General features: G+C 33.3%; 130 protein-coding genes, 1 riboswitch and 2 other annotated features (1 of these 133 running past the window's edge). Of the genes, 21 read left to right on the forward strand and 109 right to left on the reverse strand.

Features of this window, described 5'->3' with window-relative positions:
* Nucleotides 1-292: 292 nt before the first annotated feature.
* The 12 genes from lysS to pth form a co-directional block, all read right to left on the reverse strand.
* Nucleotides 293-1,780 carry a lysine--tRNA ligase gene (gene lysS / locus OZJ21_RS01450; protein ID WP_003701392.1) on the reverse strand — a complete coding sequence of 496 codons (1,488 nt, stop codon included), beginning with the start codon at nucleotides 1,778-1,780 and terminating at the stop codon, nucleotides 293-295.
* Between the two features lie 93 nt (nucleotides 1,781-1,873).
* Nucleotides 1,874-2,866: a tRNA dihydrouridine synthase DusB gene (gene dusB / locus OZJ21_RS01455; RefSeq protein WP_268857319.1), complete on the reverse strand. Its 993-nt coding sequence runs from the start codon at nucleotides 2,864-2,866 to the stop codon at nucleotides 1,874-1,876.
* A 17-nt stretch (nucleotides 2,867-2,883) separates the two neighbouring features.
* Nucleotides 2,884-3,774: an Hsp33 family molecular chaperone HslO gene (gene hslO / locus OZJ21_RS01460; RefSeq protein WP_003709730.1), complete on the reverse strand. Its 891-nt coding sequence runs from the start codon at nucleotides 3,772-3,774 to the stop codon at nucleotides 2,884-2,886.
* A gap of 132 nt (nucleotides 3,775-3,906) precedes the next feature.
* On the reverse strand, nucleotides 3,907-5,985 hold the full coding sequence (gene ftsH / locus OZJ21_RS01465; RefSeq protein ID WP_268857320.1) for an ATP-dependent zinc metalloprotease FtsH: 2,079 nt from the start codon (nucleotides 5,983-5,985) through the stop codon (nucleotides 3,907-3,909).
* A gap of 140 nt (nucleotides 5,986-6,125) precedes the next feature.
* On the reverse strand, nucleotides 6,126-6,665 hold the full coding sequence (gene hpt, locus OZJ21_RS01470; protein WP_003705261.1) for a hypoxanthine phosphoribosyltransferase: 540 nt from the start codon (nucleotides 6,663-6,665) through the stop codon (nucleotides 6,126-6,128).
* A gap of 16 nt (nucleotides 6,666-6,681) precedes the next feature.
* Nucleotides 6,682-8,040 (reverse strand): tRNA lysidine(34) synthetase TilS, encoded by a 1,359-nt coding sequence (tilS, locus tag OZJ21_RS01475; protein ID WP_328284330.1) that lies wholly within the window; start codon nucleotides 8,038-8,040, stop codon nucleotides 6,682-6,684.
* A 56-nt stretch (nucleotides 8,041-8,096) separates the two neighbouring features.
* The gene (locus OZJ21_RS01480; protein WP_003703194.1) at nucleotides 8,097-8,561 is read right to left on the reverse strand and encodes a S1 domain-containing RNA-binding protein; all 465 of its coding nucleotides are present in this window, start codon (nucleotides 8,559-8,561) and stop codon (nucleotides 8,097-8,099) included.
* Nucleotides 8,562-8,649: 88 nt separating this feature from the next.
* Nucleotides 8,650-9,045, reverse strand: coding sequence for an FtsB family cell division protein (locus OZJ21_RS01485; protein WP_004563885.1), 396 nt, complete (start codon nucleotides 9,043-9,045; stop codon nucleotides 8,650-8,652).
* Between the two features lie 38 nt (nucleotides 9,046-9,083).
* Nucleotides 9,084-9,353, reverse strand: a complete 270-nt coding sequence (locus tag OZJ21_RS01490) for an RNA-binding S4 domain-containing protein (RefSeq protein WP_003709726.1) — start codon at nucleotides 9,351-9,353, stop codon at nucleotides 9,084-9,086.
* Entirely contained in the window at nucleotides 9,353-10,930 is a 1,578-nt protein-coding gene (locus OZJ21_RS01495) for a putative polysaccharide biosynthesis protein (RefSeq protein ID WP_268857322.1), read from the reverse strand. Before OZJ21_RS01495 ends, OZJ21_RS01490 begins: the two co-directional genes overlap by 1 nt.
* 9 nt (nucleotides 10,931-10,939) lie before the next feature.
* The gene (mfd, locus tag OZJ21_RS01500) at nucleotides 10,940-14,464 is read right to left on the reverse strand and encodes a transcription-repair coupling factor (RefSeq protein WP_268857323.1); all 3,525 of its coding nucleotides are present in this window, start codon (nucleotides 14,462-14,464) and stop codon (nucleotides 10,940-10,942) included.
* A gap of 21 nt (nucleotides 14,465-14,485) precedes the next feature.
* Nucleotides 14,486-15,043 (reverse strand): aminoacyl-tRNA hydrolase, encoded by a 558-nt coding sequence (gene pth / locus OZJ21_RS01505; RefSeq protein WP_268857324.1) that lies wholly within the window; start codon nucleotides 15,041-15,043, stop codon nucleotides 14,486-14,488.
* 248 nt (nucleotides 15,044-15,291) lie between these two features.
* Here pth and OZJ21_RS01510 point away from each other — a divergent pair, with 248 nt between their 5' ends.
* The 3 genes from OZJ21_RS01510 (at nucleotide 15,292) to OZJ21_RS01520 (ending at nucleotide 18,458) form a co-directional block, all read left to right on the forward strand.
* Nucleotides 15,292-16,260 (forward strand): L-lactate dehydrogenase, encoded by a 969-nt coding sequence (locus OZJ21_RS01510; protein WP_081513954.1) that lies wholly within the window; start codon nucleotides 15,292-15,294, stop codon nucleotides 16,258-16,260.
* Between the two features lie 193 nt (nucleotides 16,261-16,453).
* Nucleotides 16,454-17,092 carry a cyclic di-AMP binding protein CbpA gene (gene cbpA / locus OZJ21_RS01515; protein ID WP_003705271.1) on the forward strand — a complete coding sequence of 213 codons (639 nt, stop codon included), beginning with the start codon at nucleotides 16,454-16,456 and terminating at the stop codon, nucleotides 17,090-17,092.
* A 101-nt stretch (nucleotides 17,093-17,193) separates the two neighbouring features.
* Nucleotides 17,194-17,429: a binding site (T-box leader), on the forward strand.
* Nucleotides 17,430-17,495: 66 nt separating this feature from the next.
* Complete coding sequence (locus OZJ21_RS01520; RefSeq protein ID WP_003709717.1) at nucleotides 17,496-18,458, forward strand: ketopantoate reductase family protein; 963 nt, start codon at nucleotides 17,496-17,498, stop codon at nucleotides 18,456-18,458.
* A gap of 69 nt (nucleotides 18,459-18,527) precedes the next feature.
* Here OZJ21_RS01520 and tyrS read toward each other — a convergent pair whose 3' ends face one another.
* From tyrS to OZJ21_RS01545, 5 genes are all read right to left on the reverse strand, one after another.
* Nucleotides 18,528-19,778 (reverse strand): tyrosine--tRNA ligase, encoded by a 1,251-nt coding sequence (gene tyrS, locus OZJ21_RS01525; protein WP_268857325.1) that lies wholly within the window; start codon nucleotides 19,776-19,778, stop codon nucleotides 18,528-18,530.
* A gap of 53 nt (nucleotides 19,779-19,831) precedes the next feature.
* Nucleotides 19,832-20,019, reverse strand: a binding site (T-box leader).
* 41 nt (nucleotides 20,020-20,060) lie between these two features.
* Nucleotides 20,061-20,504, reverse strand: a complete 444-nt coding sequence (locus OZJ21_RS01530) for a Fur family transcriptional regulator (protein WP_003701366.1) — start codon at nucleotides 20,502-20,504, stop codon at nucleotides 20,061-20,063.
* 101 nt (nucleotides 20,505-20,605) lie between these two features.
* On the reverse strand, nucleotides 20,606-21,193 hold the full coding sequence (locus OZJ21_RS01535) for a metal-dependent hydrolase (RefSeq protein ID WP_003701365.1): 588 nt from the start codon (nucleotides 21,191-21,193) through the stop codon (nucleotides 20,606-20,608).
* A gap of 27 nt (nucleotides 21,194-21,220) precedes the next feature.
* Complete coding sequence (locus OZJ21_RS01540; RefSeq protein ID WP_268857326.1) at nucleotides 21,221-24,322, reverse strand: AAA family ATPase; 3,102 nt, start codon at nucleotides 24,320-24,322, stop codon at nucleotides 21,221-21,223.
* Nucleotides 24,319-25,434, reverse strand: coding sequence for an exonuclease SbcCD subunit D (locus OZJ21_RS01545; RefSeq protein ID WP_187397921.1), 1,116 nt, complete (start codon nucleotides 25,432-25,434; stop codon nucleotides 24,319-24,321). Before OZJ21_RS01545 ends, OZJ21_RS01540 begins: the two co-directional genes overlap by 4 nt.
* A 483-nt stretch (nucleotides 25,435-25,917) precedes the next feature.
* Here OZJ21_RS01545 and OZJ21_RS01550 point away from each other — a divergent pair, with 483 nt between their 5' ends.
* The gene (locus tag OZJ21_RS01550) at nucleotides 25,918-26,487 is read left to right on the forward strand and encodes a LysM peptidoglycan-binding domain-containing protein (protein WP_187397922.1); all 570 of its coding nucleotides are present in this window, start codon (nucleotides 25,918-25,920) and stop codon (nucleotides 26,485-26,487) included.
* 170 nt (nucleotides 26,488-26,657) lie between these two features.
* Here OZJ21_RS01550 and spxB read toward each other — a convergent pair whose 3' ends face one another.
* On the reverse strand, nucleotides 26,658-28,466 hold the full coding sequence (spxB, locus tag OZJ21_RS01555; RefSeq protein WP_003705284.1) for a pyruvate oxidase: 1,809 nt from the start codon (nucleotides 28,464-28,466) through the stop codon (nucleotides 26,658-26,660).
* 116 nt (nucleotides 28,467-28,582) lie between these two features.
* A complete protein-coding gene (locus tag OZJ21_RS01560) occupies nucleotides 28,583-29,146 on the reverse strand; it encodes a M15 family metallopeptidase (RefSeq protein WP_268857327.1) in 564 nt (187 codons plus the stop codon).
* A gap of 170 nt (nucleotides 29,147-29,316) precedes the next feature.
* Between OZJ21_RS01560 and OZJ21_RS01565 the strand changes: the two genes are divergently transcribed.
* From OZJ21_RS01565 to OZJ21_RS01580, 4 genes are all read left to right on the forward strand, one after another.
* Nucleotides 29,317-29,823 (forward strand): TetR/AcrR family transcriptional regulator, encoded by a 507-nt coding sequence (locus OZJ21_RS01565; protein ID WP_223687676.1) that lies wholly within the window; start codon nucleotides 29,317-29,319, stop codon nucleotides 29,821-29,823.
* 15 nt (nucleotides 29,824-29,838) lie between these two features.
* The gene (locus OZJ21_RS01570) at nucleotides 29,839-30,900 is read left to right on the forward strand and encodes an ABC transporter permease (protein WP_268857328.1); all 1,062 of its coding nucleotides are present in this window, start codon (nucleotides 29,839-29,841) and stop codon (nucleotides 30,898-30,900) included.
* 3 nt (nucleotides 30,901-30,903) lie between these two features.
* A complete protein-coding gene (locus OZJ21_RS01575) occupies nucleotides 30,904-31,578 on the forward strand; it encodes an ABC transporter ATP-binding protein (RefSeq protein ID WP_255819682.1) in 675 nt (224 codons plus the stop codon).
* 98 nt (nucleotides 31,579-31,676) lie between these two features.
* Nucleotides 31,677-32,435 carry an NADPH-dependent oxidoreductase gene (locus tag OZJ21_RS01580; protein WP_095761431.1) on the forward strand — a complete coding sequence of 253 codons (759 nt, stop codon included), beginning with the start codon at nucleotides 31,677-31,679 and terminating at the stop codon, nucleotides 32,433-32,435.
* A gap of 55 nt (nucleotides 32,436-32,490) precedes the next feature.
* On the opposite strand, the gene helD is transcribed toward OZJ21_RS01580, so the two are convergent.
* A complete protein-coding gene (helD, locus tag OZJ21_RS01585; RefSeq protein ID WP_087250395.1) occupies nucleotides 32,491-34,782 on the reverse strand; it encodes an RNA polymerase recycling motor HelD in 2,292 nt (763 codons plus the stop codon).
* A 284-nt stretch (nucleotides 34,783-35,066) separates the two neighbouring features.
* On the opposite strand from helD, the gene OZJ21_RS01590 reads away from it, so the two are divergent.
* Nucleotides 35,067-36,923, forward strand: a complete 1,857-nt coding sequence (locus OZJ21_RS01590; RefSeq protein WP_178846943.1) for a monovalent cation:proton antiporter family protein — start codon at nucleotides 35,067-35,069, stop codon at nucleotides 36,921-36,923.
* A gap of 100 nt (nucleotides 36,924-37,023) precedes the next feature.
* On the opposite strand, the gene OZJ21_RS01595 is transcribed toward OZJ21_RS01590, so the two are convergent.
* The 36 genes from OZJ21_RS01595 to rpsJ all read right to left on the reverse strand — a co-directional run bounded on the left by OZJ21_RS01595 (nucleotide 37,024) and on the right by rpsJ (nucleotide 56,373).
* A complete protein-coding gene (locus OZJ21_RS01595; protein WP_201896993.1) occupies nucleotides 37,024-37,617 on the reverse strand; it encodes an alpha/beta hydrolase in 594 nt (197 codons plus the stop codon).
* Nucleotides 37,618-37,746: 129 nt separating this feature from the next.
* Complete coding sequence (gene rpsI / locus OZJ21_RS01600) at nucleotides 37,747-38,139, reverse strand: 30S ribosomal protein S9 (protein WP_003701345.1); 393 nt, start codon at nucleotides 38,137-38,139, stop codon at nucleotides 37,747-37,749.
* Nucleotides 38,140-38,152: 13 nt separating this feature from the next.
* Nucleotides 38,153-38,596 (reverse strand): 50S ribosomal protein L13, encoded by a 444-nt coding sequence (rplM, locus tag OZJ21_RS01605; protein ID WP_014568676.1) that lies wholly within the window; start codon nucleotides 38,594-38,596, stop codon nucleotides 38,153-38,155.
* Nucleotides 38,597-38,730: 134 nt separating this feature from the next.
* The gene (truA, locus tag OZJ21_RS01610) at nucleotides 38,731-39,501 is read right to left on the reverse strand and encodes a tRNA pseudouridine(38-40) synthase TruA (RefSeq protein ID WP_004563878.1); all 771 of its coding nucleotides are present in this window, start codon (nucleotides 39,499-39,501) and stop codon (nucleotides 38,731-38,733) included.
* Nucleotides 39,502-39,516: 15 nt separating this feature from the next.
* Nucleotides 39,517-40,311: an energy-coupling factor transporter transmembrane component T family protein gene (locus OZJ21_RS01615; RefSeq protein ID WP_003701341.1), complete on the reverse strand. Its 795-nt coding sequence runs from the start codon at nucleotides 40,309-40,311 to the stop codon at nucleotides 39,517-39,519.
* A complete protein-coding gene (locus OZJ21_RS01620; protein WP_087309846.1) occupies nucleotides 40,304-41,173 on the reverse strand; it encodes an energy-coupling factor ABC transporter ATP-binding protein in 870 nt (289 codons plus the stop codon). The genes OZJ21_RS01615 and OZJ21_RS01620 overlap by 8 nt, the downstream gene beginning before the upstream one ends.
* Nucleotides 41,149-41,997: an energy-coupling factor ABC transporter ATP-binding protein gene (locus OZJ21_RS01625; RefSeq protein ID WP_003709696.1), complete on the reverse strand. Its 849-nt coding sequence runs from the start codon at nucleotides 41,995-41,997 to the stop codon at nucleotides 41,149-41,151. The genes OZJ21_RS01620 and OZJ21_RS01625 overlap by 25 nt, the downstream gene beginning before the upstream one ends.
* 314 nt (nucleotides 41,998-42,311) lie before the next feature.
* Nucleotides 42,312-42,695: a 50S ribosomal protein L17 gene (rplQ, locus tag OZJ21_RS01630; protein ID WP_003701337.1), complete on the reverse strand. Its 384-nt coding sequence runs from the start codon at nucleotides 42,693-42,695 to the stop codon at nucleotides 42,312-42,314.
* Between the two features lie 33 nt (nucleotides 42,696-42,728).
* Nucleotides 42,729-43,673, reverse strand: coding sequence for a DNA-directed RNA polymerase subunit alpha (locus tag OZJ21_RS01635; protein ID WP_003701335.1), 945 nt, complete (start codon nucleotides 43,671-43,673; stop codon nucleotides 42,729-42,731).
* An 84-nt stretch (nucleotides 43,674-43,757) separates the two neighbouring features.
* Nucleotides 43,758-44,144 carry a 30S ribosomal protein S11 gene (rpsK, locus tag OZJ21_RS01640; protein ID WP_003701334.1) on the reverse strand — a complete coding sequence of 129 codons (387 nt, stop codon included), beginning with the start codon at nucleotides 44,142-44,144 and terminating at the stop codon, nucleotides 43,758-43,760.
* Between the two features lie 27 nt (nucleotides 44,145-44,171).
* Nucleotides 44,172-44,537 carry a 30S ribosomal protein S13 gene (gene rpsM, locus OZJ21_RS01645; protein WP_003701333.1) on the reverse strand — a complete coding sequence of 122 codons (366 nt, stop codon included), beginning with the start codon at nucleotides 44,535-44,537 and terminating at the stop codon, nucleotides 44,172-44,174.
* Nucleotides 44,538-44,562: 25 nt separating this feature from the next.
* On the reverse strand, nucleotides 44,563-44,676 hold the full coding sequence (gene rpmJ / locus OZJ21_RS01650) for a 50S ribosomal protein L36 (RefSeq protein WP_003689393.1): 114 nt from the start codon (nucleotides 44,674-44,676) through the stop codon (nucleotides 44,563-44,565).
* A gap of 35 nt (nucleotides 44,677-44,711) precedes the next feature.
* The gene (gene infA / locus OZJ21_RS01655) at nucleotides 44,712-44,930 is read right to left on the reverse strand and encodes a translation initiation factor IF-1 (RefSeq protein ID WP_003689399.1); all 219 of its coding nucleotides are present in this window, start codon (nucleotides 44,928-44,930) and stop codon (nucleotides 44,712-44,714) included.
* 214 nt (nucleotides 44,931-45,144) lie between these two features.
* Nucleotides 45,145-45,804 (reverse strand): adenylate kinase, encoded by a 660-nt coding sequence (locus OZJ21_RS01660; RefSeq protein WP_003701331.1) that lies wholly within the window; start codon nucleotides 45,802-45,804, stop codon nucleotides 45,145-45,147.
* Nucleotides 45,805-45,903: 99 nt separating this feature from the next.
* Complete coding sequence (gene secY / locus OZJ21_RS01665) at nucleotides 45,904-47,202, reverse strand: preprotein translocase subunit SecY (protein ID WP_003701329.1); 1,299 nt, start codon at nucleotides 47,200-47,202, stop codon at nucleotides 45,904-45,906.
* Nucleotides 47,203-47,204: 2 nt separating this feature from the next.
* Nucleotides 47,205-47,639 carry a 50S ribosomal protein L15 gene (gene rplO, locus OZJ21_RS01670; protein ID WP_003701328.1) on the reverse strand — a complete coding sequence of 145 codons (435 nt, stop codon included), beginning with the start codon at nucleotides 47,637-47,639 and terminating at the stop codon, nucleotides 47,205-47,207.
* Between the two features lie 35 nt (nucleotides 47,640-47,674).
* Nucleotides 47,675-47,857 (reverse strand): 50S ribosomal protein L30, encoded by a 183-nt coding sequence (rpmD, locus tag OZJ21_RS01675; RefSeq protein ID WP_003701327.1) that lies wholly within the window; start codon nucleotides 47,855-47,857, stop codon nucleotides 47,675-47,677.
* A gap of 13 nt (nucleotides 47,858-47,870) precedes the next feature.
* Nucleotides 47,871-48,371: a 30S ribosomal protein S5 gene (gene rpsE / locus OZJ21_RS01680; RefSeq protein ID WP_003701326.1), complete on the reverse strand. Its 501-nt coding sequence runs from the start codon at nucleotides 48,369-48,371 to the stop codon at nucleotides 47,871-47,873.
* A gap of 21 nt (nucleotides 48,372-48,392) precedes the next feature.
* The gene (rplR, locus tag OZJ21_RS01685) at nucleotides 48,393-48,758 is read right to left on the reverse strand and encodes a 50S ribosomal protein L18 (RefSeq protein ID WP_003701325.1); all 366 of its coding nucleotides are present in this window, start codon (nucleotides 48,756-48,758) and stop codon (nucleotides 48,393-48,395) included.
* A 35-nt stretch (nucleotides 48,759-48,793) separates the two neighbouring features.
* Nucleotides 48,794-49,330, reverse strand: a complete 537-nt coding sequence (rplF, locus tag OZJ21_RS01690; RefSeq protein ID WP_003701323.1) for a 50S ribosomal protein L6 — start codon at nucleotides 49,328-49,330, stop codon at nucleotides 48,794-48,796.
* 32 nt (nucleotides 49,331-49,362) lie between these two features.
* A complete protein-coding gene (rpsH, locus tag OZJ21_RS01695) occupies nucleotides 49,363-49,761 on the reverse strand; it encodes a 30S ribosomal protein S8 (RefSeq protein ID WP_003701322.1) in 399 nt (132 codons plus the stop codon).
* Nucleotides 49,762-49,795: 34 nt separating this feature from the next.
* On the reverse strand, nucleotides 49,796-49,981 hold the full coding sequence (locus OZJ21_RS01700) for a type Z 30S ribosomal protein S14 (RefSeq protein ID WP_003701320.1): 186 nt from the start codon (nucleotides 49,979-49,981) through the stop codon (nucleotides 49,796-49,798).
* A 12-nt stretch (nucleotides 49,982-49,993) separates the two neighbouring features.
* Nucleotides 49,994-50,536, reverse strand: a complete 543-nt coding sequence (gene rplE / locus OZJ21_RS01705) for a 50S ribosomal protein L5 (protein ID WP_003701318.1) — start codon at nucleotides 50,534-50,536, stop codon at nucleotides 49,994-49,996.
* 24 nt (nucleotides 50,537-50,560) lie between these two features.
* The gene (gene rplX, locus OZJ21_RS01710; RefSeq protein ID WP_003701316.1) at nucleotides 50,561-50,866 is read right to left on the reverse strand and encodes a 50S ribosomal protein L24; all 306 of its coding nucleotides are present in this window, start codon (nucleotides 50,864-50,866) and stop codon (nucleotides 50,561-50,563) included.
* Nucleotides 50,867-50,900: 34 nt separating this feature from the next.
* Nucleotides 50,901-51,269 carry a 50S ribosomal protein L14 gene (gene rplN, locus OZJ21_RS01715; RefSeq protein WP_003701315.1) on the reverse strand — a complete coding sequence of 123 codons (369 nt, stop codon included), beginning with the start codon at nucleotides 51,267-51,269 and terminating at the stop codon, nucleotides 50,901-50,903.
* Nucleotides 51,270-51,327: 58 nt separating this feature from the next.
* Complete coding sequence (rpsQ, locus tag OZJ21_RS01720; RefSeq protein ID WP_003701314.1) at nucleotides 51,328-51,594, reverse strand: 30S ribosomal protein S17; 267 nt, start codon at nucleotides 51,592-51,594, stop codon at nucleotides 51,328-51,330.
* 26 nt (nucleotides 51,595-51,620) lie between these two features.
* Nucleotides 51,621-51,815, reverse strand: coding sequence for a 50S ribosomal protein L29 (rpmC, locus tag OZJ21_RS01725; protein WP_003701313.1), 195 nt, complete (start codon nucleotides 51,813-51,815; stop codon nucleotides 51,621-51,623).
* The gene (gene rplP, locus OZJ21_RS01730; RefSeq protein WP_003705312.1) at nucleotides 51,805-52,239 is read right to left on the reverse strand and encodes a 50S ribosomal protein L16; all 435 of its coding nucleotides are present in this window, start codon (nucleotides 52,237-52,239) and stop codon (nucleotides 51,805-51,807) included. The genes rpmC and rplP overlap by 11 nt, the downstream gene beginning before the upstream one ends.
* Before the next feature lie 3 nt (nucleotides 52,240-52,242).
* Nucleotides 52,243-52,899: a 30S ribosomal protein S3 gene (gene rpsC, locus OZJ21_RS01735; protein ID WP_003701310.1), complete on the reverse strand. Its 657-nt coding sequence runs from the start codon at nucleotides 52,897-52,899 to the stop codon at nucleotides 52,243-52,245.
* Nucleotides 52,900-52,912: 13 nt separating this feature from the next.
* Nucleotides 52,913-53,260 carry a 50S ribosomal protein L22 gene (rplV, locus tag OZJ21_RS01740; protein ID WP_003701308.1) on the reverse strand — a complete coding sequence of 116 codons (348 nt, stop codon included), beginning with the start codon at nucleotides 53,258-53,260 and terminating at the stop codon, nucleotides 52,913-52,915.
* 17 nt (nucleotides 53,261-53,277) lie between these two features.
* On the reverse strand, nucleotides 53,278-53,559 hold the full coding sequence (rpsS, locus tag OZJ21_RS01745) for a 30S ribosomal protein S19 (RefSeq protein WP_003705314.1): 282 nt from the start codon (nucleotides 53,557-53,559) through the stop codon (nucleotides 53,278-53,280).
* Nucleotides 53,560-53,606: 47 nt separating this feature from the next.
* Nucleotides 53,607-54,440, reverse strand: a complete 834-nt coding sequence (gene rplB, locus OZJ21_RS01750) for a 50S ribosomal protein L2 (protein ID WP_003701306.1) — start codon at nucleotides 54,438-54,440, stop codon at nucleotides 53,607-53,609.
* A gap of 25 nt (nucleotides 54,441-54,465) precedes the next feature.
* Nucleotides 54,466-54,750: a 50S ribosomal protein L23 gene (gene rplW, locus OZJ21_RS01755; protein WP_003709690.1), complete on the reverse strand. Its 285-nt coding sequence runs from the start codon at nucleotides 54,748-54,750 to the stop codon at nucleotides 54,466-54,468.
* Nucleotides 54,750-55,373 carry a 50S ribosomal protein L4 gene (rplD, locus tag OZJ21_RS01760; protein WP_003701303.1) on the reverse strand — a complete coding sequence of 208 codons (624 nt, stop codon included), beginning with the start codon at nucleotides 55,371-55,373 and terminating at the stop codon, nucleotides 54,750-54,752. Before rplD ends, rplW begins: the two co-directional genes overlap by 1 nt.
* A gap of 24 nt (nucleotides 55,374-55,397) precedes the next feature.
* Nucleotides 55,398-56,021 (reverse strand): 50S ribosomal protein L3, encoded by a 624-nt coding sequence (gene rplC, locus OZJ21_RS01765; RefSeq protein WP_268857329.1) that lies wholly within the window; start codon nucleotides 56,019-56,021, stop codon nucleotides 55,398-55,400.
* Between the two features lie 43 nt (nucleotides 56,022-56,064).
* Nucleotides 56,065-56,373 (reverse strand): 30S ribosomal protein S10, encoded by a 309-nt coding sequence (gene rpsJ / locus OZJ21_RS01770; protein ID WP_004563872.1) that lies wholly within the window; start codon nucleotides 56,371-56,373, stop codon nucleotides 56,065-56,067.
* A 290-nt stretch (nucleotides 56,374-56,663) separates the two neighbouring features.
* Between rpsJ and hflX the strand changes: the two genes are divergently transcribed.
* Nucleotides 56,664-57,923: a GTPase HflX gene (hflX, locus tag OZJ21_RS01775; RefSeq protein WP_004564186.1), complete on the forward strand. Its 1,260-nt coding sequence runs from the start codon at nucleotides 56,664-56,666 to the stop codon at nucleotides 57,921-57,923.
* A gap of 119 nt (nucleotides 57,924-58,042) precedes the next feature.
* Here the strand turns inward: hflX and OZJ21_RS01780 are convergent, their stop codons facing one another.
* Nucleotides 58,043-58,879 (reverse strand): MurR/RpiR family transcriptional regulator, encoded by an 837-nt coding sequence (locus OZJ21_RS01780; protein WP_003705318.1) that lies wholly within the window; start codon nucleotides 58,877-58,879, stop codon nucleotides 58,043-58,045.
* Between the two features lie 130 nt (nucleotides 58,880-59,009).
* Between OZJ21_RS01780 and OZJ21_RS01785 the strand changes: the two genes are divergently transcribed.
* Together OZJ21_RS01785 and OZJ21_RS01790 are read left to right on the forward strand one after the other, a co-directional pair.
* On the forward strand, nucleotides 59,010-59,687 hold the full coding sequence (locus OZJ21_RS01785) for a ribose-5-phosphate isomerase A (RefSeq protein WP_081534990.1): 678 nt from the start codon (nucleotides 59,010-59,012) through the stop codon (nucleotides 59,685-59,687).
* Nucleotides 59,680-60,657: a Gfo/Idh/MocA family protein gene (locus tag OZJ21_RS01790; RefSeq protein ID WP_086200995.1), complete on the forward strand. Its 978-nt coding sequence runs from the start codon at nucleotides 59,680-59,682 to the stop codon at nucleotides 60,655-60,657. Before OZJ21_RS01785 ends, OZJ21_RS01790 begins: the two co-directional genes overlap by 8 nt.
* A gap of 54 nt (nucleotides 60,658-60,711) precedes the next feature.
* On the opposite strand, the gene OZJ21_RS01795 is transcribed toward OZJ21_RS01790, so the two are convergent.
* Nucleotides 60,712-61,104: a GNAT family N-acetyltransferase gene (locus OZJ21_RS01795; protein ID WP_003705323.1), complete on the reverse strand. Its 393-nt coding sequence runs from the start codon at nucleotides 61,102-61,104 to the stop codon at nucleotides 60,712-60,714.
* Nucleotides 61,105-61,353: 249 nt separating this feature from the next.
* Here OZJ21_RS01795 and OZJ21_RS01800 point away from each other — a divergent pair, with 249 nt between their 5' ends.
* A complete protein-coding gene (locus OZJ21_RS01800) occupies nucleotides 61,354-62,673 on the forward strand; it encodes an APC family permease (RefSeq protein ID WP_011476339.1) in 1,320 nt (439 codons plus the stop codon).
* Nucleotides 62,674-62,720: 47 nt separating this feature from the next.
* Here OZJ21_RS01800 and OZJ21_RS01805 read toward each other — a convergent pair whose 3' ends face one another.
* The 8 genes from OZJ21_RS01805 to OZJ21_RS01840 form a co-directional block, all read right to left on the reverse strand.
* Nucleotides 62,721-63,374, reverse strand: a complete 654-nt coding sequence (locus OZJ21_RS01805; RefSeq protein ID WP_011476340.1) for an amino acid ABC transporter permease — start codon at nucleotides 63,372-63,374, stop codon at nucleotides 62,721-62,723.
* Nucleotides 63,375-63,394: 20 nt separating this feature from the next.
* Nucleotides 63,395-64,033 carry an amino acid ABC transporter permease gene (locus tag OZJ21_RS01810; protein WP_003701287.1) on the reverse strand — a complete coding sequence of 213 codons (639 nt, stop codon included), beginning with the start codon at nucleotides 64,031-64,033 and terminating at the stop codon, nucleotides 63,395-63,397.
* Complete coding sequence (locus tag OZJ21_RS01815; RefSeq protein ID WP_268857330.1) at nucleotides 64,030-64,860, reverse strand: transporter substrate-binding domain-containing protein; 831 nt, start codon at nucleotides 64,858-64,860, stop codon at nucleotides 64,030-64,032. Before OZJ21_RS01815 ends, OZJ21_RS01810 begins: the two co-directional genes overlap by 4 nt.
* A gap of 15 nt (nucleotides 64,861-64,875) precedes the next feature.
* Complete coding sequence (locus OZJ21_RS01820; RefSeq protein ID WP_081510581.1) at nucleotides 64,876-65,613, reverse strand: amino acid ABC transporter ATP-binding protein; 738 nt, start codon at nucleotides 65,611-65,613, stop codon at nucleotides 64,876-64,878.
* A gap of 216 nt (nucleotides 65,614-65,829) precedes the next feature.
* Nucleotides 65,830-66,303, reverse strand: coding sequence for an SA1002 family membrane protein (locus OZJ21_RS01825; RefSeq protein ID WP_207191096.1), 474 nt, complete (start codon nucleotides 66,301-66,303; stop codon nucleotides 65,830-65,832).
* Between the two features lie 71 nt (nucleotides 66,304-66,374).
* Complete coding sequence (locus OZJ21_RS01830; RefSeq protein WP_101898123.1) at nucleotides 66,375-67,292, reverse strand: DUF6681 family protein; 918 nt, start codon at nucleotides 67,290-67,292, stop codon at nucleotides 66,375-66,377.
* Between the two features lie 15 nt (nucleotides 67,293-67,307).
* Nucleotides 67,308-67,784 carry a hypothetical protein gene (locus tag OZJ21_RS01835; protein ID WP_101898124.1) on the reverse strand — a complete coding sequence of 159 codons (477 nt, stop codon included), beginning with the start codon at nucleotides 67,782-67,784 and terminating at the stop codon, nucleotides 67,308-67,310.
* Between the two features lie 98 nt (nucleotides 67,785-67,882).
* Entirely contained in the window at nucleotides 67,883-68,314 is a 432-nt protein-coding gene (locus tag OZJ21_RS01840) for a Fur family transcriptional regulator (RefSeq protein WP_003705336.1), read from the reverse strand.
* A gap of 218 nt (nucleotides 68,315-68,532) precedes the next feature.
* On the opposite strand from OZJ21_RS01840, the gene OZJ21_RS01845 reads away from it, so the two are divergent.
* The gene (locus OZJ21_RS01845; RefSeq protein WP_268857331.1) at nucleotides 68,533-69,930 is read left to right on the forward strand and encodes an APC family permease; all 1,398 of its coding nucleotides are present in this window, start codon (nucleotides 68,533-68,535) and stop codon (nucleotides 69,928-69,930) included.
* A gap of 132 nt (nucleotides 69,931-70,062) precedes the next feature.
* On the opposite strand, the gene guaB is transcribed toward OZJ21_RS01845, so the two are convergent.
* The 10 genes from guaB to OZJ21_RS01895 form a co-directional block, all read right to left on the reverse strand.
* Complete coding sequence (gene guaB, locus OZJ21_RS01850) at nucleotides 70,063-71,547, reverse strand: IMP dehydrogenase (protein WP_004564176.1); 1,485 nt, start codon at nucleotides 71,545-71,547, stop codon at nucleotides 70,063-70,065.
* A gap of 166 nt (nucleotides 71,548-71,713) precedes the next feature.
* Nucleotides 71,714-74,566 carry a DUF3427 domain-containing protein gene (locus OZJ21_RS01855; RefSeq protein WP_268857332.1) on the reverse strand — a complete coding sequence of 951 codons (2,853 nt, stop codon included), beginning with the start codon at nucleotides 74,564-74,566 and terminating at the stop codon, nucleotides 71,714-71,716.
* Between the two features lie 25 nt (nucleotides 74,567-74,591).
* Complete coding sequence (locus tag OZJ21_RS01860) at nucleotides 74,592-75,371, reverse strand: tyrosine-protein phosphatase (protein ID WP_268857333.1); 780 nt, start codon at nucleotides 75,369-75,371, stop codon at nucleotides 74,592-74,594.
* A gap of 77 nt (nucleotides 75,372-75,448) precedes the next feature.
* Nucleotides 75,449-76,768, reverse strand: coding sequence for a hemolysin family protein (locus OZJ21_RS01865; protein ID WP_003701269.1), 1,320 nt, complete (start codon nucleotides 76,766-76,768; stop codon nucleotides 75,449-75,451).
* Between the two features lie 125 nt (nucleotides 76,769-76,893).
* Nucleotides 76,894-77,379, reverse strand: a complete 486-nt coding sequence (locus OZJ21_RS01870) for a hypothetical protein (RefSeq protein WP_268857334.1) — start codon at nucleotides 77,377-77,379, stop codon at nucleotides 76,894-76,896.
* A 79-nt stretch (nucleotides 77,380-77,458) separates the two neighbouring features.
* Entirely contained in the window at nucleotides 77,459-78,373 is a 915-nt protein-coding gene (locus tag OZJ21_RS01875; RefSeq protein WP_268857335.1) for an RluA family pseudouridine synthase, read from the reverse strand.
* A gap of 123 nt (nucleotides 78,374-78,496) precedes the next feature.
* On the reverse strand, nucleotides 78,497-79,717 hold the full coding sequence (locus OZJ21_RS01880) for an ABC transporter permease (protein ID WP_011476349.1): 1,221 nt from the start codon (nucleotides 79,715-79,717) through the stop codon (nucleotides 78,497-78,499).
* Complete coding sequence (locus OZJ21_RS01885; RefSeq protein WP_095759450.1) at nucleotides 79,717-80,400, reverse strand: ABC transporter ATP-binding protein; 684 nt, start codon at nucleotides 80,398-80,400, stop codon at nucleotides 79,717-79,719. The genes OZJ21_RS01880 and OZJ21_RS01885 overlap by 1 nt, the downstream gene beginning before the upstream one ends.
* Complete coding sequence (locus tag OZJ21_RS01890; protein WP_268857336.1) at nucleotides 80,393-81,466, reverse strand: efflux RND transporter periplasmic adaptor subunit; 1,074 nt, start codon at nucleotides 81,464-81,466, stop codon at nucleotides 80,393-80,395. Before OZJ21_RS01890 ends, OZJ21_RS01885 begins: the two co-directional genes overlap by 8 nt.
* A gap of 185 nt (nucleotides 81,467-81,651) precedes the next feature.
* Nucleotides 81,652-82,518, reverse strand: coding sequence for an ROK family protein (locus tag OZJ21_RS01895; protein WP_003701260.1), 867 nt, complete (start codon nucleotides 82,516-82,518; stop codon nucleotides 81,652-81,654).
* Nucleotides 82,519-82,795: 277 nt separating this feature from the next.
* On the opposite strand from OZJ21_RS01895, the gene OZJ21_RS01900 reads away from it, so the two are divergent.
* Both OZJ21_RS01900 and OZJ21_RS01905 read left to right on the forward strand, forming a co-directional pair.
* Complete coding sequence (locus OZJ21_RS01900) at nucleotides 82,796-84,133, forward strand: MATE family efflux transporter (protein ID WP_268857337.1); 1,338 nt, start codon at nucleotides 82,796-82,798, stop codon at nucleotides 84,131-84,133.
* Complete coding sequence (locus OZJ21_RS01905; protein WP_081534999.1) at nucleotides 84,130-84,516, forward strand: VOC family protein; 387 nt, start codon at nucleotides 84,130-84,132, stop codon at nucleotides 84,514-84,516. The genes OZJ21_RS01900 and OZJ21_RS01905 overlap by 4 nt, the downstream gene beginning before the upstream one ends.
* Nucleotides 84,517-84,620: 104 nt before the next feature.
* Here the strand turns inward: OZJ21_RS01905 and OZJ21_RS01910 are convergent, their stop codons facing one another.
* A complete protein-coding gene (locus OZJ21_RS01910) occupies nucleotides 84,621-85,466 on the reverse strand; it encodes an alpha/beta hydrolase (RefSeq protein ID WP_003701255.1) in 846 nt (281 codons plus the stop codon).
* A gap of 90 nt (nucleotides 85,467-85,556) precedes the next feature.
* Nucleotides 85,557-86,261 (reverse strand): glucosamine-6-phosphate deaminase, encoded by a 705-nt coding sequence (gene nagB, locus OZJ21_RS01915; protein WP_003705368.1) that lies wholly within the window; start codon nucleotides 86,259-86,261, stop codon nucleotides 85,557-85,559.
* 165 nt (nucleotides 86,262-86,426) lie between these two features.
* Between nagB and nagA the strand changes: the two genes are divergently transcribed.
* On the forward strand, nucleotides 86,427-87,563 hold the full coding sequence (gene nagA / locus OZJ21_RS01920; protein ID WP_003701252.1) for an N-acetylglucosamine-6-phosphate deacetylase: 1,137 nt from the start codon (nucleotides 86,427-86,429) through the stop codon (nucleotides 87,561-87,563).
* A 110-nt stretch (nucleotides 87,564-87,673) separates the two neighbouring features.
* Here the strand turns inward: nagA and OZJ21_RS01925 are convergent, their stop codons facing one another.
* The 15 genes from OZJ21_RS01925 to OZJ21_RS01995 all read right to left on the reverse strand — a co-directional run bounded on the left by OZJ21_RS01925 (nucleotide 87,674) and on the right by OZJ21_RS01995 (nucleotide 98,288).
* Nucleotides 87,674-88,432 carry a 3-oxoacyl-ACP reductase gene (locus tag OZJ21_RS01925; RefSeq protein ID WP_003705371.1) on the reverse strand — a complete coding sequence of 253 codons (759 nt, stop codon included), beginning with the start codon at nucleotides 88,430-88,432 and terminating at the stop codon, nucleotides 87,674-87,676.
* A complete protein-coding gene (locus OZJ21_RS01930; RefSeq protein WP_003701248.1) occupies nucleotides 88,432-88,659 on the reverse strand; it encodes a DUF2829 domain-containing protein in 228 nt (75 codons plus the stop codon). Before OZJ21_RS01930 ends, OZJ21_RS01925 begins: the two co-directional genes overlap by 1 nt.
* Before the next feature lie 13 nt (nucleotides 88,660-88,672).
* Complete coding sequence (locus tag OZJ21_RS01935; protein WP_003701672.1) at nucleotides 88,673-89,170, reverse strand: QueT transporter family protein; 498 nt, start codon at nucleotides 89,168-89,170, stop codon at nucleotides 88,673-88,675.
* Between the two features lie 10 nt (nucleotides 89,171-89,180).
* A riboswitch (PreQ1 riboswitch) is annotated at nucleotides 89,181-89,225 on the reverse strand.
* 446 nt (nucleotides 89,226-89,671) lie between these two features.
* Entirely contained in the window at nucleotides 89,672-90,544 is an 873-nt protein-coding gene (locus OZJ21_RS01940) for a DegV family protein (RefSeq protein WP_268857338.1), read from the reverse strand.
* Nucleotides 90,545-90,615: 71 nt separating this feature from the next.
* Complete coding sequence (crcB, locus tag OZJ21_RS01945; RefSeq protein ID WP_268857339.1) at nucleotides 90,616-90,960, reverse strand: fluoride efflux transporter CrcB; 345 nt, start codon at nucleotides 90,958-90,960, stop codon at nucleotides 90,616-90,618.
* Nucleotides 90,957-91,346 carry a fluoride efflux transporter FluC gene (locus tag OZJ21_RS01950; protein WP_268857434.1) on the reverse strand — a complete coding sequence of 130 codons (390 nt, stop codon included), beginning with the start codon at nucleotides 91,344-91,346 and terminating at the stop codon, nucleotides 90,957-90,959. The genes crcB and OZJ21_RS01950 overlap by 4 nt, the downstream gene beginning before the upstream one ends.
* Nucleotides 91,347-91,403: 57 nt before the next feature.
* Nucleotides 91,404-91,727 (reverse strand): thioredoxin, encoded by a 324-nt coding sequence (gene trxA, locus OZJ21_RS01955; RefSeq protein ID WP_003705375.1) that lies wholly within the window; start codon nucleotides 91,725-91,727, stop codon nucleotides 91,404-91,406.
* Between the two features lie 73 nt (nucleotides 91,728-91,800).
* Nucleotides 91,801-92,634, reverse strand: a complete 834-nt coding sequence (locus tag OZJ21_RS01960) for a Cof-type HAD-IIB family hydrolase (RefSeq protein WP_268857340.1) — start codon at nucleotides 92,632-92,634, stop codon at nucleotides 91,801-91,803.
* A 99-nt stretch (nucleotides 92,635-92,733) separates the two neighbouring features.
* Entirely contained in the window at nucleotides 92,734-93,867 is a 1,134-nt protein-coding gene (locus tag OZJ21_RS01965) for an LCP family glycopolymer transferase (RefSeq protein ID WP_081559866.1), read from the reverse strand.
* A gap of 195 nt (nucleotides 93,868-94,062) precedes the next feature.
* Nucleotides 94,063-94,506, reverse strand: a complete 444-nt coding sequence (locus OZJ21_RS01970) for a threonine/serine exporter family protein (protein ID WP_004564160.1) — start codon at nucleotides 94,504-94,506, stop codon at nucleotides 94,063-94,065.
* Nucleotides 94,507-94,522: 16 nt separating this feature from the next.
* Nucleotides 94,523-95,272, reverse strand: coding sequence for a threonine/serine exporter family protein (locus OZJ21_RS01975; RefSeq protein ID WP_003701683.1), 750 nt, complete (start codon nucleotides 95,270-95,272; stop codon nucleotides 94,523-94,525).
* Between the two features lie 113 nt (nucleotides 95,273-95,385).
* Nucleotides 95,386-95,586: a cold-shock protein gene (locus tag OZJ21_RS01980; RefSeq protein WP_004564159.1), complete on the reverse strand. Its 201-nt coding sequence runs from the start codon at nucleotides 95,584-95,586 to the stop codon at nucleotides 95,386-95,388.
* A 147-nt stretch (nucleotides 95,587-95,733) separates the two neighbouring features.
* Nucleotides 95,734-96,381, reverse strand: a complete 648-nt coding sequence (locus tag OZJ21_RS01985; RefSeq protein WP_003705381.1) for a metal-dependent transcriptional regulator — start codon at nucleotides 96,379-96,381, stop codon at nucleotides 95,734-95,736.
* A 126-nt stretch (nucleotides 96,382-96,507) separates the two neighbouring features.
* Nucleotides 96,508-97,398, reverse strand: coding sequence for an RluA family pseudouridine synthase (locus OZJ21_RS01990; protein WP_268857341.1), 891 nt, complete (start codon nucleotides 97,396-97,398; stop codon nucleotides 96,508-96,510).
* 2 nt (nucleotides 97,399-97,400) lie between these two features.
* Nucleotides 97,401-98,288: a hypothetical protein gene (locus OZJ21_RS01995; protein ID WP_087250438.1), complete on the reverse strand. Its 888-nt coding sequence runs from the start codon at nucleotides 98,286-98,288 to the stop codon at nucleotides 97,401-97,403.
* 72 nt (nucleotides 98,289-98,360) lie between these two features.
* On the opposite strand from OZJ21_RS01995, the gene OZJ21_RS02000 reads away from it, so the two are divergent.
* The gene (locus tag OZJ21_RS02000; RefSeq protein ID WP_003709622.1) at nucleotides 98,361-98,987 is read left to right on the forward strand and encodes a phosphatase PAP2 family protein; all 627 of its coding nucleotides are present in this window, start codon (nucleotides 98,361-98,363) and stop codon (nucleotides 98,985-98,987) included.
* 45 nt (nucleotides 98,988-99,032) lie between these two features.
* Here OZJ21_RS02000 and OZJ21_RS02005 read toward each other — a convergent pair whose 3' ends face one another.
* The 5 genes from OZJ21_RS02005 to OZJ21_RS02025 form a co-directional block, all read right to left on the reverse strand.
* Nucleotides 99,033-99,842, reverse strand: coding sequence for a hypothetical protein (locus OZJ21_RS02005; RefSeq protein WP_328284331.1), 810 nt, complete (start codon nucleotides 99,840-99,842; stop codon nucleotides 99,033-99,035).
* Nucleotides 99,843-99,893: 51 nt separating this feature from the next.
* Nucleotides 99,894-100,715: an alpha/beta hydrolase gene (locus OZJ21_RS02010; protein ID WP_003709620.1), complete on the reverse strand. Its 822-nt coding sequence runs from the start codon at nucleotides 100,713-100,715 to the stop codon at nucleotides 99,894-99,896.
* 72 nt (nucleotides 100,716-100,787) lie between these two features.
* A complete protein-coding gene (locus OZJ21_RS02015) occupies nucleotides 100,788-101,129 on the reverse strand; it encodes an AzlD domain-containing protein (protein WP_003701691.1) in 342 nt (113 codons plus the stop codon).
* Entirely contained in the window at nucleotides 101,129-101,908 is a 780-nt protein-coding gene (locus tag OZJ21_RS02020; RefSeq protein WP_003709618.1) for an AzlC family ABC transporter permease, read from the reverse strand. Before OZJ21_RS02020 ends, OZJ21_RS02015 begins: the two co-directional genes overlap by 1 nt.
* A gap of 89 nt (nucleotides 101,909-101,997) precedes the next feature.
* Nucleotides 101,998-102,237, reverse strand: a complete 240-nt coding sequence (locus OZJ21_RS02025; RefSeq protein ID WP_003701221.1) for a hypothetical protein — start codon at nucleotides 102,235-102,237, stop codon at nucleotides 101,998-102,000.
* Nucleotides 102,238-102,330: 93 nt separating this feature from the next.
* On the opposite strand from OZJ21_RS02025, the gene OZJ21_RS02030 reads away from it, so the two are divergent.
* On the forward strand, nucleotides 102,331-103,158 hold the full coding sequence (locus tag OZJ21_RS02030) for an exodeoxyribonuclease III (protein WP_268857343.1): 828 nt from the start codon (nucleotides 102,331-102,333) through the stop codon (nucleotides 103,156-103,158).
* Nucleotides 103,159-103,205: 47 nt separating this feature from the next.
* On the opposite strand, the gene OZJ21_RS02035 is transcribed toward OZJ21_RS02030, so the two are convergent.
* The 7 genes from OZJ21_RS02035 to OZJ21_RS02065 form a co-directional block, all read right to left on the reverse strand.
* Entirely contained in the window at nucleotides 103,206-106,244 is a 3,039-nt protein-coding gene (locus tag OZJ21_RS02035) for a YhgE/Pip domain-containing protein (RefSeq protein ID WP_268857344.1), read from the reverse strand.
* A gap of 169 nt (nucleotides 106,245-106,413) precedes the next feature.
* Nucleotides 106,414-107,010, reverse strand: a complete 597-nt coding sequence (locus OZJ21_RS02040) for a zinc ribbon domain-containing protein (protein WP_268857345.1) — start codon at nucleotides 107,008-107,010, stop codon at nucleotides 106,414-106,416.
* An 87-nt stretch (nucleotides 107,011-107,097) separates the two neighbouring features.
* Complete coding sequence (locus OZJ21_RS02045) at nucleotides 107,098-107,700, reverse strand: hypothetical protein (protein WP_201898355.1); 603 nt, start codon at nucleotides 107,698-107,700, stop codon at nucleotides 107,098-107,100.
* A gap of 14 nt (nucleotides 107,701-107,714) precedes the next feature.
* A complete protein-coding gene (locus OZJ21_RS02050; protein WP_268857346.1) occupies nucleotides 107,715-108,296 on the reverse strand; it encodes a hypothetical protein in 582 nt (193 codons plus the stop codon).
* 14 nt (nucleotides 108,297-108,310) lie between these two features.
* Entirely contained in the window at nucleotides 108,311-109,045 is a 735-nt protein-coding gene (locus OZJ21_RS02055; RefSeq protein ID WP_268857347.1) for a zinc-ribbon domain-containing protein, read from the reverse strand.
* A 23-nt stretch (nucleotides 109,046-109,068) separates the two neighbouring features.
* Nucleotides 109,069-109,203, reverse strand: a complete 135-nt coding sequence (locus tag OZJ21_RS02060; RefSeq protein WP_268857348.1) for a hypothetical protein — start codon at nucleotides 109,201-109,203, stop codon at nucleotides 109,069-109,071.
* A 56-nt stretch (nucleotides 109,204-109,259) separates the two neighbouring features.
* Nucleotides 109,260-109,517, reverse strand: a complete 258-nt coding sequence (locus OZJ21_RS02065) for a DeoR family transcriptional regulator (RefSeq protein ID WP_003701697.1) — start codon at nucleotides 109,515-109,517, stop codon at nucleotides 109,260-109,262.
* A gap of 283 nt (nucleotides 109,518-109,800) precedes the next feature.
* Between OZJ21_RS02065 and OZJ21_RS02070 the strand changes: the two genes are divergently transcribed.
* Nucleotides 109,801-110,766, forward strand: a complete 966-nt coding sequence (locus OZJ21_RS02070) for a helix-turn-helix transcriptional regulator (protein WP_161022601.1) — start codon at nucleotides 109,801-109,803, stop codon at nucleotides 110,764-110,766.
* 149 nt (nucleotides 110,767-110,915) lie between these two features.
* On the opposite strand, the gene OZJ21_RS02075 is transcribed toward OZJ21_RS02070, so the two are convergent.
* From OZJ21_RS02075 to OZJ21_RS02085, 3 genes are all read right to left on the reverse strand, one after another.
* Nucleotides 110,916-111,602, reverse strand: a complete 687-nt coding sequence (locus tag OZJ21_RS02075; RefSeq protein WP_003701203.1) for a 2,3-diphosphoglycerate-dependent phosphoglycerate mutase — start codon at nucleotides 111,600-111,602, stop codon at nucleotides 110,916-110,918.
* A 93-nt stretch (nucleotides 111,603-111,695) separates the two neighbouring features.
* Nucleotides 111,696-112,883: a MalY/PatB family protein gene (locus OZJ21_RS02080; RefSeq protein WP_268857349.1), complete on the reverse strand. Its 1,188-nt coding sequence runs from the start codon at nucleotides 112,881-112,883 to the stop codon at nucleotides 111,696-111,698.
* Complete coding sequence (locus OZJ21_RS02085; RefSeq protein ID WP_003701199.1) at nucleotides 112,884-113,939, reverse strand: AI-2E family transporter; 1,056 nt, start codon at nucleotides 113,937-113,939, stop codon at nucleotides 112,884-112,886.
* Nucleotides 113,940-114,049: 110 nt separating this feature from the next.
* Here OZJ21_RS02085 and OZJ21_RS02090 point away from each other — a divergent pair, with 110 nt between their 5' ends.
* A complete protein-coding gene (locus OZJ21_RS02090) occupies nucleotides 114,050-114,982 on the forward strand; it encodes a DMT family transporter (protein WP_201897012.1) in 933 nt (310 codons plus the stop codon).
* Between the two features lie 198 nt (nucleotides 114,983-115,180).
* On the opposite strand, the gene OZJ21_RS02095 is transcribed toward OZJ21_RS02090, so the two are convergent.
* On the reverse strand, nucleotides 115,181-115,343 hold the 3' portion of the coding sequence (locus OZJ21_RS02095) for an HAD family hydrolase (protein WP_201897013.1). 479 nt of this gene lie beyond the right edge of the window; 163 of the gene's 642 nt are visible here — the last part of the coding sequence; its start codon lies beyond the right edge, outside the window; the stop codon is at nucleotides 115,181-115,183.

The following is a 115,343-nucleotide window of genomic DNA, read 5'->3' on the forward strand; positions in this document are numbered from 1 at the left end:
TTGACTTCGCAAATGTTTTTGCTTCTTTATAGAAGCCCTGCACATTTGTTTCATCGAAACTTTGTTTAGTTTTCAAAGATCATATAACATTCTCATGCAACTATTTAATTATATCACAGTTAAAAAATATGTCAATAAAAAAATTATCAACTTCATAACTTGCAACTTCTTAAGTAGCAGCAACATTTAAATAATATACACGAGTTACACCTCTGCGTCAACACTTTTTTTAATAAAATCTAAAAAAAATCAGTTTGCTTATTTACAAACTGATTTTTTATCTTATTTTCTATTATTCTGGTCTCAAAGTTGGGAATAGGAGTACATCACGAATTGATGGTGCATCTGTTAGAAGCATTACCAATCTATCAATTCCTATACCTAATCCCCCTGTTGGAGGCATTCCGTATTCCATAGCTTCAATATAATCTTCATCGATACCTTCAGCTTCATCATTACCAGCTTGACGTTCAGCAACTTGTGCTTCAAAGCGTTGACGTTGGTCAATTGGATCATTCAATTCAGTAAAGGCATTTGCATATTCATTTCCTAAAATGAATAATTCAAAACGATCTGTGAAACGTGGATCATCAGCATTTTTCTTAGCTAATGGTGAAATTTCTACAGGATGACCATAAACGAAAGTTGGATCAACAATTGTATCTTCACAGAATTGTTCAAAGAATTCATTAATAATATGACCTACTTGCCAGTATGGTTCATAATGAACTTTATGCTCATCTGCTATCTTTCTAGCTTCTTCAAGAGACATTTCTTTCCAGAAATCTACTCCCGTCTTTTCCTTGATTAAATCTACCATATGAACACGTTTGAATTCTTTATTAAAATCAACGTCCGTTCCTTGATAGTTAATCTTCCCATCAGATGTTACAACTTTAGCAGCTGCTTTAAAGATACCTTCTGTTTCATCCATAACGTCTTTAAAGTCAAAGTATGCTGCATAAGTTTCAAGCATTGTAAATTCTGGATTGTGCTTAGTATCAATTCCTTCATTACGGAAAACTCTACCAATTTCATAAACACGTTCCATTCCACCAACAATCAAACGTTTGAGGTGTAATTCTAAAGCGATTCGTAAGTAAAGTTGAATATCCAATGCATTATGATGTGTAATAAATGGACGTGCAGCTGCACCACCAGCTTGATTATGTAATACAGGTGTCTCAACTTCTAAAAATCCATTACTATCTAAATAATTACGAACAGCTGTAACAATCTTGCTACGGTTTACAAAACGATTGTAACTTTCACGGTTAGTAATTAAGTCTAAGTAACGTTGACGATAAATTTGTTCTACGTTTTGAAGACCGTGGAATTTATCTGGCAATGGTCTTAGAGCCTTGGATAAGAAAGTAAGTTTAGTTACTTTAATTGTAAGCTCACCCATATCAGTCTTGATAACATCACCAGTTACACCTAAGAAATCTCCTAAATCTGAACGTTTAAAGATATGGTACATTTCTTCGCCAACTTCATCTTTACGAATGTAAAGTTGCATTCTACCTGTCTTATCTTGTAAATCAGCAAAGCCTACCTTACCTTTACCACGCTTTGCTACCATACGTCCTGCGATTGTAGCCTTAACATCTAAGTCAATTAATTCTTCTTTTGTCTTATCTTCAAATTTGTCGTGTAATTCTTTGTTTAAGAAATCACGCTCAAATCTATGACCGAATGGATCAACGCCTTCATCGCGCAATTCTTGCATCTTTTGACGACGAACTCTTAACTGATCATTCATTGATTGTTGATTAGCCATTTAAAATCCTCACTTTCTCAATAATTTATACACTGCTCTTTATTATATCATAGTCAACTGAACATATTAATTATAATATTAACAAAATATCCACTAAACAGCTTGACGTGCTAATGTATCTGCTAAGAAATTATCAAAAATATCGATCATTTCTGCTTCTGTATCTGCAGAATTTAAAGCCGCTTTAGTACGCGCGGAACGTGGGATTCCTTTCAAATAATATGCAGCTTGAGAACGGAATTCTTTTGGCCCAATAACTTCACCTTTAGCTTTAACTAAACGATGTAAATGTTCCTTAGCAACTTTAATCTTTTCTGCAGGTGTAGGTTCTTCCAAAATTTCTCCTGTTTCAAGGTAATGTGTTGTTTGCTTAACAATCCAAGGATTACCTAAAGCTGCACGACCAATCATTACTGCATCTGCTCCAACTTCATCCAACATCTTCTTAGCTTCTTCTGGTGTACGAACATCACCATTCCCCATAAATGGAATCTTAGTTAAATGATCAGCTACTTCTTTTAAAATTCCCCAATCTGCATGTCCTGTATATAATTGTTTTCTAGTACGTCCATGCATTGCTAATGCTTTAGCTCCACCTTCTTCTGCTGCTAATGCATTTTCAACAGCTAAAATATGATCTTCATCCCAACCAGTTCTCATCTTAACTGTTACAGGCTTATCTATAGAACTAGTAACTGCATGAACCATTTCATAAATCTTATCTGGATCTAAAAGCCATCTTGCACCAGCATCAGTCTTTGTAACTTTAGGAACTGGGCAACCCATGTTTATATCGATAATATCAGTCGCAGTATTTTCTGCCACAAATTGAGCAGCTTCAACTAAAGTTTCTTTGCTACCACCGAAAATTTGGACACTAACTGGATGCTCAGTTGGATCAACAAATAGCATATCTAATGTTTTCTTATTTCTAAAATGGATTCCTTTGTCAGAAATCATTTCACAAACAACTAAACCTGCACCAAATTCCTTACAAATCATACGAAAGGCAACGTTTGTAACCCCAGCCATAGGAGCTACTACAACTTGATTAGGGATAAATATATCACCAATTTTCCATTCCATTATTCTCTTCCTCCATTTTAAGCTTGATTAGCTTCATTCATAATTTTAGTTAATTCTTCTTCATTAAATTCATATTTTTTCCCACAAAAATGGCAAACTGCTTCTGCACCTTTATCTTGTTCTATCATTTCTTCAAGATCTTTTTTAGGTAAACTTGCTAGTGCTTCAGCAAATCTTTCTTTTGAACAATCGCATTCATATGCTACTGGCATTTTCTCAAGAATTTTTACTTTGTCTTTTGGGAAAAGTGTATACAAAATTTCTTCAGGAGTCTTACCATCTTTACGCATCATTTCAGATACTAACGGTATTTCTTGTAACTTCTTTTCAATTTCATCTAAAATCTCATCACTAGCTCCTGGTAAAACTTGAATCATAAAACCACCAGCTACACCTATTGTGTTATCATCTTCAACAAAAACAGATAATCCTACGGCTGATGGAATTTGCTCTGACTTAGCTAGATAGTAAGTGAAATCTTCACCTAACTCACCAGATACAAGGGGCACTTGTCCTGTAAAAGGCTCTTTTAATCCTAAATCTTTAGTTACTGATAAAAAGCCTTGAGTACCTACTGCGCCTTTAACATCAATCTTATGTTTTTCATTTAAAGGCAAATGCACATGTGGTTCATGTACGTATCCTTTGACTGTACCTTTAGCATTACCATCTACCACAATAGCCCCAATTGGTCCATCGCCATTGATTTTTACGGTCATTTTTTCATCACCAGATAGTTCCGATGCTGATAATAATAAAGTACCTATCAAACTTCTACCAAAAGCAGCTGAAGCAGCACTCCAAGTATCGTGTAATTTTTGTGCTTCTCCTACAGTTTCAGTAGCATCAACTGCATAAGCTCTAATTGCTCCATCATATACTAAGCTTTTAACTAAATAATCAGACATTTTTCTTACCTCTTTATTTTTATACACAAATTACATACTAACAAATTGTAGTCAATTTTTCTATTATTATCTTTTTTATTTTGTCAAATAAAAAATGGTACTGACAGTTTAAAACCACCAATACCATTTTTGTTATTCATCTTTCTTATCAGTATCTTCATCTGATTCATGAGGATAGAACACTTCTGTTTCTTTATGTTCCTCATCTTTTTCAGCTAATTGTTTTTTAGCTTCTCTACGTTCAACAGCTTGTTTTGCTTCTTCAAAAGTTGCTGCCTTTTCACTAGGAAATTCATCTTCGTTTTCTGCTGGCATCTTACCTGTCTTATACAAACTCAAGATTTGTTTTTCATCTAGAGTTTCATGTTCAAGTAATGCTTCAGCGATTACTTTATGTTGTTCTCTATGAGCTTCGATAATTTCCTTAGCTTGTTGCATACCTTCATTGGCAATACGTTTAACTTCTTCGTCAATGATATTAGCTGTTTGTCCAGAGTAACTATGTTGACCATTGAATTCACCAGGTTGCATATTAGCTTGACCTTCATATTGAACAGGGCCTAACTTGTCACTCATACCAAATTCTGTAACCATTGCTCTAGCTAATTGAGTAGCTTGTTGGAAGTCATTAGAAGCACCAGAAGATTGTTGACCAAAGATAATTTCTTCGGCTGCACGTCCACCCATCAAACCAGCAATTTGTTCCTTAAGGTTCTTCTTGGACATCAACATTTGATCTTCTTTTGGTAACATGATAGCATATCCGCCAGCACGTCCACGAGGTACGATTGTAACCTTATGAACTACACGTGCTTCATTTAATACTAAACCTACAATTGTATGTCCAGCTTCGTGATATGCCACTGTTTCACGTTCATGCTTACTAATTACACGATCACGCTTAGCAGGTCCTGCAATAACTCTATCTTCTGCTTCATCGATATCAGATGCATCAATTTCTTTCTTATCACGACGAGCAGCTTGTAATGCAGCTTCATTCAATAAGTTTTCTAAGTCAGCACCAACAAAACCAGGTGTTTGCTTAGCAATCATCTTCAAATCGACATCTTTTGCTAAAGGCTTGTTCTTAGCGTGAACCTTCAAAATAGCCTCACGACCCTTAACATCAGGACGACCTACTAAAATCTTTCGGTCAAAACGACCTGGACGTAGCAAAGCAGGATCTAATACATCAGAACGATTAGTAGCTGCCATAACGATGACACCTTCATCACCTTCGAAACCATCCATTTCAACTAACATTTGGTTAAGTGTTTGTTCACGTTCATCATGTCCACCGCCCATTCCGGCACCACGACGACGACCTACCGCATCAATTTCATCGATAAAGATAATAGATGGTGCGTTCTTTTTAGCATTTTCAAATAAGTCACGCACACGACTAGCACCAACACCGACGAACATTTCAACGAAGTCAGAACCAGAAATTGAGAAGAATGGTACACCAGCTTCACCAGCAACAGCTTTAGCAAGTAAAGTTTTACCAGTTCCTGGAGGTCCTTCCAATAGCACACCAGATGGAATTCTAGCACCTAAAGCTAAGAACTTACGTGGATCACGCAAAAATTCTACAACTTCAACTAATTCTTGCTTTTCTTCTTCAGCACCAGCTACATCTGAAAAACGAACTTTATTGTTCTTTTTGTCAATAGGCTTAGCTTTGGATTTTCCAAAGTTCATAACACGGCCACCGCCGCCACCTTGGCCAGCTTGACCCATCATCATGTAGAAGAAGAAAATGAAGAATAGAATTGGAACTACTGAAATTAAAAGTTGAATCCAAATACTACTAGATTCTTCTTCTTTAGCACTATTTTTTATTTTATTTTTTTGTGCATACTCTTGAATTTGTTTTACAGTCGAGTCATTCGTCAATACATTAGTTGTAAAACCAGTTGATTCATCCGCACCACTGGAAGCAATTCCGGCAATACCACTCGAACCAGATGATTTCTTAGCATGACGATAAGTACCCGTTATTTTGTACGTACTTCCAGAAGGTTGCATCGTAAAATCTTTAATATTATTCTTCTTCAATTCTGTTATAAATTGACTAGATTGAATTTGTTGTGTCTGCATACTTTGGCGACTACCAAACATATAATACAAGACACCCATAATACCCAAGAATACTACGATATAAAAGAAACTATTTCTAAGAAGTCCGTTACCATTCCTGTTGTTATTCATAACGTTCCTCCATATCCAAGGATTAAAGAGTCACTTATCACCATTAAATAAGCACTCCATTGTGAATATAATAGCATAATTAATAAATTTTGACTATTATTGACTATTAATTTCACTAAAATAAATTGTTTAAAATTTTATTAACCTTCGTAAACTTCAGGCTTCAAAATTCCAACATATCCTAAGTTACGATAGCGACCTGCAAAGTCTAAACCGTAACCTACTACAAATTCATTAGGAACTTCAAATCCTACATAGTCAGGCTTAACTCCTTCAACACGACGTTCAGGTTTATCAAGTAAAGTACAAATCTTAACAGATTTTGCATTACGATGCTTAAATAGTTCAACTAAACGTTGTAATGTACGACCTGTATCGATAATGTCTTCAACGATTAAAACATCTCTTCCAGTTACAGATGTATCTAAGTCTTTAATAATTTTAACTTCACCAGATGATTCTGTTCCTTCTCCATAACTAGAAACGTCCATAAAATCTAATTCTAAATATGTATCGATTTCACGAATAATATCAGTTGTGAACATAACAGCACCCTTAAGAACACAAACTACTAATGGATTTTTACCTTCAAAATCCTTAGTAATTTGCTTTCCTAGTTTTTTAGTAACTTCAGCGATTTGTTCTTTACTGTATAAAACTTCTTTGATGTCGTTGTTCATAAGATTAACCTCTTTCTTACTTTTTTCTAAATACTAGTATGTAATGAATTTTAGCATTTTGTGGGGCCAGTGACAAATCAGTTTTTTTTGTTTCTAAAATCCAATACACTTCATTTTTATTTTTTGTAATTAGCCAACTCTTATTTCTCTGTTCACTTGGAATTTTTTTATCAATAAAAACTTTTTTAATTTTTTGATTTCCAAAGCTCATTTTTAGTGAATCACCCGGTTGTCTATGTCTAATTACCCAATTTTCATTATCTTCTACAACTAGAGTTTCATCTCCAGGCATTAGTTCTATTTCATTAATCTTAAATAAGCCTATCTTTTTCCCTTCTTCTAAGTTATGCCATTTATTCAATTTTAATTCAAAATTTTCTTCTAGATTTAAACTAGTAGTACTTTTAATTCTTATTCCTATTTCGAGATATTCATGATAGAATTCAAATTTTTCATTCAAATCAAACTTTGCTTGAGGTTTCTTCTCATCATTAAGCATCGCTAAAATTTGCTGTACCTGTGTTTCTTTGATTTCTAATCCTTTTACTTCTAAATATCGTTCAAGTAGAATACGTTGCCATAAGGGACTTTCTTTAACAAATTTATCATAGTCCAAAGTTTCTTCTTTAGAAATCTTATTCAGTTTCACATCAGCTACTTCTTGAATTGCTTGTAAATTATTTGTTAATTGCTGAGTATATTCTAATACATGCTTTAAAAATTCTGGATTTTCTGCTTTTAATACTGGAATTATATGATGTCGTAACCTATTTCTTTGGTAGTCATCGCTTTTATTAGTTTCATCCTCATAATATTTAATCCCTAATTGTTTAGCATAATCATAAATTTCTTTTTTATTAAAAATTAACATGGGACGAACTATTTGATAATCCTCTCTGAAAATGCGTACAGATTGAATTGCTTGTAATTGTTGAATATTCCCACCTCGAATTAATTTCATTAAAAAAGTTTCTGCTTGGTCATCTCCATGATGCGCCGTTACCAAGTACTCAATATTATTTTCTTTTAGGACTTTTTCAAAAAAGTTATATCTAACTTCTCTGGCTGCAGCTTCAATGCTTTGTACAGGATGTTCTTCTTTTTCCCACCTGTATACATATAAAGGAATATTTCGTGCAAAACAAAACTCTTTAATAAATTTTGTTTCTTCTTTGCTTTGCTCTCGTAATTGATGATCAATATAAGCGACATTAATTTCTACATTTAAAACTTTACTCAATTTCAACATTCCTGATAATAAGACCATAGAATCTACACCTGTAGAAACTGCAAGCAATACTTTTTTATTGGAAATTTTTAAATCCCTAAGTCGCTGTAATAATTGATTTTCAAATTTTTTTACATTCAACTTTATCACTCACTTCAAAAAATAAAAAGGCAAGAAGTAATTACCTCTTACCTTTTGTTGTATTAGCTGCGACGACCGCCACGACCGCCACGTTTTCCTTCTGTATTACGTTTCAAGGAAGTCAATCTATCTTCACTTTCCTTCAAAAATCCAGCTAATAAGGAATCGAAATCTTTCTTCTTTTCTTCATGCTTTGGCTTAAAAGAAGTATTATGATTTTTCTTTACTTTATCCCTATTATTGTGTTGTTCGTGATTATTGTTACGACGTTGGTTGTTTTGCTTTTGAGGTTTATCCACTGCTTTCTTGATGGAAAGACCGATCTTACCATCATCACTGACAGATAAAACTTTAACAGTAACTTCATCACCAACAGATAAGACTTCATGGATATCTTTAACAAAAGTATTGGATACTTCACTAATATGAACTAATCCTGTCTTCTTATCCCCTAAATCAACAAATGCACCAAAATCTGTAATTCCTGAAACTTTTCCGGAAAGTTTAGCTCCTACTTCAATCGACATAAAAATTGTCTTCCTCCTTGAAATTCTATACCTCTCAGTATATCACGCACTAAATATTATTAATACTACTAAATTAAACTTTTTTTAATTATTGTCCAATATTTTTTGTAACATCTGTTGGTAAGTTATAAATTATTTCGTTATCTTTAGAATAGGAGTACTTTTCTCGAATTAATTTTCTTAAATAATCTTCATCATTTAATTGCTTAATCTGCTCTTTCAAATCAGTATTTTTAGCTTTTACTTTTTCTAACTTCTTATTAGCTTCTTCCGTTTGAACATTAATATTTTGGGTTTGATAGTGCATTGTAATGAGTCTTATTCCAAACACTATTGTTAATAGTATAGTTAAAGAAATAATACTTACTCTAAACAATCGATAATGTTGATAGTGTTTAGCTTTTAAAGCAGCATTTTTACTTTTAGCTTGTTGCTTACGAAAATAATCATTATCCATAATAGTAATCTTTGATCTTTTCTTCACTGACTATCTAGCCCCTTCCATTCTTTATCCAAAACGATTTATATAGAAAAATCTTCCTTATATTCTTCAGAGATAACTTCAAACAATTCTTGTGCTTCTTTCTTCTTTGTTGTATCTCTAATATCATTAACTTTAACCGTTAATACTTTATTACCAAAGTTTATCACAATTTCATCGCCAACATTTACATTTGATGATGATTTAGCCACCTTGCCATTAATTGTAATTCTACCTTGACTTGAAATTTCTTTTGCTACTGTTCTTCTTTTAATAATGCGTGATATTTTCAAAAACTTATCTAATCTCATCAATGTCCTCCATTTAATTTGTCAATTATTTTTATAATCTTAATTCCACCTGGCATAGCCATATATTCTTCTTTTGTAAATAAATTAAACTTAATTGCTAAAATTCCAAAAATAAATACTCCCACAGGAATACATATTACTGAAATTATTCCGACATCTAATCTAGAACTTCCCAATAGGTATCCCAATAATATTGAAAGACCTTTTACTACTATCCCCATGATACATGAAATAAGTAATAATTTTAAGACATAACCATCACTTCTAAATAAAATCTCAAGCTTTATTGAACTAAAGAGAATAATGATAATTGCAGCTAATAATAAACTAGCTGTAGTAGCAATACTTGCTCCAATTATTCCAAATTTACCAATTAAGTAACTATTAAGAATATATTTAGTTAAGAAAGCTACCCCTAATCCAATTAGTAACACTCTATACTCATCAATACTTTGTAAAATAGAACTATAGCTATTGATTACTGTCATCAAAATTATGCCTAGTAAATATATTCCAATTACCAAGCTAAGTTCACTATCACCAAATAAAAGTTTATTAACTTCAGGCAATAAAGCTAATAATCCCACTGTAGTAGCACTAGCTATTCCTAAACTAATTCTCAAGATAGATGATGCCGTATTTTCAAAAGTAGTTTTTTCTTTCTTTTCAATTGCTGCTGTTAGAGAAGGTAAAAGCGTCGAAGAAAAACTTACTCCTATTACTAATCCCAATTGTATTAAAGGTTGAGCTCTATCGTAAATACCTTTTATATTGCTAGCTTTTATTGAAGATAGGCCATAAATCTCCAAATTATTCTTAATTGTGAAGGAATCTATTAATTGCAAAAGTACTATCAATGCAGTAAATAAACATATCATGATTCCTTCTGTCATTAGTCTCTTTACTAAATCTCGATATTTGATACTATGTTTGTGAGATTTTCTTGAAAAAAGCCTTATAAAAATACCTACAAAACATAGTAGTGCAACTAAACCTCCTAATGTTGAGCCAAACATCGCCCAAGCTCCCATTTTATAAATAGACCAATGATGTCTAACCGCATACCATGCAACCCCAATAATAACAATCACTCTTATTAGTTGCTCATACACTTGTGATACAGCAGTGGGCGTCATATTAAATATGCCTTGATAAAATCCTCTTCCTACTGATAAAAAAGGCATCAACAAAAACATCCAGGAAACACTCTTGATAATTACTTCCAGCTTTATATCTCCCATAGCTTCAGCAATTTGAGTTGATCCAAATTGTAGAAATAAAAAGCACAAGATAGCCAGTACAACTAAAACGTTGAATATCCTTTTTGAAATCTGGTATTTTGATTCTATATCATCTTGTTCAGCAATAATTTTTGAAATAAATACAGGAAATCCTGATAAAGAAAAAGTCATTCCAATTGCATAAATCGGATAAACTTGCTGATAAACGTAAAATCCTAAATTCCCTACCATATTTTCAAACGGAATTCGGTACATCGCACTTAAAATTTTAGCTATAAAAGAAGCCCCTGATAGGATTATTGCTCCCTTCATAACATTTCCAAAATTATTTTTCATTACCTTCACCTATGCTGATTTATCCATAGTAACATCCACCATTTTAGCTAATTCTTTGAGTAATTTCTTTAATTCTTCCAAAATTTGATTACTTTCCATGCCAGTTTGGATGTTTAACTTAATCTGAATTTTTTGGTTTTTATTTCCCAGAGTCGTACTAAATTTAGTTACCGATAATACTTTAAAAACATCCTTAATGTCTAATTTTCCATTTAACTTATCTGATAACTCAATTTCAATTGTTTTTTTATTCTGACTAACACTATCTACTAAAGCTGCATCAGCATACATTTTTAATAGGCCAACTTCTAATAAATTGTGTACTTCTATTGGATATTCACCAAATCTATCAATTAAATCATCTTGAACTTCTATATATTGATCTTCATTTTCAAATTGATGGATTCGTTTATAAATTTCAACCTTCTGTTTAGGATCAGTAATATAATCCGCTGGCAAATAAGCTTCTAAATCAAGATTAAGTTCAGCATCCGTTTTAACTTTAATCTCTTTACCACGTTTCTTGGCTACAGCATCATTTAACATCTGTGTATACAAATCATATCCAACAGAATCAATGAAACCATGTTGTTGCTTACCTAATAGATTTCCAGCTCCACGAATTGATAAATCTCTCATCGCAATTTTAAATCCTGAGCCCAACTCTGTGAAATCTTTAATAGCTTCCAGACGTTTTTCAGCGACCTCTGTTAACACTTTGTTAGGTTGATACATAAAGTAAGCATATGCAATGCGATTTGATCGTCCAACGCGTCCTCTTAATTGATACAACTGTGATAATCCCATTCTGTCCGCATTATCAACAAATAATGTATTCACGTTAGGAATATCAACACCAGTTTCAATAATTGTTGTTGTGACTAAGACGTCATACTCACCATCGATAAAATCTATCAAAATATTTTCTAGTTGCGTTTCGGTCATTCTTCCGTGAATATAAGCCACTTTAGCTTCAGGTACTAGACTTTCTAATTCACTAGCAACTTTTTCAATATCATCAACCCGATTATGCAGATAGAAAACTTGTCCCCCACGCTCTATTTCACGCTTAATTCCATCTACAATTACCCCATAATTTTTTTCAATAACATAAGTTTGTATTGGATAACGATTCATGGGTGCTGTTTCAATAACTGATAAATCACGTACACCTAACATAGACATATTTAACGTTCTTGGAATAGGTGTAGCTGTTAATGTTAAAACATCTACACTTGTCTTCAATTCTTTTAATCGTTCCTTATGTTTAACTCCAAAACGTTGTTCCTCATCAATAATTAATAACCCTAAATCTGCAAATTTTACATCTTTTGACAATAATCTATGCGTACCAACAACAATATCCAACTTGCCTGTTTCTAAATCTTCGATAGTTTCTTTAATTTCCTTGGCTGTATTAAATCTAGATAAAATACCAATCTCAACAGGGAAATTTTCAAAACGTTGTTCCATTGTTTCGTAATGTTGTTGAGCTAAAACTGTTGTTGGCGCCAAGAAAGCAACTTGTTTACCATCTTGAACCGCTTTAAAAGCCGCTCTTAACGCCACTTCTGTTTTACCATAACCAACATCACCAATTAATAATCGATCCATTGGCTTGGTCTTTTCCATATCTTGTTTAATTTCTTTAGCACTCCGCAGTTGATCTGGTGTTTCTGTATATGGAAATGCATCTTCGAACTCTTTTTGATAGCTATCATCAGGAGTAAATGCGTATCCCTTTTCAGCTTCACGTTTAGCATAAAGATCAACTAATTCATCAGCAATATCTTCAATTTTGTTAGCAACACGGCGTTTAGTTTTAGCCCACTCAGAACCACCTAATTTATTAACTCTAGGGGTTTTTGATTCTGAAGACACATATTTTTGTATCTTATCTAATTGAGATACCGGGATAAAAAGTTTCGCATCATCTTGATAGAGAATGGTCATATAATCATGATGATGTCCACCAACTTCTAAAGTTTGCATCCCCATATAGCGTCCAATCCCATGATTGACATGAACGACATAGTCACCCTTTTTCAACTCAGTATAACTTTTTAGTCGTTCTGCGTTATTCATAGTTAAACGTCTAGGTTGCTTTTTCTTCACGTTAGAAAATAATTCATTTTCGGTTAAAACAACGAGTTTATCCTTAGGAATTTCAAATCCTTCATTTAAGAAACCTTGGACCACTTGTGTAACTCCAACTTGAATTGCATTCTTATCTGTTATAATCGACTTAATTTCAAAATCATCTAATGTTTGAGAGACCTTTTCCAATCTTTCTCTATCATTAATCAAAAATACAACTGTTTGCTTTTGTTTTTCCCAACGTGAAACTTCAGTCTTCAAAAGTGGCATCTGTCCAAAGAACTTTTGAACAGCACGTGTCTTTATATCTACAAGTTGGGCAAACTTCATTCTGCCTAGTCCTTTTTGAAATAACGATAAGAAAATTCTAGGTTGTTTAATTTTCTTTTCTACACTTCTAAAATCATGACCTAATTTTAAATTATCAAATAAACTATTAGTACGTAGTCTATCTGTTAACCAATCAGCTTCAGAATATTCTAGGTTCTTTTGTTTCTCAGTCAAACGAGAATAGTCATCAAAGATTACTAACCCTTCATCACTCAAGTAATCAATTAAATTTGTACTTTCTGGATAAATATATTCAGCATATGGTAGATATTCAGCCTTTAAAAAACCATCTTTAAAATCAGCTAGCATTTTTTGAATATTTTCAGTTAGTTTTTCTTCTTTTGTATTCTTTAATTTTGAAAATTGCTTATTATATTCTTTTTTTATTTTTTCACTAGCCAACTCTAGAACTTCTTTACTAGCAATAAAGTCAGTAGCTGGAATGATAGTTACTTGCTCCACATTTTCAATACTTCTTTGATTTGCGATATCAAAAGTCCTCATTGAATCAATTTCAATATCAAAGAAATCTATTCTATACGGATTATCTGCATCTAAAGGAAAAATATCGACGATAGATCCTCGGATTGCAAAGTCTCCAGGTGCATTTACCATATTGGACCTAATATATCCCATTTCAAGTAATTTCTTCTCTAGTTCGGCTGGGTCAACTTCCTTGCCAATCTCTAATTGAATTTCATGTTGTTTCCAGTACTCCACACTAGGTAAAAAACGTCTTATCCCAGCTACTGTAGTAATTACAATTACTGGATTTTCTGAAGTTAATGCAGTTAAGGCGCTTACTCTTTGAGCTCTGTATTCTGGAGAACTAGTTGCCATTTCTGCAACTAACATATCTTCTACTGGAAATAATTCAATTCTTGTATCTTCTATTATATTCTCTAAATCACTTTGCAATTGTTGTGCATGATATAAATCACTTTCCACAATTAATTGTGGTACTTTCTTATCTTTTAATAGTTTAGCTATCATCAATGTCTTAGAAGAGCCTACCAATCCTGTCAACATATGTCGTCCATCAGTAGTTAAATTCTTTTCCCACTCTTTCAATTCCGAGACATTCAAAAAAGTATCTATTAATTCCATTAAATTAGATTCCTCACTTAACTAGTTAAATCTATTCATTGTATTCATAAAATCATCATTTTCTATCCAATCATCTAGAGCAGCAACAGCTCTAGTTAATCCATCATCTAATTTTGCTTCTTGTTCTTTAGTAAATCTAGATAATACCCAATCTACCACTGACATTTTTTGTGGATGATCAATTCCTACACGGACTCTCTTAAATTTTTCAGTCCCCACATGTGAAATAATAGACTTAATTCCATTGTGTCCACCAGCAGATCCTTTTTGTCGTAAACGTAAATGTCCAATTTCCAAATCCATATCATCATGGCAAATGATAATATCTTCAGTAGTTAGATTAAAATAATCCATCAATGGTCTAACAGCTCTACCAGATTCATTTATATAAGTTGTAGGTTTTATTACTATTATTTTTTCACCATTAATAAATAACTCTGATATCAATGAATCAAATTTTTCTTTGTTAAAATCTCCACCATGTTCTTCCACAAAACGCTCTACTACCATAAATCCAACATTATGTCTTGTACCTTCATACTTTTTTCCTATGTTACCTAAACCTACAATCATTTTCATTTTTTTATATCTTCCTTTCAATTTTAGCAAAATAAGTTTCATCATTTTCAAAGAATTTTTTATTTATACACGCAAAAAAGGCTGGCTAATTCATCATTACCCAGAAACCTATCACCAAATCTTTAGTCAAGTATAACATATTTTCTCTTAAATCTTAGAAAATTTGTTTGAAAATAATATCACATTTTATGAAAAACGTGTTATACTAGATTTGTAAAAAAAGCTTACTTATGAAAGGATGAAGAACTGTGTCAAAAACACAAAATCATCAAAAAGTTATTTTAGTCGGTGACGGTGCTGTTGGATCTAGCTATGCTTATGCTATGGCTTTACAAGGTACTGCCGAAGAATTTGGTATCGTAGACGTTGTTAAAGAACGTACAGAAGGTGACGCTCTTGACTTGTTCGATGCTACAGGTTTCACATTCCCTAAGAAGATCTATGCAGCAGAATACTCTGACTGCAAAGATGCAGATTTAGTTGTTATCACTGCTGGTGCTCCTCAAAAGCCAGGTGAAACTCGTTTAGATCTTGTAAACAAGAACTTGAAGATTTTATCTTCTATCGTAAAACCAGTTGTTGAATCTGGTTTCGACGGTATCTTCTTGGTTGCAGCTAACCCTGTAGATATCTTGACATATGCTACATGGAAATTCTCTGGATTCCCTAAAGAAAAAGTTATCGGTTCCGGTACTTCTTTAGATACAGCACGTTTACGTGTTGCTATGACTGAAATGACAGGCATCAAGGATCCTCGTTCTATGCATGCTTACATCATGGGTGAACATGGTGACTCTGAATTTGCTGCATACTCTGCTGCTACAATCGGTGGTCGTCCATTCTTAGATTGGGCAAAAGAACATGGTGTCTCCAAAGAAGATTTAGATAAGATGGAAGATGACGTTCGTAACAAAGCTTACGAAATCATCAACAAGAAAGGTGCTACATTCTACGGTGTTGCTGCTGCTCTTGCACGTATTTCTAAAGCTATTTTACGTGACGAAAATGCTGTATTACCAGTTTCTGCATACATGGAAGGTCAATATGGTTTAAACGATATCTTTATCGGTACTCCAGCCGTTGTTAACGGTACTGGTTTACATGAAGTTATCGAAGTACCTTTGAATGAAGAAGAAAGCAAGAAGATGACAGCATCTGCTGCTACTTTGAAGAAGGTTCTTACAGATGGCTTAAAGGCTCTTGAAGAAAACAAGTAATAAGAAAGCTAATTACAAGTTTCTAGAGATTGGATTATATCCAATCTCTTTTTTGTTCTAAGAATAATTCTTTGTTAAATTAAACACTTCACTTATAAAATAAGAATTTTTTCTTTATTTTCTCCTCTATCATTAATCTTATATCTATGTTATTATTAATTAGCATATTTTATATTTTAAGGAAGAATTACTAATGATATTAAAATCTTTAATCCAAACTAAGGACGAATTAGTTACAGTTCAAGAAGATATATCTCTAGCTGAAGCCCTAGATATTTTAGAAGATACCGGATTTCGTTGTGTCCCTATTCTCGATAAAACAGGTAAGATTTTTAGAGGTAACATCTACAAAATGCACATATATCGTCATAAATCTCGCGGTGGTGATATGACTCTGCCCGTCACTTATCTATTAAAAAATGCTACAAAATTCATCTCTATCAACGCTGCATTTTTTAATATATTTTTCACTATTAAGGATCTACCATACATTACAGTTTTAGATGAAAATAATTACTTTTTTGGTATCTTAACCCATAATCGTCTATTAAAAATGTTATCTCGTTCTTGGAATGTTGAGCTCGGAAGCTATGTCCTTACAGTTCTTTCAAAAGGTGAACGTGGTGATTTGGTAGATATTGCAAAAACTATTACCCAATATTCTGAAATAGCTAGCTGTATTTCTTTAGGGTTTCGTAAAAAAGATAATTTACATCGGACTTTATTCACTCTACCATCTGGAATTGAAGAAAAACGTCTAAACAGGATTGTTACTAAATTAAAGCGTAGAGGGTTCGAAATTGAAGAAATTGAAGATTTAAGTAAGATTTAAGTATTAAGTTGTCTACTTGATTACTTAATACTTTTTTTTATTTTTTGTCTTGTATTTTATTTTCATTTGTGTATAATTAACATTAAATTAAACATCGGTTATAAAACACTATGAAAAAGAAGAGTAACTTTATTAAATACTTCAGAGAATCTCTGGTTGGTGAAAAGAGATAGTTACTAATAAAGCGAATATCACTTTGAGTGCCATAATGAATTTTAGTAGTTATTGGTGGGTTAGCCCATTACAGCTATGTGTAGTTAAAAAACAGCTACATACCGAGTTTATGAGTGCGAATTCATAATGAATATAAGGTGGTATCACGCTAAGCGTCCTTTAGTCTCTACTAGACTAAAGGACGTTTTTATTTTATAACCAAATACTTTAGAGAAATGAGGCTTGAATTATGAAATTTACAGTTGTTGGTGCAGGTGCAATGGGACTTAGATATGGTGTATTACTTCAACAAGCAGGGAATGAAGTTGAATTTGTAGATGCTTGGGAACCACATGTTAATAAAATGAAAGAACAAGGTGGCGTTTATGTTACTAGAGATAAGGAAAATCGTCATTTAGTTCCTGTCAAAGTATATACCCCAGAAGAATATCATAATACAGACTCTGATGTTGTTATTTTCTTCCTAAAACAAATGCAACTTGGTGAAATGCTTGAAAGATGTTCCCATTTCTTTACAGACAAACAATATGCTTTGACTGGCATGAACGGTATGGGTCATATTGAAAAACTACTAAAATACTTTAAACCTGAAAAAGTTTTAGCAGGTACTGCCCTTGTTGCAACAATTCTAAAAGCACCTGGAGAAGTAGATTTCGTTGGTAAGCCTGGAGCTGGATCTATGAATTTAGCTAACTACACAGAGAAACCTGATGAAATGACACATAAAGTTGTAGCTGAATTAGAAAAAGCCAATATAAATCCTACTTTGACTACAAACTTCAGAGGTACTCTTATGGCTAAAGTTGTATTTAACTCAGTGGTCAATACGTTATGTACTTTATTTGAAATAACTATGGGAGAATATGCTAATTTCGAAAAGGCAGATGAACTATCCCGTGCATTAATTGACGAAGCTTATGACGTTTGTGAGCGCGATGGCGTAAAAATGCTACAAACTAGAGAAGAAGAATTAGCTACTGTCAACTATGTAAGTAAAGTTGCTAATCCACTTCATTATCCTTCAATGTATCAAGATATGAGTAAAAATCGCCCTACTGAAGTAGATTACATCAACGGATATTTAGTAAAACTTGGACGTAAACATAATTACGAAGCTAAAACACATGCCTTCTTAACAAACTTAGTTCATCTAGCAGAACATACTCGTCAAGAAAGATTACGTGAAAAATAATTAATAATTAAAAAAAGTGTATTTCAATCCAATTTCAACTCGGATAAGAGATACACTTTTTATATTATCTTATTTTACTCTTGCCAAGAAATACTTCTTCTTACCACGTCTAACGATTACAAATTTACCATCAAATTCTGCAGATGGATCAATTGTGAATTCTAAATCTTGAATTCTATCTCCGTTAATTCTAATTGCACCATTTGTTACGTCTTCACGAGCTTGACGCTTGGAACTTTCAATTCCAGTATCTACAAGCCATTCAACGATGTTCTTAGGTTCAGCAGTTACTTCTACACTTGGCATGTTCTTAAATCCTTGTTCAATTTCACTTGCTGTTAAGTCTTTAACTTCACCAGAGAATAATGCTGCAGAAATGTGTTCAGCTTCCTTAACTGCTTCTTTTCCGTGTACAAATTCTACAGTTTCTTCTGCTAATCTTCTTTGAGCTTCACGTTTTTCTGGTTGTGTCTTAACTTTTTTTTCTAAGTCAGCAATTTCTTCTTGAGATAGGAATGTAAAGTACTTCAAGTATTTAATAACATCTCTATCATCTTGGTTTAACCAGAATTGGTAGAATTCATAAGGTGTTGTCTTTTCAGGATCCAACCATACTGCTCCACCAGCTGTTTTACCAAATTTAGTTCCATCAGCTTTTAACATTAATGGGATAGTCAATGCATAAGCTTCAGCCTCGCTACCTTCCATCTTATGAATTAAATCTATACCAGATGTAATATTTCCCCATTGATCAGCTCCACCAATTTGAAGTTGAACATCATTATTCTTCCATAAATGATGGAAGTCAATAGATTGAAGAATTTGGTATGTAAATTCAGTAAATGAAATACCTACTTCTAAACGACTTGCAACAACTTCTTTATTAAGCATTGTATTTACATTAAATAACTTACCATAGTCACGTAAGAAACCTAATAAATCAATTTTAGAAAGCCAATCACGGTTGTTCACAATTGTGATATTATCCTTTCCAAACAAATGCTTCATTTGCTTAGTTAAAGCTTCTTCATTATGGTGAACTTGTTCCATTGTTTGTAGTACACGTTCGGATTTTTTACCTGAAGGATCACCAATTGAACCTGTACCCCCACCAATGATGATATGTGCTCGATGTCCAGCTTCTTGGAATCTCTTTAACATCATAAATGGAATTAAATGACCGATATGAAGGCTATCTCCAGTTGGATCGACCCCACAGTATAAACCTACTGACTTTTTATCTAATAATTTTCTTAACCCTTCTTCATCAGAAACTTGGTTAATCGCACCACGCCATGCTAATTCATCTAAAATATTCATTAGATACACTCCATTCTTTTGATAATAAAAAAGTCCCTAACGTTAATAATAACATTAGGGACGAAAAATCATTTCCGCGTTACCACCCAGATTGCTTAAAAAGCCACTCTGTCATCTTTATCGGAATGACCCGGACAAGCTCCATAGTGTAATTCGATTGATAGTTTATCTTGATTCACAGCACCATCAAGTCTCTTAAAAATTGACTATCAAATCTACTAATCTACTTCATCGCTTTAATATGTCATTAATAATATGATAACTTTCATATAAAGTCAATAGCTAATCAGCTATCTTAGCTTGGCATTCTGGACATAATCCATAGACCTCATATTGACTATTAAAGACTTTAAAGCCTGTTTTCTCAGCCGCATCTTTTTCTAATTTTACATATTCATCATTAGGTACATCGATAATTTTATTACAGTTTACACAAATAACGTGATAGTGTGGTTCTGCAAAATAATCATATCGCATATGTCCTTCGTTGTCTGGCGTTACTTCAATAATTAACTTTCTGTCCATAAATAACTCTAATGTATTATAAACAGTTGCCAAACTTACGCTAAAGCCATTTTCCTTAACATATGAATAGATCATTTCAATTGAAGGATGCTCCTTAGATGACATTAAGTATGCTAAAATTACTTGTCTTTGTGGAGTATTCTTAATATGACGCTTCTTTAATTTTTCTGCAGCCATCATTAATTGTTCCTGGTTATTCATACGGTTTCCTCCTCCACTTTATAACTTTTATAAACTAATTTCTCTAACATTATTATGATACAAAAATCAAATTATGTCTAGCAATATATTGTATTAAATTTTTAATAACTATTTAAAATATCTTGCACTTTTAATATCAATGTTTTTAATATATCCGCCACTACACCAGGTAAAAGACGGTTTAAATTTCCTAGCCAAAAAAGACGTACTTCCATTAGTAATAAGCACAACATGAAACCCATCACTAAATATTCACTTAATTGACCAGTTTTATAAAATGCAAATTTTCCACCAAATGACGAACCTGATTTTGTAAAAGGATATAACCACTTAACGCCTCTTTGAGAAAAACTATCCTCTAACAAATGAAGTAAATATCCTAACATTAACCAAAACACAATATTTTCAATCCTATCAGTCAAATATTGTTTTTGGATAAATTTGACTATTATACCTATCAAGATAAATCCTAGCAAAGAATGTGTAATACCGCGATGACCAAAAGCTTTATTAGTTACACCACTTACCATTTTATGCCTCTTTCCAAGATAAGAACTTGGATGATCAATATCTGGTAATAAACTTCCTACTGCTAATACTCCAACATTTACGAGTGTTAATTCATTTGTCAACGACATCAAGGGTAATCCTAATGCTAAAGTTGTTGTAATATGAGTCTTCGCCTGCATTATTATTCCTCTTTAATGTACTTTTATTTAGAAATCCTTTCTATAACTTATCTTACTTTTTCCATAATTGCTAGATATTTTTACTTGGAATGGTATTTGTTCTTGCAATTCTTTAACATGACTGATAATCCCTATCATTCTATTTTTTCCTTCAATCGTCTGCAAGGCTTCCAATGCTATCTGTAATGCATCGCTATCCAAGGAACCAAATCCTTCGTCTACAAATAAAGCATCCACAAATATTCCACCAGCATTAGCTTGGATAACCTCACCTAAAGCTAGTGCTAGAGCTAAAGCAGCAATAAAACTTTCACCACCTGATAAAGTTTGAACTGGTCTAACTTTCCCAGCGTTATCATCGTATATATTAATCTCTAATCCTGTATTACTACTATAACTACCTTTTTCATCTTTTATTTGGAAACTATATCTTCCTTGAGTTAATTCTTTCAAACGTCCATTAGCAACATTTAACACTCTTTGAAGGTACATTTGTAGCACATATCTTTCCAAACTCAACTTAGTAGCACTTTTACCAGTCATTACATCTGATAATTGTTTCCATTCTGCCATTAACTTATAATTTCCTTTTTGTTCTTGCAGTAATTGTTCTACTTCTTGCTTTATTTTTTGTATATGGTTAATTTCCGTTGTAATATCACTAAATTCTGCTTGGAATGTTAGAAGTTCTTTTCTTTTATCAGCAATCACACTATTACGTTCAACTAAATTTGGCATTTCTCTATTATTAATTGTTTTGTCCAATTCCGATATTTTTGTTTTTACTATTAATATTTGTTTTTCATAACTATTAATTTCATTATTAATAGAATCTAATCGTGCTAGATCCTTAGCTAAGGAAGCTATTTCTTCTAAATTAATCTCACTATTTTCTATTAATGTAGTTATTTCTTTATTAATTTTACTTAACCCTTTTTTCTTACTTTCTAATTCTTGGTCATTGCTATCAATATCAGCTTGAACTTTAATTAATTCTGCTTTAGTATCTTGAAGTTCTTTAGTAATTTTATCCTTACTTGCTTGATAATCTTCCACTCTATTTTTAGCATCTGTAATATATTCTTCAACCTGTTTTACATCATTAAATTCAGGATTCAACTGCTTTTTTTGTTCTTGTAAAGTAGTTTCAGTTATTTTTAGGCGATAATATACATCGTCATATTGTTCTTTTAATTTATCTTTTTCTTTCTCTAAATTAGCTATTTCATTTTTTATTAATTGACTGTCACCTTTTAACTTTTCTCTCAAGCTAACTTTATTTTCAAGATCTTTTGCTTTTTTCTGATACTCATCATTTTTAATCTGAAATATTTCTTTTAGTTCTAGCAAAGATTGGCTTTCCTCTAGTTCAAAATCAAGTAATATTTTATCTATGCTTTCTTTTTTATTTTGTTCTAATTCTGTTATTTCATCTGTTATAGATGTTAGTCTTAACTTAAATTCTTTTGCTTTAGATCTTTCAACTTCAGCTTTCTTATTCGCTAATTTTACATCTTTCTCAGTTACTTGTTCCAATTCATCTATTTCAGCTGGTAATGGATGTTCTTTGGATCCGCATACTGGACAAGGTTCTCCCGGTGCTAATTGTTTAGCAAGAAAGTAAATTTGATTTTTTATCCACAAAGTATTTAACTTTTCTTCAGTATCTGTACTTTCTTGTACTAATTCTTCCTGTTCTTGATACTTCTTTTCTAATTTTTCTTTTTGTAATTTCTTTGATTCAATCTCACTATCTAAATGATCTACTAAATCTATTTTTTCGCTCAGTCTAGTTAATTTATTATTCTCATTAACCAACTCAACTTGTTTCTCATCTAAATTTTCTAACTTAGCTAGTTCTTTTCCTAAATCATCATAGCTTACTTTTTGTTTTTCTAGTTCTTTTACTGACTTATCAAGGTTATTTTTAGTATCTTGATGATTCTTAGTTAATTCACTCATTTTTTCTTGATTTACTTTTACATCTTGATAAACTGGTAATTTTACTTCTAATGTTGAAATCTTATTTTTTAGATCCTCAATATTTTCTTGTTGCTTTTCTAATTCTTGGGCTTCTATTTTTGCAGATTCATGTTTTTGAATTAAAAATTTACTTTCTTGATTTAGTAATACCAATTTGTCACTTTTTTCTTTTATCTGTAATTCTAAATCAGTTTTATTGTTAAATATTTGTTGATTTTTTTGATACCAAGCCAATTTATAAGCGTAAATTTTCTTTAATTCAATCTTATCTTGATTATTTTCTAGAGATTGTAGTTTATGTATATAGTCTTCTTTTTGCTTAATACTATCTGCTAATACTTTTTCATTTTGATAGGTTTCAACTAAGTTATCAAGTTGCTTTTGACTAATAGTTATATCGTTATTTACTTTTTCTTGTTTTTTCTTTTTTTCTTCAATTTGGTTATTAACTTTAACTATCCATTCTTCATCATTTGTTTCATCATTATCTTCAATTTCTACTTGTTGTCGGATTGTTTGTATTTGTGTAGTTAACTTTTCATTTTCACTTTCAATGATTTTTGCTTGTTCTTGGATTTTCTCAGTCCATTTTTGATATAGACTCGTTCCAAATAATTTTCTTAATATCTTTTCCCTATCAGCACTATTAGCATTTAAGAAATTTCTGAATTTCCCCTGTGGTAATAAAACAATTTGTGTAAACTGCTGTGCATCCAAGCCGATTAAGTCACGTAAAAATTTATCTGCCTGATTTTTTTTAGTAATTTCAATATTTTCTTGTTCTTTATTGATGTATTTTACTTTTACAGAAGCCTCAACATCTCTAGTTCCATTCCCTCTCTTTTTAGCTAAATTCATTTTGGGGCTACGAATAACTGTGTACTTTATTCCATTATGCTCAAATACAAATGTCACTTCAGTTGCATCATTAGGTGTAGCAAAATCAGATCTCATCTGCTTAGCGTCTCTTTCATCGCCAGAAGTATGATCGAATAAAGCAAAACTCATAGCATCAAAAATGGTTGTTTTCCCACTACCCGTTTTTCCACTGATTAAAAATAAAGATGTATTATCAAACTCTGTAAAATTCATGGTTTCATCAATATATGGTCCAAAGTACTTCATTCTTAACTTTAATGGTTTCATTTTTTATTCACATCCTTTAATGCATTTTTTACCCATTTTTGCTGATTTGAAGTTAATTTCTCACCTGTAACTTCAGTAAAAAAGTCACTAACTAATTTCATGGGATCAGTTAAATCCCTTTCTTTATTCTCTTCTGCTTTCAGCTCTTGAATTTCACCAACACGTCTCAATTCTAAGATCTTAGGATAGTAATTTCTTAATTTATTAATCACATCTGGAATGACCTTAGTGTCAGTCAATCTAATAGCATAATAGTCTTCCTTGGAATACTTTTCATATACCGATGGAGAAATTAAATTGTTAAATGAATCTTCTAATACATTTATTTCATGAACTGGAACTAATGGAACGAATTTAGGTGATATTTTTTCAGTATCTACAATCCAAACACCCTTTTGCGATGTCGCTTCTGACACTGAAAATTTTACAGGTGACCCACTATATTTTATAATCTCTGCTTGACTTGCTCTTGCATCATGTAAATGTCCTAACGCAACATAGTCAAAATCATTCAAATAAGAAGTTGGAATAGCGTCTAAACCACCGACCATAACATTAGTCTCAGAATCAGTTTGTGTACTTCCAGCAGCAAAAAAATGTGCAACCAACACATGTTTCATGTTAGGCTTAAACTTTTCTTTTATTTTTTCTACAATAAGTTGCATCGCTTCTTGAACATTTTTCAAATCTTGCCTGTCAAAATAATTTCTTACCTCTTGTGGTTCAAAATATGGTAAGAGAAAAAATTGTGTTTCTTCTATTTCTACTGGTTCAAATGCTCCAGAAATTTTTGTATTTAAAAATAAGTTTGTAGCTTTAAACCATTCACTACCAGTATTTAATCTTGTTGCTGAATCATGGTTCCCACTTACAATTAATAAAGGATGCTTATCAACTAGATTTAGCCTCTTTAATTTTTCGTTTACACTTTTTACCGCTTCTTCACTTGGTAATGATCTATCATATAAATCACCAGCTATAATAATTGCATCAACCTTTTCTTCTTCTGCAATTCTTTCAATTTGTTTAAAAGCGTCATCTTCTTCATATTTCAAGTCAAAATTGTGTAGTTTTTTTCCTATATGCCAGTCTGCAGTATGTAAGAATTTCATATTACCCCTCCGAACATAAGTTTTATATTAATTTTACCATATTATAGTGGTAATAAAAAAAGTAGTAGTTAATTTAATTTTTTTACACACTACTTTTAATCCTAAAAAATCTCTTTAATTTTTCTCGTAACAGCTTCTTATATTAAGTAATATCTTCGTAAAATAACCAAAGTTTTATCAATTTTTCGATTTTTATGAATAATTTCTGGATATTTTTTACTTTTTTTGTTACATTTTTCAGTACTTTATATTTTTTTGTAATTCCCATTATATCAACATTTAGATCATTAAATAGTCTAAAATATTACAAAATATTACATAATTACCGAAAAAAGTAATTTATATGCTATATGCCTGTTATATTATTTTTTTATACTTATAAGCGTTGATACATAGGAGAACTTATTCAAGTTATTAAGCTATGTATATTATTCTAAGATTTAGGTTTTAAATAAGAATTTTTTACAGGAGTGAATATTTTATATGAAAAAAACAGCAGTTATCGCATCAGCCGCAGCATTAACAGGTGTCTTTGCTTCCGCAGCAGTTGCAAACGCAGATACAGTTACAGTTAAATCCGGTGATACAGTTTCAAAGCTTGCTAAAGATTACAACACAACTGTTGACGCTATTGTTAACACAAACAAATTATCAAATGCTAACTTAATCTTTGTTGGTCAAAAACTTGAAATTGGTGAAGCTACTCAAGCTGATAACAACCAACAAGCAGCTCAAAGTCAACAAAGTCAACAAGTTGCTCCAGCTGCAAGTTCACAACAAGCTACTACAAACTACAATACAAATTCTAATTACACATCCAATGTTTCTGGTAACGAACAAGCTGCTAAGGAATGGATTGCTGCTCGTGAATCTGGTGGCAATTATGGCGCTCGTAATGGTCAATACATTGGTAGATATCAATTATCTGCTTCTTACTTAGGTGGAGATTACTCCCCTGCTAACCAAGAACGTGTTGCAGATCAATACGTAGCTAGTCGTTATGGTTCTTGGTCAGCTGCTCAATCTCACTGGTTATCTAACGGCTGGTACTAAGATTTAGCCACAATTACTATATTGAAATTAATTTTTAAGTCTCAATCCTCTTAGATTGGGACTTTTTATTTTGCCAAAAATCAGCATAATAAAAAGGCATCAACATTTATTCCAATGTCGACGCCTAAGGAGATTCTTATAATAAATTTAGATTGGCTAATTGATTTTAATTAAACTTCTACGCCATATTCTTCAAAATATGCAGTTAAAGGTTTTAATTCAGCACCATCATAACTTGCGAAGAAATCTTCTACTGTCTTTTCAGCATGTGTTGCTTGATAAGCAGCAGAAATTGTTTCAACAAATTTACCATCTTCAACATGTAATTCTAGTTCTTCTACCGGAATTCCACGCTTATCAGTAATCTTAGCATCAATTAATACTGGACGACCAGCCTTTGTAGTAGCTAATGCTTCGTCAAATGCTGCAGGAAGTTCTTCAAGAGTCTTCACTGTAATTCCCTTTACTCCCATTCCTTCTGCAATTTTAGCATAGTCAGCATCTACTAAATCAATACCAGAATGATTCATTTCAAAAATATCATCTTGTTCTGATTTGATAAAGTTTAGTGTTTGGTTAGAAGTTACAATGTTGATCACTGGCAAATTGTATTTAACTTCAGTCAATAAGTCTTGCATAACCATTGAGAAAGCTCCGTCACCAGAAATATTGAATACTTGGCGATCTGGATAAGCTAATTGACCAGCAATAGCTGCAGGTACTCCGTATCCCATAGTTGCAAATAATGCAGAAATTGTCCACTTTTTATCGCCTTTAAAGTCTAAGAAACGGAAACTGTTAATAATATTATCACCAGTATCAATACCAAAAACAGCATTTTCTTCAGCAATTCGATTAATTTCACGGTACACTTGTTCAAATGAAAGTGGACCTTCTTCTTTATGCATTAATTTGTTAAGATATTCTTTCCAGTCTTTCATAGCTGCAACACTTGCTTTAAAGAATGCACTTTCTGGAGCAGTTTCACTTCTTTCTAAAGCTTTTGCCAAGAATTCTCCTGAATCTGACCAAATTCCTAGATCTAAGAAATGATGTCTACCAAAATGGGATCTGTCATTATCAATTTGTACAAACTTAAAGTCATGTGTACGATATACCAAGTTAGCAAATGGGAAATCTGCACCTAAAGCAATTACTAAATCTGCTGTTGCAAATGCTTCATCTGCAGCTTTAGAAGCAGCACGGTTTAATGTACCTAAATTACCTTCATAGTCATCAGGAACAGAACCTTTTGCTAAACCTGTAATTGTTACTGGAATTTGTAATTTTCTAGATAACTCTATTAACTTATCAGCATTTTCTTTAATACCTGAACCCACATGGAAAATAGGACGTTTAGCATTCTTAACTAATTCTAAGAACTTGTCAACTTCTTCATCTGTTGGTGCTGGTTTAGGTTCAGCTTTATCTAGAATTGTAGTAGATGCATAGTCTACATCTGGAATTTCTACATATCCAAAATCGTTAGGAATTACAACTACTGCTACACCTTTATTCTTATAAGCTTCACGAATTGCTTTATCAACAACATAAGGTAAACTTTCCGGTGTCATTACAATACGATCATATACTGCTACATCTTGAAACATTGGAACTTCAGGAAATTCTTGGAAATAATCATAGTTCATATTAGTATGAGGAACTTGTCCTACTAATGCTAAAACAGGTGCATGATCTTCCTTAGCATCATAAAGTCCATTTAATAAATTAACTGCACCAGGTCCAGCAGAACCAAAAGTTACACCTATTTGTCCTGTTAATTTTGCGTGAGCAGCTGCAGCTAAAGCACCTACTTGTTCATGTCTAACTTGAACATAATTGATATTTTCTTTTTCAATATCTAGCGCTTTCATTGTTGAGTTAAAAGAACCTCCTGGATAACCATAAACATCCTTAACTCCCCATGCTTCTAAAACTTTTAACATAGCAACACTTGCTGCAATTTTCTTTTCAGTCATAAATAGAACCTCCATAAAACAAATCTAAATTATACATTGCAAACGTTTTCTTTTCGATTACGTTTTATAGTGTACTACTTACTTACTTTTAGTTCAAGTGTTTTGTGCAACTTTTTTTATTTTATTTTATATTCATTAGGATCAGCATCTAAAGGTTCATATTCATCCATTTGACTATCGCGGTAATCCCACCATTCATTTTCATATCCTACAAATCCTGCTTCAAGCATCGCATCATTTAGGATTTTATAATTTTTCTCTTGTTCAGGGGTTTTTGGTGCTTTTCTAGCAGCCATTTCAGAGAAATCATCAAATCCAGTTTGCATCTCTACTTCATTTCCTAAATTATCAGTTAAAGTTAAGTCAAATGTAACACCTTTTTGATGGCTGAAATTTGGATTAGGTTCAGCCACAAACTTAGGATCAGGATAAACTTCAAATAATTTTTTCTGAGATTTTACAGGACGATAAGCATCCCATACTTTCAATCTATATCCTTGTTTCTTTACAATTGCACTTGCTTCAGCTAGTTTGTATGCGGTTCCGGTTCTGGCTATAGCAGTAGTAAAATCATAAATTACTTTGCCTGTAAAATTATCTTCTGTCGCATATTTTAGATCAACAATAATATCTGGATCTAATTTCTGAATATTAGTAAATCCTGTTAATTTTTTATCCATCTAAATCACCTCTGTCTTAAATTATAACTTATAGATCTATTATTTTCTCTTCCTACTTTTTAACTTATAAATCATTTTAAAGTTGACACCGTGTCACTTTTGGTGTATGATAATTTTTGTAAGGTTGACACCGTGTCACTAATTAATTTAAATCAAAGGAATGATAATTTATGCCTTCATCTACATTTGAACATTTATCTGAAAAAAAGAAAAATACAATTATTCTCGCCTTACTCCATGAATTTTCAAAAGTATCTTTGAGTAAAGCTCAGGTTGCTCCAATTGTTAAAGAAGCTGAGATCGCACGTGGTGCCTTTTATAAATATTTTTCTGATTTAACTGATGCATATATTTTTCTTTATAAGTTAGCAATGAAAGACATCCATACTCCCTTTATTTCTAAGGGCGATCAAACAGCCAATGCTTACGTTCAGCAAACTCGTGATTTTTTGACCAATACTCAAAAAAGTAAATATTATGACTTAATAAGGATGCATATCTTATATAACGAACATCATATTCCTTCAAAACCAATGTCTCCTGACGTTTCCCCTTTAGTTTGGGCAGTTGCTGAGTTATGTCATGCAACAATTAGAGAAAGTATGAGTTCTCCTGATAAACAAGATAAATATCTGGAACAACTTTACGTAGTTTTGACAAAGCTTTTGGAAAATTGAAAGGAATGATATTGTATGTTTCTCGCTTTAAAAGAAATCAAACATGAAAAGTTACGTTATGGTTTAATCATTGCCATGATCGCCCTGATTAGTTATTTAATCTTTATCCTAACAAGTCTTGCATTAGGTCTTGCTCAAGAAAATACTGCTGCTATTGATGGTTGGAAAATAAAGAGTGTTGTCCTTAATAAAGATTCTGATACTAATTTACGTCAATCGCTATTAACTACCGAACAAGTAAATAAACTGACAAAGAACAAAAATAATGCCGTTATTGCTGAGGCTACAGTTGTTGCTAAAGCTACTGATAAAGAAAAGCAATCTGCTTCTTTTATCGGATTAGAGAAAGAACAATTTATTAATCGTGACTTAAAAATAAGTAGTGGTAGAAAATTTACTAATAATCATGAAGTTGTGATTGACGATTCTTTTAAACAAAAAGGATATAAATTAGGAGATTATCTAACCTTAAATTCAGATAGTACTAAATATAAAATTGTTGGATTCACTCATAATGCTAAAATTAATATTTCACCTATTATTTATGGAACTACTACAACATGGCAAAATTTGCGTGGTATGGGATCTAATTTCGGTGGAAGTGCTATTGTTTCTAAAAAAAATTCAATCAAAAATACCGATACTTCGTTAAAAATTTATACGGTTGAAGAAGTTATTAATAAGTTACCAGGATATTCTGCTCAGAATTCAACTTTTATCTTTATGATTGGATTTTTGATGATCATTTCCCTAATTATCATTGCAGTATTCCTTTATATAATCACGATTCAAAAGATTGGTAACTATGCTGTTCTCAGAGCTCAAGGTAGTCCTGCTAAACTTTTAGTTAATGCTACTTTTTCTCAGTCACTAATCCTAACTATTATTGGTCTTGGAATTAGTATCTTTTTAACTATCGGAACGTCATTTTCAATTCCAAATACTGTTCCTATGTCCTTTAACCTAACTTTTATGTTTGTCGTCTCGTTAGGATTAATTTTAATGGCAATTCTTGGTTCACTAATTCCTATCAGAATTGTTCTTAAAGTAGATCCTGTTTCTGTTATTGGAGGATAAAAAATGTCTGTTATTGAATTAAAAAATATTAATAAGTATTTCGGTAAAGGTACTGCTCAAGTACATGTCCTACGTGATTTAAATTTTACTGCTGAAAAAGGAAAGCTCATTTTAATCCTAGGTCCATCTGGTTCTGGCAAAAGTACCTTTTTAACGATTGCTGGTGGGCTTCAATCTGCAGATTCTGGACAAGTAATGATTAATGATAAAGATATTAGTGTTTTTTCTGCTAAAGAACGTGATAATTTACGACTAAATCAAATTGGCTTTATTTTACAAGCTTATAACTTAGTTCCTTACTTAACTGTCGCTGAACAATTTACTTTAGTTGATAAGATTAAAAAAGTAAATAATCTTTCTAAAGAGGCATTAAATCAATTATTAGTTAAACTAGGTATCGATAATTTGATTAATAAATATCCAGATCAACTATCTGGTGGTCAAAAACAAAGAGTGGCCATTGCTCGAGCCTTATATACCAACCCTGAAATTATCTTAGCTGATGAACCAACAGCTGCTTTAGATAGTGTAAAAGTTAAAGAAGTTGGTAGTTTACTGGCCAATCTAGCCCATGACCAGAATAAAGCAATTCTTGTCGTCACACATGATGTTAGATTAGAAAAATTTGCCGATGAAATTTACCAATTAGATGATGGAAATTTAATAAGATCTAAATAATATAATATTAGGCGCAACAATTCATTTCATTTGTTGCGTTTCTTTTTGTGGTGCTATACTTAAATGTATATTTTATCTAGAGAGATAGGAGATCCGTGATGAATTTAAATGATACTATTAAAACACAACTTAATCATCGCTCTATTAGACATTTCAAGAATCAACAACTTGATAAAGAAACCTTAAATACTCTTTATGAAGTTGCAAATCATACTGCAAGTAGCCAGTTTCTTCAACAATTCTCTATTATTCATGTTACAGACAAGAACAAACGCACTAAGTTAGCCGAAATTTGTAACCAACCACCAGTATCTGAAAATGGTGAACTTTTTATCTTCTTAATCGATCTACATCGCAATGTAAAATTGCGCCAAGAAGCTAACCTTGATGATGGTCGCTTGCATACAATGGATTTGTACCTTCAAGGCTTATCTGATGCTACTTTAGCTGTTCAAAACATGTACCTTGCAGCTGAAAGTTTAGGCCTAGGAGGCGTAATTCTAGGTAGCATTCGCAATGATATTCGTGCTGTTAATGAATTATTCAATCTCCCTGATATGGTAATTCCTGCCTTAGGTTTGCAAATAGGTATCCCTGATGAAGAAATTCAGCAAAAGCCTCGTTTACCATTATCATTCAAAGTCTTTGAAAATGAATATCAGGATAATCTGTCTACACAAGACTATGAAGATTACGATAAAGAAGTTGAACATTACTATTTAAGTCGCACCTCTAACCCACGTAAAGAGAATTTCACTCAACAAATTATTGGCAAAAATAGCAATCTTAATCGAAAAGTTACCAAACGTGATGAAGTTCTCGAATTAACACATTCTAAAGGTATGCTTTGGAATTAAAAAATTCCTGAGACCTGATTGGCTTACATTTCCAATCAAGTACTCAGGAATTTTTTTATAACATTTCATACAATTCTGGATTTACCCTGTCCATTAATGGTGTTAATTCTTTAACAGCGAATATATCTAATCTATGCATCGCTCTAGAACAAATTGTATAAACTAATTGTCTTTCACTTTCATCATGATAATTATTTCTATTAGCATTCCACATTATTACAGCATCAAATTCTAGTCCTTTTGCTAAAAATGCTGGCACCACAATTGTTCCTGGAACTAAGCGCTGGTTTTCAGTCTTAATTAAAGTAACTTGAGCACCTTTTTGCTTTAATTCCTCTGTCAACTTCTCACATTCAGCTAATGTTTTACCAATAATTGCAGTAGTCATCTTTTCTGCATCATTTCTGTGCAACTGCATAACTACATCATTTATCAGTTTTTCCTCATCATTATCAATTGTAATAGTTGGTAACGGTCCCTTACGAGCAAAAGATGTAACTTTTTCTCCATTCACTAATACTTCTTTAGTAAAATCTGTTATTTGTTGAGTTGAACGATATGATTGCGTCAATTGGATAACTTTTGTTCTATCTTTATCAAACATTGTTCCTAATTCGTCCAACAATGTATGGCTATTTTCCTTGGTAAAAATAGCTTGATTTAAATCACCTAACATTGTAAATTTAGCACGTGGAAAACCAAATTTTAGATATGCTAATTGATATGCTGTATAATCTTGAATTTCATCAATAAATACATGCTTAATATCTACTTCGCCACGTTTTCCCGTAATCAAATCATACAAATACAGGTAAATAGTTACATCAGCTATTGTTAATTTATGATTTTTCAAACGACTGATTGTCATATCGACATCATCATTCCACTGTTCTAAAGTTAAATCAAATTTTGCTAAATCAACTAGTTCTGGAATATTACGCATAAAATGAACAAATTGTTTATTAATACTCAAAAATCTATTACGTACAATCGCTCTTTGAACTGGGCGTAATTGCTTCATAACATAACTGCGAGCTAAGAATTTTAGCTCTTGATCACCATTAACAAAATTACGTGGCTCATCACCATATAATTCATTGAGCTCTTCTCTACTTAAATCTTGTATTTGTTTTTGAACACTATCTTGCTTAGCAAGTTCTCCTACCTTACTATTCAGAATTTTAATAAGTTTTTCTTTAGTAGCAGACAAACGATTACGTAGATTGTAATTACTATTAAAACTATAGTAAATTTTCTTTATATCTTTTTTAGAGAAGAAGATTTCTCCATTATATTTTATATCTCTAAATCTCATTCCAGCAGTATTTAAATAATCACTATAATTAGTTGTCGCATTAAACATTGTTAAGCTACTTTTTAAAGCTGAAATTTTTCTTCTTAATGGCTGATTATCTTCATCAAATCTTTCTTGTAACGTCTCTACATGTATCTTAGGTAGACGACGTTGTGAATATTGATAGTAAGTCATTTGAACCATATTTTGTTCCCCTAATTCTGGTAGAACTTGATCAATATAGTCATTAAATAACTGGTTTGGTGAAAATAATACCACTTGACTCGAGCTCAAATTTCCACGATAACGATACAATAGATATGCTACTCTTTGTAATACAGCAGATGTTTTACCTGAACCTGCAGCACCTTGAACAAATAGCAAGTCAGACTTAGTATCTCTGATAATCTTATTTTGTTCTTTTTGAATCGTAGTAACAATGCTCTTCATCTTAATGTCAGAAGATTCGTCTAGAACTTCCAATAACATTTGATCCCCAACAGTTTCATCAGTGTCAAATAAAGTTATGATCTTGCCATCTTCTACCATAAACTGTCTTTTTAGAGTTAATACTGCTGTTTGTGGGCCATCAGGTGTATCATATGTTACTTCTCCTAATTTACCATCATAGTAAATACTAGAAATTGGAGCACGCCAATCATAAATCATAAAATGGTCTGGGGTATCCGCAAACGAACCTAATCCTATATAAATAGATTCCTGCTTACCATCATTCTCAGTGAAATCTATTCTAGCAAAGTACGGCTTTTTCTCTAACTTTTCAAGAACTTCTAATCTCTGTGTTGCATGTTGCCAACTATTTTCGCGTTCTTGTAAAAGTTGTTGCTGTTGTCTTACAGTTAGACCAGTTTCCATAATTCCAGCATAGGAGCCTGTTTTAATTCTGACATTATTTTTAAAATCATCCATAATGTCTTTTCTATCTTGTTCAACCTTATTAATCTCAGATTGATGTCTCTTTTCAGCTTGCTTTATTTTAGCAACAACATCATCCATATGTTTTTGTTCTAATTCTTTTTCAGTAAGAGCCATTTTTAACAACCCCTTTCAAATTATCAAAAAACTCGTCATACTATTGTATCATTTTTAACTGTTTATAACAAATTTTAAATATTTTTTATAACTATTATCCTTTATTTAATTTATAAAAAAGTAAAAATCATTTAATTTAACCTACAAATAAATCACTCGAGCCTGTATAATAATGTATTGTAATAATACGAATACAGTGTTGAAGGCTAGGATGAATAATTTAATTCATTCTAGCCTTTATGTTATACTTGTATAGAAAAAATTTAAGATTAGAAGGTATTACTATGTCAGTTTCATTTTTAATTGTTACACTGGCAGCTTTTATCACACCTATGGTTTTAGCAAGATTCAAAGTATCTTTTCTTCCTACTTCAGTTGCTGAAATTATTATAGGTATTATTATTGGTAAAAGTTGTTTCAATTTAATTCATGCTGATACGCTCTTGAGTTGGTGTTCAACTTTCGGGGTTATACTATTAATGTTTTTAAGTGGTATGGAAATTGATTTTAGCTTATTTAAGAAGAATTCACATACCTTATCCCCGTTAGAAGCAAAAATGGCAGCTAATGAACCTAAAACTTCACCTGTTAGAGCTGCAACTTATGCGTATGCTTTTTCTTTAGTCGCATCGCTAATTTTAGCTTTGCTATTTAAAGTTACAGGCTTATTCTCAGATGTTGGTTTAGCTACTATTTTATTTAGTACTGTTTCTTTAGGAATTATGACTTCATTATTGAAAGAAAATGAGTTACTAAGCCGTCCATTCGGTCAAACTATTCTTTTATTCTCTGTATTAGGTGAAGTTATTCCTATGATTGCTTTAACTGCTTACTCCTCTCTCTATGCAGGAAAAGGTGCAAGTTTGTGGTTGATTACATTGCTATTCATAGCTGCAGCGTTCTTATTCAATCGTTTCAGACACTTCTTCTCATTCTTTGATAAAATCAATAAAGCAACTACACAAATTGATATGCGTCTTGCTTTCTTTGTTATCATTGCTTTAGTTTTAGTAGCTGAGACAGTTGGAGCTGAAAATATTCTTGGTGCTTTCGTTGCCGGAATTGTTTTGAAATTATTAGAACCTGCGGAAGAAACAGAACATCGCCTTGATGCAATTGGATATGGTTTCTTTACTCCTTTCTTCTTTATTTTAACAGGGGTAAATTTAGATATTCCATCATTGATGCGTTCGCCTAAAACATTATTATTAATTCCTTTATTCTTTGTAGCCTTTATCCTCGCAAAACTTCCAGGATATTTTGGTTTCCAAAGACGTTTTAGTAAAAAGAACTCCTTTGTTGGTGCTGTTGCAACAAGTACTACTATCACATTAGTAGTAACAACCTTAAAGATTGCTGAACACTTACATGCTATAACTCCACAACAATCTGGTGCTTTTTTACTTGCTGGAATTCTTACTTGTATCGTAGGACCTGTTTTCTTTAATAAACAATATAAACCTGAGCCAGAAGATCAAAAGCAAACTTCATTGCATATTATTGGTGTAAATTTAGTTACAGTATCTGCTGCTCAACAGCTTTCTAAAGGAATGTATGATGTTCAAATGTATACAGATAATTCTAAGAACTTTACAACCTACAATTCTCAAGCTAATGTACACTTCTTAGATTCTTTAGATCCTGATGAGTTAATTGCTAATCATATTTTTGATACTGATATTCTCGTTTTAGGATATTCTGATTATAATGTTAATTATAAATTATCTCTTGCAGCTAAAAAGTATGGTGTAAATCGTGTCATTGTTCGTTTTGAAAATCGTAATCCACTTAATGATATGGAAGATGAACTTAAAAAGGCTGGTATTGAATACTTCAGTTATTTCGATATCAATGTAGGTATGATGCGTTCAATGATTGATAGTCCGTCTATGTTACAAATTCTTACAAGTTCTGAATCCCGTTTATATGAAGTAGTAGTTAATGATTCAATTTTTGTTGGAGTTGAAGTTAAAGACTTACCACACATTGATAAGATTACAATCAGTAGAATTTATCGTAATGGACATGCTATTGCACCTCATGGTTATACGCAATTACAATTAGGTGATCATATTATCTTCTCTGCTAGTGCTGAAGAAAGTGCTTATTTCAGACGTAAACTTCAAAGAAGAAATGAATAGTTGTTTAAAAGGACTATGCTCAATGCGTAGTCCTTTTTTCATTCTCAACATATATATTACTATCTTTTATCTAAATTATTAATCATCACTACTAACAACTTTAATCTTCTAATACAAATTGCATCACTAATTTTTTAAAAGTATCTAGTTTCCCTTTAAAATTATGATCTGCCTTAGAAATAATTTGACTACTATAATCTGTTTCTAGTACTTCCAATCTCTCAATAAGATCTGAATAATCAACACTAGGATCATATTGACCAAAAACCACTTGTACTTTTGCTCCACTAAAGTTAATTATCCCCTTTTTAGTTTTATGCCAATTAATTGCCAGTGGTGGATTAATTGCTAAAATTCGGCTAACTTTAGTATTTAAATATCCTTGTTGCAATACTAATAATCCACCTCGCGAAATTCCAATTAATATAATTTCTTTAACATCTATTAAGTATGTTGAAGCTTTTTCCAACTCTTCTTGTAAATTTAGTGGAGAACCAACTGGATTAGCTGAAACAACCACGGCATATCCTCTTTCATTCTGAATTTTACTTGCTAATTCTAAATACTTATTTTTATACCCATAAATTGAACTAGCAGCACCAGTTTTAATAAAAACTAACTTAGACTTTCCAAGCATTAAACCATATTGCTGATCAACTTTATCATACTTCATTTTAGTATTTCTTTCCGACATTATCTGCTCCCTATAAAGTTCTAATTTAAAATTTCAATCCCACAGTTAATTCAATTTTACTATCATATTAATGCATAACAAAAAGCACATCCCAACAAGAGATGTGCTTTTCCGATAATATGGTATATATTAACGTTTTGAGAATTGTGAAGCTTTACGAGCTTTCTTAAGACCTGGTTTCTTACGTTCTTTCATACGAGCGTCACGTGTTAATAAACCAGCTGACTTCAATACTCCACGGAAATCTGGATCTACTTCAAGTAAAGCACGTGCAATTCCATGACGAGTTGCACCAGCTTGACCAGAGAATCCACCACCATTTACGTTAACAAAAACGTCGTATTGACCTTTTGTTTCTGTAACGCCAAATGGTTGTACCATATCTTCGCGAATGTTTGCGAATGGAATGTATTCTTCTGCAGGTTTTCCGTTCATTGTGATCTTACCTGTACCTGGTACTAAGCGAACACGAGCAACGGAGTTCTTACGACGGCCTGTGCCTTGATATTGTACTTGAGCCACTTTCTAATTCCTCCTAGATTAATTTGTTAATATCCAATACTTCTGGTTGTTGTGCTTCATGCTTGTGATCTGCACCACGGTATACATGTAACTTCTTAGCTTGTTGACGACCAAGAGTACCCTTTGGAAGCATACCTTTAACAGATAATGCTAATAACTTTTCAGGATCCTTTTCACGGTAGTCACCAGCTGTACGAGCTTTCAAACCACCTGGATGATTTGAGTGGTGGTAGTAAACCTTATCAGAAGCCTTACGACCTGTTAAAGCAACCTTTTCAGCATTGATAACAATTACATAGTCACCTGTATCTACGTTTGGTGTAAATGTTGGTTTATTCTTACCACGTAAAATAGATGCTACAGCTGATGATAAACGTCCCAAAGGAACATCTGTTGCATCAACTACATACCATTTACGTTCTACTTCGCCTGGTTTTGCAATATATGTTGTACGCACGTTTATTTCCTCCATTTGTTGTATACATGTTTGACATACAATAAGATTAACGGGGCTTACTGTGGGGCAAACAATACCAAATACTAGTTTATTACTTGTTTAACAATAAGTCAATATATAATAATTGAGTTTTCTTATAATTTTTCATCCTCTTCATCATAATATACTTCCTTTAAGTATAAGCCACTAGCTGGTGCTGTCTGTCTTGCTTGACTTCTATCCTTAACTTCATACAATCTCAAAAAATCGTGTACTGGTCTTTTTCCATTACCAATTTCCAGAAGTGTTGCCACCATTATCCTAACTTGATTATACAAAAATCCATTTCCATAAAATTCAAAAACTATTTCATCGTTTACCTTATCTTCGTAAACTTTAGCTTCATAAATTGTTCTTACATGACTTTTGGCTTGACTACCAGAAGCAACAAAACTTGAATAATCATGTGTTCCTTCAACATCTGGCATCGCTTCTTTTATTTTTTCTATATCCAAAGGATACTTATAGTGTCCTGTATACAATCTCTTAAAAGGATTTACAAATTCCCCTCTACTAACACGATATAAGTATCTTTTCCCATGAGTTGTATATCTTGAATGAAAATCATTTGGTACTATTTTGCAATCTACTACTTCACAGTCCAGCGGCAACATACTATTTAATCCTCTCAACATACCTTTAGCAGAAATAGGATGCGGAAAATCAAAATGTACAACTTGCCCTAAAGCATGTACTCCAGAATCTGTTCTCCCTGATCCATAAACAGTTATATACTCATCCTTTTTACTCATTTTGTTAATAGCTTTTTCCAGAACAAATTGAACTGTTCTTTGATTGGGTTGAGCTTGAAAACCAGCAAAATTAGTACCATCATAAGCTAACGTTACTTTAAATCTTTGCGTCATATTTCTTCCTTTCAATTAGTTTTTTAGAATAATTAATGCTATTGTTAAAACTGCAAAAGCAATGATAGTCATCGTATCACGCAATTTCCATACATGTACTCTAAATTTAGTTCTACCCTCTCCACCTTTGTATCCTCGAGCTTCCATTGCAGTAGCCAAATCTTCAGCTCGATTGAAAGAAGATACAAACAATGGGATTAGTATAGGAATTACAGCTTTTACTTGCTCAACTAATGAACCTTCACCAAAATTAACACCTCTTGAACGCTGAGCATTCATTATTTTAGCTGTTTCATCCATTAAAGTAGGTACAAATCTTAATGCTATCGAAAGCATTAGAGAAATTTCATATACTGGAACTTTCAAATATTTCAATGGCTTTAACAATGACTCCATAGCATCTGAAATTTCTAATGGCGATGTTGTTAATGTTAATAAGGTAGACATCACTATTATCAAGACAAATCTAAAAAATACATAGACACCATTTACTAGCCCATATTTAGATAATGTAAAAGGCCCCCAATGCCAAAATACATGACCACCATTTGTAAAAAAGACTTGTAATAATACTGTAAATAATATTAACCAAACTAATGGTATTATTCCTCTAATAAAAAAGCTCAATTTAATTTTTGATAACAATACTCCTAAAAAAGTAAAAGCTATCAACAATAAATATGTTTGCCAATTATTAGCGAGAAAAATTATTCCTATAAAATAGAAACTTAGTGCTAATTTACTTCGAGGATCCATTCTATGAATTAAAGAATTACCATTGATATATCTTCCTAAAAGTAATTTATTCATTCAAATTTCCCCCTAGTATTTTCAAAATTTCATCAGTTAACTCTTCACTTTTTAGTGGAATACTATGTTTAGAAAGAGCTAACTTATCAAACAATTTATAGGCAAAATCTGTAGTTTGTGGAAGATTTAAATGATGATTTTTTAACCACTCTGGATCACTAAATAGTTCTTTAGGAGTAGAATCAGCAATTACTTTACCTGATTCCAAGACTATTACATGATCAGCATATTCAGCAACATCATTCATTTGGTGTGTTACTAAGATGATTGTTAAGTTTTCATCTTTATGTAATCTATTAAACATTTCCATCATTTGATGGCGTCCCTCAGGATCTAATCCCGCAGTTGGTTCATCTAATACTAAAACTTTTGGTTCCATTGCCAAAATCCCTGCAATTGCTACTCTTCTCATTTGACCACCAGATAATTCAAAAGGTGATTTCTCCAATACTTCTTCAGGAAGAGCTACTAATTTTGCTTTTTCTCTTGCAATTTTTTCGGCTTCATCTTCACTTTTTCCAAAGTTTTTAGGAGCAAATGCTATATCTTTTAGAACTGTTTCTTCAAATAATTGTGCTTCAGGAAATTGAAAAACAAATCCTACTTCTTTTCTTAATTTTCCCAACTCTTTATTTTTAGTAGTATTATCAATTGTATATCCATTGATTGAAATTTCTCCACTAGTAGGTTTCAATAGGCCATTCAAATGCTGTAACAATGTAGATTTGCCACTACCGGTATGTCCAACTATTGCCGTATAACTACCGTCTTCAATATTTATAGATACATCTTTCAATGCTACATGTTCTAAGGGTGTTCCAATTTGGTAAGTATAATTTAATTTTTTTGCTTGAATTGACATAACCAATCGACCATTTCCTCTTCTGTAAAATATTTATTTGGAATATCTACACCCTTTTTTGTAAGTTCTCTTCTAATTTTCTCAGCAAAAGGAATATCTAATCCAATATTTAATAATTCATCATTCTTTATAAAAATAGATTCTGGCTTACCATCATCAATTATTTTACCGTCATCGAGAACAATAACTCTATCTGCTAAAGTAGCTTCATCAATATCATGTGTAATAGAAATAACAGTGAACTTATACTCATCTTTTAAATTTTTGATAAGAGTAATCAAACCTTTTCTTCCTTCTGGATCAAGCATACTTGTAGCTTCATCGAGGATAATTATTTTAGGTCTCAATGCTAATACTCCAGCAATTGCTACTCTTTGCTTTTGTCCACCAGATAATCTTGCTGGTTCATGTGTAGCAAATTTTTCCATCCCGACAACTTTCAAAGCATCGGCTACACGCGATACCATTTCTTCTCTAGGTACTCCTTGATTTTCTAAACCAAACGCTATATCACTTTCAACATCCGCACCAACAAACTGATTATCGGGATTTTGGAATACCATTCCTATTTTTTTTCTAATATCCCAAATATTTTTTTCATTCATTTCATAGCCATCAACTTTTATACTGCCAGATTCAGCCTTTAGCAGTCCATCTATTAATCGAGCTAATGTGGATTTTCCACTACCATTATGCCCAATTAAAGCTATCCATTGACCGTCCTTTATATTTAAAGTTAAATTTTTCAGAATGTATTTATTTTGTCGAGCATATTTGAAAGATAAATTATCAATTTCAATTATATTTCCATCTGTCAAACTCATAAACAATTACTCCTAGATATTATATATACATAGTAATAATATACCATATATAAACTAAGAAAACTTACTTTAGTCATGACGTATTCAAACAAAAAAGACACTCGTAATGAGTGTCTTTAAAATGCTAATATACCAATGATTATGATAAATATCAATTTTATAGAAAACAAAAAATCACTTTTTATAACGAAGATTCACAAGATATCAAATATCTGCTACTTTGGACTAGACTCGGTTAATTTATATCTCCCAACATCATAACACCCAATTATCGTTATAAAAGTGACAATTTCTTTTATTTACTTATCGAAAGTTTAGTCGACTAATTCTAGCACAACCATCTTTGCAGCGTCGCCACGACGTTCACTCATCTTAAGAATACGAGTGTAACCACCATTACGTTCTGCAAAACGAGGTGCAAGATCATCAAATAACTTTTGTAAAGCTGATTGAACAACTACATCGTCGTTTTCTTCTTTTACATCAGCAACAACATTCATTACAAATGCAGCAGCGCGACGACGAGAAGCTAAATCACCTTTTTTACCTAAAGTAATCATCTTTTCAACAAATTTACGAACTTCTTTAGCACGTGTTTCTGTTGTAACGATTTTTTCGTTAACAATTAAATCAGTTGTTAAGTTACGCAACATTGCCTTACGATGTGCACTTGTGCGTCCTAATTTACGGTAAGCCATGAACAGATTCCCTCCCTTTAGTTATAGTAAATTCTAGTCATCATGACGTAAAGACAAGCCAAGATCTGCCAATTTAGCCTTAACTTCGTCTAAGGATTTACGTCCTAAGTTACGTACTTTCATCATGTCAGCTTCAGATTTATTAGTTAATTCTTGAACTGTATTGATACCTGCACGTTTTAGACAGTTATATGAACGAACTGACAAATCAAGCTCTTCAATCGTCATTTCTAACATTTTTTCTTTATGCGTTTCTTCTTTTTCTACCATGATTTCAGCATTCTTAGCTTCATCTGTTAAATCAACAAACAATGCCAAGTGTTCTGTTAAAATCTTAGCAGAAAGACTAATAGCTTCACTAGGAGTGATAGAACCATTTGTCCACACATCAAGAGTTAATTTGTCATAATCATTTTTTTGACCAACACGTGTTTTCTCTACTTGGTAGTTAACGCGTTCGATCGGGGTATAAATAGAGTCGATAGGTAATACACCAATTGGCATATCATCTGCAAGAGCCTTATTATCATTAGCTGAAACATAACCACGACCCTTATTAGCATTCATCCGAACATGAAGTTCAGCCCCATCAGCAACTGTACAAATATATTGTTCTGGATTAAGAACTTCTACATCACTATTACTCTGGATATCTCCAGCAGTCACTTCCATCGGACCAGTAACATTAATTTCTAATGCTTGACTGTCTTCAGATTCCATACTTAAAGCAACTTTCTTCAAATTCAAAATGATTAAAGTAACATCTTCAAGAACACCTGGAATAGTAGAAAATTCATGAAGAACACCATCAATTTGAACGTCTGTAATAGCAGCACCTGGTAATGAAGAAAGTAAGATACGACGTAAAGAGTTACCTAAAGTTGTACCATAACCACGTTCAAGCGGTTCTATAACAAACTTGCCGTAGTTATTATCTTCTTCAATTTTATGAATTTTTGGTTTTTCAAATTCGATCATTCTTATCTTTACCCCTTTCAAAACGTAACGTGTAATCTGGCGAAAACATTATGAGTTTCTCTCAAAAATGAATACTGACCCACATTAAACACGACGGCGTTTTGGAGGACGGCATCCGTTATGAGGAACTGGTGTAACATCCTTGATAGATGTAACTTCCAAACCTGTTGTTTGAAGAGCACGAATTGCTGCTTCACGACCAGAACCTGGTCCTTTAACTGCTACTTCAACTGTCTTCATACCATGTTCCATAGCACCTTTAGCAGCTGCTTCAGAAGCCATTTGTGCTGCAAATGGTGTAGACTTACGAGAACCCTTGAAACCAAGAGAACCAGCTGAAGACCATGCTACTGCGTTACCATGAACATCAGTAATCATAACAAGTGTATTATTGAATGTTGAATGAATATGTGCAACACCGCTCTCTATATTCTTCTTTACACGGCGCTTGCGTGATTTCTTAACTGCCATGAAATAGCTAACCTCCTTTGTTAATTATTATTTCTTTTTACCTGCAATTGAAACTGCTGGGCCTTTACGTGTACGTGCGTTGTTCTTAGTATTTTGACCACGAACTGGTAAATGACGACGATGACGTAGACCACGGTAAGAGCCAATTTCAGAAAGACGCTTGATGTTTAAGGAAACTTCACGACGAAGATCACCTTCAACTTTGTACTTATCTACAACTGCACGAATCTTATCTTCTTGATCAGCTGTTAAATCACGTACACGAACATCTTCTGAAACACCTGCTTCGCTCAAGATCTTTTGAGCTGTGGAATTACCGATACCATAAATGTAAGTTAATCCGATTACGACACGTTTGTTACGTGGTAAATCGACACCTGCAATACGAGCCATTACAATTACACCTCCTAATTAATTATTATCCTTGACGTTGTTTGTGCTTTGGATTACTGCAAATAACCATAACGCGACCTTTACGCTTAATTACTTTACAGTGTTCACACATTGGTTTAACTGATGGTCTTACTTTCATTAATTATACCTCCTAATATATTCTCGAAGTACAATCTATTTAAAGCGATAGGTAATGCGTCCCTTAGTTAAATCGTAAGGGGACATTTCAACTGTCACTTTATCTCCAGGCAAGATACGAATATAGTGCATTCTAATTTTACCGGAAACATGTGCTAGAATTTCATGTCCGTTTTCGAGTTCAACCTTGAACATCGCATTAGGCAACGTTTCTTTAATCGTGCCTTCAATTTCAATCACATCATCTTTCGCCATGCAAAAGTACCTCCTTAATTGGTTTTAAAACTTTACACGTAAAAATGTGAGAAGCTTTCTTTGGAGTCCCACCTTTTTCCGCAAGTTCATTTGCCTATTTAAAGGCAAACTGAGCCTATTGAAAAGATAAACCTGAATTATAATATCACATATACCTAACTAATTCAAGAAATAATTAAAAAAGAATGCAGAAATATTTGCATCCTTTTAAAATTTATTTCAAGTTATCTAAAATTGCCTTAATATCAGCAAATACTTTGTCAATATCTTGATTGCCATCAACTTCATGTAATAAACCATTTTCTTTATAGTAATCAAGTAATGGTGTATTCATCTTGATATTTACATCCAAACGGTTCTTAACTGTTTCTGGCTTGTCATCATCACGTTGGTAAAATTCGTGTTCACCACAACGATCACATGTACCTTCTACTTTAGTTGGATTAAATACTTTATGATATGTAGCACCACAATTACGGCAAATATATCTACCTGTTAATCTTTCCATTAATGATTCAGGATCAACATGAATATTGATAACACCGTTTAATTCTTTTCCTAATTCTTTTCCCATTTCAGTTAATGCTTCTGCTTGAGCCATATTTCTTGGGAATCCATCTAATAAGAAACCTACATTAGTATCATCTTGTGTCAAACGTTCTTTTACAATTCCGTTTGTTACTTCATCTGGAACTAATTCACCTTTGTTGATATATTTCTTAGCTTCTAATCCCATTGGAGTTTCATTCTTCATAGCAGCGCGGAAAATATCACCAGTAGAAATATGTGGAATCTTATATTCATCAACGATTCTTTCAGCTTGTGTTCCTTTACCAGCTCCTGGTAACCCCATCAACATTAAATTCATTGCCATTATAATTACCTCCTAAATTGTACTTGTTAATTATAACTTATTTTTTTAATATACAAAAGGTCAGAAAGATATAAAATATCTCTCTGACCTTTTCAGTTCTTATTCACGTATAAAGCCTACGTATTCTTGTTTCATCATCATACCATTTAATTGATTAATTGTTTGAATTGTAACACCAACAACAATCAATAAACTAGTACCACCTAGTCCGATTGATTCATCCAATCCCCAAACTGCGGATGCAACTAAAGGAATTAATGAAATAAGGCCTAGATACAATGAGCCTACTGAACTAAGACGCATCAATAATCTTGATACATATCTTTCAGTTTCTTTTCCTGGCCATACACTAGGTATGTAACTTCCTTGTTTTTGCAAGTTTTCAGAAAGTTTTTCTGGGTTAACTTGAACAAATGCATAGAAGAAAGTAAATACTACAATTAAAACTGTGTAAAGAATCATACCTGGAGTAGATTGCATATTAAAAATGCTTGTCATAATCTTATACCATGTATCTTCAGAGTGGTTCTGTGTGAAAGCTAATAGTATTGTTTGAGGTGCTGAAATAAATGAACTAGCAAAAATAACAGGAATAACCCCAGCAACATTAACTTTCAATGGTAAATAAGAATTTTCAGTTGCTCCAGCCAATCTTCTAGTATATTGAATAGGAATTTTATAGCTTGCTTGTTCAACATACGTAACAAACGTAACGATTATTAAAATAACAATCAATAAAATAACTACATATAATATTGGTTCCCATAAATCACTACCAGTAACACCTGAGAACTGATCTTTATAAATCTGTACAATTCCATCTGGAACACGAGATAAAATACCAGCCATGATAATCATAGAGATTCCGTTTCCCAAACCTCTATCAGTTATCATGTCACCCAACCATGTAGTAAACATAGTTCCACCAGTTAAAACAATTCCTACAACTACAAATGTTTTAACACTTGGGTTAGTTACAAGGTTTAAGCTACTCAAAGCATTAAAACCAGCAGTGATTGCGATTGATTGTACAAACGCAAGCACAATAGTTAAATATCTAGTTACTTGATTTAACTTTCTACGCCCTACTTCACCTTGTTTACTCCATTCAACAAATCTAGGAACAATATCCATTTGTAATAACTGAACAACAATTTGCGCAGTAATATATGGAGAAACACCCATAGCAAATAGTGAGAAGTTAGTTAAACCACCACCACTAAAAATATTCAACATATTAATTAACCCTGAAGATGCAACGCTTTGCAGAGCTTTAGCGTTGATCCCAGGGACAGTGATATAAGTGCCTAAGCGAAATACAATCAAGACACCTAAGGTAAATAAGATTTTTTTTCGAATCTCTTTTACAGCTAAGGCGTTCTTCATTGTCTTAAGCATTATTAAATCACCTCAGCTTTACCGCCTTTAGATTCGATTGCTTCCTTAGCAGATGCAGAGAACTTGCTTGCCTTTACAGTCAATTGCTTGTTCAATGTACCATTGCCAAGTACTTTGATACCATCTTTTTCATCTTTAATGATACCAGATTCTACTAATAATGCAGGTGTTACTTCTGCACCATCTTCAAATTTATTTAAAGTTTCCAAGTTTACAATAGCATATTCTTTACGATTGATGTTCTTGAAACCACGTTTTGGCATACGACGGAACAATGGCATTTGTCCACCTTCAAAACCTAAACGTACCTTACCGCGAGCCTTTTGACCTTTTTGACCACGACCAGCAGTCTTACCATTACCAGATGAAGTACCACGACCAACACGATTACGTACTTGGCGTGAACCTTCAGCAGGTTTCAATTCATGTAATTTCATTAGGTTGGCACCTCCTTGTTAATTTATAAAATAGACTATTTAGCCAATTCAACGTCCACTAAATGATTGATTTTTCTAATTGCACCACGCATAGCTGCATTGTCAGGAACAACAACAGAGCTATTTACTCGACCAAGACCTAAGCCTTTTACGATATCGCGTTGGTTTTGAGGACGTCCAATGACAGAACGAATTAAAGTAACTTTTAATTTATCCATGAATATGTCCTCCTTATTCTGCTAAATGTTGAACGGAAACGCCGCGTAATTTTGCGACACTTTCAGCGTCCTTCATATTTACTAAACCATCAAATGTAGCACGTACAACATTAACTGGTGTATTTGAACCTAATGATTTACTTGTAACATCAGCAATACCTGCAAGTTCCATAACGGCACGAACAGCACCACCTGCTGCAACTCCGGAACCGGCAATAGCTGGTTTCAACATAATACGACTACCACTGTATTGACCAATAACTTCGTGAGGAAGTGTCGTTCCAACAGTAGGAACTTCGATTAAGTTCTTACGAGCAGCGTCAACAGCCTTACGAATAGCTTCTGGTACTTCTTGAGCTTTACCAGTACCAAAACCTACGTGGCCGTTGTGGTCACCAACAACAACCAAAGCAGCAAAACGTAGACGACGTCCACCTTTTACAACTTTAGTGATACGGTTAATCGCAACAACGCGATCTTCTAAATCTAATTGAGCTGGATCAATAAAAGCCATAAACGTTATTTCCTCCTTTTCCTAAAAGTCCAAACCATTTTCGCGTGCAGCTTCAGCCAAAGCTTGTACACGACCATGATATAGGTATCCGCCACGGTCAAATACAACTTCTTTGATACCTTTTTCTACAGCACGTTTAGCAACAACAGCACCTACAGAACTAGCTTGTTCTGTCTTTGTGTTGCCACTTACTTCACTGTCTAAAGTAGAGGCACTAACTAGCGTCACACCCGCTACGTCATCAATAACTTGAGCGTAGATGTTTTTGTTTGAACGATAAACATTTAAGCGTGGGCACTCAGCAGTACCAGAGATTTTACCACGGACACGTGCATGACGTTTTTGACGTGTCTTATTCTTGTCTGGTTTTGAAATCACAATTTTCACCTCTTAGATTTATTTATTCAGCAAATTATGCTGCATTATTTACCTGTCTTACCTTCCTTACGACGTACATATTCGCCAACATAGCGAATACCTTTACCCTTGTAAGGTTCAGGTGCACGAGTTGCACGAATACGAGCTGCGCAATCGCCAACTTCTTCCTTGTTGATACCTGATACAATAATTGAAGTTGCGGAAGGTGTTTCGAATGTAATACCTTCTTCTTCTTCAAATTCTACAGGATGAGAGTAACCAACATTCAATACTAATGTTTTACCCTTCATTTGTGCACGATAACCAACACCACGAAGTTCAAGTTCCTTCTTGAAACCTTCAGATACACCAACTACCATGTTATGGAAGTTTGAACGTGTTGTACCATGTAAAGCTTTTGTTTTGTTATCTTCTGCTGAACGTTCGAAAGAAACTTCATTTCCTTCTACTTTAATAGTAATTTTGTCAGAAAATTCACGTGTCAATTCACCTTTAGGTCCCTTGACTGTTACTACATTACCATCTTGTTTTACTTCAACGCCTTCTGGTAAGTTAACTACTTTATAACCAATACGACTCACGGATTAGGCACCTCCTTACGTTTTATTATTTATTACCAAATGTAAGCTATTACTTCGCCGCCAATTTTCTTGGCACGAGCTTCTTTATCAGTGATAACACCTTCAGAAGTGGATAAGATAGCAATTCCTAAACCGTTTAAAACCTTAGGAACAGCATCTGCTTTTACATATGAACGTAAACCTGGTTTTGAAATACGACGGATACCAGAAATAACTCTTTCATTACCCTTACCATACTTCAAAAATACTCTAATGATGCCTTGTTTGTCATCATCGATATATTCAACATCACGTACAAATCCTTCATTCTTAAGGATTTCAGCAATGTCACGTTTGATTTTTGATGCAGGAACTTCTAATGATTCGTGTTTTGCCATGTTAGCATTACGAATACGTGTTAAGAAATCTGCAATAGGATCAGTCATGACCATTGTTCGTTTGCCTCCTTTGCTTATCTTTTATGGATTACCAGCTAGCTTTCTTCATGCCAGGGATTTGACCCTTATGAGCAAGATCACGCAGGCAAACACGGCATAACTTAAATTTACGGTATACAGAATGTGGACGGCCACAACGTTCACAACGTGTATATTCTTGTGTTGAGAACTTTGCAGGACGTTTATTCTTTGCAATTTGCGACTTTTTAGCCAATGTGAAACCCCCTTATTTAGCGAATGGCATTCCAAGTTGTGTTAATAATTCTCTTGATTCTTCGTCTGTATTAGCTGTTGTAACGATAACAATGTCCATACCGCGAACTTTGTTAACATCATCAAAATCAATTTCAGGGAAGATTAATTGTTCACGAATACCCAATGTGTAGTTACCACGACCATCAAAGGCACGCTTGCTTACACCATGGAAGTCACGAACACGAGGTAGTGATACGGATACTAATTTATCTAAGAATTCGTACATACGTTGACCACGTAATGTAACTTTAGCACCAATAGCCATACCTTCACGTAAACGGAAACCAGCGATAGATTTCTTAGCTTTTGTAATAACAGGTTTTTGACCTGCAATCAAAGTTAATTCATCAACAGCTTCATCTAAACGCTTTGCGTTACTTACAGCATCACCAACACCCATGTTGATAACAATCTTATCAACCTTTGGTGCTTGCATGATTGATGTGTAATTGAATTTTTCCATCAAAGATGGAACGATCTCATTATCATATTTTTCTTTTAAACGGTTAACCATGAAGAAAGTATCCTCCTTTCCTTACTATAGAATTTCACCTGATTTTTTAGAAACACGGACTTTCTTACCGTCAACTACTTTAAAGCCTACACGAGTAGCTTCATTGTTAGAAGGATCAATCAACATAACGTTAGAAACGTGGATTGGTGCTTCAACTTCAACAATCCCACCATTTGGATTTGCGTTAGTTGGTTTTTGGTGTTTCTTAACGATATTGATGCCTTTAACGATCACACGGTCTTGAGCAGGAAATACTTTTTCTACTGTACCTTCCTTGCCTTTATCCTTACCAGCGATCACTTTAACTTTATCATTTTTCTTAATGAACATTATTACTTCGCACCTCCTTGCTGACGATAATTGATTATAATACTTCAGGTGCTAAGGAAACGATCTTCATGAAGTTTCCGTCACGTAATTCACGAGCAACAGGCCCAAAAATACGTGTACCCTTAGGTGATTTATCTTCACCAATAATTACAGCAGCATTTTCGTCAAACTTGATGTATGAGCCATCTGGACGGTGTGTACCATACTTAGTACGAACAACAACAGCTTTTACAACATCACCTTTTTTGACAACGCCACCTGGTGTTGCTTGTTTAACAGTAGCAACAATGATGTCACCGATATTTGCAGTCTTTACACGGGAACCACCCAAAATCTTAATAACTAAAATTTCACGAGCACCGGAGTTATCAGCGACTTTTAAACGACTCTCTTGTTGGATCACAGTATGTGTCCTCCTTTCGTTATTAGATCAGAATACGAATCAGTGCAAATGCTATTTATTACAAAATAACTGCTTTTTCAACGATTTCTAATAAACGGAAACGTTTTGTAGCTGACAATGGGCGAGTTTCCATAATTTTGACGATATCGCCAACTTTTGCTTCGTTGTTTTCGTCATGTGCTTTAAATTTCTTGGAATACTTAACACGTTTGCCGTAAACTTTGTGATTCTTGTAAGTTTCAACAACAACTGTGATAGTTTTATCCATCTTGTCAGAAACGACACGTCCTTGATAGACTTTGCGTTGGTTACGACTTTCACTCATGCGCGATTAGCCTCCTTTTTCGTATTCTATTTATTTAATTCTTGTTGACGTAATGCAGTCTTGATACGTGCAATGTTCTTACGTACTTCTTTTAAGCGAGCAGTATTTTCTAATTGACCGGTAGCTAATTGGAAGCGTAAGTTAAATAATTCTTCTTTGAATTGCTTTTCTTTTTCTAGCATTTCAGCAGTGGTTAATTCATTAATTTCTTTAGCCTTCATTTGATTCGCCACCTACTTCCTCACGTTGTACAAACTTGGTTTTAATTGGGAGCTTGTGGGAAGCTAAACGTAAAGCTTCGCGAGCTACTTCTTCAGAAACTCCATCGATTTCAAATAAAACTTTACCACGCTTTACAGGTGCTACCCAACCTTCTGGAGCACCTTTCCCGGAACCCATACGAACACCAATAGCTTTAGCTGTATAAGACTTGTGAGGGAAAATCTTAATCCAAACTTTCCCACCACGTTTCATGTAACGAGTCATAGCAATACGAGCAGCTTCGATTTGACGGTTAGTGATCCAGTGAGAATCTAATGCCTTCAAACCATATTTACCAAAAGTAACTTCTTTACCACCCTTAGCTTCGCCACGCATCTTACCACGGAATTCACGACGATGCTTAACACGCTTTGGTACTAACATAGATTATTTCCCTCCTTTACTGTTTTCTTTCTTTGCTGGTAAAACTTCACCACGGTAAATCCATGTCTTAACACCTAATTTACCATATGTAGTGTGAGCTTCAACCCATGAATAATCGATATCTGCACGCAATGTGTGCAAAGGAACTGTTCCTTCAGAGAAACGTTCTACACGGGACATATCAGCACCGTTCAAACGACCTGCAACTTGAACTTTGATACCCTTAGCACCTGCACGCATTGTACGTTGAATAGCTTGCTTCATAGCACGGCGGAAAGCAACACGGTTTTCTAATTGTTCTGCAATGCTTTCACCAACTAATTTTGCATCTAAATCAGGCTTCTTGATTTCAACAATGTTAATGTGAACTCTCTTACCTGTCAAGTTATTTAATTCTTTACGAAGCTTTTCAACTTCAGATCCACCTTTACCAATAACCATACCTGGTTTAGCAGTATGGATTGAAATGTTAACGCGTTTTGCTGCACGTTCAATTTCTACGGTAGAAACAGAAGCGTCGGCTAATTTACTTTCGATATACTTACGGATGCGTAAATCTTCGTGTAAGTTAGAAGCAAAGTCTTTTTCTGCGTACCACTTTGCGTCCCAATCACGAATGATTCCGACACGTAAACCTGTTGGATTTACTTTTTGACCCACGCGTTATCCCTCCTTATTTAACTGATACCACAACAGTAATGTGGCTTGTACGTTTGTTGATTGGAGAAGCGGAACCTTTAGCACGAGGACGGAAGCGTTTCAAAGTTGGTCCTTCATTTACAAAAGCTTCGCTTACATACAAATCTTCAACATCTAAGTCAAAATTGTTTTCTGCATTAGCAACAGCAGACTTTAATACTTTTTCGATTAAGTAAGCACCTGATCTTGGAGTAAACTTCAAGATACCAAATGCTTCAGCAACACTCTTACCACGGATAAGATCGATCACTAGACGTGCTTTACGTGCAGGGATTCGAACTGTCTTGGCAGTTGCTTTTGCTGATGTAACTTGTTCAGCCATTTTTTATCCTCCCTTAACTATCTAACGCCAGTTTTCTTGTCGTCATTTCCATGACCATGGAATGTACGAGTTGGCACGAATTCACCTAATTTATGTCCAACCATATCTTCTTGGATATAAACTGGAACATGCTTACGACCATCATAAACTGCAATCGTATAACCAATAAAACTTGGGAAGATTGTTGAACGACGTGACCATGTTTTAATAACTGACTTCTTTTCTTGATCAGCTTGTGCTTCAACCTTTTTCATCAAATGTTCATCGACAAAAGGTCCTTTTTTCAAACTACGACTCAAAGTGTAATCCTCCTTCCGGATTATATAATCATTAGGCCGCTTTTAAATTATTTCTTGTTACGGCTACGTACGATAAACTTATTGGATCTTGCTTTCTTAGAACGAGTCTTAAGACCTGTAGTCTTCTTACCCCATGGTGACATAGGACTTGGACGACCAACAGGAGCTTTACCTTCACCACCACCATGAGGGTGATCGTTAGGGTTCATTACAGAACCACGAGATTGTGGACGCTTGCCTGCCCAACGAGCACGACCAGCTTTACCAACCTTGATTAATTCGTGTTGTTCATTACCAACAGCACCAATTGTTGCACGGCAAGTTACAAGAATCATGCGAACTTCACCAGAAGTTAAACGGATGATAGCATACTTACCTTCTTTACCAAGTAATTGAGCTGATGTACCAGCAGAACGAACTAATTGTCCACCTTTACCTGGTTTTAATTCGATATTGTGAATAACTGTACCAACAGGAATGTTTGCAAGTGGTAATGTGTTACCTACCTTGATATCAACATCTTTACCTGATTCTACAACTTGGCCTACTTTCAAGCCCTTAGGTGCAAGGATGTATGATTTAACACCATCAGCATAAACAAGCAAAGCAATGTTAGCAGAACGGTTTGGATCATATTCGATTGCCTTAACAGTTGCAGGTACATTATCTTTAACACGTTTGAAATCGATCAAACGATACTTACGTTTGTGTCCACCACCACGGTGACGAACTGTGATACGGCCATAAGCGTTACGACCAGCTGTTTTGCTCTTAGAAACTAACAAAGATTTTTCAGGCTTTGTTTTTGTGATTTCAGCAAAATCAGAACCAGTCATATTACGACGACCGTTAGTGGTTGGTTTGAATTTTTTGATCCCCACAGTGTTTCCCTCCTATTACAAAGAATTATTCTTCAAATAATTTAATTTCTTTAGATTCAGCAGTTAAAGTAACGATAGCCTTACGACGCTTCTTTGTGTAGCCTTCGTAGCGACCCATACGCTTCTTTTTGCCTTTAACATTCATAACGTTAACTTTAGCAACTTTAACTTCAAAAATGTCTTCAACAGCATCTTTGATTTGACCCTTTGTTGCACGTGTGTCTACGTCAAATGTATAACGTTTGTTGTCCAATTCAGCCATAGAAGCTTCTGTGATAACTGGACGTAAAATTACATCGCGTGATTCCATTATGCAAGAACCTCCTCTACTTGAGAAAGAGCTCCTTGAGTGATGACTAACTTATCATTGTTGATAACGTCTAATACATTTAATCCCTTAGCAGGAATAACTGTAACATTCTTCAAGTTACGAGCTGCTAATGCTGCAGTTGTATTGTCATCTTCAAGAACTACTAACACTTTAGAATTTACATTTAAGTTACTTAATACTTCAGCAAATGCCTTTGTCTTTGGTGCATCAAAATTCAATGCATCAACTACTACCAAGCTTTCATCTGCAACTTTTTGAGAAAGAACAGATTTAATAGCTAAGCGACGAACTTTGCGTGGAAGTTTGTAGCTGTATGAGCGAGGTGTTGGACCAAATACGGTACCACCACCAACCCATTGTGGTGAACGAATAGAACCTTGACGAGCACGACCTGTACCCTTTTGACGCCATGGCTTCTTACCACCACCACGAACTGCACTTCTATTCTTTACAGCATGTGTTCCTTGACGTAATGATGCACGTTGCATGATAACTGCATCAAAAACAACATTATTGTTTGGTTCAATACCAAAAATAGCTTCGTTTAATTGAACTTCACCATTTTGGTTACCATCTTGTTTGAATAATGCAACTGTTGGCATGTGTTATTTCCTCCCTTCCTCGATTTATTTTACTGTACTTTTGATTGTTACTAAGGATTTGTTTGCGCCTGGCACATTACCCTTGATCAAAAGTACGCCATTTTCTGTATCAGCTTTAACGATTTCCAAGTTTTGGATCGTAACTCTGTTGCCACCCATACGTCCTGGGAGTAATTTACCCTTCATAACACGGTTGATAATAACACCCATAGAACCTGGACGACGATGGTAACGAGAACCGTGAGCCATAGGTCCACGATGTTGACCATTACGTTTGATAGATCCTTGGAAACCATGTCCTTTAGACGTACCTGTTACATCCACGAAGTCTCCAGCTTCGAAAATATCTGCCTTAACTTCGTCTCCAACTTTATATTCTCCAAGCTCAACATCGCGAATTTCACGAACGAAGCGCTTAGGAGTAGTATTTGCTTTTGCTGCATGACCTTTAGCAGGTTTGTTTGTTAAAAATTCGCGCAAGTCATCAAAACCTAATTGGATAGCTTCGTAACCGTCGTTTTCCATTGTCTTAACTTGTAATACAACGTTAGAATCAACTTTAACAACTGTTACAGGAACTAATTCACCATTTTCAGTAAAGACTTGAGTCATACCTACTTTTTTTCCTAAGATTCCTTTAGTGGTCATGAGTACACCTCCAATATTTTTATTTTCTATATATAATTAATAATTAAAGTTTGATTTCGATATCTACACCAGAAGGTAAGTCAAGTTTCATCAATGAATCAACTGTCTTTGGTGTTGGATTAACGATGTCAATCAAACGCTTGTGAGTACGCATTTCGAATTGTTCACGTGAATCCTTGTATTTGTGTGGTGAACGAATCACTGTGTAAAGTGTACGTTCTGTTGGCAATGGAATAGGACCAGAAATTGTAGCACCTGTTCTCTTTGCTGTTTCCACAATCTTATCTGCGGATTGATCTAAAATGCGATGTTCGTATGCCTTTAAACGAATACGAATTTTTTGTTTTGCCATCTTGTTCCCTCCTTCGTCTATTTTAAAAATAAGACTAGCTCCGTGGAAATTACCGATCCACTCGTGGCAAAGCGGCCGGGTGTGTCGCAACCTTCCACATCAAAGCTGAAAAATAAACAACTAAACTATACTCGTCCCCTTGAACAAGTACTTTTCTATATTATTATAAAATAGATGGCAAATCAAGTACTTTTTTTCAATTTTTTCATTTTTTATTTTCATCTGGCTTTCTTTACTCTAAAAACTACTATACTATAGTATAGTAGAAATAATTTTTAGGAGGCTTATACGTGTTACCTGTTATTATTGCTGGTTTAGAAAATGACTATGAAAATTTCGAATATAAAATGGATGAACTTTCATCTTTAGCCTACGCTAATAATATGGAAGTTGTTGTTTCTGTGAAGCAAAAATTAGAGCATCCAATTGCTGCTACTTACTTTGGTAAAGGAAAGGCTGAGGAAATTCGTCATGTGGGAGAAATTAATAATATTGACACTTTAATTGTAAATGCAGAGCTAACCCCTACTCAATTGCGTAACCTCGAAGATATTACTGGGCTTCAAGTTATTGATAGAACGGCCTTGATTCTAGAAATATTTGCTTCTCGAGCTCAAACAAAAGAAGCTAAACTCCAAGTCCAAATTGCAAAATTACAATATCAATTACCTAGATTAAGAACTTCTAGCATCAACCGTATGGACCAACAAACTGCTGGTAATACTGGTGGTGGTTATACCAACCGTGGTTCTGGGGAAACAAAATTAGAACTTAATAAGCGTGTTATTGAAAAAAGGATTAGTAATCTTTCCAAAGAACTCAAAGAAATAGAGAACGTGCATGAAAATCAACGTCGTGCAAGAGAACGTTCTAGCATTAAAACTGTTGCTCTAGTTGGTTATACAAATGCCGGAAAATCAACTACTATGAATGGACTATTAAAACTACTGGAACAACCTACTAATAAGGAAGTTTTTGAAAAAGACATGCTTTTCGCTACTCTTGACACTTCTATTAGAAAAATTAAATTACCCGATAACAAGGAATTTTTCTTAAGTGATACTGTTGGTTTCGTTTCCGACTTACCTCACCAATTGGTTAAAGCTTTCCGTACTACCCTTTCCGAAGCTAATCAAGCTGACTTATTGATTCAAGTTATTGATGGTAGTGATGAACACGCAAAAGATATGATTGAAACAACTAAACAAACTTTGGATGAAATCGGAGTTAAAGATATCCCTATGATATATGCCTATAACAAATCTGATTTAACAAGTGCACCTTACCCAAGTTCTGTTGGTAACCAATTTTACTATAGCGCTAAGGATAAAAAGTCTATTGAAATGTTAATCAACTTAATCAAAGAAAATCTATTTCAGGACTATGTTACTCATACTTACTTAATTCCATTTTCTGAGGGACGCTACTTAGAAATAATTAACAAGCAAGCAAATATTTTAAAAACTGTCTATCTTGCTGAGGGTACTAAAATAACAGCTGAATCAACGCCTATTATGGCACAACAACTTAAGCAATTAATTATAGACTAAAAAGAGGTTAGGGAAAACTTCATTTCAAGTTAAACTATCAACAGCAAAAACGCCAGAAATCACGTTATGAAAACTTGATTTCTGACGTTTTTTAATTTTGAGACTTTTACCAACCTTTTTTATATTTTCGTAACGGCAATTAATTCTTCGTGATTTTTTATAGATTCTAGCATTTGTTTATCTTCAACAATTAATAATAAGAATAATAATTCTATTACTGACATAGCAGCAACTCGCGAAAAATAATATTCAGACTGCAATACTCTTTGGCGGAAAGCTGTTTTTATATGATAGTCTGCTAACAATGCTAATGGCGACTCAGAATGGTTTGTAATAGCTATAACCTTTATTCCTTTCTTCTTAGCTCCTTCTATCTGCTTTAGAAGTCTAGATGATTCCCCTGAATTAGAAATGGCCACGATACAATCTTGACTGCTCATATTTAAAGTCTGTGCCAAGGCATTCTCCCACATATTAGAGGAAATTGCTAAGCGGCCTATTTGATTAAATTTATACTCTGCATCTTGAGCCACAATATAAGTATCTCCTTCAGCAGCAAACTGCACTATCCGAGATTTTTTCAAAATATTCATTATCTCTTTTAGTTCTGTTTTTGAAATTCCTTCTATTGTATTCTTTATCTCTACTATTTTATTATCCAAGATACTTTTTATAGAATTACCTACATCATCTTTATCTAATTCTTTATAGTAGTTATCTTCATTCTGTGAGGCCTTAGCTAACTCCACTTTCAACTGATGAAACCCAGACAATGACAAATTTTTACAAAAACGAGATACAGAAGCATCGCTCACCTGCGCTAACTTGGATAATTCTGAAATTGTGAAATCCACCGTTTTTTGAGGATTTCTCAACACAACTTCTGATATTTTTTTATCAGTTTGCGACATGTGAGGCATTTTTTCATATATAGTATCGATAATATTTTTATTCATTTGCTCACCTCGTTATTACTTTACTACATTTTAACTTACTATTTAATTCTATCCTTGACAAAATTTATTTTCAATATTATTATTTTGTTGAAAATTAATTTCTTAAATGAATTTATTTGGAGGAATCGTTATGGATAATGTTATCGATCTTGCGTTCAATTTACTCCACCCTGACACTACTATTAGCTTAGGTGGAGGAAGTAATGTTAAAAAACTCGCTCATAAATTGAGTCAGCATCCTGAATTGAATATTAAAGTTTGTTCTCCTTCAGAATATACTAGACAAATTTGTCGTGATTTAAATTTAAATCTCATTGATATAACTGAAGCCTCTACTATCGAATTTGGTTTTGATGGTTGTGATGCTATTGATTTCGATTTAAATGTCTTAAAAAGTAACGGTGGTATCCATACATTGGAAAAAGAGTATACCTATAAAGTAGAAAAATATATTATTATATCTCCACCAGAAAGATTAAAAGCTTCTCTTAATCCAAATGTTCAACTTTGTTTAGAAGTTGTTTCTCCTTCTGTTGACTCTGTTTTGTTTGCAGCTAAACAATTAGGTTTAAAAGCCGAATTAAGACCGGGCAGTGCTGTTGCTAGTTACGCCCGTACACCTCTAGGCAATTATCTTATTGATTGCTACTGTGAAAGCTGGCAAGACATTAAAAAAATAAATAGCAAACTGAATTCACTTAATGGAGTTGTATCAACTTCATATTTTGAAAACATTGTCCACTCTGTTTTAACACTTGATAAAAATAATAATCCTATTGAAATAAAGAAAGGTGATTTACATGCATAAATATAATTGGGGTATTATCGGAACTGGTTGGATTGCACATGAAATGGCTGACGCTTTGAATGAAGTTAATGGTGAAATTTACGCTGTATCTAATCCGAATGAAGAATCTCTATATAAATTTGCTAAAGAAAAGAATGTTAAGCATACTTTTATAAATCCTGATGAAATGATCACAGATCCGGATGTAGATATTATTTATATCGCTACTCCACATATATCTCATTATGACTATATAAAGAAAGCATTGAATGCAGGAAAACATGTTTTTGCTGAGAAAGCTATTACTATTAGCGCTAAACAATTAGATGAGGTTATTGCCTTAGCTAAGTCTAAAAACTTAATTTTAACTGAAGGATTTACTCTTTATCACATGCCTATCTATGAAAAAATAAGAGACCTAATCTCTAGCGATAAATTAGGTGATATCAAACTCGTTCAAGTAAACTTTGGTAGCCTTAAGGACTATGATCCAAATAATCGTTTCTTCGCAAAAGAATTAGCTGGTGGTGCTTTACTTGATATTGGGGGATATGCTACTGCCTTTGCACGTATGTTCTTAAATGAACAGCCTGAAGTAACTTTAACAACGGTTAAATTCTTTGAAACTGGAGTAGATGAACAATCCGGTATCATTTTAAAGAATTCTCAAGAACAATTAGCTGTCATGGCTCTTTCAATGCGCGCTAAACAACCTAAACGTGGTGTTATATCTGGCACAAAAGGATATGTAGAAATAAATAATTATCCACGCGCAACAGAAGCTAAAGTAACATATACTCTAGATGCTCATACTGAAAGTCACGAAACAATAACTGCAGGCGATTCTGCTAAAGCTTTAAATTACGAAGTTATGGATATGCAACGTTATATATCACAAGGTCATGATGACGGTCAGCTATCACTTTCACAAGATGTAGCTCATATTTTAAATCGTGTTCGTGACAATTGGGGTATGAATTATACTAATTAAAATAAAATCGGATGATGAATCAATTTTACCTTGATCCATTATCCGATTTATTTATTAGGAGTATTCTAAAATTTTTTGATTTTGTTCCTCAAAACCTACGCTCTTTAACAAAACTAATTCTGAAGTATCTGTGTCACTAGTAGATATTATAATTTTAGGAACTGCTTTATAATAACTTTTTAAGTGTTCAATCAAGAATTTTCCCACTTTTGATTTATCAAAATTAGGTGATATTAAAAGGTCTTTTACATAAACAGTAGTTGCATTATCGCTAATTGCGTTAACTAACCCTGCCAAGCGTCCCTGATCATAAGCAGCTATCACATAAGACTTCTTTAAACTCTTTCTAAAGCAATCATAATTTTCTAGCTCGTCTTTTCTTCCTAGCGCAGCATACAAATTCAGTAACTCACCTTTATTAAATTTAGGGTTTACTTTCAAATCCACAATATCACCTACTTTCGAAATATGAAAAAATGATTAAATAAAAATTATAATTGTTAAATATAATTATACTCAAAATCTCTAATTATTACAAGTTTACTTTTAATAATGTGTATTTTATGTATATATTTAATTAAAAGCTTTTATTTTCTAATAATTATTTATCTTTTAGCATCACTATGTTAACATTAATACTATGAGTTTTTTAAATAATTATAAAAATATCATTTTTACTCAGAAAGAAGGAGAAATATGCCAGAAAATAAAAATCATGTTCAACTTCAGCGTTCGCTAGGTTTATATTCAGCATTATCATTAGTTATTGGAACAATTATTGGCTCAGGAATATTTTTTAAACAATCTTCCATTTTGGCTAATGCCCATACTACAACCATGGCAATCGCTGCGTGGGTTATCGGTGGTATCATTACATTAACTAGTGGCTTAACCATCGCTGAAATTGGATCTTTATTTCCTCATACTGGTGGATTATATGTTTATATCGAAAAAATATATGGTAAATTCTGGGGTTTCTTAGCTGGTTGGGTTCAAATAATTGTTTATGGTCCTGCCTTAATCGCATCTCTAGGTGCATACCTTGCTATCTTAATTGGTGCATTTTTCCATTTTCCTAGAACTTGGACACCCGCAATTGCAATTATTTCGATTTTATTAATTTCATTGTTCAATTTATTATCCAATAGATTTGGGGCTGCACTACAAATATTTACCACACTCTGTAAAATGGTTCCTATATTTTTAATCATTATCTGCGGAATTTTATTTGGAGATGAACACGCATTAGGACAAGTCGTAAGTAACGGTCAAGCTTCCATTGGTAACTTCGGTGTTGCTGTATTAGCTACACTTTTTGCTTACGATGGTTGGATTTTAATTGCTAATCTTGGTGGAGAAATTAAAAATCCTCAAAAAATTCTTCCATTAGCAATCATCTTAGGAACTTCCTTTGTGTTAATCGTGTATGTTTTGCTTACTGTAGGAATTTTCAAGGCTATGCCAGCTAATCAGATAACTAAACTTGGAGAAAATGCTGCTCCTTATTTTGCAATTAAAATGTTCGGCTCAATTGGGGGTAAAATTCTCAATCTTGGAATTATTATTTCTATCATTGGTACAATCAATGGTAAGATTATGACATTTCCAAGAATTATGTTTGCGATGGCACGTGCTAACGAGCTTCCATTTTCAAAACAATTAGCTTGGTTACATCCTAGAATGTTTTCCCCTGTTGTTTCAGTGCTTACAATGTTTAGTTTTGCATCTATCTTGATATTATTTTTTAACCCTGATAGATTATCCGAAATTTGTATTTTTTCTATTTATTGTTTTTACCTCATTGCATTTTTCGGTTTATTTAAACTTCGTAAACAACGCAAGGATTTAGTTAGACCTTTTAAAGTTCCTCTATACCCTCTTACACCAATTATTGCTATTTTAGGAGCTATCTTCGTTATGCTTAGCGAAATATTCTCTGATCTTAACGGTGTATTAGTTTCATTTATATTTATTTTAATCGGTGTTCCAGTATATTATTGGAAAGTCAAAAAATAATTTCACAAAAAAAGTACGGCAATTCAATCTGCCGTACTTTTTTATCTCTAACCGTATCTTTTTTCTAATCTTCTAGCTACCAATGACAAGCAATAACATACTATAAAATACATGACTGCAATCATTAAGTACATTGGTACCATGTAAGTCGTATTTTGACTATATATAATCTGTGCATGATATAGTAATTCTGGTAAAACAATAATAGTTGCTAAAGATGTATCTTTAACTAAAGATATAAATTGTGATACTAAAGGTGGTATCATCTTTTGTAATGCTTGAGGCATAATTATATGCCACATTGCTTGTACATAGGTCAGCCCACTTGACCTTGCACCTTCCATTTGTCCAACCGGAACAGCTTGAATACCACTACGAACAATTTCTGCTAACATCGCAGATTCAAAAACTACCAAGGCAGTAACAGCCGCTAACATTGGTGTCATTCTTAAACCTAGCTCTGGTAACCCAAAATAAGTAAAGAAAATAATTAACAGCAAAGGAAGATTTCTAATAATATCAATCAAAAAGCCTACAGCTGCAGATAAATATTTAATCTTAACATATCTGATTACTCCTAGAATTAAACCAATTATAAAGCTTAAAACAATTGAAATTACTGATACTTCTAGTGTTACCCACAATCCTTCTAAAAGAAAGCGTAGATTTATCCATGAATATGCTTGTTCAAATGTTGACATCTAAGTCGCCTCCTTTTAATTTATGCCAATTTCTTTTCCAAATAACGCATGTAATAACTTAAAGGCAATGTCAAAATCAAATAAAACACACCTACAACTAAATAAGTATTAATTGTTTCAAAAGAAGCTGAAGCTATTACATCACCTTGATACATCAAATCAAAGCCAGCAACAAACGCTAATACTGATGAGTTTTTAATCAAATTAATAAATTGATTTCCCAATGGAGGTATTACTAATTTAAAAGCTTGTGGCAAAATAATGTATCTCATTGTTTGCCAGTAAGTTAAACCATTTGCTCGTGCACCTTCCATTTGTCCAACTCCAACAGCTTTAATCCCAGCTCTTACAGTTTCTGCAATAAAAGCTGAGGTATATAATGTTAAACCGATTGTTCCTGCAGTAAATCCACTTAATTTAATAAAAAATTGTGGTACTACTACATAAAACACCATGGTAATAACTAATAAAGGAATATTTCTGAAAATTTCAATATAAATATTAGCTATTGTCCTCACTAATTTAGAAGGGACTGTTTGCAAAATTGCAAATATCGATCCAATTATCAAACTGAAGAATAGTGCAATCACACTACATAAAATCGTATTTTCAAACCCCGTTAGGAAAGTTTGCCAATTTTCTGATAGTATATGTATCATCTTTCTCCAGCTCCTTTCGCATCAAATCCCTTAACATTTCCAAACCACTTTTGAATTAACTTATCATAAGTACCATCAGATTTTAATTCATCTAAAGCTTTATCAATTCTTTTTATCATTTGAGTTTGGCCTTTATCTACAGCAATTCCATAAGGTTCATTAGTAAAGTTACCACCTACAACCTGATAACCAGGATTTTCAGAAGCAATCCCTGCCAATATACCATTATCTGTACTCATCGCTTGACCTTGACCAGATTTCAAAGCTGTAAATGCTTGACCATAATCATCAAATTCCAAAACTTTAGCTTTAGGAGCAAACTTATGAATATTAGCCACAGCAGTTGTTCCTTTTACAGCTAAAACAACCATACCCTTTTTATTTAAGTCGTGAACATTCTTAATTGTGCTATTCTCTGGCACCAACAATGACTGACCAGCTGCAAAATATGGTTGTGAGAATTCAACTATCTTACGTCTTTCAGGAGTGATTGTCATCGCAGCAATTACAGCATCAATATTTTGATTTTTTAAGAGTGGTATCTTAGTTTTGGCTGTTGTCTGTACTAATTTTACTTTAGCATCCTTACCATACATTTTTTTCGTCAATGCCTTGGCCATATCTACATCAAAACCTTCAATTTGCCCTGTCTTAATGTTCATTAAACCAAATAATCTAGTATCTGCTTTTACACCCCAGGTAACTGTCTTAGTTTGTTCAGTTCTCTGAGCAATATTTGCTGCTTTATCCTTTTTTCCACATGCTCCTAAGAAAAAGATCATTAGCAACGCTGAAAAAAGCAGTGTTACTTTTCTTAAATTTTTCATAGCTAACCCCTCTTTCTATTTGTGAGTAATGATCTTACTCAAGAATTGACGGGCTCTTTCTTCTTTAGGATTTTTGAAGAATGTTTCTGTATCATCATCTTCTAAAATTTCCCCATCTGCTAGAAATACAATTCTATTTCCAACTTCTCGTGCGAATCCCATTTCATGTGTTACCACAACCATTGTAATTCCACGTTCTGCAACAGTCTTCATAACATCTAATACATCATCAATCATTTCAGGGTCTAGAGCACTAGTTGGTTCATCAAACAAAATACATTTAGGTTGCATAGCTAAGGAACGCGCAATTGCAACACGTTGTTTTTGTCCACCAGATAACATTCTAGGATATGATTCTGCTTTACTTGAAAGACCTACCATTTCTAGCAATTCTAGAGCATATTTCTTATTTTCAGTTTCATCTTTATGCAAAACTATTCGTGGAGCTAACATAATATTTTCTAATACAGTTTTATTTTCGTATAAGTTAAAGTGTTGGAATACCATTCCGACATCTTTTCTGATTTTATTCATATCTGTTTTCTTATCGGATAAGTCATAGTTATTAACAATTAATTGACCATTACTAATATCTTCTAAACCATTAATTGTTCTAATAAGTGTACTTTTACCAGAACCAGAGGGACCAATAAGTACGACAACCTCGCCTTTTTCCACCTTCAAGTTAATATTCTTTAAAGCATGGAAATTTCCATAATATTTATCAACATTTTTAAATTCAATCATCGACATATTCTGTTCCTCCTTCATTCCACGTTACATTTTATACATAATCAAAATCGTTGATATCATTTAATTATTATATAAAAATAATAACAACGTACTCTAATTTTAATCTTTATATAATCAAAAAGCAAGTATTTATTCAAAATACATGTTATATTAGGTTACATAGATATAGAAACACCATATAATTGTTAGAAAATCTAACAACTATATGGTGTCTTCTTAAATATCTTTTTTATAAACTTTATATAAAACTATCGTTATCCAAGTTGCAATTAATGCTGGAAAAATTGCAATAATTAGATATGTAGGATTTATCAAATAACTTAAATCTAAATTCAAAATATCAGGAATTTTCTTTACTACTTTATGTAATATGTCAAACATTACTTGATAAATAGTCATATAGATCAATATCCATTGAATATAATACTCAACCATCGTCAATACAGTTGTTGGCAAATTAAACTTTTCTTGAAATTTCCTAAAAATTAAATAATGAATTAAGCCAGAAAGAACAATCACCCACATTGATAACGAAAAAATCGATCCTATTCTTAAAGCATTAAAACTGTCAGCTAAAATAATTGCTAAACTAAATAAAAGTGCAATGGACTGTACAAAAATTAAACTCCGCGTTTTTCTAGCATTAAAAAGATACTTATACCTATTAAGATAATTAAAATTAAACTCCAATCTATTTTGGTAACCCCCTTTATAAAAAAATACCTTGTAAGTAACTTTTACTACTTACAAGGTATCACATCTTACCTTCTTCTGTCTCTACGTCTGCTTAAATGTTCATCTTCAAGACTTGAAGTTTTTTCATAGTAAGAAGAAGCAACTTTAGGTGCAGCCTTTTTTTCGCGACTAGTATATGCAATTTTTGCATCAATTCTGAATGGTTCATTATCTTCCATCGCTGTAGAGCGCCCTGCTATCATAAATGGACCACCTGTTAATACAACAGTTGCCAAATAAATATGATATTTCTTAGCTGCTTCACTAGCTGGCATTAATCCAATTGTTTTGACAGTTCCTAATTGGTAACTTTCAATTTGGTTAATACCACCATAAATAACTAATTTACCTTCTACATTTTTCAATTCAAAATATGGTAATGCTTGTGGTGTCTCACCTAAAGCATATCTAACTTTTCCATCGCTTTTTATTTCTTTAAAGATAGTATTCTTACTCTTTCCATCATAATCAAGATGAAGGTAATTAATCTTCTTCAAACTGTCAGTAACAATTTGAATATTAGCTAACTCTGCTTCAGAAGTTGTTATTTCTGCCGGCAAGAAATCTTGATTTTCATCAAAAATACCATTAGTTTGTACAAATCCTGCTTGTCTCATTCTAGCAACCTTTTTGCGAGCTTCTTCTTCAGGATCCTTAGTCTTAATTCCTAAAGCATTTTCGATTTTAGGAGAAATATCCCACTTAGCTTTCTTTTCTGTAAACCAATATATTGCATTAAGATAGGTAAAATATAACAACACTAGAAATGCTAAAATAAAAAGAAGTCCTCTTCCGATAAAGCCATTCGCAAAGAAACGCCATGCTACATATAAAAGATAGAAATTACCTACACCACCTACTATAGTGTAGACTCTATTTTTTATCTTAACATTCATGTTGATATATCCTATCCAGGTATTTATCAACCCTAAAATACTAAACAATCATCTCACCTCTTTTTACTGATTATTATTTGTTGTTGTTCCGCCAGTTGTGTTATTGTTAGTTGTTGTATTTCCTGTCGTATTATTACTATCAGTAGTTGTATCATTACTATTAGTATTGTTATTTGTCGTTGTTCCACCAGTTGTATTATCAGTAGTTTTAGTAGAACTTGAAGAAGATTTATTATTACCATTTGTATTGTCATAATCAGTAGTAGAGTTAGTATCTTGATTTTGATCATCTTCACTATCATCATACGAACTACTATCGTGTTTCTTATCATCACTTTGACTTGATGACATCTTAGAATTATCTTGTTCTGGATTTGAACTAAAACTTGAAGAAACTGTTGACGTAGACACACTTTCTACCTTAGGCTTTCCTTCAGAAGTACCAGTTGCAGTGTTAACTGCCACGTTAGTTGCACCTAAAGCTAATACCGCCGATAAAATCGCAAATGGTGTAATAAACGGTGGTGTACGATATGCCATTTTTCTTCCTCCTATCTATACTTTCACTTTCTTAACTATATTACTACATACGTCCAAAAGAATACATGAATTTTTTATGATGAAGCTTTAAAGATTTACTAAGAGTCTTTACGACATTTGTCACATACACCATATACTTCAAATCTATGTCCATCAATTTGATATCCAGGAAGTTGAGTCTGTAATAAATCATCTAGAGGACAAAGATTAATTTCTTCAACTTTCCCACACTTCTCACAAATAAAATGATGATGATGCAAATTTCCAAAATCACATTGATATTTTACACAAGCTCCTGATGGTTTCTCTTGAGTCTCAATGATCCCTAAATTATCAAAATCTTTTATATTACGATAGATTGTATTATGACTCATTCCTGGAAAAAGAGTATGCATATATTTATCCACCTGTGTAATATCCACATATCGATGCTGATAATTACTCAAATATTCCAGTAAAGCTTGTCGTTGTTTGGTTATTTTTAAATTATGCTCTTTTAAAATACTGATTGCTTCCTTAACCAAAGTCATTCACCATCTCTCTAAATAGTAATCTTTACTTTCTAATCTATACTAACATCAATTATTTTAAAATGCTAATTTATTATTTTTTCTAATTTTTCAATTCCTATTTTATCGGCTTTTATTGCTAAAATCGATTACTAAAATTAATTTTTCTATTAACATTGACATTATACTCTAATAATTGCTATTATTGTCACTATATTAATAATGAATGGAGTGATTTAATGGGGATTTTAAATCGCATTCTAAAAAAAGAAAGTCTCGAACGTTACTTAGATTCCGACAATCACCTTGAACGTATTATCAGGACTAAAGATTTGATTGCCATGGGGATTGGTGTTGTTATTGGGACAGGTATCTTTATCCTTCCAGGAACTGTTGCCGCAACACATAGTGGTCCTGCGATTACTATTTCTTTCATCCTGGCTGCAATTGTTTGTTCTACTTCAGCTTTATGTTATGCAGAATTCTCATCTGCTTTACCAGTTGCCGGAAGTGCTTATTCATTCGGTAATGTTATTTTCGGTGAGCTTATAGGTTGGATTTTAGGCTGGGCTTTAATTCTTGAATATATGTTAGCTGTCGCTGCTGTTGCAACTGGATGGGCTTCATACTTCAACTCTTTTATTGCTGGTTTTGGAATTCATATTCCTAAAGCAGTTAGCGGTCCTTTTAATCCAGCTCAAGGTACTTACGTTAATTTAACTGCTATTTTAATTGTATTGTTTATTTCTTTCTTGTTAAGTAGAGGTGTGCAAGCATCTATTCGTCTTAACAACATTATGGTTTATCTAAAAATTGCAATTATTCTATTATTTGTAATCGTTGGTGCCTTTTTTGTGAAACCTGCTAATTGGAATCCATATATGCCATTTGGAATCAAAGGTGTCTTCACTGGTGCCTCAACAGTTTTCTTTGCTTATTTAGGATTTGATGTTATTGCTTCATCAGCTGCTGAAGTTAAGAATCCAAAACGTTCAATGCCAGCTGGTATCTTAGGAACTTTATCAATCACTACTGTTCTATATATTGCTGTAGCAGCTGTTTTAACTGGAATGGTCAAGTATACAAAACTTGATGTTGGAAATCCTGTATCATACGCTATGCAGCTAGCTCACCAAGATTGGTTTGCAGGTATCATTGCCTTAGGTGCTTTGATCGGTATGTTTACTATGATCCTTTCAACTACATTCTCATCTTCTCGCCTAATTTACTCAATTGGTCGCGATGGTCTACTACCTGCTTCTTTAAGTAAATTAGATGAAAAGACACATACACCAAAAGTTGCTCTATATGCTGTAACAATTGTTATAGCTTTAACTAGTGGATTTGTTTCTTTAGATCAATTAGCTAACTTAGTTAATATTGGAACTTTAGTTGCTTTTACCGTTGTTTCTCTGGGTGTTATTCCTTTACGTCGTCGTAAAGATATTGATAACAGCAAAGGATTCAAAGTTCCATTTTATCCTGTACTTCCTATTGTTTCTGTTGTTTTATGTTTAATCATGCTATCTCAACTTTCATTAGAAACATGGGTTGCTTCTGGTATTTGGTTCTTAATTGGTTTAACTATCTACTTTAGTTACGGTATTAAACACAGTAAGCTTTCTGGAAATAAATAATTTAATATAACCAAAAAAGGTACTAGCGATTAGTATAATTAACTAATTACTAGTACCTTTTCATTGCAATTTTTCTATAATCAAAAAGGAATTACGTTATTATTCGCGTAATTCCTTTTTTATTTAATCTTCTTATTTAGAATAGTTAGGAGCTTCTTTAGTAATTTGTACATCATGTGGATGTGATTCAACTAAACCAGCACCTGTAATTTGTACAAATTGAGCTTCATTTGTAAGTGTTGCTAAATCAGGAGCACCACAGTAACCCATACCTGCACGAAGTCCACCGTCCATTTGGTATACAATGTCTGCTACGCTACCTTTGTATGCAACACGTCCTTCGATACCTTCTGGAACAAGCTTGTTAGCTTCATTGACACCACTTTGGAAGTAACGGTCAGAAGAACCATGTGTAGAATCCATAGCACCCAAGCTACCCATTCCACGATATGTCTTAAAGCGACGGCCTTGATAAATTTCTGTTTCACCAGGTGCTTCGTCTGTACCAGCTAACATTGAACCTAGCATTACAGCATTACCACCTGCAGCAATTGCCTTTACAATGTCACCTGAGTACTTAATACCACCATCAGCGATGATTGTCTTACCATATTCACGAGCAACACCTGCAGCATCATAAATTGCAGTAATTTGAGGAACACCTACACCAGCTACAACACGTGTTGTACAAATAGAACCTGGTCCAATACCTACTTTAACTACGTCAACACCAGCATCATATAATGCCTTTGTTGCTTCTGCAGTTGCAACATTACCAGCAATCAAAGTTGCTTCTGGGAAATGTTCACGAATTTCTTTAATCTTACGTAATACACCAGCTGAATGTCCATGAGCTGTATCAATAACTAATGCGTCTGCACCTGCATTTAAAAGAGCTTCTGCACGTTCAAAAGTATCACTTGTAACCCCAACAGCTGCAGCTACTAACAAACGTCCGTGTTTATCTTTAGCAGCATGTGGAAATTCTACTACTTTTTCAATATCTTTGATTGTAATTAATCCAGTTAATTGACCTTCTTCATTAACCATTGGTAATTTTTCAATCTTATATTGTTGTAAAATTTCTTCTGCTTTTTCTAAAGATGTGCCTTCTGGAGCAGTAATTAAGTTTTCCTTAGTCATTACATCGTCGATTTTAACTTTGCTATCAGTAACAAAACGTAAATCACGGTTTGTAATGATACCACAGAATTTACGGTTTTCAGCATTTTCAACAATTGGAACACCACTAATACGATATTTGTGCATAAGTGCTTCTGCTTCAAAAACTTTGTTATCAGGAGTCAAGAAGAATGGATCAATAATAACACCTGATTCAGAACGTTTTACTTTACGAACTTCATCAGCTTGACGTTCAATTGTCATATTCTTATGAATAACACCTAATCCACCTTGACGAGCCATTGCGATTGCCATTGCAGATTCTGTAACTGTATCCATTCCCGCACTAATGATAGGGATATTTAATTTGATGTTTTTCGCAAGTTGAACACTTAAATCAACTTCATTAGGTAAGACATGGCTTTCAGCCGGAATTAATAGTACGTCATCGAATGTATATCCTTTTTTAACAAATTTAGTATCCCATTTGGACATTGTTAGAACTCTCCTTTACGTAATTGTTAATATGTTGTCTTACAGAATACAAAATATTTCAAGAAAAAGCAAGTATTCTTAGTTAATTTTTAAATTCTTAATCTTATTCTTATTTTTAAGGTTAAAATTCGTTTTTTAGCTACCTTATTTACGAACAATCAATATATTATTCAGTAAATAACAAATCATACATTTTAGTTTCTAATGGGTGTTGCAACTCTATGTTCATTCCTACTGCTGTCTTTTTCCCAACGATTTCTTCACGAACACTATCTGATACAATCTTACCTTCTCCCAAATAGTAGAACCCTTTTCCATCGGCATCGCTACGTTTTACAAAAAGATGTAGTTTTATTTTATAATTTCCCATTTTATCTTTTGCTAAAAGCCGTTGAACCTCATCTGAATCTATATGTCGAGGAGATCTAGTATACCATCTCAAACTTTTACCATTTTGTAAATCATTACGATATTTAGCATTTCGCTTATCTTCAGAATCTTTCTTATAGGTTATAAAAATTGGACATTCTTTTTCACCTACACGATACCCATACATTGGTGCACTGACGTCTTTTTCCCAATTTAATAAGCGGCATACATCTTTACGAGTGTATTTTTGATAGAATGTAAACTGCTTTTTATTTTGATATTCCTCATTCAATAATAATCCTGTTTGAATAACATCTTGCCATAACTGGTAGAATTTAGGATTATTCAAACTTGTTTTAATTTGATCATTAAGTTGATAATCTAACAAATTGACCTTTTCTATGATAGGAATTCCACCATACTGTTCAGCTTTGGTTGTCTTTCCAGCCTTCACATCAAAGAAAGATAAGTTCAAAATATTTTCAACAGAATTCATTAATTCCATATTGAAATAAATTTGTTTTTCTTGTAATTCTTGCTCATAATCAGATAAACTGCATACTTTATTTTTAGTCAATAGATCTAATAATATGAGTTCGTGAGGTCTCATTCCATTCAATAATTCTTTGGTTATAAAAGTTAAAACTTGTTCTTGATACAAATTCAACTCAGAATCTTCTCCCATTTTTTGCAAGAAAATATCATAGTTATCAAGATTTCCGTTATTAGCAAAAACAATTGGAGAAACTGACCCAAATCTATAAAAATCTTGTAGCAAAGGTACTTTACCAAGTTTATTTTTCAAATCTTGATAAGCTGTTCTCAATTCCTTCATTGAATCTAACTTCACTTTATCCAATGATTGCAGAATCTTTTCTTGAGCAATCTCCGTAAAATTAATCGTTGAAACATCAATTACTGGTGGAACTCTTAACTCTGCTTTAGCTTCGTCAATACTGCGACTATTGTCTTGAGTTAAAGCAATTGGAATCAAATAATTATTTTTATAATTACCAATAAAATCTAATACTGTTACGAAATCTTTTCCTGGATATTTTCTTAATCCACGTCCTAATTGTTGAATAAATACAATACTTGACTGTGTATTTCGTAACATCACAACTTGATTGACACAAGGAATATCGATACCTTCGTTAAACAAATTAACGGTAATGATATATTCTATTTTCCCTTCTTCTAATTCTCTAACTACTGCTCTTCTACGTTCATTACTATCTTGATTAGTTAGAGCTTTAGCTTGATGTCCTGCATCTGTAAAAGCCTGAGCCAATTCTAATGCCTCATCTTGACGACTACAGAAAACCAAGCCATGAACTTTTAGTCCAGAGTAACCATAATAATCTAATTGATCCAAAATATATTTCACACGCTTAGGGGCTGTTAAATAACGTAGATTTGTTGTTTCATCTACTGTAATGCCATCTTCTTCATAATCTTGAACCCCAATATAGTGAAATGGACTGAGCATTTTATTTTCTAAAGCATCACGCAATCTAATTTCGTAAGCTAAATTATAATCAAATAAAGCATATACATCCTGATTATCCATTCTTTCAGGTGTTGCCGTCATTCCCAACCAAAAATCGGGTTTAAAATGGTGCATGATTTTTTGATAAGATGGCGCTGCTGAACGATGTGCCTCATCAATCAAAATATAATCGAAATAATTACTTGGTAATTGGTCTAATATTTTGTCTTGGCTCACTGTTTGAATAGTAGAAAAAATATACTTTGCTTGAGTATCTTGCCTATCACCACTTAACATTCCATACAATCTGCCACTTCCACCGATTACCTTCTTAAAACTTTCCATCGCTTTTTTAGCAATTTGTTCCCTATGAACTACAAATAAAAATCGTTTAGGCTGGTATTCCTTAACCGCGAATGCTCCTAAATAAGTCTTACCAGTCCCAGTAGCAGACACAACTAGAGCCTTACTCTTCTTTTCAGCAACTATTTTTTCTAGCTCTTTTAAAGCAGCCATCTGCATCTTATTAGGAACTATCTCACTTTTGGCTTTGTTATTAATAGACTTGTCTGTTACTCGTAAATTTTGCCAAACTTCTTTATAATTATCTATCCAAGCTTGTGTCAGTACTTGGGAATTTTCTATAATTCGCTCTAACTCTGAATGAGTTTGCTGATATAGACTACCATTTTTCGTTGAAGTTAGTTTTATCGCCCATTCATAATTACTTAACATCGCAGCTCTAGTAAAATTAGCACTACCAACAATCATCGTATAATAATCTGAATGTTCAAACATGTATCCTTTCGCATGAAAGCCAGATTCTTCGGCAAGATAAACATCTACATTCTTTAACTTTAGCAATTCAGTAAATACTTTGGGTTGATTAAAATTAAGATACGTACTTGTAACGATCTTGCCCCTTATCCCTTTTTTATCTAAATCTGCCAAAACAACTTTCAAAGGAGTTAACATATCCAAAGTTATAAAGGCTACCGACCAAATAAAACTTTTACATGTTTTTAATTCTTGTTTCAGACTTGTCCAAATATGTTGATCATTAGCATTGACTAACATTTTAGGAGTTAATAATTCATGTCCGGAATAATCAGCAGCATACAAGCCGTTAAGCATCGCTTCCTTCAATGTTTCGTTATCCATTATCTACTTCTCATCCTTTGCATTTTTATTCTAAATATAATTCTTGCAACCTTTCAATTTTAGCTTTCGTCATTCCCAATTTTTCTTCTAAAAACTTTTCAACAGATCCACTTACTACTCGACATGCTTTAGGTAAAACTTCAATTGTTTCAGCAATAACTGCTGTTTTACTGTTTAATCTCTGTGCTATTTCTATTTGCGATTCACTCTCTAACGCATCATTTATTGTTTCAGAAGAATAATTATCAAAAAATAGATTGGTATATAAGTAATCTTCCACAATTTGTTTTTCACTCACACCTAATGCACTCAAAATTAAAAATGCAGCTACCCCTGTTCTATCTTTTCCAGCTGTGCAATGGAAAACCACACTTTCTCCCTCTTTATCATTTTCCAATAAGACATTGAACATTTTTCGATAAGCAGCTTGTGCATGAGGATCTAACAACATTTGAAGATAAGTTTGTCTTCCAAAATCCATATTACTAGCTCCTAATCGCATATTATTGATGATTCCTAAATTTTTAAACAAGCTAAAAGAAAATGGGTATACAGTATCTTGAAAATATTGTGCCTTGTCTGGATACTTATCTGGCGAATAACTAGATTCTTCAGATGAACGTAAATCAACAATATAGCGAACTCCATATTGATCAAGATAATCTACATCATTCTTAGTTAACTGTGCCATACTTCCACTACGTAATAGTTTATGCCATTTAATTTTCCTGCCGTCCTCGGTTAAATAACCGCCCAATTCTCTAAAGTTTATACCTTCTTCTAGTTCTAACATTCTATGTTCCATAATTAATTTCACCCACAATCAAAAAAACTAGGTCTATTCTAATTATAATAGACCTAGCTTTTATTACTCAAAATATATTACTTCTTCATTTCGCAAACTTCGACCCAATCAACATAATTTCGATTGAATTCAGTAACTTTAACTTTCAAGCCACCCAGTTCAACTTCAGTTCCCAACTGAATCTTATAGTTATCTTGTAAATATCCTGCCAATGTTACACTTTCTGATTCTAAGAAATCTTTTTCTTGGAATCCAAAATAACGCTCAAAGTCGTATAAAGTTGTTTTACCTGAAACTTTATATGTTCCATTGTGATTATCAATAATATCATCTGGCAAAACATCATCAGCTTCATCTAAAACTGTTCCGAAAACTTCTTCATAAATATCTCTATCAGTTACAATTCCACTAGTTCCACCATATTCGTCTAACACCACAACCATTGGAACTCGTTTTCTTGTCATTTGTCGTAACAAGCCTTGTAATTCTGTAGTTTCAGGAACAGAAATAATTGTTCTCAATAACTTAGAAATCTTGATCGTATCATCTACACGTGATTGACGAATCAAATCATAAATATAGACATAACCCAAAATCTTATCTTTATCATTATTGGCTACTACCGGATAACGTGAGTGTTTTTCTTGCAGATATTTATTCAAAACATCTTTTACAGTTGCGGTAATATCTACCACTTCAACACTTGTTCGATCAATCATAACATCTTTAGCAACTTTGTCATTAAATTCAAATGCACGTCGCATATATAGATAGTCTTCTTTGTCTATCGAACCACCAGTAACTGCATTCTTTGATAAATTTAAGATTTCATTTTCTGACAATACATCTGTGTCTTCTCCAGCTGGTTTTAATCCCATCGCTTTAACTATACCGTTAGCAGAAGCATTTAATAACCACACAAATGGATAGAATAGAATATGGAAGTAATGTAGTGGGCGAACCACAAACATCATCACTTTCATCGGCATATCAATACTTATGTTCTTAGGTACAATTTCAGTTAAAACAACTTCCAAATATGTAAGTAAAACAACACCTAAAACTGCACTAATTGCCATAATAGTTGTGTGATTTAACGGTGTAAAACCAAAAAAGTCAGCAAAAATTTGCGATAAGGTATCTGCTCCAAGCCAGCCTAAGATGATTCCTGTTAATGAAACACCTACCTGAGTTGTAGATAGATATTCATTCATGTTATCGACCATCTTCAAAGCCATTTCAAGCTTTTTCTTGTTACCTTCTCCATCCTCTAACATACTCTCAATTTGACTTTTACGTACTGAAACAATTGCAAATTCAGCTGCCACAAAGAAAGCGGCAAAGAAAAATACAATTACTACAACGATTAAATTGCTAACCGCCTGACCACTAGACAAAATGCATTCCCCATTTCTCAAAATATTGATGTCTTAATTAACACCTTTTAATTTCATCTACTGATTTTTTAATTCTTATATGCTCTATCATAGCATTTTTTACGTAAAATTACCTTATACTTAGGTTAATTATTTGTATCTTCTTCAGAAATTTCTGCACTTTCAATTACTGAAATTTTTTCGGCAATATTCCCTGCAATCTTTACTTCATAATTTTCTGGATTTGCGAGAAATTCATCGACACTTCCTAAGGTGTCTATCCTGAATCCTGATGCATTCAATTTAGGTGATTCAACTATTAAATTCACTACTACTGGTACTTTTTCTTCTAATCTATTAAAGAAATTATCAACCTTATCAATATTGCTATATGGTAAATTAATTATTCCAGATTCTAATCTAACGAAGACTGGACCATCTGCATAATCAATAACTAACTCAATTTGAGTTAATTTATTATCTTTAATAGAACTTTCAAATTTATCAATCACCGGCACCATAACATCAGCTACTCCCATGCTGTCTACATCTGAAGCTCTAGCTGTGATTGTCTCCTTGTGATAATCCTCGTTTTCAATCGCAGTAATGAAATTTCCTACTTCGATTTCCATTTAGTTCACGTCCTTAAAAATTATTCTAAGATATAATCTACTATAACTAGTTATACATTATCAATATTTTTGTAAAAATTTAGTTTTTACTCTCTTTTACTTTTTCCTCATAATTTGTAAAATATTTGGGTATATCTGCCTTTATCTCTAGTTCTCTCATTGAAAATGGCAAAGTTAATTTCTGTTTGTAGCCATGTAACATCATATGCTTTTCTTCACTTACATGATTATATAACACGTCTCCTACAATAGGATGCCCCATTGCCGATAGATGTACGCGTAATTGATGCGTTCTTCCTGTTTCCAATCTTAAATAAACTACTGAATTATTTCCAAATTCTTTAATTACTTGATAATGTGTTCTAGCTGGTAGTGCGCCTATGCCGTCTACTTTTCGCTTACGCTTATCATTTTCATCCTTACCAATTGGTAGATCAATAACTCCTTCTTTTTGATCAAAAATTCCTTCTGTTACAGCTAAATAGTCACGCTTGATTATGTGCGTACTAATCAAACGAGTCAATATTGGTACCACAACTGGATTCTTAGCCACTATCATCGCCCCACTGGTCAACATATCTAAACGATGTACCATATAAGGATGTTCATCTTTTACATCTAAGTATCCAGCAATATAATTCATCAAAGTTCCTGTTTCATATGGTTGATTAGGATGGCTCTTGATTCCTTGAGGCTTATTTACTACTAATAAATCCTCATTTTCAAAAATAATCGGAATTTTCCTACCTTTATCTACAATATAATTTGAGGTAGCTGTCCTAAATTCATCACCTTCAAAGATTAATTCAATTTTTTGATTTCCTTGAACAATTGTATTCATTGGATAATATTTACCATCAATTTTTACATTTTCCCTAATTCTCAAAAAATGGATAAATTTACGTGGAAGTAACCATTTTTCAGACAATAAAGCTCGTAATGAAATTCCACTAAATTCAGCATTGACTGTTCTTTCAAATTTATACTTACTCATCATTTCCCTCATTTCTAATCCGAGCTAATTATAATAATTTTCGTGAAACATGGCAAAATAAAAAGTAGCCTTACCTAATTATGAAACTTGTATCATAACCAAATAATTCTACTTCATTATTTTTTATCTCAATATATCAATTAAATTCTTATTTGCTGCCTGTCTAGCTGGTAATATACCGAAGATCAAACCAACTGCACTAGAAACTCCAAACGCTAATAAGAAGGCATTTAGCGTAACATGTGCTTTAATTTTAATTCCTCCACCTAGACTTAGCAATGGTGCCAGTAGATGTGATAAGCCTGCACCTAAAACAAAACCAATTAGACCACCAGTTACAGTCAGAACCATCGCTTCAATTAAAAATTGTAGCATAATATTAGTTGGGGTTGCCCCTACCGCTAATCGGATACCAATCTCTTGAGTTCGTTCTGAAACTGAAATATACATCATATTCATAACGCCGATTCCAGCGATGAACAGAGAAATTGCCGCAATTAGACTGATAAATCCAGTTATCATATTAATTTGTGAAGAAAATGCCTTTAATTCTTTTTCCATATCGTAATATGTATATGTTCCTTTATTCATGGCACTTCCATTTTTTTCAAGATACTTAGCAATCTTTTTAGATACCTTACTTGCCGGAGCATCTTGAGGGAATGTTAATTTAATTACATCGCCTTCATTGGCATTTTGTCCATCGTAATATAACTTATATGGAACAACAACATCAGTTCCTTTTGCACTTAATGTTCCATATTGGTCATATTTACTTCCGCCACCATAAACACCAATAATACGATAAGTTGTCTCATTAGATGAAATTGAAGTTCCAACTGCATTTTGAGCAGTTCCAAATTCTTTTTTTGCCAAGGATTCTTTTATCATCGCTACTGGCTCTTTCATCTGTAAATCTTGTTTAGTAATCTCTCTACCAGCTATTAAGTCAATCGACTTTTCAGGTTTCTTTTCTAAATTAATACTTACAGACCTCTCCTCATCGCCAATAGTCATCTTAGAATTGATTAATGAATCATGTTCTATCTTCACATCTTTAAATTCTGAACCAAATTCCGTCTTAATATTAGCAATATCTTCTTCAGTAAAGCCATGTACTGTCGATCCCATGTCTACTGAAGAATATCCAATTTCTGTCGTTTGTTGTCCTTGTTTAGAATTACCAAACTTATCATACATCGTCTTTTTAACACCATCACCCATGCCCAGAATTGTAATAACGGCAGCAATCCCGATCATTATACCGATAATTGTTAAAAAACTTCTTTTCCGATTAGTTTTCAAAGATTGAAAGGCTGTTCTCAATAACTCTATAAACTTCATTATATCTCATTCCTTTCATCTTCTATCATGTGACCATCAAGAATTGTTACTACCCTCTCGCATTGCTCAGCAACGTGTGGATCGTGTGTAACTAAAATAATAGTTGTATGACTTTCTCGATTAAGTTCCTTAAATAAATTCATAATTTCTTGGCTAGTTTGTGTATCCAAAGCCCCAGTTGGTTCGTCAGCAATTAAGAATTTAGGATTCGTAGCTATTGCTCGTGCTATCGAAACACGTTGTTGCTGCCCACCAGACATATTTTTAGGCAATTTATTTTCATAACCAGCCAGACCTACTTTACTCAAAACTTCGCTAACTCTTTCCTTAATCTCCGCACGTTTCTTACCAGCATACAATAATGGCAAAGCTACATTTTCTGCCACACTAACGTCTCTTAATAACTTAAAATTTTGAAAAACAAACCCTACATTTTCGTTCCGAAGTTTTGAAAAGTCTTTTCTATCATAATCATGAATTGGTTCATCATTATAATAATAAGTCCCCTCAAACTTATCATCTAAAAAACCAATAATATTTATCAAAGTAGATTTCCCTGAGCCAGATTCACCAATAATTGCTACCAATTCTCCTGCATCGATATTTAGATTAATATCATGTAACACATGAAATTGAGAATCGCCTTGTTGGTAGTATTTATTAATATTTTCTAGCCTAATCATTATTTTCTACCTGCTCATTATTTTTTAGGTCTTTATCTGGATTAGTAACTATCTTATCGCTATCTACAAGGCCTTGATCTACAATAAAATAGCTATTAACTTCTTTGCCTGACACTTTAGTTGCTTGGGCTTTTCCAGCTTTATTTACAACGTATACTTTTCCATCTCTTACAGCAGCTTTAGGAATTTTTATTCCCTTTTGTACTACTGACATTTTAACAGTTTGACCTAACATGAATTTCTTGGCATCCACTTTAGCATTTAAATCATATTTAGTATTGTTACCCTTGCTATCTTTTGTTGGTACTTCTGACAAATATGATATTTGTGTTTCTTGAACCTTATTAGTAGCAACTGCCTTAACTTGAATATTTCCACCTAATTTAACCTTGCTATAGTCATATTCTGAAATTTGTGCTGAAACTTGTCTATCATCAGAATATAAAGTAACAACTGGTTGATTTTGTTTGGATGTATCTATTTCAACATATCCAGCATATGGAGCTGTTAAAGTTTGATTGACCTTACTAGATAAAGTATTTAATTTATTTCTTGCAGCATTCACACTTGCTTGAGCATCGGCATAAGCATTTTGTGCTTCCGTTAATTGTCCTTGTAACTCACTATATCCATCATTACCTGATCCCACACTGCTCATTTGTTTCTTAATATTATTAATACTTTGTTGCTGAGAATTCATCGCTCTTTGCGATTTATCAATTTCACCTTGAACTTCCACAACCGAATCTTGCTTATCTGTATTGTGTGTAGTTAGGATAGCTTGTCCTTGCTCAACATGCTCACCATTCTTAACATTAATACTTTGAATATCACCACTAGGAGTATCTAAAATTTCCCTTTGAACTGGCTCAACACTTCCTGTTAACGTAAAGCTAGTTTGTTGTGACACTTTAGCAACACGATATTTGGAATCTTCACTTGAATTTTTATCTGAAATTGCAGAGTGTACAGCTACGCCGGCTACCAATAATACTACAACTCCACCAACTATTATCCAGCGTTTTTTCCCTGTAAATTTATTTCGTAAACTTCTTTTTTTCTTCATCTTCTATCCTCCATATTATTTCCCTAGATCAATTATGTTCTTCACTATATATCACTAATCATCTTCATTGGTTAATTACTTACATAACTAACTATACACATAACAAAGACTTAACGCAAGCATTTCTTAAAAAATTCCAATAAAAAAATGGCATGCCTATAATAGACACACCATTTAAAAAATAATTATTCTGCTTCCATTGCTAGTAAGAAACAACCTGTAATTCCAGCATCATCGCCTAATTCTACATGAACGATATAGTCATCTAAATCGGGTGTTGGAACATAATCATTCATTTGCTTTTTAAATGATTCTCTTATCATTGGGAATAATTGTTCTTGCTTAGAAACACCACCACCAAAAATAATTTTTTCTGGTGATAAAGTTAAAGTTAAATCTACACATGCTTGCGCTAAGTAATATGCTACAATTTCCCAAGCCTTATCATCTTTAGGAATATCATAAGCCTTAACACCACCTTGTCTTGCTTCAATTGCAGGACCAGCAGCTAAACCTTCTAAACAGTCATGATGGAATGGACACTTTCCTTCGTACTTATCTTCGGGATGACGACGCATAATGATATGTCCAATTTCTGGATGTCCGTATCCTTCGATAACTTTACCATTGATAACAACACCGCCACCGATACCTGTTCCAACAGTTAAGTAAACACAACTATCTTTACCTAAAGCTGCACCTTTTTTCAATTCACCGTAAGCAGCTCCATTAACATCCGTTGTCCATGCATAAGGTACGTCAAATCTCTTCTTCATTTCACCTAAGAAATCATAGTTCTTCCAGCCTGGCTTAGGTGTATTGGTTATATAACCATATGTACTAGATTTGCGATTAACATCAATTGGTCCAAAAGAAGCAATTCCAATGGCTTGAACTTCATGCTTTTCAAAGAACTTGAAAACATCGCTCATTGTTTCTTCTGGTACTGTTGTAGGAATTGAAACCCTTTCTACTATATTTAAATTTTCATCAGCCACTGCACAAACAAACTTTGTTCCACCGGCTTCAATTGCTCCGTATAATTTAGTCAATTTATCTCACCTCTATTAATTGGTAAACGTTTTCCTCTATAACAACTATTATTTTATAACATATCATTTAAAAGGTAAAGAAAAATATGCTAAACGTTTGACATATAATATAAATTATTTTCAAGTAGATAATTACCTTTATTATTCTGATAATGTGCTATAATACTTTTTTGAAATAAGGATGCAAAATCGCCGGGTTTTGCCACAATATCTAAACTACAAGTGAACTGACAGGCGGCAGATTTTCTGCATAGGTTTGCTTATACGGAGGGTAATTATGCAAAATACTGTTTATTCAGTAAGACGTGAAGTTTCCGGTTATATCGTGAAAAATATCTTCGCATCTTTAGGAATATCATTATACGTTTTGGTTGATACTTTATTTATAGCTCTTGCAGCTGGTTCAATCGGTCTTGCAACTTTAAATATTGTATTGCCGATTTTCAATCTTTTTAACTCTTTAGGGTTGCTTTTAGGTGTTGGTGGTGCCGCTATTTTTTCTTTAAATAAGGTTCGTCACCCTGAAAGAATTGAAGGACTTTACAGTGAACTCATCATTTTTTGTGTGGGATTAGGAATTCTCTTTGCAATAATTGGAAATCTTTTTCCTCATCAAATTTTGACTTTAATGGGTGCTAATCAACAAACCATCAATATGGCAACCACTTATTTTCGTATTGTTTCCTGTGGTGCTCCATTGTTTATGGCAAATTATGTTACTATTAACTTTGTTAGAAATGATGGCAACCCCTCGCTAACAATGCGGGCTGCTTTAACACAAACAGCTTTTGTAATATTCATGGATTGGCTTTTAATTTTTGGGTTAAATTTAAAAATGGAAGGTGCTGCTTTAGCAACTATTTTTTCTCCTTTAACTAGTCTAACGGTTTTAAGTAGACATCGCCATTTTGCACAACGACAATTAAAACTTTTTAAAACCAAAGTCCATCTCAAAACGGTCCTAAAAGCTGCTCGATTAGGTATTCCATCTTTCTTGAATGAAATGAGTACTGGAGTTAGCATTTTTGTTTTCAACTTAGTACTTCTAAAGTTAGGTGGAAATTATGTGATTGCTGCTTATGGAGTTATTGCTAATATTGGGATTGTTTTCTTAGCAATCTTCAACGGTGTTGCCTTAGGGGTACAACCTATTGCTAGTCGCGAGTATGGTAAACACTTATACCAAAACGTAAAAATTGCTTTAAAAATTGGATTGCTTGTTACTTTTTCAATAGCTATAATCAGTTATTTCTTACTTCTTATTTTTAAAGCTCCTATTGTCGATATTTTCAACGCTGAACACGAAGCTCAACTTGTTGCTTATGCAGTTAAAGGTATTCCTATTTACTTTATTAGTATCTTTTTTAGTTGTCTAAACCTTGTTTTAATGCTATTTTTAGCAGCTATCAACGATGCTAGAGGTGCCTTTTTCTTGTCGATTTTACGTGGATACGTCATCCTATTACCATCAATTATTATTTTTGCTTACTTTGGTGGCATAGCTGGTGTCTGGGCAAGTGTTCCATTTACTGAATTTATCGTAGCAAGCTTAGGTATATATCTAACTAATAAAAAAATTTCTACTATGCAAATAAGAAAGGAATCTTTATTGTGAAAATCAAACGTTTAGATCACATCGTATTAACAGTATCAGATTTAGCTCAGGCTGAACGCTTCTATCATGAAGTATTTGATATGCCAGTCATTAAGGATCAAACCACTGAAGATGTAATTACACTTCGTTGTGGTCATCAACTTATTCGTCTACGCAAAGCTGATAAAAATAGTGACTTGCATGCTAATAATCAAACAATTGGTGCAGCTGATATTTGTATCGTCTCTGGAGATAAAATGTCTGACATTGAAAATCATCTTAAGAGTTATTTTGTAAATATTGTTGCTGGTCCTGTGACAAAAATGGGATCTGAAGGCGAAATGACATCGATTTATCTACGTGATTACGATCAAAATTTGATTGAAATTTCAACTTATAAATAATCTAAAAAATCTCAAGCTGATATTTTGGATACCAGTTTGAGATTTTATTTTTTATACAATTGTCAATTCTAGACACAGGACCAATTTCCTAATTTATGCAAATCCTATTTAGCCCATAAGAAACCTATCAATGCTTTATCAACCCCTTTGCTTTCATGCAATTTACTATGTTGTCCATATTTTCCACTTATTTTTAATTCTTGATATGACTTCTCACGACTATTTAATAAGTATTTTAAAGATTTTGATGAATTATTGCTTACCCTTCCATCTGACTTATCACCTATGTCTCCATAGATGTTTAGGACATCAATTTGATTCTTAGGATAACTCTCTCTAATTGCCAATAATTTCTTATAACTCTGCCTAAAGATATTTGGCTTACCATTTTTTTCCAATTTACTTTCACCTAATTTGTCATCCATTCCCAAAATACCATTAAAGTGACCAGCAATATCTACTTGCTTTTGAATTTGAGGTAAATTCTTATCTCCACCATAGTTCAGCAAGTAAAACATAATTGACATATTTCCCATCGAATGTCCCACTACATTAAACTTTTTTATGCCGTATTTCTTTTGTAGGGCTACTACTACATTTTTCATCCATTTAGCATCTTCGTTATAATTTGCGTTCTTATTATCTTGATAATTCACTTCAACAATTGGATTTTTTGCGTTCTTTTTCATACTTCCTATTAATTCAACTTCACCCTTAGCCGAAACATCAGCTCTGATGATTGTATTAGTTACACCTTTATTTTTAGCATAATTTGCTATTTGTCGTTCCGCACGATAACTACTCCCCCAACCATGGAAGAATAAAGTAGGAACATTTGAATTAATATAATTATTCTGAGCAGCTTGTACTCGATAAAGTCTTACTCCACAAAATACTATTAATAAAACAGCTAGTAAAACTAACCATACAGATTTATTTTTTCGTAACACCCCACATCACCTCAAAGCCTATTATAAAGCTTAGAGCTTACTTCAAGGCAAGAAAAAAAGCACATGGAAATTCCATGTACTCTCTAACTATTATTTCAACAATGAAGCTGCTTCTTCATCAATAATTACTACAACATCAGGGTGATTTTGTAGTACACTTGCTGGAACTTCAGGTGTTACTGGTCCTTCAATCATTGCCTTAACAGCTTCAGCTTTGTTCTTACCAAATGCTTCTAATAAAATTGTGTCAGATTTCATTATTGTTCCAATTCCCATTGAATATGCGTATTTTGGAACATCTTCTTCATTGTCAAAGAAACGTGAATTTGCATTAATAGTTGATTGTGTCAAAGCCACTTTATGAGTCTTACCATCAAATGATGATCCTGGTTCATTAAAACCAATATGACCATTACGTCCAATTCCTAAAAGTTGTAATCCAACATGATATTCTTCTAACAACTTATCATAGCGCTCACATTCTTGATCAGCATCTTCAGCCATTCCATTTGGTAAAAATGATTTGGCAAATGGCTTAGCATTGAATAAATGTTCCTTCATAAAGTAAGCGTAACTTTGTTCATCTTCTGGCTTTAATCCCACATATTCATCTAAATTTACAGAGATACTATTGGAAAAATCAATATCACTTTTTACTAATTCATCGTATGTTGTTTCTGGAGTACTACCTGTAGCTAAGCCGAATACTTTGACCCCATTATCTAAAGCTTCTTTAAATACTTTTAATGCTTCTTTTCCGCCTTCTACTTGATCTTTAACTTTGATTATTTTCATAATAAATACTCCTTCTTCCATTTTGGTCTATACCAATTATACAACTAATATTTCTATTTGTAAACTCTTGCATTCATGGTCTATACCATTTATTATTAAGTTGTTACTTAAGTTAATAGAAGTGCGATTTTATCGCTATTATTTAAAATAAAGGTGGTCAAATATATGAGTACAGTTTTAAAACATGGACTTATTTATACTGGTTCCGAAAAAATTGTAGATGGATATTTACGATTTGATAAACAAATTATCAATGTTGGACCAATGTCTGAATATAAAGCCCAAGTATCTGATGATAAAATTATTGATTTGGAAGGACAAGTTGTAGTTCCTGGCTTTATCGACGTTCATAGCCATGGTGGTTATAGCTTCGATTCCATGGATGGCGATGCTAACCAAATTGATGAAATGGTTAATGATATGGTCCATGAAGGTATTACTACATATTTCGCTACAACTATGACTCAATCTCATGAAAATATTGCGCATGCGATGGTTGGCATTAAAGAAGCTGCTGCAAAAAATCCAGTTATTCAAGGTATTCATCTTGAAGGACCTTTTGTTTCACCTGTTTTCAAAGGAGCTCAACCAGAAGAATATATCGAATCTCCTGATATCGATGCTTTCGCTCATTGGAATGAACTATCTGGTGGCATGATTAAATTAGTTACTTATGCTCCTGAAAATGAAAATACTACTGAATTTGAAAAATATTGTATTGAACACAACATCGTATTATCTGTAGGTCATAGTAATGCTACACGTGCTCAAATGAAAGGCTCACTTGCTAGTCACGTTACTCATTTATACAATGCTCAACGTGAATTGAAGCATCGCGAACCAGGTGTTACTGGTCATGCCCTTCTCGAAGGAAATATGTATTGCGAAATCATTGCTGATGGATTCCACGTTTTCCCAGATATGATTAAACTAGCTTATGACCTTAAAGGACCAGACAAGATTGAATTAGTTACTGACTCCATGCGTGCAAAAGGTATGCCTGAAGGAGTTTCAGAATTAGGTGGTCAAAAAGTTATCGTTAAAGATAAGCAAGCTCGTCTAGAATCTGGTAATTTAGCTGGTTCTGTATTGCAATACCAAGATGCCTTTAAGAATATTATGAAATTTACTGGTTGCGGTATTGAAGAAGCTGTGAAAATGTCTTCTGTTAACCAAGCTCGTGAATTTGGCTTAACTCAAAAAGGTGCTATTGAAGTTGGCAAAGATGCTGACTTAAATGTGCTTGATTCTGATTTAAATGTTGTTAAAACATTTAGTTTTGGTCGTTTATTTGAAAAATAGTTAATTAAAATCCCTACCAAGTTACTTTAATTGCAACTTAGTGGGGATTTTTCTAATCATTAATAAAAAAGATAGCAATCAATTCATGATCAATTACTATCTTTTCAAATCTATTTAACTGTCCATCCACCGTCAATTGTAAAAACAGTTCCGTGAACATAATCAGCTCTTGGACTTGCCAAGTAAAGTGTCATTTCTGCTACTTCTTTAGGTTTTGCCCATCGTTTAGCTGGTGTGAGTCTGGCTACTTCTTTAGCCATCGCCCCATCTCCAGCAAAATCAGCCGCATTCATCGGTGTATTAATTGCTCCTGGAGCTATACAATTAACCCGAATTCCCTTATCAGCGTAATCATAAGCTAATTGTTTAGTGTATCCAATAATTCCATGCTTTGCCGCTGTATAAGCTGCTCCACCACCACCAGCAACCAATCCTGCAATAGAAGCCATATTTACAATAACTCCATGTTTCTGTTTCAACATTATTGGTAAAATTTCATTAGTCAACAAGAACATACTTTTTAAATTGGTATTAAAAATATTGTCCCATTGTTCTTCACTAGTATCTAAAGTTGGTGCATAATTATCTAGAATACCAGCTGTATTTAATAAAATATCCACAGTTGATAATTCTTTTTTTATTTTTCCTGTCCACATGTGAATATCTTTTTTCTTTCTTATATCCACTTGTTGAAAACTTAAAGTCGGAAATTTTTGCTCTACTTCCTTAATTTCTACACTTTCTTTAATATCAGCTCCATAAACTATTGCTCCTGCTTGTAAAAATGCTTTAGTTTGTTCTAGTCCTATTCCAGAGCTGACACCTGTCATAACAACTACTTTTCCTTCAAATTCTGGATAAAGGTTCATTATTCTACAATCTTCCAATCATCAGCTAATACATCGCAAGAAGTTGGCATAAATTGTGATAAAGCTGGTTCTTCTTTTGTTCTAATCATCAAATATGGGTTAACTTTTTCTCCATTAAGAGTATCATTATCAACTACGAAAATGTATTCCTCAGAGCCACCCCAACCTTCAGTACGAACAGCTTTTTTACCTTTTTTTAATTCTGGTAATACTTCTTCAAAAGTCATAATCTTCCCTCGCTTATCTAGTTAAATCAATACGTTTACTTAAAATCCACATTAAAATTGCACCAATTAACATTGAACCAAATTCACCGATTGCTACAGTGAAATATGTTGGCCAAAATGGTAGCTTACTTACATAATATAATTCCAATGCTACACTCCATGTCATAACAGTACAAATTATAACTGTAATTAAGAGCTTTAATGGGACTGATTTTACATGTTTACTTAATAAATAACTTAGCCCCGTCATAACTAATGTTCCTAATGAACCAAAAATGACATCAACGATTCCCATTGGAGACCAAAGATTTGCAATTGCACATCCAATTGTCAATGCCCATATATAACGTTTATTGAAGACTACCAAGTTATTAAATACTTCTGATAGTCTGAATTGAATTGCTCCAAAACTTAAAGGAGCTAAACCTAGTGTTACTGCTGCATATAAAGCTGCCACTAAAGCACCTTTAATCACCGCAATAAGTTTTTCGTGTGATTGTGTATCAACCATATAAATTACCTGCTTTCTAGTTTTTTTAACTGGGATGTTTACGAACCAGTGTGGAAAAGCCACGAAATACAGTATAACAAACTTTTTTGAATAACAAAAGCGACCACAAGAACTATTTAAATTCTCGCAGTCGCTTTTTCTTATGGGTTAATTTTATTTTTTGCAACGTTCTAGGCTCCAATTATTCATTTGACTTTTCTTCAGCTTCTTGAACAGAGGAAGCCTTTACAATTGTATTAGTTACGTGACCATCTTTAACAGTTTCAACTAAATACCACTTCATATGCTTCACCTCCTAAAAATTTAGTAATACTATCTACAATCAATATGATAACACTTTCACAAGCAATGTTCAAATATTTTTATACCGTTTTCATAACTTTTATTAAATACTTAATAAATTTACTTATCCATTACTTGATTTTAGCTATTCTATATCTTTTGCAATTTAATTTCAACAAAAAAACACTAAAACTTAGGAGTTTTAATGTTTCTTAAGAGTTATTCAGATATAACGGTTTTCCAATCTAAACCAAAACTTATCCCTATACTTTTCTTTCCTGTATAAATAGCTAAAGATATTGGAAGTTCATCTTTTTCAATTTTAGCAGTTGGAAAATTTTCTTGTAACAATTCATATAATTCGTCAAATTGACTATTATTCTCATCGCCCATTAGAGTAATTCGCATTTGATCATTCATGCTATGATACTGAGAAATAATTAGCTCTAATACCTCACTATAGGCTTTCTTCTCTCGATAGTGTGTATTTACCATCGCTAATTTCCCGTTCTCATTAAATTTCATCATTGTTAATGGACGCAAAAATAAGTTCGACATTGAATTTACACCGTTCGATACATATCCTGTCTTCATTAGTTGATAGATGTCAGAAATAAGCATATAAGTGCGATTATTATTTCTTAAATTAATGAGTTGATCTACAACTTGACTAACTGTTTTTCCAGATAAAAGCATTTTACCAGCCAATTCAACCATTTGTCCTTGTATGGCTCCACTAGAGTAAGAATCAAATACAGTTATCTTTCTATCCGAAGTTTTCGCATATGATGATACGACTTTTGGTAAACTACTGATTCCGTTAGCTAAAGAAATATACAAGAACTCATCATAGCCTTCTTTTTCTAGACTTTCAAAATATTCTTCTAGATAAGCCGTTGATATTGGTTCTAAAACCGGAGTATCAGTCCTTTTGTCTAACATTTTATCTCTTAGATAAGGCGTCATCCCTGTTTTTTCTGGATATCTACTACCTTCAAATTCAATAGACAATTCAATTTGATGAATATTAAGTTCTTTTATCTTATCAACTGTCAGACAAGCTGAAGTATCAGTTAAAATTGCAACTTTCATTTATTTATCCTTTAAATTATTCTATTCAAAAACGACACTACTATTTCATTCTATCATACTTTTTGTTTGTCTTATAACTTTCCTAACCAAGATCCACAATATGCAGCCAGTATTCCACATATCACTGTTAATAATAGATATATAAGCATCATTTTGGTTTTTCGATTATTAACAAGTGTTACTAATTCTACTTGAAATGTGGAAAAGGTTGTATATCCACCTAAAAATCCAGTCCCTAATAGTAACAATATGTGACTATTTGTGATTTTGCTGTGTAAAAATCCTAATAATAGGGCTCCAGTTATGTTGATAATAAAAGTTGCCCAGGGAAATACTCTAGTTTTGCTCTTCAATACTTGTGTTATTAGATACCGCACAGATGCACCTAACCCTGCTCCTAAAGCTACTTCTATCATCTTCTGTCACCAACTTTTCCTAATTTTATTCCTAAAATCATTCCTGTATATGCTAATAGGAAACCACCTACCACACTTATCAACAAGTAAAAGATAGCATCAGTAAATGTAGACAAACCTAAAATATCCACTGTAAATGTGGAAAAAGTTGTGAAAGCTCCTACCATTCCTGTCCCTAGACCTGTACTTAACCAAGCTGGTAATTTTTGCCTTTCAATCACATAATAAGTCAGGAAAGCTAAGCAAAAACTTCCAATCAGATTAACCAAAATAGTTCCCGTAGATGCTAGCTTAAGACTTAACAAATATCTTAGCGTGCCACCTATCATTCCAAAGAAAAAGACACTTATTAAAGTGCCTAATTTCACGTTTTGCACCTCAATCATCTCCACTAATTAATCCTTATAGTATAGGTTAGATTTGATCGAATTGCAAAACTATCTCTATTCTACTTCTGCAAGTTTTTCATCTAAGTAATTTGCCATATCTTTTTTAGGATGGAAACCTACAACTTTTTCTTTTGCTACTCCATCTTTAAATAAGATCATTGCTGGAATACTCATAATTTTATATTCCATCGCTAAATCTTGATACTTATCTACATCAACTTTAGCAAATTTTACTTTTCCTTGATAATCTTTTTCCAATTCTTCTAAAACTGGATTCATCATTTTACATGGTCCGCACCATTCTGCCCAAAAATCAACCAAAGTTAGCCCTTCCTTAGTTACATCAGCTAAATCCTTAGGAGTGATATTTTTAGCCATTTAAATCCCTCATTTCATATAACTTAGTAATTTTATCTTACCACTATCTCGGAGTTATACACAAAATTACTGCTTAATCTATTTTATTATAAATAAATTTATCCACTGCTTCTGCAACAGCATCATGATTATTATCTCGCTTGCAAATATAATCTGCTTTAGATAAAACTTGTTCATTAGCATTTCTAACAGCTACACCTACTCCGGCAGCTTCAATCATTGGTAAGTCATTACTATTATCACCAATTGCAATTGTTTCTTCTGGCTTAATTCCTAACATTTCAGCTAATTTCAACATCCCTGTACCTTTATCTGTTGAAATGTTATTAAATTCAATATAACGACCTGAAGAATATGTGGTTTTGAACTTATCGCCAATTTCTTTACGTGCAATCTCATTAAAGGCAAGTCTCTTATCCATATCATTAACATTGATGATAATCTTAGTAATAGGCGTATCTTTTAAGAAATCAATATTAGGTTCTTGCAATTCAGTCCACTCTACTCTACGTGGTTGCAAGTAATCTTTTTCGTCTTGATTGACATTCCACATGTACAATTCATCCAAAGTATAAACGTGGATGCAACTTTCTGGATAATATCTCAAACTGATATCAAATAATTGTTTAACAATATCAAAGGCCAATCCTTCAACATGTACCACCTTTAAATCTTTATTTTCAACAATCGCTCCACCATTAAAACTAACTACATATTGATCTTTAGTTTGGTAAATTCCTAATGTCTTCAAATTTTCTTGAACAGAAAGATAGCTTCGACCTGTATTTAAAACCACCTTTACTCCGTCTTTAATCGCTTTTTTGAGAACGGATACATTTTTAGGCGTAATTTCAGCGTCATCATTCAATAAAGTTTCATCCATATCAATCGCTACTAATTTATACATATATCATTCATTCCTTTGTTTTAATTTAACTTCAATTTATATTGTAACACATTACAGCAAAGAAAAAAGAACCAGCCTAAACCGGTTCTTTCCAATTATCTAATATCCACCATAATAAGTGTTATCATCATTACTATAATTAGTATCTTCGCCTTCTGAACTGATATTCACATCATTATCACTTGAAAGTGTATTTCCTGTTTTAGCCTTAGATAAACCTAGTGCTTTTCTAAGCTTATTAGTAATACGTTGTTTTTCAGTTGTTGATGCTACTTCGAAAGATTCTCCATTAATCATTTCAGAAGTTCCTTGTAAGAAGTCTGAATCCATATCATGTGTGGCAACACGATACTTAGTTCCTAGTATTAATAAATCATCAAATGTTAAGTCTGTCTTCATTTGCTTAGAAATAGTACTTAGGAACTTTTGATTAACTAAACTTGTTAACCCTGAACTCTTAAATGCAAGTTTAGTTAATACTTGACGTTGACGTTCTTGTCTACCATAATCCCCAAGTGGATCTTCATGGCGCATGCGAACATATGCTAAAGCTTTCTTTCCATCCATATTTACTTCTTTACCCTTCTTAAAGGTATACCCACCATAGGTAAAGCTAATAGTTGGTTCTACTTTAACTCCTCCAACTGCGTCAATTAATTTTTCTAGTCCACCCATATTGATAGTTGCATAGAAGTCAATTGGCACATTTAAGAATTTTTGCACAGTCTTAACTGCTGTTGCTGATCCACCATATTCGTATGCTGAGTTTATCTTACTTGGGAAGTAATCTTCATAACCATAAACAGCTACCTCAGTATCACGTGGTAATGATACTAACGTCATCTTTTTGTCTTCAGGATTCAAGACACAAAGTATCATTGTATCTGTTCTTCCTTTAAAATTACGTCCCAAAGCTCCAGTATCAGTACCCATTAACAGAATTGAGATAGGTCTTTTTTTCTTCAAAGCGTCACTAACATTTCTGGCCTTTGCGACTTGAGTTGAACTATAAATTGCATTAGCGGCTTGTTTAGCATTAGTATATTTTCTATAAGCATAAAATCCCCCAATAATTGCTACAATAACTACAACTAGCCATAGTAATTTATGTCCCTTTTTTTTCGGTTTATTATTATGTTGATGATAGCGTTGGGAACGAGTCATATGTTCTGTATCTATATAACCATTCTCATCACTTCGAACATTATAATTATCATTTCTTCGTGATGGCATTTTCTCCTCCAAAATTATCGAAAAAATAATCCGTTTATAATAATATACTTCGAATCATTTTTTTCAAATTATGTAATCATAGTGCCAGTTTACCAAAAAATTATTAGATAACAAATACTTATATTAAAACGTATTTAATTCTTTAAAAAATATTAACTCAAGTTTTCATTTTGTTACTGTTATGTAATAATAGCGTTAACTTTCTTTTACAGTCCTTATCTTAAAGTAAACCTGACCTACTAATTCAGCTAAAAAGAATCCCATCGCTATGGCTCCAGCTATCATCCCAACTTGTACTAAATATTCAATTGCTAAAGAGTTATTTCCTAAAGCAAAATAACGAATTGCACGATAAGATTGTCCCCCTGGCACTAATGGTACTAGGCTAGGAATATTAAAAAGAATCATAGGCATCTTTTTCACACGTGCAAAAATAATCGCAGTAACTCCAATTGCAAATGCAGCTAAAAGATTAGCTAACATATTACCTAAATCAAGATGCTTAATAAATAAATAGACCATCCAGCCTAATACTCCAATAATTCCACAACCATTTAAGGCCTTTCTAGGAATATTTAAAAGTACTCCAAAGCCTACAGATGAAAGATAGCTGAATAAGATATTGATTAATAAGTTCACCTTAACCTTCCCTCCCTTACATAAATCTTAGAACCATCGCAATCCCTAAAGCAATTGCACTAGCTGATAATAATGCTTCTGTTCCTCTAGCTAATCCACTTAATAAATGGCCAGCTAAAACATCTCTTACAGAATTGGTAATTGGTACTCCTGGTACTAACGGCATAACACTCCCAATAATTATCATACCTACTGATATTCCCAAGTTATTTCTAACAGCTAATACGGATAAAACACCAATTACTAACGAAGCTAAAAATTCACTTACAAACTTTATTTTAAATGTTGTATTGATAAAGTAATAGCAAGCATAACCCAATCCACCAATAACTGCAGTTGTGATAAAATCTTGCCAATGACCATTGTACATTATCATCAGAGTGCAACTTATCATTGCTGCAGCCAATACTTGCCATGTCCAAGCAAAAAATGGTGCTTTTTTATCGATAAATTCCAATTTTACCTTCATTTCTTCAACTGTGATTTTTTTCAATTGAAAAGCACGTGAGATGTCATTGACTCTTGATACTTTTTCTAAATCAATTGTTCTTTTTTGAATTGGTTCTACCTGTGCCAATTTATAATCTGGAACTGACATCATGATTCCGGTGGTAGTCTCAAAAATTTTTGGTTCTTTAATTCCACCATTTCGAGCTATACGTTTTAAAGTATCATCAACTCTTGCCATATCAGCTCCACTTTCAATCATAATTTTTCCAGCTAACATGACAGAATCTATTAATTCTTGCATTTGCGTATCTTGCATTGTAACTAACCCCCACCGTCTTCAAAATTTATCTAATCATATCACGATATTTAAAGCAAAAAAAGACTGAAAAGAATTTCTTCTTTCCAGTCTATCATTTATCTACTTAATTATTAGTCTTTAACAACGTTAGTAGCTTGTAAACCACGATCGCTACTTTCAACGTCAAATGTTACATGTTGACCTTCTTCTAAAGTCTTATAACCTTCACCTTGAATAGCTGTGAAATGTACAAATACATCATCACCATTTTCACGTGTGATAAAACCAAAGCCCTTTTCTGCGTTAAACCATTTAACTGTTCCTTGTTCCATAAATGAAAAATCCTCCTTGTGCCTAAGCACATAATAATTCTGTAATTCTGAGTGGCACATAATAGAGAAATTTCATTGAAACAATCTAAATGAAACCTAGTCAAAAATACAATTCTAAGTATAACATACTTATTGGCGATAACCAAATTATTTCACGAAAATGTAATGAGCAGCTTTATATCCAATGCTTAATTCAGCCCCGTCAGCCAACCTTTTAACCTTAATTGGTCCTTCAAATGGAAGATGTTCTAAAACTTCAATCTTGTCTCCCAATTTAAGTTCCAAATCATCTAAATAAGTTAGCAACTCATGGTTATCAATAAATCTGTCAACTTCAACCGTTTCTCCAACTTTAATTTCAGCTAAAAATTCGTGACTTTCTTCTTCATATTCCCCAGCTTCTGTTGGAATAACTCCACCATGTGGACATTCACGTGGGCTATTAAGAAATTGATCAAGCTTTTTCATTAACTTATCGCTAGCTACATGTTCTAAAACTTCAGCTTCATCATGAACTTCTGATAATTGATAATCCAATTTTTCTACTAAAAAAGTTTCCCATAGACGATGACGGCGAACTAATTTTTCAGCTACTTCAATTCCTTCATCAGTTAATGATATTCCTGCATATGGCGTATGTGCAGCTAAACCCTCTTTAACTAATTTATTAACCATTTCAGTTACAGAACCAGCAGCAACATTTAAACTCATCGCTATTTGCTTGTTAGAAACCTTTTTCTTAGTTCCACCAAGTTCAAAAATAATTTTTAAATAATCTTCTTTCTTAGGTGTCATTATTTCACCTCTATTTTTTCCAAATTTAAATTACTCGTCACTCATAAATGTAAAACGTTTACTACCTAATTATAACAGATTTCAAACACTATAGTAATTTAAATTTTGGTCTACCAAAAATAAATCTTAATTTTTCAATCTAACTATCAAATTTTCTAAATCTTTTGGCATCTCACTTTTAAATAACTTTTCTTCTTGAGTAAATGGATCTACATAAGCTAACTGATACGCATGGAGTGCCTGTCTTTCTAGTCCCCAATCTAATCTGCCACCATATAACTCATCGCCTATCAAAGCATGATTAATACTACTGAAGTGAGCTCTTATTTGATGCGTTCTACCTGTATGTAGCTTACATTCAACTAAAGTAGCTTTATCTCCTAAGTATTCTCTAACCCAGTACTCAGTCTTGGCAATCTTTCCTGTATCAGTTACCATTTGTCCGATTCCATTTTCTCTAGGTCCAAGTGGTTTATCTATTATGCCATGCTTTTCTGCAATAATTCCTTCGACCACTGCCAAGTATCTTTTATCTATACTATGTTCTTCAACCTGTTTGTTAATCAATCCTTGAGCAAAACGATGCTTAGCCACAAGAACTAAGCCACTTGTATCTCTATCTAAACGAGTAATTACATGCGGAACTAAGTCTTTTGATTTTTGTTGCCATAGATGAAATTTAACCCGATTAACTAAGGTATCGATACGATTACTAGGACCTGGAACACTTGAAAGTAAAGGTGGTTTATCTACCACTAGCCAATTGCTATCCTCATAAATAATATCTAGCGATTCCTTACTCATTTTGACATTTTCATCTGATTTTTCTGGTGGTAAAATCAAAGTTATTTTTCCTTTACTAACTTCAATAGATAATGACCTTTTTTTGCCATCTACTAAAACTTTTCCATTTCCTTTTTTCAAACTACTTAAAGTTCGATGACTGACACCCTTATTCTTTAAAAATTTTTTGAGTGTCATTTTCTCGTCACTTTCTTTATTCCACGTAAATTTCATCGTTAAACCTTTCTAAAGAAACTTACTAATAATGCCACTATACCAATTACAGATTCGATTATTCCCATATTCACAATCTGACTTAAAATTGCGTAGGCATAGTTTTCAACAATACTTCCCAAAATTCCTGATTGATTAATTAAACTTGGAAATATCTCTGCAGGCACACTAGTATATCCAATGATGCAAAAGATTATCCCTGTAATCAAAAATGCTAAACCTGTATAGTGCAACCAACCAAATAAACTTCTCTGTAATAATAATACTAAGATCAACATTATCACTGTAATGATACTTCCTGCAGTTATCATCAGTGTCACATAACCACTGATATTGCTGGCAGCATCATATACTTGTTGTAACTGTGTACTTGGAATTTGTTGACTGATGTAATTGCTTAATACAGAAGCTAGTGACTCCACTACTCCACTAAAGACAGAAGCATCAATGGGTACTCCTGAACTTGCAATTTCCTTATTTACATTTGCTTGAATCTGACTACTCAAAGTATTAGTATCCACAATCTGTGTAATTTGTCCGTCATAAATTCTTTTAATTGCAATTTCAACATCTTGTCTAAACTGTTTCTTAGTAATTAAATTATCTGCATAACTTGCTGGAATTCGATACATTTGAGCAGATGAAGCTAATGTTTGATTGGCTTCAGTATATAGTTTCCCAATATTTTCGTCTTTAGCTAATTCCTTACTGGTAAAATCTGCGTTTAAAACCGTAGTCTTTATTAAAAGTCCCATAGTTGTGACACTTAAAGCAACCACCATGATTAAAGTAAATAACCGACTTATCCACTTAGCACGAAGTTTCTTGGGTTGCTTTAGCATTTTTTCAGCTTGTGTTCTTCGTATTTCTTGTGATGAATCTTTCCCCATAATCAGTTTCCTTTCTTTAAAAATAATTTAAATGGTATAATTTAGTAGATATTATTTATAAGGAGTTTTTTGATGTTTGTTCCACAAAATAAGTATAGACCCTTTATTGCGTCTATCTACTTAGTTTTATTTTTAATATTATTAATCTTAGTTAAAACTAACAGCACAATCGTTACATCATTTGATAAATTTGTACAGAACTTACTTCTACCAATTACCAATCCTACTAATACAAGAATTGTTGAAAAAATTACTTATCTAGGTGGCCCTAGAATTGCCGCAATTCTTTCAATTATCGTTAGTCTTTATATGTTTATTAGACATAACTTCAAGGCTGGAATTTGGTCAGCCAGCACCTTGGTAATTGGAAATCTTATCAATGTACTAGCTAAAAATTTAATTCAACGTCCACGCCCTAGTGATAAGTTAGTAGCAATCGGTGGCTATAGCTTTCCAAGTGGACATACCTTTGGAACTGCCTTATTTATCTTTTTCGTAGTATTTTTAATTGTTCCTCAAATTAAGGATGTTACATTGAGACGAATTCTAACTTTCTTAGGTTTTCTCTGGATTCTTATTATCGCCTTAACTCGCGTATATTTACATGTACATTATCCTACTGATACTATTGCCAGTGTCTTATTAGTCCTATTTTTATGGGAAAGTTCACTCATAATCTGGCGTAGAATCAGTGATTAACCCTAATAATTATTAAAAGCAGCACTCTAGGTGTTGCTTTTATTTTTACTTATTTTCATTATTAGGCTGTGGCTCAGTTGCAGAATTGTTTGTTTCTGGCTTAGATTCTGAACCATTTTTTACATTATCTTGACCATTATTTTTATCGTCATTTTTCTTGGGCTCACCATTTTGATTTTCCGTTGACGATGCTGAACTAGTAGCAGCTTGCTGTGCTTTTCTAGTTTCTTCTTGTCTTTGCTGTTCACGTTGTCTTCTTATTGCAGCTTGTTGATTTTGGATTCTAATTTGTTCCAAAATACTATTATTTCTTTCCTGCAATTCTCGTGCATCTTTTCTTACTTGTGAATAATACTTTTCGTCAATATTTTTTCCATCTAAAATCTGAACTAGATTTTCATTCGATTGGCTATAAGCTCCTATTTCAGTAAGTCTTATAGCTTCATTATAAAGATTATCATACTTTTCACGTTGCTTTAGTACTGATTCTAAAAGTTTATCTTTCTTCTTAGCTCTCTGGGTTAGAATTGATAAAGACGGAGATATTTTTGCAGTTGATCTAAATGTTAACTGTGCTTGTTCATAATCATCTTGTTTCAATTCAGCTAAGCCTTCTTGATAGAGTTTAACTTGTTCTAATCGTTGTTTAGCTACTACATCATCTGGTTTCTTACGTAGAGCATTTTGTAAATTAAGTTCTGCTTTCTTATATTCTGCAGCTTGAGCATTAGTTATTGCTTGAGACATCAAATTATCAAACTGCTTTTGTGTTTCACGCTTTTTAGTATAACCAAAGCCAACAAATACAAGTGCCACTACAATTGCTGTTATTAACCAAAACATCCACCGCTTCATCATCTCACCCCATTTCTCTTTCTAGTCTAGTATAGCATTTACTCACCAATTCTACTTAAGAAGTGCTTGCATCCAACTATGGAATAAATCTACCCATTGTGCAGCTTGTGGTTCAATGTCTTCTGGACGACCTACACGAGCCGTTTCTTCATTAGCTAATGCCAAGCCATGAGGACCATGTGGGAAGATATGATATTCTGTTGATACTCCAGCTTTTCTCAATGCTGAGGCAAATAGTAAACTATTTTCCATAGGAACAGCCTTATCTTCAAATGTATGCCACATAAATACTGGTGGTACATCCTTAGTAACTAACTTTTCAAGTGATTGGTTAGCTAAAGCTTTTTCATCTTCAATTCCATCTTTACCTAAAATTTGTTCAAAGGAACCTTGATGCCAAAAATCTTTATTAGCTGTGATAACAGGATAGGATAATACCAAACCATTTGGCTTAATCTCTTCTGGTTTATATCCCATTTGTTTCAATTCATCACTATTCCATTTAACACCTAAACTAGCAGCTAAATGACCACCAGCTGACATTCCCATAATGATGATCTTATCTTCGCGAACATTCCATTCATCAGCATTATCTCTAACTAATTTTACACTTTGGGCTAATTGTTCCAAGGCTACAGGATATCTAACTTGGCAAGTATAGTTTAATACAAATGCATTATATCCCATAGTTATTAATTTCAAAGCAACTGGATCGGCTTCTCGATCTGAAACAAAATGATAACCCCCACCTGGACAAATGATAATTGTAGCGTGCTTATCTTGTACTCCCCAGTCATTTTTCTTTTCAATTGTATATCCCATTAATTCAGCTGTATGACCTGCAACTGTGATCTTTTCTGTTATTTTTTGCATAATAAAATCCTCCTTAAAACAAAAAGCCACCTTAGTGATAATATGCCTAAGATAGCTAATAAACCTTATATTCTAAACTGTCAAAAATGTGGCTAAAATTGCTACTGCTACCAATCCAAAAAGAACTGAAAGTCCCATGGAACGTGAGCGATAAGCCACAACAATAACGATTATTGCTGCTAGTAACTTAGCCATATATTCTAAACCTACAAATGTATAGGTCTTTGTATTAACAAAAAGGTCTCTGACTACGAGTGCCGTAAACAAAGATACTGGCACGTATTTCATCCATTCATTAAACCATTCTGGAATCTTACGAGTTGAGAAGAATTTCAATGGTAAAAATCGAGGAATGAAAGCCGCAATCATCGAACAGATAATAAGTATAAAATGGTCCATTGACGAATATTGCATCATTTTTCTCCTGACTTACTAATAACTTTCCGACTTGCCTTTGGCTTGATCTTCTTCAACCAGAAATTGCCCTTGGCTTCACCTTTTTTAACGATATTATGTTCAATCATAAAACCGATAAAGGAAGCTAACAATGTAGCTACTATTAGTCCCATTGTACTCTTCAAAGTAACTAACGCAACAATTGCAATTACCCCTGAAATAAAACTAACTAAAATTGTTAGTTTGTTGCGAATTTGCATAACAATCATATAAATAAACATTGCAGTTAAAGCAAAGTCGACAATATCTAGATAATCTTCCATTGGTATTAAATTACCAACTAAACTCCCAATAAAATTAGCTACAGACCAAAATAGTAAGGACCAGTGTTCTACAGCTAAAGCGTCTTTAGGAGTCCAGCTCTTATCAGTTGCGAATTTTAAATAGTTTACAGCATAATTTTCATCATTTAACGAGACCGCAAAGAAATATAAAAACTTCTTGCTTGTTCCTTTAATATATTGTGACAAACTTGAACCCAACAACGCATAACGTAACTCTAGGAAAAATAGCATAATAACTATCGTTTGCATTGGGGTATTCGTAGTTAACATAGAAGCTATCAAGAACTGAGCTCCACCTGAGAATACTAATACAGATACCAATAAAGTTAATAGCGGGTTAAAACCGGCAGCATGTAGTAAAATTCCGCATGCCAAACCGATTGGCACATAACTTAGGCATAGTGGTAGAGACACCTTGAATACTTCTACCCAACGTGCTTCTGTTTTTTCCACGAATAAGCCTCCATTTTAAGAATAAAGTCCTCACAATCCAATTATAACACATGATTATTTAAACTTTAAAATAAAAATTAATATCAGATTTATTTGATTATCTGCATTTTACTATAGCTAATAATAATTTTTCCCTTAGCGTCTTGATAAGTAATTGATTTATTATACTCATCGTCAAAAATTATCATCGCTGAATTATGTAATTGTTTATCGACTACTCCTGTAAAAGTATGACGATGAAACTTAAATTCAACATGTGTGCCTTTAACGAATTTTTTACCAATTTCACTAACTTCTATATTTTTATCTTCGTTAGTAGCCTTTGCCATTTTAATCACTTCCTATTTTCATTATACCCCTTTTTTAGAATTTGAAAAATGTGGTAACATTGAGTCAAATATATTAATTAAGGATGTGAAATCATGAAACTTATTTCATGGAATATCGATTCTTTGAATGCTGCTTTAACTAGTGATTCTGCTCGCGCTAAACAATCACGTGAAGTCTTAGCGACTATTATTGATGAAAATCCAGATGTAATAGCAATTCAAGAAACAAAATTATCAGCTACAGGTCCAACTAAAAAACATCAAACTATTTTAGCTGAACAATTTCCAGATTATGAAATTGCTTGGAGAAGTTCACAAGAACCAGCTCGTAAAGGTTATGCTGGTACTATGTTTCTTTATAAAAACAATTTAAATCCTACTATCAGCTATCCTGAAATTGATGCACCTGAACCTATGGATTCTGAAGGTAGAATCATCACACTTGAATTCGATAATTTTTACGTTACTCAAGTATATACTCCTAATGCTGGCGATGGTTTGAGACGTTTAGCTGAACGTCAGGTTTGGGATGAAAAGTATGCTGACTACCTAGTTTCATTAGATCAAAATAAACCTCTTCTTTCTAGCGGTGATTTCAATGTTGCTCATAAGGAAATCGACTTAGCTCATCCTGGCAATAACCATCATTCTGCTGGCTTTACTGATGAAGAAAGAGCAGGCTTTACTAACTTGCTCAATAAGGGCTTTACAGATACCTTCCGCTATGTTCATGGCGATGTTAAGGATGTTTACTCTTGGTGGGCTCAAAGAAGTCGTACAAGCAAGATTAACAACTCTGGTTGGAGAATTGACTATTGGCTAGCAAGTAATCGTATTGCTGATAAAATTGTTCGTTCTGAAATGTTGGATTCTGGTGAACGTCGTGATCATACTCCAATAGTGTTAGAAATTAATATCTAGACGAAAAAAGAGAGATTTTCAAAATTCGAAAATCTCTCTTTTCTATTCTAATCTTCAATGCTTGTTGGTTCTTCTGAATAACTTACCTTTCCGCTTGTACGTAAGTAACTCATAGAAATCCATAATAGCAATAAGCTTGCTACAATAAAGATTAATTGAACTGTTAATGAAATTGTTATTTGGCTGCTTCCTAAACCACTGGATAATGATTCACGGAATCCGTAAACAGAGTAAGTCATTGGTAAGTATGGGTTAATTGCTTGGAAGAAACCATTCATACCCTTAGTAATTTGAATTGGGAAGGAACCACCACAGGCACCTAATTGAATTACCAAGAAAATCATACCAATGAATCGTCCAGGGTTACTGAACAACATAGCTAATACCATAATTATGAACATTGCCGCCAGTGAGAAGGAAATAGCGTTCATGAATGTAGCAAATGGATGATCTGGATGTAATCCAGCTAACATCATCAATCCTACTTCAACAATAGCATTTCCTACCGCTACAACAGCACCGATACTTACTTTACTGAAGAACCATTCTGTTGCAGAGCCATCAGGAGTTGATAGTCGACGAATTGGGTAAACTAAGTTAAATACCAATGCACCAACATATAAAGCAACTGATAACATGTATGGAGCTAATGCATAACCATAGTTAGGAACATAGGAGTAGTTCTTATGTTTCAATGTTGTAGGTGCAGCGAACATATTAGCATTTGCACTATTCAAGTTTTGACTATTAACTTCCTTAGCACCAGCACTTAAGCTCTTAGCTAAAGTTCCGTTACCTTCACTGATTTGGTTTGCACCATCAATTAATTGACCGGAGTTAGCAGCTAATTGTTGAGTACCACTTGCTAATTGGTTTACACCATTTGTCAATGTTGGCACTTGAGCGTTAAGTTGTCCAAGACCACCAGCTAATTGGTTACCACCATTTGCTAATTGATTTACACCACTTGTTAATGCTGGAATTTGTGCATTCATTTGGCCTAAACCACTAGCTAATTGGTTACCACCATTTGCTAGTTGATTTACACCACTTGTTAATGCTGGAATTTGTGCATTCATTTGACCTATTCCACCAGCTAATTGTGCGGAACCAGATAAAATCTTACCGTTATTAGCAACTAATGCTACTGCGCCATTATTCAATTGTGTAACACCTGTTACTAATTCTGGCAATTCATTCTTCAATTCTGATGTTCCTGCATATAATTGGCTTGCACCAGAAGTCAATGCACCATTTTGATCAGTCAATTGATTTGCACCATTTAAGGCACTTGTTACACCAGCAGTATATTTGTTTACACCATCATTCAAATCAGATGAACCTTTAGCTAATGCTTTAGTTGCTTCTTGTAAAGTAGTTACATTCTTTGCTAATTCTTGCAATTTGTCAGCATTACCTTTTAATTCATTAGGATCGATATTAATTCCATTCAATACACTAGCTGCATTAGTTAATTTATCAGACATTGCTGATAAATTAGATAGTTGACCTTGAAGTCCTGATAGCTTAGTATTTACACCATCCATCTGAGCCTTAATTTGACCTGCTGTTGTACCTGCATCTGAAATTGCATTACCAGCTGCTTGGTTTTGTTGTAAAGCTACTTGTAATTTTTTCTTATCAGCATCTGTTAAGTTGCTAGAACCTAAAACAGCTTGAATATTTGCAGATGAACCTTGAACACTACTTCCAGCAGTCTTCAAATCACTACCTAACTTATTAGATAATTCTGTAGATGAACTTTGAACAGCAGCTAATTCATCCTTCATTCCACCCATACTACTTTGTAGAGTTGTTATAGCTTGCATTGCTGGTTGTAATTGTTGCTTTACAACTTGTAATTGTTGTAAGCCATTAATCAATTGTGTAGTATCTCCACTATTAAATTGGCTGACATCAATTTTAGCAACTTCAGCAGCTAATGCTTTATTACCAGCGGCAACTTGTGCTGCACCATCTTTCAATGATTTAGAATTACCGTTAAGTTCAGTCAAACCTTTTTGAAGTTGAGATACCCCTGCTGTATATTTATTAACTCCATCATTTAGTTGCTTACTACCGTCATTTAATTTAGTAGCACCAGCACTTAAACTATCAGCACTACCAGCAACTTTATCATGTAAAGTATCAACACCAAATACTAATTGGTTTACACCATTAATATATTGACCTAAGCCATTGTTTAAATCATTAGAACCCGTTGCTAATTGATTTACACCTGAAGCTAATGTTCCTGTCTTACCTTGTAACTGATTTAATCCAGATGATAAAGTCTTAGAACCTGTTGCTAATTGATTTACACCTGAAGCAAGTGTTCCAGTTTTACTTTGCAATTGGTTTAATCCATCTGCCAACACACTAGCACCAGTTGTTAACTTCAACACACCGGCACTCAATGGAGCAACACCGTTCTTAAGTTGGATAACACCATCGTTAACTTGGTCAACACCTGCTGTATAAACCTTCAAACCATCAGATAATGTATATGCACCATCTGAAAGTTGTGTAGCACCTTTAGCAGCTTTGTTGAAACCTTTACCAACTTTCTTCACTGTGTCAAACATTGTTGTGGCATAAGCTTCGGAAACAGAATCACGGACAGAAGAATTTACTTGCTTAGCTCCTTCTTCTCCGATAACTTTACCAATGTAGTTCAACGCATCATTAGTGTTATATGTTAGTTGCATCTTCTTAGGATGCTTGTCTAACACAGTCGTAGCATTTTTAGAGAAGTTCTTAGGAATTGTAATTACCATATAGTACTTCTTATGGCTCAATCCATATTTAGCTTCTTTTGCGTTAACAAAATGCCAACCTAAATCTTTATTCTCTCTTAATTCTTTTTCTAAATCTTCACCGACTTTAAATGTCTTTCCTTGATACTTAACTGGCTTATCATTATTTACTACCGCAACGGGTAAATACTTGGTATTGCCATAAGGATCCCATACTGATTTTAAGAAGAATAAACTATATAGGAAGGGAATAATCATAATAGCAATAATTGTTGCCGTTAAAATTTTATGTTTACGAATGTTATTAAATTCTTCAGCTACCATTTTCAAAGTAGCATACCCCCTCTTTCTCAATTTATATTCTAACGTTATATAATATACACTTTATGTTACCACTTAGACAACAAACAGATAACGCCATTTGTCGCATTCTAAGCATTATCAGTTCACTATAATAGAGAAAGATTGCCATCTTAATAGACATTTGAAGATATTATGATTATTCGTCAGTTTTAATTACTTCCTGATCATCTATTGTCTCGTTTGTTAAAATTTCTGACTCTTCTAATTCTTCTGTTTGTTCATCTTGTTTTTCCTCACTATCCATATCATCATCTGTTACAACAGGTGATATTGGTTCAGTTAATTTTGTACCGCAATTTTCACAAAAAGTTGCTTCTTCTTCATTTGAATATCCGTAATTTTGACATTTATTTATTCCTTCATCTACTACCTGTCCTGATAGTTTTGAACCACAATTCTCACAAAAGATTGCATCTTTCTTATTTGAGTATCCACAATTCTGGCATTTATTAGACATTTCTTCTAACTTATTACCGCAATGCTCACAGAAAGTCGCATCTTCTCTGTTTAAATATCCACAGTTTTGACACTTGTTTGTCTCATCAATTACTGATTCAGGCAATTTTGTACCGCAATTTCCACAAAAAGTTGCTTCCTCTTCATTTGAATATCCACAATTTCGACATTTCTTTATTTTTCCAGTTATTACTACTTCGGGTAATTTAGCACCACAATTCTCACAGAAAACAGCTTCCTTTGAATTTTTTGTGCCACAATTTTGACATATTTTCATAAAAATTCTCCTTCCCTGATACCTTTTCTCTAAACCAAAATAGAGAAACCAAGGACATCAACCTGTGATTTCTCTATTTGTCTTAAATTATTGATATCTACTCATTACATAGTTATTTGCTTTTTCATTTTCAAATTCTGTCGGATATCGACTAACAACATATCCTTCTTCATCGCATAAATCATAATCACCATCAATATAGTAATTACAGTCTTGAAAGCCATATTTAAAGTAAATATGTACATAATTATCACTACTCTTAGTAGCTGGGATTAATTTTGCACCATCTATAGAATCTTTTAACTCTTCCCAATTTTGTTCATCTGCATTTTGATAACTATAACGTTCACTTAATGCCCACAATAAACATTGGGGAACTGTCATGTTTGCTAAATCAACATCTTCTTGATCTCTCTTTTGATTAAATGATGGTATAACAGGTTCCGAATCTCTTCTCGCAACAGTAGAGCTTGAACTTTCAACTGAATTTGACGTAGAACTTGAAATACTTTCTTCATGTGATGAGCTTGAACTACTTTTTTTAACAGATTCTTTTTTCTCTACTTTCACATTGCTACTGCTAGAACTTGATTTATGCTGCTGAATATAAGGCATTCCAAATACCCCAACGATTACACCAGCCAATATAACAATAGCTATTATCGTGATGATTGATCCACTTTTTTTCATAAAAACATCACCTCTTACTCAGGCATAGTAGTACTGTAAGTCAAATACTGACCTTGGTTTACTACTTCTACTTCATCGCTACTACCTAGAGGTCTAAATGAAAAAACAAAAACTGGTCCTCCACCCAACTGAACAAAACCGGAACCCTCAGTTCTAACATATTCTATCGGCTCCTGTCTTCCGCTAATGATAATTGCTTCACCGTCAGAAGTGATAGTAAAAGAGGTTGGAAACATTTGAGGGTATTCTGCGCTTTCTCTATCTATCGCATAATAAGTTTTTCCGGCATAAGCTTGCAACTCTGGAAATCTTACATTGGATTGATAACTAGAAACACTTCTTGTAGATTCACTAGAACTTTCACTACTTGACTCACTTTTCGTACTGCTACTTGTTTCAGTAGTGGATGACTTAGCCTTACTAATTTCTTTCTTCTTTTTTGTTTTCTTTGATTCTTTTTCTACTTTCTTAGATACCTTTTCAGTTGTATTTTCCTTATTTTTACTGATTAAGTTTGGGGTACCTATTTTCCAAACAACCAAAGAAGCGATTATAACTATTACAATAATCATCAAAATTGTGTTACTTTTTTTCATACTCAACTACTCCTCTAATTTTGGTTGTTTATAGGCTTATCAATCAACATTAGGTAGATAGCAGTATAAAAAGATACTGGGAATATAACAATACTTAGCATGATCCATATAGAAATATTCTGAACATTTAAATATTTCATTCTACGAGCTATAGCGGCCCATATAGAAATTGCTAATATTATGACTACTGCTAAAGCTAAAATCCACATAATTATGATAGCTAACTCTCCTAAACCAGGAATTGTATAGAAAAATTCCTCTAGAAAAATGCTTAGAATACCACCTACAGTCAACAAAATAGCCGTCCCAAGTTGCATCCACCAATATACTGATTTTCTAGATTCTTCTGTTTGAAAATCATTCCAGTGTACCAATCCATATTTAAAGCTACCTATGAATCCTAACTCTTGATCTGTCAAATTACCATATTGTTCTTTAGTTCTTGCATAATAATTTTGGACTTGGCTAAACTTACCTGAATTTCCTTGATTACTTGCAAAGTTTGTTTCTGGTCTATTGACTGTTGTTCCCGAAAAATTAGATGAACCTACAACACTACCACAATTAGAACAGAACTTTACCCCTTCACGTAATTGGCTTCCACAATTTGTACAAAACTTCTTTTTCTCCGCTTGATTTGTAATTGTTTCTGAAGTATTTGTTGAACCTACACTACTACCACAATTAGGACAGAATTTTGCCCCTTCGTTTAATTGACTTCCACAATTTGTACAGAATTTCTTTTCCATGATTATCCCTCCCCTACTGATCTTTAATCAGCTACTATTGTTCTTAAAGGTATAAAAGTTACTATCAAACTATTTACCCCCATCTTCTTATCCAAACCTACATCCCTAGCTAGAAAATAATACACAACATAAATCATAAATAAACTCAACAGTCCCATAGTAACCATCTCCTTTTCTTAATTTGAAATAAATTTTACAATAAATAATTTATGTATTATTGTATAATATTATCATCTTTCAATTCGTTAACCATGCGACGAATTGTATAGACACTGTACCCTGTTTGAACAGCTAAATCCTTAATATCTATATTTCCTTTTTGTTTAGCAATTTCCTTTTTTACTGAGTCTCTAGAGTAAAGGCGCATCGGAAAATTAACTTGCATCCCCCTAAAATTCTTATAAATTTTTTCAACGTCTTTATCATTTAGAATATCGGCTAATTCTTGATAAACTTTATTATATTCGTACATCTCTGAACCGCTCCTTTCTCTATTTCTCTATAATAAAATTTACTCTAATGTTAAAAGCTTATCTATCGACATTGATATGTGTATTTATGATAGTTTTTCTAATAGTTTTGCATGAGAATTGTTAAATTCAATCTTACTTACTATATTATTGCAAAAGACATGGACATTATTTGACTACCAGCGAAAAAATCCATCTTCTTTTAACTTTTCCAACTTTAAATCTAGTAGACAATCATTAGTTTCAGGTTTTAAAATAATAATAAATTTACAACGAAAGGACCTGATGACAATCGCAACAACTTCCGCCACTAGACAACTTTATATATATCAGCTTTTAGCCTCAGGTGCACATTTATCTAAAAAAGATATCCAACGTAAATTCTCAGTAGATGCTCGCACTGCTCAAAGAGATTTTGCCAGTATCCGTAATTTCATGAGTGAATATTTGAATGAGTATGAATTAGAATATGATACCAAAGATCATACTTATTACCTAAAAAGCAATCGTTTAGGCTTAAGTAAGTCGCAGTGCTTGGTCTTGATTAAGGTCTTATTAGCTAGTCGAAGTTTATCACGCAAGGAATTAGATCCTTTAATTAGCTCCTTACTTGCTCTACTTACCAAACAAGATCAAAAAGACATCAAGCCCATCATCCAAAGCGAACTTGATAGTTACGTAGAACTGCGAAATCTCAAGGACAAGCAACTTTTAGCTGCAATCTATACTTTTTCCAAGATAATTTTGCAGCGAGAAACTATTACAATTGAATACACTACCCAAAGACATAAGTTTGTAACGCGAACCATCGCCCCAATAGCTTTGACCTTTTCAGACTACTATTTCTATGTTGTTTCTTATAACCACCAATTTAAAAAGAACACCATCTATCGCCTAGATCGAATTTTAAATTGGAAATATGCTGCTCATAAGATTCCTTTAAATGAACGACTACCTTTTGATTTAGGAGATGAAAAGAAAAAATTTCAACTTATGTATCCTGGTAAAATGATTACCATTCAATTTGAATACACCGGGATTGTTGAAGCTGCTTTAGATAAGTTCCCTATCTCACGAACTATTAAGAAAATCGATGATCATACATTTTTACTTGAAGTAACTACCTACGATACTGGAGCATTAATGTGGTTTTTAAGTCAAAAAGATATGGTTACTATCGTCAACCCGCCTGAATTCCGCCAACAAATGAAAGATACTCTCCAAGCAATGCTTTCTAATTACGAAGACTAAGTTAATTAAACAGTTGCAATAATAATAAAAATCACTGAAGATTAACGTTTAAAGGAACATAATCTTCAGTGATTTTTTACTCTATAAATTACCCAACAAAAAAACCACCCTCAAAATGAGAGTGGTCTATATCATAAAGAAAATCTATCTTAAAGTTTTTCTTTGTTTACAATGTTCAACTTGTCATCCAAGTCGTAAACAACTGGTTGACCTGTTGCCATTTCAACGTTCATGATGTCTTCATCAGAGATTTGTTCGATGTACTTAGTTAAAGCACGTAATGAGTTACCGTGTGCAGCAACGATTACGTTCTTACCAGCCAATAAGTCTGGTGCAATGTGGTCTTCCCAGAAAGGAATTACACGTTCCAAAGTAACTTTCAAGTTTTCGCCACCAGGAATGATGCGTGGGTCTAAGTCAGCATAACGACGATCGTTTGCTGCAGAACCTTCATCATCTGCACTCAATAATGGAGGTAATACATCGTAAGAACGACGCCAGATGTGAACTTGTTCGTCACCATACTTTTCAGCAGCGTCTGCTTTGTTCTTACCTTGTAATGCACCGTAGTGACGTTCGTTTAAACGCCATGTCTTCATTTCTGGAATCCATAATTGGCCAGATTCTTCCAAAGCAAAGTGTAAAGTCTTGATAGCACGAGTTAAAACAGATGTGTAAGCTTGGTCAAATTCGATACCAGCTTCTTTTAACTTACGACCTGCTTCCTTAGCTTCTTCAACACCTTTTTCACTCAAGTTAACGTCTTCCCAACCTGTGAAAAGGTTCTTTAAGTTCCATTCACTTTGTCCGTGACGGATAAATACTAATTTTGGCATAGTAATGTAAACCTCTTTCTTAAAATAATATTTACAAGCCTAATTTTACACTGAAAATGAAAAAATTGGTAGTTATTTCATGTAAAACTTTACTTAATTTTCTGATTTTAAAGCATTTACTAATGCAGATACTGCTTTTTTGATGTTTTCTGGTGTAGTAGCAAGGTTTACTCGGATATGCCCTTTACCACTTTCACCGAACCAATCACCAAAATCAACCGCTAATTTAGCTTGTTTCTTAACTAGCTTTTCAACCTTATCAGCTGGAACAAGTGCTGATAAATCAATCCACATGAGATATGTTCCTTCTAGATCACTAACTTTAATTTCAGGGAATGCTTTAGTTAATTCATCGCGCACATAAACGAAGTTATCTCTAATTACTTCGATCATATTGTCTAACCATTCTGCACCTTCGCGATATGCAGCTTCTGCAGCTACACGACCTAATAGACTACCTTGAGGAGCGCTTAAACGACCCACTACTTCATCATATAAATCGCGAATTTGAGGATTAGGAATAACTACATGACTGTTTAATAGTGATGCCATATTAAATGTCTTAGAAGGTGCATCTACCATTACTAAGTTATCGCGGTAGAAACCATCTTTAATTGATAACATAGATGTGAATTTCTTATCCCCAATAATTAAGTCATGGTGGATTTCATCAGCAATAACTCTTACCTTTTCATCGTGGCAGATTGCTAGTAATTTTTCCAATTCATCTTCAGACCAAACTCTACCAACTGGATTATGTGGACTGCAGAAAATTAGTAACTTAACATTGTTTTCTTGCATCTTCTTTTGGATATCTCCGTAATCCATTTCGTAATGTCCATCATGATTTACCAATTCAGAAATTACTAATTTGCGATTGTTATTTTCAATTACTCGCATGAATGGGTAATATACTGGTTGTAAAACCATGATCGCTTCACCCGGAACTGTTAAGGTTTCAATCAAAGTACTTAATGATTGCACTACCCCTGTACCAAATCTCATCCAATCCTTATGCAATTCAATTCCATAACGTTCCCTTTGCCAGTTAAAGTATGCTTCATAATAGCTATCTGGCACTAAAGAATATCCAAAAGCACCGTGTTCAACACGTTCAACCAATGCTTTTCGTGCTGCTTCAGGAACTTTGAATTCTGTATCTGCTACCCATAAAGGTAAAAGATCTGTTTCGCCGAATTGAGATTCTAAGCCATCCCATTTAGATGAGTTAGTGTTACGACGTTCAACTGCGTATTTCTTGATAAATTCTTCTTTTTCCATCTATTTTACCTTCTCTCTGAATTTCTTTAGTCTTTCTCTGCGAATGTGGTCGCTTTTAACCCCTAAAATATCCAAAAGGAATGTAAATACTGGGATACCAACAATTAATCCCCACATTCCAAATAAATGTTCAGACACATATAGTACAACAAATGTGTAGAAAATTGGTAATTCTGTTCTGCTTGACATTAACTTAGGATTTAACACATATGCTTCTAAAGCATGAACCACGCAAAGCATAATAATGATGTAAATAATATACTTTACCCCACCAACAGTGTAACCAATTAACATCATCGGAATTGCTGAAATAATAACCCCAGCAACTGGAATCATACTCATGAAGAATATTAATAACGCTAAACTGAACAATTGAGGCATCTTCATACATGCTAAAATCGTCGTTGTAATTGCCGTATTAATTAAAGCAATAATAAATTGAGTTTCTAATACAACTCCAAAACTATTAACAAAAATCTTAGCAAAGTAGTAAACGTCATTAAAGAACCATGAATATGGACCCTTTAAAAATGATTTTGAAAACTTAAACAAATCATCTTTATCAATTGTAAAGAAAAAGCTTAGTAATAACGCCATAATAAACGTCATTCCCATCGTTCCAATATTCGCCAAATACTTAACGATAATTGACATACCACCACGCATTTGCTTCATAATATCGGATTGACTAATATACTGTGTGACCATATTAATCACATCATTTGTTCCCTTAGGTGGATGATTGTAGAACTTAACAATGTAATTTACCAAATTTTCCGTTTGTATAACTAATTTTGGTAGGTAGATAGTTATTGCTAAGTAAATACCACCTATCATCAACAAATAAACAATGATGACAATTAATTTAGAAGGAATATCTATTTTCTTTCTAATTGCATCATTTAAACTAATAACTAGAAACGAAAAAATAAAGGTTAGTAAGATTAAACTCATCATACTTCGAGCTAGATACAGCACCCCTACTAAAAATAGTAAAACTGTAAATCGCCTTAACCGTTCGTTTCCTAAAAAACGTTGCCACAGCGTCAAAAACATCACTTCCCTAGCATAATACCTTTATTTTACAATTTTAGTTCAATAATGTCTTTAATTTTCCTCTAATTTTACCTATAATCGATAAAGTATGTTTTTTAGGTGGTGAAATTTTGCAAACAAGAACACATTTAAAAGGAGTTATTTATGCTAGTTTAGCTGGTATTTTCTGGGGAATGGCTGGAATTGCTTCTGAATATCTATTTCAAGATCAACACGTTTCAGTTTATTGGATGATGGGTGTAAAAATGAGTTTGTCGGCATTAACTTTACTGGGATTGGCTTACTATCTTGATGGTAAGAAAATTTTTCTGGTCTTTAAAAGTTTCAAGGATATTTTGGGAATTGTCTTATTTTCCATTTTAGGTTTGGCAGGAGTACAATTTACTTATTCAATGACTGTTAATTACAGTAATGCAACTGTCGCAACTATCATCCAAACTTTAGGGATTCTTCCTGTTATCTTTTATTCAGCTATTATTTTTAAACAATTACCTGGTAGAAAACAATGGATTGCAACTATTACTGCTCTTATTGGTGCTTGGTTATTAGTTACTAAAGGTTCTTTTAATCAACTTGCGATCTCAAAAGAAGCAATTATCTGGGGAATTTTTCTGATGCTAACTCAAGCCGGAAATTCTGTTTTGCCAGTTGATCTTTTACGCCGACATAATCCTACTACTATCAGTGCTTGGGCGATGTTAGTTGGTGGTATTGTCTTTGAATTTATTCATCCAGTATGGAAGTCTGTTCCTAAATTTACGCCTGCAGTTACTTTAAATATGCTTTTCTTGATTTTTATCGGAACTGCTTTATCTTACTACCTTTTTGTAAAAAGTCTGCATCTAATTAGTGCTACTGAAGCAACTCTATTGGACACTTTCGAGCCTTTAACTGCTGCTTTACTAGACTTTCTTATCTTTAAAATGCAGTTTAATTGGGCTGAAATTTTGGGTAGTTTGCTAGTTATTAGTACTGTCTTCATCCTGGCTGTTGGGTCAGAAAAAAATGAAAACAGCGATCCTCAAAAAGAACTGCTGAAATAGCTTTTTTTAATGCACTTAATTGGTATATCATGTATACTTACCAAAGAGAATAAAGATTATGAAGTTGCACATTGGGTCTAACCAACCTAGTAGTCAAGCAGCGTTGTAGAATTGAGGGCGGTTCAAATACCGCTCTTTTTTATTTTTCATATCAAAAAACGTTGGCACATACCAACGCTTTTATTAATCTTTTTATCCTTAGATTTCTAGTAACTTTTCTACTTTTTCTAACAAATAATCCGGTTCTTCATTTTTCAATAATTCAATATCATAAGTGTCCCAAGCACAGCCACATGTTTTAACTTCAGCAGCCTTACCCATTTGTAAATCATACTTAGCATCGCCAATCATAACCGTCTTT

It is taken from the genome of Ligilactobacillus sp. UO.C109, assembly GCF_026847815.1.
Taxonomy (GTDB): domain Bacteria; phylum Bacillota; class Bacilli; order Lactobacillales; family Lactobacillaceae; genus Ligilactobacillus; species Ligilactobacillus salivarius.

Coding starts and splice junctions, on each gene's coding strand:
- OZJ21_RS01900 (WP_268857337.1), top strand. CDS start 82,796: ATGCAAAATACTGTTTATTCAGTAAGACGTGAAGTTTCCGGTTATATC.
- rpsH (WP_003701322.1), bottom strand. CDS start 49,761: ATGGTCATGACTGATCCTATTGCAGATTTCTTAACACGTATTCGTAAT.
- OZJ21_RS01875 (WP_268857335.1), bottom strand. CDS start 78,373: ATGAGTAAGTATAAATTTGAAAGAACAGTCAATGCTGAATTTAGTGGA.
- OZJ21_RS01480 (WP_003703194.1), bottom strand. CDS start 8,561: ATGTCGATTGAAGTAGGAGCTAAACTTTCCGGAAAAGTTTCAGGAATT.
- hslO (WP_003709730.1), bottom strand. CDS start 3,774: ATGTCTGATTATTTAGTTAAAAGCTTAGTATATGATGGAGCAATTAGA.
- OZJ21_RS01930 (WP_003701248.1), bottom strand. CDS start 88,659: ATGACTTTTGAAGAAGTATTACCAGAATTAAAAAAAGGTAAAAAAGCT.
- OZJ21_RS02025 (WP_003701221.1), bottom strand. CDS start 102,237: ATGGCAAAGGCTACTAACGAAGATAAAAATATAGAAGTTAGTGAAATT.
- rplE (WP_003701318.1), bottom strand. CDS start 50,536: ATGGTTAACCGTTTAAAAGAAAAATATGATAATGAGATCGTTCCATCT.
- OZJ21_RS01890 (WP_268857336.1), bottom strand. CDS start 81,466: ATGAAGAAAAAAAGAAGTTTACGAAATAAATTTACAGGGAAAAAACGC.
- OZJ21_RS02000 (WP_003709622.1), top strand. CDS start 98,361: ATGTTTGTTCCACAAAATAAGTATAGACCCTTTATTGCGTCTATCTAC.
- rplQ (WP_003701337.1), bottom strand. CDS start 42,695: ATGGCTTACCGTAAATTAGGACGCACAAGTGCACATCGTAAGGCAATG.
- OZJ21_RS01635 (WP_003701335.1), bottom strand. CDS start 43,673: ATGATCGAATTTGAAAAACCAAAAATTCATAAAATTGAAGAAGATAAT.
- OZJ21_RS02040 (WP_268857345.1), bottom strand. CDS start 107,010: ATGAAAATATGTCAAAATTGTGGCACAAAAAATTCAAAGGAAGCTGTT.
- OZJ21_RS01530 (WP_003701366.1), bottom strand. CDS start 20,504: ATGAATAACCAGGAACAATTAATGATGGCTGCAGAAAAATTAAAGAAG.
- rpsQ (WP_003701314.1), bottom strand. CDS start 51,594: ATGAGTGAAAGTCGTAACCAACGCAAAGTCTATCAAGGACGTGTCGTT.
- OZJ21_RS01535 (WP_003701365.1), bottom strand. CDS start 21,193: ATGCAGGCGAAGACTCATATTACAACAACTTTAGCATTAGGATTACCC.
- OZJ21_RS02010 (WP_003709620.1), bottom strand. CDS start 100,715: ATGCAAAAAATAACAGAAAAGATCACAGTTGCAGGTCATACAGCTGAA.
- secY (WP_003701329.1), bottom strand. CDS start 47,202: ATGCTTAAGACAATGAAGAACGCCTTAGCTGTAAAAGAGATTCGAAAA.
- pth (WP_268857324.1), bottom strand. CDS start 15,043: ATGAAAATGATTGTAGGTTTAGGTAACATAGGAAAAAAGTATGAAGGT.
- crcB (WP_268857339.1), bottom strand. CDS start 90,960: ATGATAGAAGTAGCTTTAGGAGCAGGGTTAGGTGCATCTGTGCGGTAT.
- trxA (WP_003705375.1), bottom strand. CDS start 91,727: ATGGCTAAAAATATCACTCCTAAGGATTTAGCTGATGTAACTAAGGAA.
- OZJ21_RS01995 (WP_087250438.1), bottom strand. CDS start 98,288: ATGGGGAAAGATTCATCACAAGAAATACGAAGAACACAAGCTGAAAAA.
- OZJ21_RS01950 (WP_268857434.1), bottom strand. CDS start 91,346: ATGATTGAGGTGCAAAACGTGAAATTAGGCACTTTAATAAGTGTCTTT.
- OZJ21_RS01575 (WP_255819682.1), top strand. CDS start 30,904: ATGTCTGTTATTGAATTAAAAAATATTAATAAGTATTTCGGTAAAGGT.
- OZJ21_RS01805 (WP_011476340.1), bottom strand. CDS start 63,374: ATGTCAACATTTGAACAAGCATATTCATGGATAAATCTACGCTTTCTT.
- OZJ21_RS01615 (WP_003701341.1), bottom strand. CDS start 40,311: ATGAATAAATTACTTTTAGGAAGATATATCAATGGTAATTCTTTAATT.
- OZJ21_RS01840 (WP_003705336.1), bottom strand. CDS start 68,314: ATGACTTTGGTTAAGGAAGCAATCAGTATTTTAAAAGAGCATAATTTA.
- OZJ21_RS01940 (WP_268857338.1), bottom strand. CDS start 90,544: ATGAAAGTTGCAATTTTAACTGATACTTCAGCTTGTCTGACAGTTGAT.
- cbpA (WP_003705271.1), top strand. CDS start 16,454: ATGATATTAAAATCTTTAATCCAAACTAAGGACGAATTAGTTACAGTT.
- OZJ21_RS01495 (WP_268857322.1), bottom strand. CDS start 10,930: ATGAAAAATAATTTTGGAAATGTTATGAAGGGAGCAATAATCCTATCA.
- hpt (WP_003705261.1), bottom strand. CDS start 6,665: ATGAACAACGACATCAAAGAAGTTTTATACAGTAAAGAACAAATCGCT.
- rpsJ (WP_004563872.1), bottom strand. CDS start 56,373: ATGGCAAAACAAAAAATTCGTATTCGTTTAAAGGCATACGAACATCGC.
- OZJ21_RS02075 (WP_003701203.1), bottom strand. CDS start 111,602: ATGCCAAAATTAGTATTTATCCGTCACGGACAAAGTGAATGGAACTTA.
- OZJ21_RS01520 (WP_003709717.1), top strand. CDS start 17,496: ATGAAATTTACAGTTGTTGGTGCAGGTGCAATGGGACTTAGATATGGT.
- OZJ21_RS01975 (WP_003701683.1), bottom strand. CDS start 95,272: ATGCAAGATACGCAAATGCAAGAATTAATAGATTCTGTCATGTTAGCT.
- OZJ21_RS01810 (WP_003701287.1), bottom strand. CDS start 64,033: ATGATACATATACTATCAGAAAATTGGCAAACTTTCCTAACGGGGTTT.
- OZJ21_RS01835 (WP_101898124.1), bottom strand. CDS start 67,784: ATGGCATATCGTACACCACCGTTTATTACACCATTTGCGATTTTATCG.
- OZJ21_RS01790 (WP_086200995.1), top strand. CDS start 59,680: ATGCATAAATATAATTGGGGTATTATCGGAACTGGTTGGATTGCACAT.
- OZJ21_RS01550 (WP_187397922.1), top strand. CDS start 25,918: ATGAAAAAAACAGCAGTTATCGCATCAGCCGCAGCATTAACAGGTGTC.
- OZJ21_RS02070 (WP_161022601.1), top strand. CDS start 109,801: ATGACAATCGCAACAACTTCCGCCACTAGACAACTTTATATATATCAG.
- OZJ21_RS01855 (WP_268857332.1), bottom strand. CDS start 74,566: ATGGATAACGAAACATTGAAGGAAGCGATGCTTAACGGCTTGTATGCT.
- OZJ21_RS01785 (WP_081534990.1), top strand. CDS start 59,010: ATGGATAATGTTATCGATCTTGCGTTCAATTTACTCCACCCTGACACT.
- OZJ21_RS01560 (WP_268857327.1), bottom strand. CDS start 29,146: ATGGATAAAAAATTAACAGGATTTACTAATATTCAGAAATTAGATCCA.
- rplO (WP_003701328.1), bottom strand. CDS start 47,639: ATGAAATTACATGAATTGAAACCTGCTGAAGGTTCACGCCAAGTACGT.
- helD (WP_087250395.1), bottom strand. CDS start 34,782: ATGGCTCTTACTGAAAAAGAATTAGAACAAAAACATATGGATGATGTT.
- nagA (WP_003701252.1), top strand. CDS start 86,427: ATGAGTACAGTTTTAAAACATGGACTTATTTATACTGGTTCCGAAAAA.
- nagB (WP_003705368.1), bottom strand. CDS start 86,261: ATGAAAATAATCAAAGTTAAAGATCAAGTAGAAGGCGGAAAAGAAGCA.
- OZJ21_RS01965 (WP_081559866.1), bottom strand. CDS start 93,867: ATGCCATCACGAAGAAATGATAATTATAATGTTCGAAGTGATGAGAAT.
- rpsK (WP_003701334.1), bottom strand. CDS start 44,144: ATGGCAGTTAAGAAATCACGCAAGCGCCGTGTAAAGAAGAATATAGAG.
- OZJ21_RS01845 (WP_268857331.1), top strand. CDS start 68,533: ATGGGGATTTTAAATCGCATTCTAAAAAAAGAAAGTCTCGAACGTTAC.
- OZJ21_RS01990 (WP_268857341.1), bottom strand. CDS start 97,398: ATGAAATTTACGTGGAATAAAGAAAGTGACGAGAAAATGACACTCAAA.
- truA (WP_004563878.1), bottom strand. CDS start 39,501: ATGACGCAAAGATTTAAAGTAACGTTAGCTTATGATGGTACTAATTTT.
- OZJ21_RS01580 (WP_095761431.1), top strand. CDS start 31,677: ATGAATTTAAATGATACTATTAAAACACAACTTAATCATCGCTCTATT.
- lysS (WP_003701392.1), bottom strand. CDS start 1,780: ATGGCTAATCAACAATCAATGAATGATCAGTTAAGAGTTCGTCGTCAA.
- guaB (WP_004564176.1), bottom strand. CDS start 71,547: ATGTCCAAATGGGATACTAAATTTGTTAAAAAAGGATATACATTCGAT.
- dusB (WP_268857319.1), bottom strand. CDS start 2,866: ATGGAATGGAAAATTGGTGATATATTTATCCCTAATCAAGTTGTAGTA.
- OZJ21_RS01880 (WP_011476349.1), bottom strand. CDS start 79,717: ATGAAGTTTATAGAGTTATTGAGAACAGCCTTTCAATCTTTGAAAACT.
- rpmJ (WP_003689393.1), bottom strand. CDS start 44,676: ATGAAAGTAAGACCATCAGTTAAACCAATGTGTGAACACTGTAAAGTA.
- OZJ21_RS01985 (WP_003705381.1), bottom strand. CDS start 96,381: ATGACACCTAAGAAAGAAGATTATTTAAAAATTATTTTTGAACTTGGT.
- OZJ21_RS01590 (WP_178846943.1), top strand. CDS start 35,067: ATGTCAGTTTCATTTTTAATTGTTACACTGGCAGCTTTTATCACACCT.
- rplD (WP_003701303.1), bottom strand. CDS start 55,373: ATGCCAACAGTTGCATTATTCAAACAAGATGGTAACCAAAATGGTGAA.
- rpsE (WP_003701326.1), bottom strand. CDS start 48,371: ATGGCTTTTATTGATCCAGCTCAATTAGATTTAGAAGATCGCGTTGTT.
- infA (WP_003689399.1), bottom strand. CDS start 44,930: ATGGCGAAAGATGATGTGATTGAAATTGAAGGCACGATTAAAGAAACG.
- rpmD (WP_003701327.1), bottom strand. CDS start 47,857: ATGGATAAATTAAAAGTTACTTTAATTCGTTCTGTCATTGGACGTCCT.
- OZJ21_RS02005 (WP_328284331.1), bottom strand. CDS start 99,842: ATGAAGCGGTGGATGTTTTGGTTAATAACAGCAATTGTAGTGGCACTT.
- rpmC (WP_003701313.1), bottom strand. CDS start 51,815: ATGAAGGCTAAAGAAATTAATGAATTAACCACTGCTGAAATGCTAGAA.
- OZJ21_RS02055 (WP_268857347.1), bottom strand. CDS start 109,045: ATGGAAAAGAAATTCTGTACAAATTGTGGAAGTCAATTAAACGAAGGG.
- OZJ21_RS01960 (WP_268857340.1), bottom strand. CDS start 92,634: ATGTATAAATTAGTAGCGATTGATATGGATGAAACTTTATTGAATGAT.
- rpsM (WP_003701333.1), bottom strand. CDS start 44,537: ATGGCTCGTATTGCAGGTGTCGATTTACCACGTAACAAACGTGTCGTA.
- ftsH (WP_268857320.1), bottom strand. CDS start 5,985: ATGAATAACAACAGGAATGGTAACGGACTTCTTAGAAATAGTTTCTTT.
- OZJ21_RS02080 (WP_268857349.1), bottom strand. CDS start 112,883: ATGGAAAAAGAAGAATTTATCAAGAAATACGCAGTTGAACGTCGTAAC.
- OZJ21_RS02085 (WP_003701199.1), bottom strand. CDS start 113,939: ATGTTTTTGACGCTGTGGCAACGTTTTTTAGGAAACGAACGGTTAAGG.
- OZJ21_RS01625 (WP_003709696.1), bottom strand. CDS start 41,997: ATGAGTTTGACAGATGGAAATATAATTGAAATTGATAATTTATCTTTC.
- OZJ21_RS01595 (WP_201896993.1), bottom strand. CDS start 37,617: ATGTCGGAAAGAAATACTAAAATGAAGTATGATAAAGTTGATCAGCAA.
- OZJ21_RS02060 (WP_268857348.1), bottom strand. CDS start 109,203: ATGGGACTGTTGAGTTTATTTATGATTTATGTTGTGTATTATTTTCTA.
- OZJ21_RS01815 (WP_268857330.1), bottom strand. CDS start 64,860: ATGAAAAATTTAAGAAAAGTAACACTGCTTTTTTCAGCGTTGCTAATG.
- OZJ21_RS01885 (WP_095759450.1), bottom strand. CDS start 80,400: ATGATTAGGCTAGAAAATATTAATAAATACTACCAACAAGGCGATTCT.
- OZJ21_RS01620 (WP_087309846.1), bottom strand. CDS start 41,173: ATGTCAATTCAAGCAAAAAAATTAAATTATACTTACCAAATTGGAACA.
- OZJ21_RS01545 (WP_187397921.1), bottom strand. CDS start 25,434: ATGAAATTCTTACATACTGCAGACTGGCATATAGGAAAAAAACTACAC.
- OZJ21_RS01570 (WP_268857328.1), top strand. CDS start 29,839: ATGTTTCTCGCTTTAAAAGAAATCAAACATGAAAAGTTACGTTATGGT.
- OZJ21_RS01980 (WP_004564159.1), bottom strand. CDS start 95,586: ATGGAACAAGGAACAGTTAAATGGTTTAACGCAGAAAAGGGCTTTGGT.
- OZJ21_RS01490 (WP_003709726.1), bottom strand. CDS start 9,353: ATGAGATTAGATAAGTTTTTGAAAATATCACGCATTATTAAAAGAAGA.
- OZJ21_RS02015 (WP_003701691.1), bottom strand. CDS start 101,129: ATGCAATATTCGTCAATGGACCATTTTATACTTATTATCTGTTCGATG.
- mfd (WP_268857323.1), bottom strand. CDS start 14,464: ATGGAATTAATAGATACTTTTTTGAATGTCTCGGAATTGAAAGAGTGG.
- rplC (WP_268857329.1), bottom strand. CDS start 56,021: ATGACCACTAAAGGAATCTTAGGAAAAAAAGTAGGTATGACTCAAGTC.
- rplX (WP_003701316.1), bottom strand. CDS start 50,866: ATGTTCATTAAGAAAAATGATAAAGTTAAAGTGATCGCTGGTAAGGAT.
- OZJ21_RS01565 (WP_223687676.1), top strand. CDS start 29,317: ATGCCTTCATCTACATTTGAACATTTATCTGAAAAAAAGAAAAATACA.
- OZJ21_RS01780 (WP_003705318.1), bottom strand. CDS start 58,879: ATGAATAAAAATATTATCGATACTATATATGAAAAAATGCCTCACATG.
- tyrS (WP_268857325.1), bottom strand. CDS start 19,778: ATGAATATTTTAGATGAATTAGCATGGCGTGGTGCGATTAACCAAGTT.
- rplP (WP_003705312.1), bottom strand. CDS start 52,239: ATGTTAGTACCAAAGCGTGTTAAGCATCGTCGTGAATTCCGTGGTAAG.
- rplW (WP_003709690.1), bottom strand. CDS start 54,750: ATGGAATCACGCGATGTAATTTTACGTCCAGTTATCACAGAAGCTTCT.
- OZJ21_RS01935 (WP_003701672.1), bottom strand. CDS start 89,170: ATGGTTGATACACAATCACACGAAAAACTTATTGCGGTGATTAAAGGT.
- rplV (WP_003701308.1), bottom strand. CDS start 53,260: ATGGCTGAACAAGTTACATCAGCAAAAGCAACTGCCAAGACAGTTCGA.
- spxB (WP_003705284.1), bottom strand. CDS start 28,466: ATGACTGAAAAGAAAATTGCAGCAAGTGTTGCTATGTTAAAAGTTTTA.
- OZJ21_RS02065 (WP_003701697.1), bottom strand. CDS start 109,517: ATGTACGAATATAATAAAGTTTATCAAGAATTAGCCGATATTCTAAAT.
- OZJ21_RS01925 (WP_003705371.1), bottom strand. CDS start 88,432: ATGAACCTTTATCCAGAATTTGAAGGAAAAGTAGTTGTTATGACAGGT.
- OZJ21_RS02050 (WP_268857346.1), bottom strand. CDS start 108,296: ATGAAAAAAAGTAACACAATTTTGATGATTATTGTAATAGTTATAATC.
- OZJ21_RS01860 (WP_268857333.1), bottom strand. CDS start 75,371: ATGGAACATAGAATGTTAGAACTAGAAGAAGGTATAAACTTTAGAGAA.
- OZJ21_RS01820 (WP_081510581.1), bottom strand. CDS start 65,613: ATGTCGATGATTGAATTTAAAAATGTTGATAAATATTATGGAAATTTC.
- OZJ21_RS01540 (WP_268857326.1), bottom strand. CDS start 24,322: ATGAAACCATTAAAGTTAAGAATGAAGTACTTTGGACCATATATTGAT.
- OZJ21_RS01870 (WP_268857334.1), bottom strand. CDS start 77,379: ATGGAAATCGAAGTAGGAAATTTCATTACTGCGATTGAAAACGAGGAT.
- OZJ21_RS01800 (WP_011476339.1), top strand. CDS start 61,354: ATGCCAGAAAATAAAAATCATGTTCAACTTCAGCGTTCGCTAGGTTTA.
- OZJ21_RS01660 (WP_003701331.1), bottom strand. CDS start 45,804: ATGGCAATGAATTTAATGTTGATGGGGTTACCAGGAGCTGGTAAAGGA.
- OZJ21_RS02045 (WP_201898355.1), bottom strand. CDS start 107,700: ATGAAAAAAAGTGGATCAATCATCACGATAATAGCTATTGTTATATTG.
- OZJ21_RS02030 (WP_268857343.1), top strand. CDS start 102,331: ATGAAACTTATTTCATGGAATATCGATTCTTTGAATGCTGCTTTAACT.